The 115,343-nt window shown below is 40.3% G+C and carries 104 protein-coding genes, 2 tRNA genes and 3 pseudogenes (1 of these 109 running past the window's edge); 82 read left to right on the top strand and 27 right to left on the bottom strand.

The features are described 5' to 3' along the window. The 4 genes from galU to galE all read left to right on the top strand — a co-directional run. Nucleotides 1–354: the 3' end of a UTP--glucose-1-phosphate uridylyltransferase GalU gene (gene galU, locus JGE69_RS16770; protein ID WP_069121872.1), read on the top strand. Its footprint begins 522 nt before the window's first position; 354 of the gene's 876 nt are visible here — the last part of the coding sequence; its start codon lies off the left edge, out of view; its stop codon occupies nt 352–354. Nucleotides 355–460: 106 nt separating this feature from the next. Then, entirely contained in the window at nt 461–1,723 is a 1,263-nt protein-coding gene (locus JGE69_RS16765) for a nucleotide sugar dehydrogenase (RefSeq protein ID WP_069121874.1), read from the top strand. Further along, entirely contained in the window at nt 1,720–3,390 is a 1,671-nt protein-coding gene (gene pgi, locus JGE69_RS16760; RefSeq protein ID WP_069121875.1) for a glucose-6-phosphate isomerase, read from the top strand. Before JGE69_RS16765 ends, pgi begins: the two co-directional genes overlap by 4 nt. Further along, entirely contained in the window at nt 3,383–4,399 is a 1,017-nt protein-coding gene (gene galE / locus JGE69_RS16755) for a UDP-glucose 4-epimerase GalE (protein WP_199114021.1), read from the top strand. Before pgi ends, galE begins: the two co-directional genes overlap by 8 nt. Nucleotides 4,400–4,446: 47 nt before the next feature. On the opposite strand, the gene JGE69_RS16750 is transcribed toward galE, so the two are convergent. After that, nucleotides 4,447–5,817, bottom strand: coding sequence for a phosphomannomutase CpsG (locus JGE69_RS16750; protein WP_199114023.1), 1,371 nt, complete (start codon nt 5,815–5,817; stop codon nt 4,447–4,449). A gap of 374 nt (nt 5,818–6,191) precedes the next feature. On the opposite strand from JGE69_RS16750, the gene lldP reads away from it, so the two are divergent. The 4 genes from lldP (at nt 6,192) to dld (ending at nt 11,863) form a co-directional block, all read left to right on the top strand. Continuing rightward, nucleotides 6,192–7,859 (top strand): L-lactate permease, encoded by a 1,668-nt coding sequence (gene lldP, locus JGE69_RS16745; protein WP_170815249.1) that lies wholly within the window; start codon nt 6,192–6,194, stop codon nt 7,857–7,859. A gap of 19 nt (nt 7,860–7,878) precedes the next feature. After that, a complete protein-coding gene (gene lldR / locus JGE69_RS16740) occupies nt 7,879–8,631 on the top strand; it encodes a transcriptional regulator LldR (protein ID WP_002120807.1) in 753 nt (250 codons plus the stop codon). After that, nucleotides 8,628–9,773 carry an FMN-dependent L-lactate dehydrogenase LldD gene (lldD, locus tag JGE69_RS16735; protein ID WP_069121882.1) on the top strand — a complete coding sequence of 382 codons (1,146 nt, stop codon included), beginning with the start codon at nt 8,628–8,630 and terminating at the stop codon, nt 9,771–9,773. Before lldR ends, lldD begins: the two co-directional genes overlap by 4 nt. Nucleotides 9,774–10,156: 383 nt before the next feature. Beyond that, complete coding sequence (dld, locus tag JGE69_RS16730) at nt 10,157–11,863, top strand: D-lactate dehydrogenase (protein WP_069121884.1); 1,707 nt, start codon at nt 10,157–10,159, stop codon at nt 11,861–11,863. A 48-nt stretch (nt 11,864–11,911) separates the two neighbouring features. Here the strand turns inward: dld and JGE69_RS16725 are convergent, their stop codons facing one another. Together JGE69_RS16725 and JGE69_RS16720 are read right to left on the bottom strand one after the other, a co-directional pair. Beyond that, a complete protein-coding gene (locus JGE69_RS16725; protein WP_069121886.1) occupies nt 11,912–13,126 on the bottom strand; it encodes an aromatic amino acid transaminase in 1,215 nt (404 codons plus the stop codon). A 335-nt stretch (nt 13,127–13,461) separates the two neighbouring features. Continuing rightward, nucleotides 13,462–13,596, bottom strand: a pseudogene (locus JGE69_RS16720) (hypothetical protein). A 45-nt stretch (nt 13,597–13,641) separates the two neighbouring features. On the opposite strand from JGE69_RS16720, the gene JGE69_RS16715 reads away from it, so the two are divergent. The 13 genes and pseudogenes from JGE69_RS16715 to JGE69_RS16655 all read left to right on the top strand — a co-directional run bounded on the left by JGE69_RS16715 (nt 13,642) and on the right by JGE69_RS16655 (nt 26,596). Further along, complete coding sequence (locus JGE69_RS16715; protein WP_001153627.1) at nt 13,642–14,352, top strand: GntR family transcriptional regulator; 711 nt, start codon at nt 13,642–13,644, stop codon at nt 14,350–14,352. Continuing rightward, nucleotides 14,345–15,229, top strand: a complete 885-nt coding sequence (prpB, locus tag JGE69_RS16710) for a methylisocitrate lyase (protein ID WP_005071840.1) — start codon at nt 14,345–14,347, stop codon at nt 15,227–15,229. The genes JGE69_RS16715 and prpB overlap by 8 nt, the downstream gene beginning before the upstream one ends. A 269-nt stretch (nt 15,230–15,498) precedes the next feature. Continuing rightward, on the top strand, nt 15,499–16,656 hold the full coding sequence (gene prpC / locus JGE69_RS16705; RefSeq protein ID WP_002120737.1) for a 2-methylcitrate synthase: 1,158 nt from the start codon (nt 15,499–15,501) through the stop codon (nt 16,654–16,656). After that, nucleotides 16,656–19,262, top strand: coding sequence for a Fe/S-dependent 2-methylisocitrate dehydratase AcnD (gene acnD, locus JGE69_RS16700; RefSeq protein WP_002120741.1), 2,607 nt, complete (start codon nt 16,656–16,658; stop codon nt 19,260–19,262). The genes prpC and acnD overlap by 1 nt, the downstream gene beginning before the upstream one ends. A 126-nt stretch (nt 19,263–19,388) precedes the next feature. Next, nucleotides 19,389–20,108, top strand: coding sequence for a hypothetical protein (locus tag JGE69_RS16695; RefSeq protein WP_199114025.1), 720 nt, complete (start codon nt 19,389–19,391; stop codon nt 20,106–20,108). A gap of 326 nt (nt 20,109–20,434) precedes the next feature. After that, a complete protein-coding gene (locus tag JGE69_RS16690) occupies nt 20,435–20,569 on the top strand; it encodes a zinc ribbon-containing protein (protein ID WP_001983336.1) in 135 nt (44 codons plus the stop codon). A gap of 123 nt (nt 20,570–20,692) precedes the next feature. Then, nucleotides 20,693–21,268, top strand: a complete 576-nt coding sequence (locus JGE69_RS16685) for a DUF4126 domain-containing protein (RefSeq protein ID WP_063097887.1) — start codon at nt 20,693–20,695, stop codon at nt 21,266–21,268. Between the two features lie 266 nt (nt 21,269–21,534). Beyond that, nucleotides 21,535–22,036 (top strand): annotated as a pseudogene (locus JGE69_RS16680) (NUDIX hydrolase). A 1,451-nt stretch (nt 22,037–23,487) separates the two neighbouring features. Continuing rightward, nucleotides 23,488–24,717, top strand: a complete 1,230-nt coding sequence (locus tag JGE69_RS16675; protein ID WP_199114029.1) for a beta-ketoacyl synthase N-terminal-like domain-containing protein — start codon at nt 23,488–23,490, stop codon at nt 24,715–24,717. Between the two features lie 73 nt (nt 24,718–24,790). Then, nucleotides 24,791–25,279 (top strand): hypothetical protein, encoded by a 489-nt coding sequence (locus JGE69_RS16670; RefSeq protein WP_199114031.1) that lies wholly within the window; start codon nt 24,791–24,793, stop codon nt 25,277–25,279. 8 nt (nt 25,280–25,287) lie between these two features. Then, nucleotides 25,288–25,698 (top strand): hypothetical protein, encoded by a 411-nt coding sequence (locus tag JGE69_RS16665; RefSeq protein ID WP_069121898.1) that lies wholly within the window; start codon nt 25,288–25,290, stop codon nt 25,696–25,698. Next, nucleotides 25,652–26,074 (top strand): hypothetical protein, encoded by a 423-nt coding sequence (locus tag JGE69_RS16660; RefSeq protein WP_069121900.1) that lies wholly within the window; start codon nt 25,652–25,654, stop codon nt 26,072–26,074. Before JGE69_RS16665 ends, JGE69_RS16660 begins: the two co-directional genes overlap by 47 nt. A 45-nt stretch (nt 26,075–26,119) precedes the next feature. Further along, entirely contained in the window at nt 26,120–26,596 is a 477-nt protein-coding gene (locus JGE69_RS16655; RefSeq protein WP_068543907.1) for a hypothetical protein, read from the top strand. A gap of 85 nt (nt 26,597–26,681) precedes the next feature. On the opposite strand, the gene JGE69_RS16650 is transcribed toward JGE69_RS16655, so the two are convergent. Beyond that, on the bottom strand, nt 26,682–27,383 hold the full coding sequence (locus JGE69_RS16650; protein ID WP_199114033.1) for an SDR family NAD(P)-dependent oxidoreductase: 702 nt from the start codon (nt 27,381–27,383) through the stop codon (nt 26,682–26,684). 248 nt (nt 27,384–27,631) lie between these two features. Here JGE69_RS16650 and JGE69_RS16645 point away from each other — a divergent pair, with 248 nt between their 5' ends. The 7 genes from JGE69_RS16645 (at nt 27,632) to JGE69_RS16615 (ending at nt 33,073) form a co-directional block, all read left to right on the top strand. Next, nucleotides 27,632–28,216: a TetR/AcrR family transcriptional regulator gene (locus JGE69_RS16645; RefSeq protein WP_199114035.1), complete on the top strand. Its 585-nt coding sequence runs from the start codon at nt 27,632–27,634 to the stop codon at nt 28,214–28,216. Nucleotides 28,217–28,413: 197 nt separating this feature from the next. Further along, entirely contained in the window at nt 28,414–29,613 is a 1,200-nt protein-coding gene (locus JGE69_RS16640; RefSeq protein WP_199114037.1) for an MFS transporter, read from the top strand. A gap of 487 nt (nt 29,614–30,100) precedes the next feature. Further along, nucleotides 30,101–30,604, top strand: a complete 504-nt coding sequence (locus tag JGE69_RS16635) for a DUF2867 domain-containing protein (protein ID WP_033850938.1) — start codon at nt 30,101–30,103, stop codon at nt 30,602–30,604. Nucleotides 30,605–30,684: 80 nt separating this feature from the next. Next, nucleotides 30,685–31,386, top strand: coding sequence for a DUF1003 domain-containing protein (locus JGE69_RS16630; RefSeq protein WP_161283056.1), 702 nt, complete (start codon nt 30,685–30,687; stop codon nt 31,384–31,386). A 111-nt stretch (nt 31,387–31,497) separates the two neighbouring features. Then, the gene (locus tag JGE69_RS16625; RefSeq protein ID WP_199114039.1) at nt 31,498–32,163 is read left to right on the top strand and encodes an RluA family pseudouridine synthase; all 666 of its coding nucleotides are present in this window, start codon (nt 31,498–31,500) and stop codon (nt 32,161–32,163) included. A 126-nt stretch (nt 32,164–32,289) separates the two neighbouring features. Further along, nucleotides 32,290–32,667 (top strand): ribonuclease E inhibitor RraB, encoded by a 378-nt coding sequence (locus JGE69_RS16620; RefSeq protein ID WP_017399750.1) that lies wholly within the window; start codon nt 32,290–32,292, stop codon nt 32,665–32,667. 28 nt (nt 32,668–32,695) lie between these two features. Continuing rightward, complete coding sequence (locus JGE69_RS16615; protein ID WP_009387369.1) at nt 32,696–33,073, top strand: nuclear transport factor 2 family protein; 378 nt, start codon at nt 32,696–32,698, stop codon at nt 33,071–33,073. Nucleotides 33,074–33,115: 42 nt separating this feature from the next. Here JGE69_RS16615 and JGE69_RS16610 read toward each other — a convergent pair whose 3' ends face one another. Continuing rightward, complete coding sequence (locus JGE69_RS16610) at nt 33,116–35,215, bottom strand: TonB-dependent receptor (RefSeq protein WP_199114041.1); 2,100 nt, start codon at nt 35,213–35,215, stop codon at nt 33,116–33,118. Between the two features lie 75 nt (nt 35,216–35,290). On the opposite strand from JGE69_RS16610, the gene JGE69_RS16605 reads away from it, so the two are divergent. Continuing rightward, entirely contained in the window at nt 35,291–36,436 is a 1,146-nt protein-coding gene (locus JGE69_RS16605) for a DUF1624 domain-containing protein (RefSeq protein WP_199114043.1), read from the top strand. 41 nt (nt 36,437–36,477) lie between these two features. On the opposite strand, the gene JGE69_RS16600 is transcribed toward JGE69_RS16605, so the two are convergent. Continuing rightward, the gene (locus tag JGE69_RS16600; protein WP_005804788.1) at nt 36,478–36,945 is read right to left on the bottom strand and encodes an Lrp/AsnC ligand binding domain-containing protein; all 468 of its coding nucleotides are present in this window, start codon (nt 36,943–36,945) and stop codon (nt 36,478–36,480) included. Between the two features lie 136 nt (nt 36,946–37,081). Here JGE69_RS16600 and JGE69_RS16595 point away from each other — a divergent pair, with 136 nt between their 5' ends. The 5 genes from JGE69_RS16595 (at nt 37,082) to JGE69_RS16575 (ending at nt 43,246) form a co-directional block, all read left to right on the top strand. Then, a complete protein-coding gene (locus JGE69_RS16595) occupies nt 37,082–38,347 on the top strand; it encodes a D-amino acid dehydrogenase (RefSeq protein ID WP_001263969.1) in 1,266 nt (421 codons plus the stop codon). Between the two features lie 20 nt (nt 38,348–38,367). After that, nucleotides 38,368–39,471 carry an alanine racemase gene (gene alr / locus JGE69_RS16590; protein ID WP_199114045.1) on the top strand — a complete coding sequence of 368 codons (1,104 nt, stop codon included), beginning with the start codon at nt 38,368–38,370 and terminating at the stop codon, nt 39,469–39,471. A gap of 10 nt (nt 39,472–39,481) precedes the next feature. Continuing rightward, nucleotides 39,482–39,841 carry a RidA family protein gene (locus JGE69_RS16585; RefSeq protein WP_000071347.1) on the top strand — a complete coding sequence of 120 codons (360 nt, stop codon included), beginning with the start codon at nt 39,482–39,484 and terminating at the stop codon, nt 39,839–39,841. A gap of 161 nt (nt 39,842–40,002) precedes the next feature. After that, a complete protein-coding gene (locus tag JGE69_RS16580; RefSeq protein WP_002118023.1) occupies nt 40,003–41,442 on the top strand; it encodes an amino acid permease in 1,440 nt (479 codons plus the stop codon). 370 nt (nt 41,443–41,812) lie between these two features. Next, a complete protein-coding gene (locus tag JGE69_RS16575; protein ID WP_009387486.1) occupies nt 41,813–43,246 on the top strand; it encodes an amino acid permease in 1,434 nt (477 codons plus the stop codon). 57 nt (nt 43,247–43,303) lie between these two features. On the opposite strand, the gene JGE69_RS16570 is transcribed toward JGE69_RS16575, so the two are convergent. Then, on the bottom strand, nt 43,304–44,185 hold the full coding sequence (locus tag JGE69_RS16570; protein ID WP_199114046.1) for a LysR family transcriptional regulator: 882 nt from the start codon (nt 44,183–44,185) through the stop codon (nt 43,304–43,306). Nucleotides 44,186–44,350: 165 nt separating this feature from the next. On the opposite strand from JGE69_RS16570, the gene JGE69_RS16565 reads away from it, so the two are divergent. From JGE69_RS16565 to JGE69_RS16535, 7 genes are all read left to right on the top strand, one after another. Beyond that, entirely contained in the window at nt 44,351–45,868 is a 1,518-nt protein-coding gene (locus JGE69_RS16565; protein ID WP_199114047.1) for a CoA-acylating methylmalonate-semialdehyde dehydrogenase, read from the top strand. 11 nt (nt 45,869–45,879) lie between these two features. Further along, nucleotides 45,880–46,770 (top strand): 3-hydroxyisobutyrate dehydrogenase, encoded by an 891-nt coding sequence (gene mmsB, locus JGE69_RS16560; RefSeq protein WP_017482327.1) that lies wholly within the window; start codon nt 45,880–45,882, stop codon nt 46,768–46,770. A 77-nt stretch (nt 46,771–46,847) separates the two neighbouring features. After that, nucleotides 46,848–48,497, top strand: a complete 1,650-nt coding sequence (locus tag JGE69_RS16555; protein WP_199114048.1) for an AMP-binding protein — start codon at nt 46,848–46,850, stop codon at nt 48,495–48,497. An 11-nt stretch (nt 48,498–48,508) separates the two neighbouring features. Then, nucleotides 48,509–49,636 carry an acyl-CoA dehydrogenase family protein gene (locus tag JGE69_RS16550; RefSeq protein ID WP_199114049.1) on the top strand — a complete coding sequence of 376 codons (1,128 nt, stop codon included), beginning with the start codon at nt 48,509–48,511 and terminating at the stop codon, nt 49,634–49,636. Nucleotides 49,637–49,657: 21 nt separating this feature from the next. Then, complete coding sequence (locus JGE69_RS16545; protein ID WP_199114050.1) at nt 49,658–50,431, top strand: enoyl-CoA hydratase; 774 nt, start codon at nt 49,658–49,660, stop codon at nt 50,429–50,431. A 12-nt stretch (nt 50,432–50,443) separates the two neighbouring features. Then, entirely contained in the window at nt 50,444–51,469 is a 1,026-nt protein-coding gene (locus JGE69_RS16540) for an enoyl-CoA hydratase/isomerase family protein (RefSeq protein WP_086376397.1), read from the top strand. Nucleotides 51,470–51,589: 120 nt separating this feature from the next. Beyond that, nucleotides 51,590–52,942, top strand: a complete 1,353-nt coding sequence (locus tag JGE69_RS16535; protein WP_199114051.1) for an MFS transporter — start codon at nt 51,590–51,592, stop codon at nt 52,940–52,942. Nucleotides 52,943–53,031: 89 nt separating this feature from the next. On the opposite strand, the gene abaI is transcribed toward JGE69_RS16535, so the two are convergent. Together abaI and JGE69_RS16525 are read right to left on the bottom strand one after the other, a co-directional pair. Further along, nucleotides 53,032–53,598 carry an acyl-homoserine-lactone synthase AbaI gene (gene abaI / locus JGE69_RS16530; protein WP_080759772.1) on the bottom strand — a complete coding sequence of 189 codons (567 nt, stop codon included), beginning with the start codon at nt 53,596–53,598 and terminating at the stop codon, nt 53,032–53,034. A 63-nt stretch (nt 53,599–53,661) separates the two neighbouring features. Beyond that, nucleotides 53,662–54,078 carry a DUF4902 domain-containing protein gene (locus tag JGE69_RS16525; protein WP_199114052.1) on the bottom strand — a complete coding sequence of 139 codons (417 nt, stop codon included), beginning with the start codon at nt 54,076–54,078 and terminating at the stop codon, nt 53,662–53,664. Between the two features lie 818 nt (nt 54,079–54,896). Between JGE69_RS16525 and abaR the strand changes: the two genes are divergently transcribed. The 9 genes from abaR (at nt 54,897) to JGE69_RS16480 (ending at nt 71,983) form a co-directional block, all read left to right on the top strand. After that, nucleotides 54,897–55,613: a LuxR family transcriptional regulator AbaR gene (gene abaR / locus JGE69_RS16520; RefSeq protein WP_046813537.1), complete on the top strand. Its 717-nt coding sequence runs from the start codon at nt 54,897–54,899 to the stop codon at nt 55,611–55,613. Nucleotides 55,614–56,434: 821 nt separating this feature from the next. Next, a complete protein-coding gene (locus tag JGE69_RS16515; RefSeq protein WP_104075559.1) occupies nt 56,435–58,324 on the top strand; it encodes a fatty acyl-AMP ligase in 1,890 nt (629 codons plus the stop codon). Between the two features lie 51 nt (nt 58,325–58,375). Further along, a complete protein-coding gene (locus JGE69_RS16510; RefSeq protein WP_199114068.1) occupies nt 58,376–60,151 on the top strand; it encodes an acyl-CoA dehydrogenase in 1,776 nt (591 codons plus the stop codon). Further along, nucleotides 60,148–60,408: an acyl carrier protein gene (locus JGE69_RS16505; RefSeq protein WP_001030690.1), complete on the top strand. Its 261-nt coding sequence runs from the start codon at nt 60,148–60,150 to the stop codon at nt 60,406–60,408. Before JGE69_RS16510 ends, JGE69_RS16505 begins: the two co-directional genes overlap by 4 nt. Then, complete coding sequence (locus JGE69_RS16500) at nt 60,405–64,364, top strand: non-ribosomal peptide synthetase (RefSeq protein WP_199114053.1); 3,960 nt, start codon at nt 60,405–60,407, stop codon at nt 64,362–64,364. The genes JGE69_RS16505 and JGE69_RS16500 overlap by 4 nt, the downstream gene beginning before the upstream one ends. Before the next feature lie 24 nt (nt 64,365–64,388). Beyond that, nucleotides 64,389–68,039: an outer membrane lipoprotein-sorting protein gene (locus JGE69_RS16495; protein WP_199114055.1), complete on the top strand. Its 3,651-nt coding sequence runs from the start codon at nt 64,389–64,391 to the stop codon at nt 68,037–68,039. Beyond that, complete coding sequence (locus JGE69_RS16490) at nt 68,036–69,310, top strand: DUF1302 family protein (RefSeq protein WP_199114057.1); 1,275 nt, start codon at nt 68,036–68,038, stop codon at nt 69,308–69,310. The genes JGE69_RS16495 and JGE69_RS16490 overlap by 4 nt, the downstream gene beginning before the upstream one ends. Before the next feature lie 53 nt (nt 69,311–69,363). Then, complete coding sequence (locus JGE69_RS16485; RefSeq protein WP_069121935.1) at nt 69,364–71,229, top strand: alpha/beta fold hydrolase; 1,866 nt, start codon at nt 69,364–69,366, stop codon at nt 71,227–71,229. After that, nucleotides 71,222–71,983, top strand: coding sequence for a 4'-phosphopantetheinyl transferase family protein (locus JGE69_RS16480; RefSeq protein WP_199114059.1), 762 nt, complete (start codon nt 71,222–71,224; stop codon nt 71,981–71,983). The genes JGE69_RS16485 and JGE69_RS16480 overlap by 8 nt, the downstream gene beginning before the upstream one ends. A gap of 163 nt (nt 71,984–72,146) precedes the next feature. Here the strand turns inward: JGE69_RS16480 and JGE69_RS16475 are convergent. Both JGE69_RS16475 and JGE69_RS16470 read right to left on the bottom strand, forming a co-directional pair. Then, nucleotides 72,147–72,222, bottom strand: a tRNA-Gly gene (locus JGE69_RS16475). Between the two features lie 45 nt (nt 72,223–72,267). After that, a tRNA-Gly gene (locus tag JGE69_RS16470) sits at nt 72,268–72,343 on the bottom strand. Between the two features lie 230 nt (nt 72,344–72,573). Between JGE69_RS16470 and JGE69_RS16465 the strand changes: the two genes are divergently transcribed. From JGE69_RS16465 to JGE69_RS16445, 5 genes are all read left to right on the top strand, one after another. Then, the gene (locus tag JGE69_RS16465; protein WP_002114074.1) at nt 72,574–72,882 is read left to right on the top strand and encodes a BolA family protein; all 309 of its coding nucleotides are present in this window, start codon (nt 72,574–72,576) and stop codon (nt 72,880–72,882) included. An 11-nt stretch (nt 72,883–72,893) separates the two neighbouring features. Then, on the top strand, nt 72,894–73,286 hold the full coding sequence (locus JGE69_RS16460) for a SirB2 family protein (protein WP_005071964.1): 393 nt from the start codon (nt 72,894–72,896) through the stop codon (nt 73,284–73,286). A gap of 76 nt (nt 73,287–73,362) precedes the next feature. Beyond that, the gene (locus JGE69_RS16455) at nt 73,363–74,205 is read left to right on the top strand and encodes a ParA family protein (protein ID WP_005071966.1); all 843 of its coding nucleotides are present in this window, start codon (nt 73,363–73,365) and stop codon (nt 74,203–74,205) included. Between the two features lie 10 nt (nt 74,206–74,215). Beyond that, nucleotides 74,216–74,602, top strand: a complete 387-nt coding sequence (locus tag JGE69_RS16450; RefSeq protein ID WP_192836892.1) for a hypothetical protein — start codon at nt 74,216–74,218, stop codon at nt 74,600–74,602. Between the two features lie 214 nt (nt 74,603–74,816). Then, complete coding sequence (locus JGE69_RS16445) at nt 74,817–75,407, top strand: LysE family translocator (RefSeq protein WP_017399730.1); 591 nt, start codon at nt 74,817–74,819, stop codon at nt 75,405–75,407. Between the two features lie 8 nt (nt 75,408–75,415). On the opposite strand, the gene JGE69_RS16440 is transcribed toward JGE69_RS16445, so the two are convergent. Beyond that, nucleotides 75,416–76,057 (bottom strand): DedA family protein, encoded by a 642-nt coding sequence (locus JGE69_RS16440; RefSeq protein ID WP_005071971.1) that lies wholly within the window; start codon nt 76,055–76,057, stop codon nt 75,416–75,418. A gap of 194 nt (nt 76,058–76,251) precedes the next feature. Here JGE69_RS16440 and JGE69_RS16435 point away from each other — a divergent pair, with 194 nt between their 5' ends. Next, nucleotides 76,252–76,689, top strand: coding sequence for a DoxX family protein (locus JGE69_RS16435; protein ID WP_004795325.1), 438 nt, complete (start codon nt 76,252–76,254; stop codon nt 76,687–76,689). 66 nt (nt 76,690–76,755) lie between these two features. Here JGE69_RS16435 and JGE69_RS16430 read toward each other — a convergent pair whose 3' ends face one another. Further along, nucleotides 76,756–77,973, bottom strand: a complete 1,218-nt coding sequence (locus JGE69_RS16430; protein WP_199114070.1) for a DUF445 domain-containing protein — start codon at nt 77,971–77,973, stop codon at nt 76,756–76,758. Nucleotides 77,974–78,358: 385 nt separating this feature from the next. Here JGE69_RS16430 and guaA point away from each other — a divergent pair, with 385 nt between their 5' ends. The 7 genes from guaA (at nt 78,359) to JGE69_RS16395 (ending at nt 83,848) form a co-directional block, all read left to right on the top strand. Then, the gene (gene guaA, locus JGE69_RS16425; protein ID WP_002114136.1) at nt 78,359–79,927 is read left to right on the top strand and encodes a glutamine-hydrolyzing GMP synthase; all 1,569 of its coding nucleotides are present in this window, start codon (nt 78,359–78,361) and stop codon (nt 79,925–79,927) included. Nucleotides 79,928–80,099: 172 nt separating this feature from the next. Then, on the top strand, nt 80,100–80,444 hold the full coding sequence (locus JGE69_RS16420) for an SMI1/KNR4 family protein (RefSeq protein ID WP_060466363.1): 345 nt from the start codon (nt 80,100–80,102) through the stop codon (nt 80,442–80,444). Nucleotides 80,445–80,674: 230 nt separating this feature from the next. Continuing rightward, a complete protein-coding gene (locus tag JGE69_RS16415; protein ID WP_033851010.1) occupies nt 80,675–81,190 on the top strand; it encodes a PadR family transcriptional regulator in 516 nt (171 codons plus the stop codon). A 60-nt stretch (nt 81,191–81,250) separates the two neighbouring features. Further along, a complete protein-coding gene (locus tag JGE69_RS16410) occupies nt 81,251–81,556 on the top strand; it encodes a DUF3861 domain-containing protein (RefSeq protein ID WP_002114086.1) in 306 nt (101 codons plus the stop codon). Between the two features lie 158 nt (nt 81,557–81,714). Beyond that, entirely contained in the window at nt 81,715–82,662 is a 948-nt protein-coding gene (locus tag JGE69_RS16405) for a pirin family protein (RefSeq protein ID WP_199114061.1), read from the top strand. Beyond that, on the top strand, nt 82,659–83,066 hold the full coding sequence (locus tag JGE69_RS16400) for an OsmC family protein (protein WP_002114081.1): 408 nt from the start codon (nt 82,659–82,661) through the stop codon (nt 83,064–83,066). Before JGE69_RS16405 ends, JGE69_RS16400 begins: the two co-directional genes overlap by 4 nt. A 113-nt stretch (nt 83,067–83,179) precedes the next feature. Further along, nucleotides 83,180–83,848, top strand: coding sequence for a glutathione S-transferase (locus tag JGE69_RS16395; RefSeq protein ID WP_025466580.1), 669 nt, complete (start codon nt 83,180–83,182; stop codon nt 83,846–83,848). A 40-nt stretch (nt 83,849–83,888) separates the two neighbouring features. Here the strand turns inward: JGE69_RS16395 and JGE69_RS16390 are convergent, their stop codons facing one another. After that, nucleotides 83,889–84,503 carry an SPOR domain-containing protein gene (locus tag JGE69_RS16390; protein ID WP_005804763.1) on the bottom strand — a complete coding sequence of 205 codons (615 nt, stop codon included), beginning with the start codon at nt 84,501–84,503 and terminating at the stop codon, nt 83,889–83,891. Nucleotides 84,504–84,660: 157 nt separating this feature from the next. Next, a complete protein-coding gene (gene argS, locus JGE69_RS16385) occupies nt 84,661–86,451 on the bottom strand; it encodes an arginine--tRNA ligase (RefSeq protein WP_199114062.1) in 1,791 nt (596 codons plus the stop codon). Between the two features lie 494 nt (nt 86,452–86,945). On the opposite strand from argS, the gene JGE69_RS16380 reads away from it, so the two are divergent. Beyond that, on the top strand, nt 86,946–88,643 hold the full coding sequence (locus JGE69_RS16380; RefSeq protein WP_005079543.1) for an NAD-dependent malic enzyme: 1,698 nt from the start codon (nt 86,946–86,948) through the stop codon (nt 88,641–88,643). Between the two features lie 44 nt (nt 88,644–88,687). On the opposite strand, the gene JGE69_RS16375 is transcribed toward JGE69_RS16380, so the two are convergent. Next, a complete protein-coding gene (locus JGE69_RS16375; protein ID WP_014208122.1) occupies nt 88,688–89,608 on the bottom strand; it encodes a Dyp-type peroxidase in 921 nt (306 codons plus the stop codon). Nucleotides 89,609–89,766: 158 nt separating this feature from the next. Here JGE69_RS16375 and JGE69_RS16370 point away from each other — a divergent pair, with 158 nt between their 5' ends. Further along, nucleotides 89,767–90,393, top strand: a complete 627-nt coding sequence (locus tag JGE69_RS16370) for a LysE family transporter (protein WP_005804759.1) — start codon at nt 89,767–89,769, stop codon at nt 90,391–90,393. A gap of 1 nt (nt 90,394) precedes the next feature. Here the strand turns inward: JGE69_RS16370 and znuB are convergent, their stop codons facing one another. Genes znuB through JGE69_RS16355 form a run of 3 tightly spaced genes read right to left on the bottom strand, consistent with a single transcriptional unit; the run spans nt 90,395 to nt 92,466 of the window. After that, on the bottom strand, nt 90,395–91,204 hold the full coding sequence (gene znuB, locus JGE69_RS16365; protein ID WP_044102531.1) for a zinc ABC transporter permease subunit ZnuB: 810 nt from the start codon (nt 91,202–91,204) through the stop codon (nt 90,395–90,397). A gap of 3 nt (nt 91,205–91,207) precedes the next feature. Next, nucleotides 91,208–91,996, bottom strand: a complete 789-nt coding sequence (znuC, locus tag JGE69_RS16360; RefSeq protein WP_014208124.1) for a zinc ABC transporter ATP-binding protein ZnuC — start codon at nt 91,994–91,996, stop codon at nt 91,208–91,210. Then, nucleotides 91,969–92,466, bottom strand: a complete 498-nt coding sequence (locus JGE69_RS16355) for a transcriptional repressor (protein WP_002114130.1) — start codon at nt 92,464–92,466, stop codon at nt 91,969–91,971. Before JGE69_RS16355 ends, znuC begins: the two co-directional genes overlap by 28 nt. 127 nt (nt 92,467–92,593) lie before the next feature. On the opposite strand from JGE69_RS16355, the gene JGE69_RS16350 reads away from it, so the two are divergent. From JGE69_RS16350 to JGE69_RS16305, 10 genes are all read left to right on the top strand, one after another. Continuing rightward, complete coding sequence (locus JGE69_RS16350) at nt 92,594–93,433, top strand: metal ABC transporter solute-binding protein, Zn/Mn family (RefSeq protein ID WP_032013085.1); 840 nt, start codon at nt 92,594–92,596, stop codon at nt 93,431–93,433. 170 nt (nt 93,434–93,603) lie between these two features. Then, the gene (locus JGE69_RS16345) at nt 93,604–94,002 is read left to right on the top strand and encodes an ATP synthase subunit I (RefSeq protein WP_002114124.1); all 399 of its coding nucleotides are present in this window, start codon (nt 93,604–93,606) and stop codon (nt 94,000–94,002) included. Nucleotides 94,003–94,106: 104 nt separating this feature from the next. Further along, a complete protein-coding gene (gene atpB, locus JGE69_RS16340) occupies nt 94,107–94,982 on the top strand; it encodes a F0F1 ATP synthase subunit A (protein ID WP_002114072.1) in 876 nt (291 codons plus the stop codon). An 84-nt stretch (nt 94,983–95,066) separates the two neighbouring features. Then, on the top strand, nt 95,067–95,312 hold the full coding sequence (atpE, locus tag JGE69_RS16335; protein ID WP_000424060.1) for a F0F1 ATP synthase subunit C: 246 nt from the start codon (nt 95,067–95,069) through the stop codon (nt 95,310–95,312). A gap of 38 nt (nt 95,313–95,350) precedes the next feature. Beyond that, nucleotides 95,351–95,821 carry a F0F1 ATP synthase subunit B gene (locus JGE69_RS16330; protein WP_001024691.1) on the top strand — a complete coding sequence of 157 codons (471 nt, stop codon included), beginning with the start codon at nt 95,351–95,353 and terminating at the stop codon, nt 95,819–95,821. A gap of 12 nt (nt 95,822–95,833) precedes the next feature. After that, a complete protein-coding gene (locus tag JGE69_RS16325) occupies nt 95,834–96,370 on the top strand; it encodes a F0F1 ATP synthase subunit delta (protein WP_002114070.1) in 537 nt (178 codons plus the stop codon). Nucleotides 96,371–96,416: 46 nt separating this feature from the next. Next, nucleotides 96,417–97,961, top strand: a complete 1,545-nt coding sequence (gene atpA / locus JGE69_RS16320) for a F0F1 ATP synthase subunit alpha (RefSeq protein WP_002114049.1) — start codon at nt 96,417–96,419, stop codon at nt 97,959–97,961. 77 nt (nt 97,962–98,038) lie between these two features. Next, on the top strand, nt 98,039–98,908 hold the full coding sequence (gene atpG / locus JGE69_RS16315) for a F0F1 ATP synthase subunit gamma (protein ID WP_002114131.1): 870 nt from the start codon (nt 98,039–98,041) through the stop codon (nt 98,906–98,908). 30 nt (nt 98,909–98,938) lie between these two features. Next, complete coding sequence (atpD, locus tag JGE69_RS16310; protein ID WP_002114045.1) at nt 98,939–100,333, top strand: F0F1 ATP synthase subunit beta; 1,395 nt, start codon at nt 98,939–98,941, stop codon at nt 100,331–100,333. Nucleotides 100,334–100,350: 17 nt separating this feature from the next. Next, nucleotides 100,351–100,770 carry a F0F1 ATP synthase subunit epsilon gene (locus JGE69_RS16305; protein ID WP_002114076.1) on the top strand — a complete coding sequence of 140 codons (420 nt, stop codon included), beginning with the start codon at nt 100,351–100,353 and terminating at the stop codon, nt 100,768–100,770. Nucleotides 100,771–100,826: 56 nt separating this feature from the next. Here the strand turns inward: JGE69_RS16305 and JGE69_RS16300 are convergent, their stop codons facing one another. The 4 genes from JGE69_RS16300 to JGE69_RS16285 all read right to left on the bottom strand — a co-directional run bounded on the left by JGE69_RS16300 (nt 100,827) and on the right by JGE69_RS16285 (nt 104,231). Further along, nucleotides 100,827–101,423, bottom strand: a complete 597-nt coding sequence (locus JGE69_RS16300; protein ID WP_199114063.1) for a hypothetical protein — start codon at nt 101,421–101,423, stop codon at nt 100,827–100,829. A gap of 141 nt (nt 101,424–101,564) precedes the next feature. After that, entirely contained in the window at nt 101,565–102,110 is a 546-nt protein-coding gene (locus JGE69_RS16295) for a glutathione peroxidase (RefSeq protein WP_014208128.1), read from the bottom strand. 120 nt (nt 102,111–102,230) lie between these two features. After that, complete coding sequence (locus JGE69_RS16290; RefSeq protein WP_104075547.1) at nt 102,231–102,995, bottom strand: AraC family transcriptional regulator; 765 nt, start codon at nt 102,993–102,995, stop codon at nt 102,231–102,233. 21 nt (nt 102,996–103,016) lie between these two features. Further along, the gene (locus tag JGE69_RS16285; protein WP_005804752.1) at nt 103,017–104,231 is read right to left on the bottom strand and encodes an MFS transporter; all 1,215 of its coding nucleotides are present in this window, start codon (nt 104,229–104,231) and stop codon (nt 103,017–103,019) included. Nucleotides 104,232–104,366: 135 nt separating this feature from the next. Here JGE69_RS16285 and JGE69_RS16280 point away from each other — a divergent pair, with 135 nt between their 5' ends. Together JGE69_RS16280 and JGE69_RS16275 are read left to right on the top strand one after the other, a co-directional pair. After that, nucleotides 104,367–105,020, top strand: a complete 654-nt coding sequence (locus JGE69_RS16280; protein ID WP_079377716.1) for a TetR/AcrR family transcriptional regulator — start codon at nt 104,367–104,369, stop codon at nt 105,018–105,020. A gap of 104 nt (nt 105,021–105,124) precedes the next feature. Then, on the top strand, nt 105,125–106,045 hold the full coding sequence (locus JGE69_RS16275; protein WP_002114137.1) for a DMT family transporter: 921 nt from the start codon (nt 105,125–105,127) through the stop codon (nt 106,043–106,045). Between the two features lie 392 nt (nt 106,046–106,437). Here the strand turns inward: JGE69_RS16275 and JGE69_RS16270 are convergent, their stop codons facing one another. The 3 genes from JGE69_RS16270 to JGE69_RS16260 are packed head-to-tail and all read right to left on the bottom strand — an operon-like array spanning nt 106,438 to nt 109,367. After that, nucleotides 106,438–107,007 (bottom strand): L-threonylcarbamoyladenylate synthase, encoded by a 570-nt coding sequence (locus JGE69_RS16270; RefSeq protein ID WP_005072030.1) that lies wholly within the window; start codon nt 107,005–107,007, stop codon nt 106,438–106,440. 51 nt (nt 107,008–107,058) lie between these two features. Next, entirely contained in the window at nt 107,059–108,192 is a 1,134-nt protein-coding gene (gene dprA / locus JGE69_RS16265) for a DNA-processing protein DprA (RefSeq protein WP_199114064.1), read from the bottom strand. A gap of 20 nt (nt 108,193–108,212) precedes the next feature. Further along, entirely contained in the window at nt 108,213–109,367 is a 1,155-nt protein-coding gene (locus tag JGE69_RS16260) for a LysM peptidoglycan-binding domain-containing protein (RefSeq protein WP_199114065.1), read from the bottom strand. A 122-nt stretch (nt 109,368–109,489) separates the two neighbouring features. Between JGE69_RS16260 and def the strand changes: the two genes are divergently transcribed. The 4 genes from def to JGE69_RS16240 all read left to right on the top strand — a co-directional run bounded on the left by def (nt 109,490) and on the right by JGE69_RS16240 (nt 112,932). After that, on the top strand, nt 109,490–110,020 hold the full coding sequence (gene def, locus JGE69_RS16255; RefSeq protein ID WP_002114101.1) for a peptide deformylase: 531 nt from the start codon (nt 109,490–109,492) through the stop codon (nt 110,018–110,020). 43 nt (nt 110,021–110,063) lie between these two features. Beyond that, nucleotides 110,064–110,489: a DUF2946 family protein gene (locus JGE69_RS16250; protein ID WP_002114087.1), complete on the top strand. Its 426-nt coding sequence runs from the start codon at nt 110,064–110,066 to the stop codon at nt 110,487–110,489. Nucleotides 110,490–110,561: 72 nt separating this feature from the next. Continuing rightward, nucleotides 110,562–112,676 carry a TonB-dependent copper receptor gene (locus tag JGE69_RS16245; RefSeq protein WP_199114066.1) on the top strand — a complete coding sequence of 705 codons (2,115 nt, stop codon included), beginning with the start codon at nt 110,562–110,564 and terminating at the stop codon, nt 112,674–112,676. A gap of 49 nt (nt 112,677–112,725) precedes the next feature. Next, the gene (locus JGE69_RS16240; protein ID WP_068531148.1) at nt 112,726–112,932 is read left to right on the top strand and encodes a DUF4199 domain-containing protein; all 207 of its coding nucleotides are present in this window, start codon (nt 112,726–112,728) and stop codon (nt 112,930–112,932) included. Between the two features lie 67 nt (nt 112,933–112,999). Here JGE69_RS16240 and JGE69_RS16235 read toward each other — a convergent pair whose 3' ends face one another. Further along, complete coding sequence (locus JGE69_RS16235) at nt 113,000–114,214, bottom strand: oxygenase MpaB family protein (protein ID WP_017482416.1); 1,215 nt, start codon at nt 114,212–114,214, stop codon at nt 113,000–113,002. A gap of 86 nt (nt 114,215–114,300) precedes the next feature. Here JGE69_RS16235 and JGE69_RS16230 point away from each other — a divergent pair. Next, nucleotides 114,301–114,871: pseudogene (locus tag JGE69_RS16230) on the top strand (TetR/AcrR family transcriptional regulator). The last annotated feature ends 472 nt before the right edge of the window (nt 114,872–115,343 follow it).

Raw genomic sequence — 115,343 nt, 5'->3', positions numbered from 1 at the left:
GATGTAAAACAGAGCCCGGCTGAGGGTGAAAGTATTGTCATGCAGGGTATTGTAGAAAAGCCTGCTGTCGGCTCTGCACCTTCTAATTTATCTGTAGTCGGACGTTATATTTTACCGGCTAAGATTATGCAGCTTCTAGAGAATACGCCGAAAGGAGCGGGCAATGAAATTCAGTTAACTGATGCTATTGCGATGCTTCAAAGTACAGACATAGTGGAAGCCTATCGGATGCAAGGTCAAACTTTTGACTGTGGCAGTAAACTTGGTTATTTGAAAGCTGTACTACATTATGGTGTTGCACATCCTAAATTGGGATTAGAATTTAAACATCTGATTCAAGAACTTAAACTATAAAGTTTTGTAGCTCTGCTTAAGTATTTGTAAAAACTGCTGAATATGGTAGCAGAGCAGTATATTCTTTTCCTGGAAAAGGAATAGAAATCTATAAATCAGGTGTGCAATGAAAATCGCAGTATTTGGAACGACGTTACATGCCGGTGTTATGGCGGCATTATTGGCTGAATATGGTAACCAAATTTATTGGTGTACCTGTGTAAGTTGTGAAGAAGATGTTTCTGTCCTTGCGTATCAAGATCAAGAAGTAAATAATTATTTAAATAAACAAAGAAAAGCAGGTTTTTTAATTGAGAGCCCTTTTTCCGAGATCCCTTTAGATATTGAAGTATATTTATTTTGTTTTAGTCCTACACAAATTGAACTTGCTTTAAAAACCGTACAAAAACTGAGTGAGCGACCAATTGTTCATCCTAGATTAATGATTAATGGTTCAACTTTTGGTTTACACGGTACAGAAAAATTAAAACAGCACTTGCCAAAAGATGAGTGGGTTTACTTTCCTGATGTGATTCAGGAGGGTAATGCTATCAATAGTGTATTGAATGTAAAACATGTCATTGTTGGTGTTGAATCTAGGAATGCAAGTGAGACCATGCAAGAGTTACTGCGTCCTTTTTTCCAATTTAGTTATCAATATTTATTTATGCCAATTTTAGATGCGGAGTTTACCAAACTTAGTATCTCGGGCATGTTGGCTACCCGTATTAGTTATATGAATGACTTAGCGATGGTTGCCGAAAAGCTAGGTATTGATATTGCGAATGTAAAGCATGGTATTGCCGCTGATACACGTATTGGCGCTGCATATTTATCGCCAGGTGTGGGATTTGGTGGTGAGAATTTCTCACACGATATTTTAACGCTTTCGAGTACCGTATCTGAAACAGGAACAAAAAGCCGTCTTTTAGAACAAGTGTGGGCGATTAATGAGCAACAGAAAGAAATCTTATTCCGTAAATTATGGAATTACTATCACTGTAGTCTAAAAGGCAAAACGGTTGCGATTTGGGGCGCTTCTTTTAAAGAAAATACTTCAAATATACATAACTCACCGATCCATATTTTATTGGCTGCGTTATGGGCACAAGGCGTAATAGTGCGCCTGCATGATCCTCAAGCTTTAGATGAAATAGCTGCGACTTATGGGGCTCGTGAAGATTTAATTTTATGCACTGATCAATATGAAGCTGTACAAGGTGCCCATGCATTGTGCTTAGTCACGGCATGGAAGCAATATTGGAGCCCTGACTTTAAGCAACTACAACAGTTAATGAAACATCCGTTAATTTTAGATGGACGTAATATTTATGATCCAGCATATGTAAAAGCGAAAGGTTTTGCTTATGAAGGAGTAGGTCGCTTATGAGTAAATCAATTGAGCAATTTCCGAAGGAATTAGTTTCACCTCTAGCTCATCTTCAAACTTTAGGTGAAGAAAACTCAAAATTACATATCAAAGAGTTATTTGCTTTAGAGCCAGATCGTTTTCATAATTACTCAGTAAAGTTTGATCAATTATTTTTTGATTACAGTAAGCATCGGGTAACTAAAGATATTTTAGGACAGTTAGTGGCTCTTGCGAAGAATAGAAACTTAACCCAATGGATTAATTGTCTTTTTTCACAAGATAAAATTAACTGTACCGAACAACGCGAAGCAATGCACTGGGCATTGCGTTTACCCGCTGACTATTCAAAGTTTCCAGAATTAACGGCACAAGTCCATAGTCAGTTAGAACGTATGTATGCCTTAGTGGAAAAAATCCATGCAGGGCAATATCGTGGTGCTACTGGTGAAGTGATCCAGGATGTTGTCAATATTGGAGTGGGTGGTTCTGATTTAGGACCACAAATGGTGACTCATGCGTTGTCTGATTTTAAGGTGAAAACGGCTAAGCCCCTTAACACTCATTTTGTTTCAACGATGGATGGTAGTCAGCTATCAGAACTACTCCATCAACTTCGCCCAGAAACTACTTTATTTATTATTTCTTCAAAATCTTTTGGGACGATTGATACCTTATCAAATGCCCAAACAGTACGTCAGTGGTTAGAAAAGACATTAGGGAAACATGCCCGCGTATTAAAAAGCCATTTTATTGGAGTGTCCACAAAAGCTGACAAAATGTCTGAATGGGGAATTGCACCTGAAAATCAATTATTGCTATGGGATTGGGTAGGTGGTCGCTATTCATTGTGGTCTTGTATTGGTTTACCTATTGCTTTGACGATTGGTATTGACGGATTTAAGCAACTTTTAGCAGGAGCTCACGCCGTCGATGAGCATTTTCAAAATACGAGTTTTGATCAAAATATTCCTGTTTTAATGGCATTATTAGGAATTTGGAATAATAATTTTTTAAATATTCAGACTCATGCCATTTTGCCTTATGATGGACGTTTAAAATATTTTGCTGCTTATTTACAACAGTTAGAAATGGAATCTAACGGTAAGTCGGTGCAGCGCAATGGTCAAAAAGTTGAGCTAGATACTTGCCCAATTGTGTGGGGTGAAGTTGGTCCAAATGCTCAACATGCCTTTTATCAATTGCTACATCAAGGCTCCCAAGCAGTCAGCTGCGATTTTATTGCCCCTATACAACGTTATAATGCAGACCACTTTACCTATGCTGAAAACGCAGATGCCTTAGTTGAGCAACATCATCTTGCTCTCTCTAATTGCTTGGCGCAATCACGCTTATTGGCATTCGGTAATGAAGCTTTGGATTCAACTGAATTAGAAAATTTACCAATTTATAAGCAATATGAAGGTAATCAGCCGAGTTCTACCCTATTATTAAAAGAACTAAATCCTTATAGTTTGGGAATGTTAATTGCTTTATATGAACATAAAGTTTTTGTTCAATCTGTAATTTGGAATATTAATCCATTTGACCAGTGGGGGGTTGAAAAGGGTAAACAAATCGCTGATCAGTTACTCCCGATTTTAAGTGGCGTTCAAAATGATTCTTCAAAACTTGATGCCTCAACACGTGGATTAATTAAAATATTGTTAGGAAAAGTAGATGGCTAAAATTTTAGTCACTGGCGGGGCAGGTTATATTGGTTCACACACATGTGTTGAACTTTTGCAGGCTGGTCATGAAGTTATCGTTTTTGATAATCTTTCAAATAGTTCTGAAGAATCTTTAAATAGAGTTCAAGATATCGCCCAAAAAAGTTTAACTTTTGTACATGGTGACATCCGCAATGCAGATGAGTTGGACCGTGTATTTCAAATACATACTATTGATGCGGTTATTCACTTCGCAGGTTTGAAAGCAGTGGGTGAAAGTCAGGAAAAGCCACTCATTTATTTTGATAATAATATTGCCGGCAGCGTTCAACTGGTTAAATCGATGGAAAAGGCAGGTGTCTATACGCTTGTATTTAGCTCATCTGCAACAGTTTATGATGAAGCCAATATATCTCCATTAAATGAAGAAATGCCAACAGGTATGCCAAGTAATAACTATGGCTATACTAAACTGATTGTTGAGCAATTATTACAAAAATTGTCCGCATCTAATCCAAAATGGTCAATCGCATTACTTCGTTATTTTAACCCAGTCGGTGCACATAAAAGTGGACGTATTGGGGAAGACCCACAGGGTATTCCAAATAATTTAATGCCGTATGTGACACAAGTTGCTGTTGGTCGCCGCGAGAAACTATCCATTTATGGTAATGATTATGAAACTGTGGATGGTACTGGTGTGCGTGACTATATCCATGTGGTCGATTTAGCGAATGCGCACTTATGTGCTCTCAATAACCGATTGAATGCGACAGGTTGTCGTGCATGGAATATCGGTACGGGTAATGGTTCATCTGTTTTACAAGTTAAGGATACATTTGAAAAAGTTAATGGCGTGCCTGTAGCTTTCGAATTTGCACCGCGGAGATCTGGAGATGTAGCCACATCTTTTGCAGACAATAGTCGGGCAGTTGCTGAGTTGGGTTGGCAGCCGCAATATGGTTTAGAAGATATGCTTGCTGATAGTTGGAATTGGCAGAAGCAAAACCCTAATGGCTATAACTAAATAAATAACAATAAAAAAGGAGCAAATTGCTCCTTTTTTATTTCTGATTAGTTTTGAATCAATCCAGTCAACTCATCTACATAATGTTGCATTGGCTGAGCTTGGCGGTCTGCACGGCTTTCAATATTGAGTCGTAATAACGGTTCAGTATTTGAAGCACGGACGTTAAAACGCCATGCGCCAAAGTCGAGGCTTACACCATCGGTACGGTCAATTTGTGGATTCTGATCGGCATAAAAATCGAAAATCTTTTGAATAGTGGTTTGTGTATCAGCTACTTTAAAGTTGATTTCACCACTACAAGGAAACTTGGTAATCATATTTTCAACAAGTGTTGAGAGAGATTGTCCTGTTTCAGAGATTAGGGCAACGGTGAGTAACCACGGAATCATACCGCTGTCGCAGTAAGCAAAGTCACGGAAATAGTGATGTGCACTCATTTCTCCGCCATATACGGCATTGTGTTCACGCATGACATCTTTAATGAATGCATGACCAGATTTTGACTGTACGGCAATGCCTTTGTATTCATCGACGATATCAAATGTGTTCCACACTAAACGTGGGTCATGAACAATTTTTTCGCCTGACTGTTTGATTAAGAAAGCTTGAGCCAAGAGTCCAACAATATAGTAGCCTTCAATAAATTGGCCCTTCTCATCAAACAAGAAACAGCGGTCAAAGTCACCGTCCCAAGCAATTCCCATATCTGCTTTATGCTCAATGACGGCATTACGGGTACTGTCACGGTTTTCAATTAAAATTGGGTTAGGGATGCCATTTGGGAAAGTACCATCTGCTTCATGGTGAATTTTAATAAATTCAACTGGCACGTTAAGCGCTTTAAATTTTTCTTCAATAGCATCAATCACATGACCAGCTGCACCATTACCCGCGTTTACCACTAACTTTAATGGACGGATTTTTGCAGGTTCAATATAAGTCAGTAAATGGTCAACGAACTCAGGCAAAACGTTATAGCTTTGAGTTATACCTTTTTGGCTAGCTTCTTCAAAGTTATTGGTTTCTGCTAAAGCCTGAATTTCCTTTAAACCAGTATCTGCACTAATTGGACGAGCATTTTCTCGAACCAATTTCATACCGTTATAGTCCATTGGGTTATGGCTAGCAGTAACTTCAATTCCACCTTGTACATCTAAATGAAAAGCTGCGAAGTAAACTTCTTCAGTACCCGTCATGCCTAAATCAAGCACATTTACACCCGCCTCATTTAGGCCGCGGATGGTTGCTTGTTTTAAAGACTCACTGCTTAGACGAATATCACAACCTACAACCACGGTCTTTGGTTTATAGATTTGTCCGTATGCACGGCCAATTTTATAGGCAATTTCTTCATTCAATTCGGTGCCGAGTTTGCCTCGGATATCATAGGCTTTAAAACAAGTTAAAGTAGTCATTATTCAGTTCAATACAAATCATTTAAGTTTTGGGCATTATTATACATTTATCAATAAATGATTATGTTTATTGTTTTATGTTCAAATTTTTCACTTCATTTCTGTAAGTCATATTTAAGTTTATAAGAAAGTATTTTTAAGACTTTAGTCTAATAAGTAAATCCATAAGTTTGAAATGTCTTGATTTTATTTAGTACTATTGGTCTTACCAATTATAGTGATTATTTAATGATTGATCTTACCAATATCTGTGTTTATGATGCGGTCTGTGGTTTAAGGAACAACATTTGCACTTAATTTTTAATTGGTCATACCAATTGTGTTGAATGTTTAAGAATTTAAGGTACAAAAATTCGCCCCGGCATTTCAAGGAGATGACAATGCTCAATATGTGGCAACAACTTTATGACCCTTTAAATAATATTTGGCTGTCCAGTGCGGTTGCATTAATCCCGATTATTTTCTTCTTTTTAGCATTAGCAGTTTTTCGTTTAAAAGGTAGTATCGCGGGTACGGGCACAGTCATTATTGCATTATTGATTGCGCTCTTTTTCTATCAAATGCCGGGTCAAATGGCCTTTGCATCCATTATTTACGGTTTCTTCTATGGTCTATGGCCAATTTCATGGATCATTATTGGGGCAGTTTTTCTATACAAAATTTCGGTAAAAACAGGTCAGTTTGAGATTATTCGTTCAAGCATTTTGTCGATTACCGAAGACCAACGTCTGCAAATGCTATTGGTTGGTTTTGCATTTGGTACTTTCCTTGAAGGGGCGGCTGGCTTTGGTGCTCCTGTCGCAATTACCGCTGCACTCCTTGTTGGTTTAGGCTTTAAACCACTTTATGCAGCGGGTCTGTGCTTGATTGTAAATACAGCGCCAGTGGCATTTGGTGCAATGGGTATTCCAATTATTGTGGCGGGGCAGGTTTCTGGTGTAGACACCATGGAAATTAGCCAGATGGTGGGTCGTCAGTTACCATTTTTAGTCATTATTGTGCTGTTCTGGATCATGGCGATTATGGATGGCTGGCGTGGTGTTAAAGAAACTTGGCCTGCGGTTTTAGTCGGTGGTGGCGCTTTTGCGATTGCCCAGTATCTTACATCTAACTTTATTGGCCCTGAGTTACCAGACATTACCGCAGCAATTGCTTCATTGGTGAGCCTGACTTTGCTTTTCCGTGTTTGGAAACCAAAACATATTTTCCGTTTTGAACCTGAAGCTGGCCAAACTTTAACTCAACAACCTACTACGGTTCAACGTTATAGCATTGGCAAAATTGTGAAGGCATGGTCTCCATTTGCCATCTTAACGGTGATGGTCACCATCTGGAGTATTAAGCCATTTAAAGCATTATTTGCAAAAGATGGCGCTCTTGAGCACTGGATTTTTAAACTTGAAGTGCCGTATTTGCATAAATTGGTCGAAAAAATGCCGCCAATTGTGGCAGAGATGAAACCATACGAAGCGATTTATAAGTTTGACTGGTTCTCTGCAACAGGTACTGCAATTTTTATTGCCGCAATCATCACTGCTATTTTCTTAAAAATGAAAGCAAGTGAGGCAGTAACGACTTTTGGTGAAACACTCAATGAGTTGAAAACACCGATTTATTCAATTGGTATGGTGTTGGCTTTTGCTTTTATTGCGAACTATTCAGGCTTATCTGCAACTTTGGCTTTGGCTCTATCGCATACGGGTCATGCGTTTACTTTCTTCTCACCATTTTTGGGCTGGCTTGGTGTATTCCTTACGGGTTCAGATACCTCTTCAAACGCTTTGTTCTCGGCTCTACAGGCAACTACAGCGCAGCAAATTGGTATTCCCGAAGTATTGTTGGTGGCTGCTAATACCAGCGGTGGTGTGACAGGTAAAATGATTTCTCCGCAGTCGATTGCTATCGCTTGTGCTGCGGTAGGCTTAGTTGGAAAAGAGTCTGACTTGTTCCGTTTCACGGTAAAACATAGCATCATATTCACTGTCTTTGTTGGCATCATTATTACGGTTCAGGCTTATCTTGTTCCGTGGATGATTCCATAACTCCAGTGAAGGAAACGCGATGAGAATCTCCGATCAAGTGGTCATGAAATTGCAGGCATTAATTGAAGAGCGTCACATGAAAAAAGGTGACCGCTTGCCTGCCGAGCGCCAGCTTGCAACTAGCTTAGGGGTTTCTCGTCCATCTTTGCGTGAAGCGATTCAACAGCTCAATAGTCAAGGGGTGCTCAGTAGTCGCCGCGGCGATGGGACTTATATTCAGCAGTTACCTGAACAGTGGCCACAACAACTGATTGTGAACCCGATTAGCAATCTGATTGAAGAAGATCCACTCTACCGTTTTGATGTGCAAGAGGCGCGGTTATTGCTTGAGGGTGGCACTGCTTGGTATGCCGCATTACGCTCAACGCCTGAAGATCGCGCCAAAATCCATCATTATTTTAATGAAATTAGTCGCCATCAAAATGCGGGTGACTCAGCACAGGCTGCGGTCGCGGATGCTGAATTCCACTTGGCGATTGCTGAAGCATCTCACAATGTGGTGCTGATTCAAATGATGCGAAGTCTATTTGATTTGCTGCAATACAACGTCTTGTTAGGGCGTAAAAAAGTTTATAACGACCCCGTCAATGGTGATTTGCTGAGTGAGCAGCATTTTCAGGTCATGGATGCCATTGATCGTAAAGATCCGGAGGCCGCACGCCAAGCTGTCTGCGGTCATATTGAATTTGTGATTAATCATGTGCGTTCTCTGGATGAAGACGAAGCTCGCCAGAAACGTGCAAATCGTTTAAATAGAGTTGATTCAAAATGATTATTTCTTCTGGCAATGATTATCGTGCTGCGGCACAACGTCGCTTACCTCCATTTTTATTTCATTACATTGATGGCGGAGCGTATTCGGAATATACCTTAAAGCGTAACGTACAAGATTTGTCAGAAATTGCATTGCGTCAACGTGTGCTCAATGACATGTCAGCGTTAAGTTTAGAGACAAAACTGTTTAACGAAACCTTGTCGATGCCGGTTGCATTAGCTCCTGTGGGTTTAACAGGTATGTATGCGCGCCGTGGCGAAGTTCAAGCAGCGATAGCAGCCGACAAAAAGGGCATTCCATTTACGCTTTCAACGGTTTCGGTATGTCCGATTGAGGAAGTTGCACCTGCAATTAATCGCCCTATGTGGTTCCAGCTTTATGTATTACGCGACCGTGGTTTTATGCGTAATGCTTTGGAACGTGCAAAAGCAGCAGGCTGTTCAACACTTGTGTTTACTGTAGATATGCCTGTGCCGGGTGCGCGTTACCGTGATGCTCATTCTGGTATGAGTGGGCCAAATGCTGCGATGCGCCGTTATATGCAGTCTATGTTCCACCCACATTGGTCATGGAATGTGGGCTTAATGGGTCGTCCGCACGACTTGGGTAATATCTCTAAATATTTAGGTAAACCGACTGGGCTTGAAGACTATATCGGCTGGTTAGGCTCGAACTTTGACCCATCGATTTCATGGAAAGACCTTGAGTGGATTCGTGAGTTTTGGGATGGCCCAATGGTGATTAAGGGTATTTTAGACCCTGAAGATGCCAAAGATGCTGTACGTTTTGGTGCCGATGGGATTGTGGTATCAAATCACGGTGGTCGTCAGTTAGATGGCGTGATGTCATCTGCTCGCGCATTGCCTGCAATTGCCGATGCCGTCAAAGGTGATTTAGCGATTTTGGCTGACTCAGGCATTCGTAATGGTTTAGATGTGGTGCGTATGTTAGCGCTCGGTGCCGATACGGTTTTACTTGGCCGTGCGTTTGTTTATGCCTTGGCAGCAGCAGGTGGACAAGGTGTGTCGAACTTACTTGATTTAATTGATAAGGAAATGCGTGTTGCGATGACGCTGACAGGTGCTAAGTCGATTTCGGATATTAATGCTGATTGTTTAGTACAGGCGATGAAGCTCTAACGTTTCCGTATTAACTTTGATGATATTGGCACGACGGAGTCTTATCGGAAAAAGTTCAATGGAAGTAGCTAATTGACGTTACTTTTTTAAAAAAGTAACCAAAAATCTTTTGTTGAGCAAACCGTACTTCCTTGTACAGTTGCTCAACAGGCGGCATCCTGCCGCCAACGCGTAGCCAATTTGAATTAAATCTAACACCTAGAGATTAGCTGCTAGTGCTAAGTGAAATGGTTTTGATCTTGCGTAGCTTTAGTCGCTACTCATGCCAAAACAAAAGTAATGGAATTAGCTACTTTAAATATTAGTTCTAAACGGAAAAACTCCGTCGAGCTTTTCTGATTTTTAAAAAACTATGTGGTATGGATGACCAAAAGGAAACCATCATGCAAACATTTTCTCCTCAAGCAGTGATTGACCGTTTACAAAACATTGTAGGGCGTTCGCATGTTTTGACCGATGATCAAAGCACGCGTCAGTACCGTCAAGGCCGTCGTTTTGGTGAGGGGAAAGTACTTGCTGTAGTGGTGCCGGGGACCTTGCTAGAGCAATGGCAAGTGTTGCAGGCTGCAATTGAGGCGGACTGTATTGTCATTATGCAGGCAGCAAATACAGGACTCACTGGCGGTTCAACCCCATATGGCGATGACTATGATCGTCCTGTTTTGGTCATGAGTACGCGCCGATTAAAGGGCATTCAGGTCATTCATGACGGTAAGCAAGTGATCTGCTTACCGGGTGCGACCTTAGATAATTTAGAGCAAATTTTAAAGGGCTACGACCGTGAACCTCATTCGGTGATTGGTTCATCTTGTATTGGGGCATCAGTACTAGGCGGTGTTTGTAATAACTCGGGCGGTGCATTGGTACGCCGTGGACCGGCGTATACTGAACTGGCGTTATATGCTCAGGTCAATGCTGCTGGTCAATTAAAACTGGTGAACCATTTAGGGGTGAATTTAGGTTCGACACCCGAAGAAATTTTGACTCGTTTAGAGAAGCAGCAATATCAAGCCGTAGATATTCTAGATGACAGCGAAAAACAGGCATCGGACCATCGCTATGCCCACGATGTGACCCAAGTTGATGAAGATACACCTGCTCGTTTTAATGCAGACCCGTCACGTTTGTTTGAAGCATCGGGTTCAGCAGGTAAAGTTTGTGTGTTTGCCGTGCGCCTTGATACCTATGAAAAAGTAGAAAGTAATGTCTTTTATATTGGTACTAATGATGCTGATGATTTAACAGCCATTCGCCGTTATTTACTGACCTCACTGCCAAGCTTGCCGATTGCAGGTGAGTATATTCACCGAGATGCTTATTTAATTGGTGAAAAGTACGGAAAAGACACGTTCTTATTTATTGAAAAATTTGGCACAGCCAATGTTCCAAAAGCTTTTGCGATGAAAGATAAAGTCGATGGCTTTTTAGAAAGATTTAAAATTAAAGGCTTAACGGATCATATTTTACAAGCGATTACGTTCTTTTTACCGAGTCATTTGCCGAAGCGTATGACCGAATATCGAGACCGTTACGAGCACCATTTAGTACTACGCGTTGAAAATAATTCAAAAGCACAGACCGAGCAGTTTTTAAAAGAATATTTTGCAGTGCATCAGTCTGGTCACTATTTCGTATGTAGCGAAGAGGAAGGCCGAAAAGCATTCTTACACCGTTTTGCGATTGCAGGGGCGGCAATTCGTTATCGTGATACGCATCATAGTGAAGTTGAAGATATTGTGGCGCTTGATATTGCGTTACGTCGTAATGACCGTGAGTGGGTAGAGCAACTGCCGGCCGAGATGGAAAATAAAATCCTCCATAAACTCTATTATGGGCATTTCTTTTGTCATGTGTTTCATCAGGACTATATTCTTAAAAAGGGCCATGATCCGTTAGAAATGGAACATCAAATGTGGAAGTTGTTGGACGCGCGCCGTGCTGAATATCCAGCAGAGCATAATGTCGGGCATCTCTACATTGCCAAACCTGCCTTAGCCAATTTCTACCAAAAACTCGACCCAACCAATAGCTTTAATGTGGGGATTGGGCATACCTCAAAACTGAAGTATTGGGGCAAGGCTAAATCTTAAAATCGAGACATAAAAAAAGGCGCCGAAGCGCCTTTTTTAATAGATGTCTTATGCAGCTTCTACAGATTTAGCAAGTACTTCTGCAACTGCTTTAGCAACAGTGTAAACATTGTTCATGTTTAAACCTGCTACACAAATACGGCCACTACGTACTAAGTAGATTGCATATTCTTCACGCAAGATATCAACTTGCTCAGCAGTTAGACCTGTGTAGCTGAACATACCTTTTTGGTTTACAAGGTAGCTAAAGTCACGGTCTGGTAATGCTTTAGTAAGTTCGTCTTTCAAGATGCTACGCATTTTTATAATACGCTCACGCATCTCTTTCACTTCACCTTGCCATTGTTGGTTAAGTTCAGCGTCATTTAACACTTCATCAACTAACCAAGCACCTGTAGTAGGAGGGCTAGAGTAAATACGACGTACAGTCGCTTTTAACTGACCGAATGTGCACTGAGCTGCTTCTGCATCGTCACATACGAAAGTTAAGCCGCCAACACGTTCGCCATATAAAGAGAAGATTTTAGAGAACGAGTTGCTCACAATGAAGTTTAGACCCACTTGGTCTAAAGCACGGATTGCATACGCATCTTCTTCCATACCGTCACCAAAACCTTGGTAAGCGATATCTAGGAATGGAATAAGGTTACGGTCTTTTAATACTGCAATTACTTGGTCCCATTGAGCTGGGTTTAAGTCAGCACCAGTTGGGTTGTGGCAGCATGGGTGCAATAACACAATGCTTTGCTCAGGCAAAGTTTTAAGTGTAGAAAGCATACCGTCAAAATCTACACCACGTGTTTCGTTATCGAAATATGGGTAGAAATGAGTCTTGATGCCAGCGCCATTGAAAATTGCAACGTGGTTATCCCAAGTTGGTTGGCTTACCCAAACGTCTGAATTTGGGAAATAAGTTTTTAAGAAATCCGCACCAACTTTCAATGCACCTGAACCACCAAGTGTTTGGATGGTTACAGCACGGCCAGCTTTAACTGCTGGGCTGTTTGCACCAAATAAAAGTGCTTGAATTGCTTCACGGTAAGGTTTGAAGCCTTCCATTGGCAAATAAAGTTTGGTTTTACCGTTCTTAGGCTCAATACGCTTTTGCGCCTCGATAATGGTCTCTAACTGAGGAACAATACTGTCTTCGTTATAATAAAGACCAATACTCAAGTTCACTTTTCCAGAACGAGTATCAGCATTGAACTGTTCCATTAAAGAGAGAATTGGATCGCCTGCGTATGGGGGGATATGTTGAAACATCAAAAAAGTCCTTTCATTCAACAATATGCATAGTGCTGGGTTTTTTCTGTCTCGAAAAATACGCCACAACTATGTCGATGCTCAATAATGTATCAATAAAGCTACCGTGAAGCACCTGATAATTTCACTAATATCGATATTTTCTGGATGAAAATGATAAAAAGATTTAAAAGAAATTACGGTAAATAGAAACTAATTTCTAACTCATGCTTTCATTCAAGCAGATTGTCTACAATCTTGCTGTAATACATTGGTTGTAGACTAAAGTTTGAAACAAAAGTTTAATGACTAAAAAGTAACTAAGAACGAGTCATAAAACTATAGATAAATTGACACTAAATTATTGTTTTATAAATATTAACTGGCAAGTGGTTTAATGCTTTAAATATAAGGTGATATAAGCGGTCAGTCTATAAAAATTGACCTGATGCGTTCTGTAAAGTGTCAACAATCACCTTGATTTTTTTCATTCATACCGCTATAAAACTCATAATTGATTAAAAATTGTCGACAATATGCAAGATTTGACCTTCGCACCAGAGCCATTACAAAGTCAGGGAAGAACACTGACCGAGAATGTATTTAAACAAATACAGACGGCGATTGTTTTGGGTCAAATTCCGGCAGGTAGCAAGATTTCTGAGCCTGAGCTGGCACGCACTTATGGCATTAGTCGTGGGCCTTTGCGTGAAGCGATTCATCGCCTTGAAGGTCAACGTTTGGTTGAGCGTACTGCACATGTGGGCGCGCGCGTGGTTTCGCTTTCACTGCAACAGTTTAAAGAGCTTTACCAGATTCGTGCGTCATTAGAAGGTTTAGCTTGCAAACTTGCGGCACAGCATATTGATAAAAAGCAAATTTTGGCGCTACGTGATGTATTACGTATGCATGCCGAAGATGAAAACTTTAAAGCAGGTAAAGGATATTACTTGCAAGAAGGGCAGGACGATTTTCACTACTGCATTATCAAAAGTAGTGGCAATAAAACCCTAGAAAAAATGCTATGTGATGAGCTTTATCACCTCATCCGCATGTACCGAATTCAATTTTCAAACACACCCGATCGACCGAGCAAAGCTTGGGACGAACATATCCGTATTTTAGATGCAATTGCAGAAGGTGATGGTGAACTTGCCGAGCTGCTCATGCATCGACATATCAATGCTTCTTACAAAATTATTGAGCAAACACTGCTACAAGCACAAGGAGAACATAACAATGGCTAAACAATCCGCAGGTCAGCTATTTCGCGATGCAGTAGCCCAAGAAAAGCCATTACAAGTGGTTGGAACCATTAACGCCAATCATGCACTTTTGGCAAAACGTGCAGGTTATAAAGCGATTTACTTATCAGGTGGTGGTGTAGCCGCTGGTTCTTTAGGCTTACCTGATTTGGGAATCAGTAACCTTGATGATGTGTTGACAGATGTACGCCGTATTACCGATGTATGTGATCTTCCATTATTGGTCGATGCGGACACAGGTTTTGGTGCTTCTGCATTTAACATTGCGCGTACTACAAAAGCACTCATCAAGTTTGGTGCTGCGGCAATGCACATTGAAGACCAAGTAGGCGCAAAACGTTGTGGACACCGCCCGAACAAAGCCATTGTGACTCAAGAAGAAATGGTTGACCGTATTAAAGCAGCGGTTGATGCGCGTGGTGATGACAGCTTCGTGATTATGGCGCGTACCGATGCATTGGCTGTAGATGGCTTACAAGCTGCCATTGACCGTGCGGGTGCCTATATTGAAGCGGGCGCAGACATGCTATTCCCTGAAGCAATTACCGAGCTTGATATGTACAAGCAATTTGCTCAGAAGACAGGCGCACCGATTTTAGCAAACATCACGGAGTTCGGTTCTACACCATTGTTTACTACTGAAGAGTTAGCATCTGCCGATGTAAGCCTTGCGCTTTATCCGCTTTCTGCTTTCCGTGCCATGAACAAAGCAGCCGAAACTGTGTATGAAACCTTGCGTAAAGAAGGCACGCAAAAGAACGTGATTGATATTATGCAAACGCGTAAAGAGTTATATGAACGCATTAACTACTATGCGTTTGAAGACTACTTAGACAACGCATTTGCTAAAAAGAAGTAATAAATTAAAAAGTTGATTAATTGGAATCTGATACTCAGAGGCGTCATCTGCAACTGTTTGAGGCAGGACTACATTTTTTAAAAATGGTTCTGCGATGGATAGGATATTCGGTGGTTGTGGACGAGTTTTGCAGATGACAATGGTTTTGCCTACTTTTGCCAAAACAAAAGTGGGTCGAACCGAAGGTTAATCCTGAAATAAGAAGTGAAAATGGTACGACTCCGTCGTGCTTAATAAATAAATTCAGATAGATAGGAAAGGACAATCTTATGAGCTCAAATGAAACAACAACAGGCTTCAAACCAAAAAAATCAGTTGCACTTAGCGGACAAGTTGCAGGCAACACAGCACTCTGTACCGTAGGACGTAGCGGTAACGACTTGCACTATCGTGGCTATGACATTCTTGACCTTGCAGCAGGTAGCCAGTTTGAAGAAGTTGCTCACTTGCTCGTACACGGCAAATTACCAAACAAAGCTGAACTCAAAGCGTATAAAGCAAAATTAAAAGCACTTCGTGGCTTACCAGCAGCACTTAAAACTGCTCTTGAACAATTACCGCCGTCTGCACACCCAATGGATGTGATGCGTACAGGTGTGTCAGTGCTAGGTTGTTTAACGCCAGAACACGAAGACCACAATGAAGCGGGCGCAAAAGACATTGCTGACAAACTAATGGCAAGCCTAGGCTCAATGCTGCTTTATTGGTACCACTTCAGCAACAACGGTCGTCGTATTGAAGTTGAAACTGATGACGACTCAATTGCAGCGCATTTCTTACATTTACTTCATGGCGAAAAACCATCTGAAGAATGGATTCAAGCAATGCATACATCTCTTATTTTGTATGCTGAGCATGAGTTTAACGCGTCTACATTTACGTCACGTGTAGTTGCAGGTACAGGTTCTGACATGTACTCGGCAATTACAGGCGGTATTGGTGCACTTCGCGGACCTAAGCACGGTGGTGCGAACGAAGTTGCATTCGTGATTCAACAGCGTTACGACAACGCAGATGAAGCAGAAGCAGACATCCGTAAACGTGTTGAAAATAAAGAAGTCGTGATTGGTTTTGGTCACCCTGTCTATACAGTTTCTGACCCACGTAACGAAGTGATCAAGAAAGTGGCGCATGACTTAGCGCAAGCACAAGAGAACACCAAAATGTACCTCATCGCTGAGCGTTTAGAAGCAGTGATGAAAGAAGTGAAAAACATGTTCCCGAACCTCGATTGGTTCAGTGCGGTGAGCTATCACTTGATGGGCGTTCCAACTGCCATGTTCACACCGTTATTTGTGATTGCACGTACAGCAGGCTGGTCAGCACACGTGATTGAACAACGCCAAGACGGCAAAATCATTCGTCCAAGCGCGAACTACACAGGCCCTGAAAACCTCGAATTTAAACCATTGGCGGAGCGTGGTTAATGAACACAAAATACCGTAAGCCGCTGGCAGGCACCCAGCTTGAATATTACGACGTGCGTCAAGCCGTTGAAGATATTCAGCCAGGCGCATACGAAAAACTGCCTTACACCTCAAAAGTACTCGCAGAGCAATTGGTACGTCGTGCCGATGCCGAGAATTTAACTGCTTATTTAACGCAGTTAATTGAACGCCGTCAGGACTTGGACTTTCCTTGGTATCCTGCACGAGTCGTGTGTCACGACATTTTGGGCCAAACTGCATTGGTTGACCTTGCAGGTTTGCGTGATGCGATTGCTGACAAAGGCGGTGACCCATCTAAAGTTAACCCAGTTGTGCCAACACAACTGATTGTCGACCACTCTTTAGCAGTGGAATACGGTGGTGCTGACCCAGACGCTTTTGCAAAAAACCGTGCTGTTGAAGACCGTCGTAACGAAGACCGTTTCCACTTTATTGAGTGGACTAAAACAGCATTTAAAAATGTCGATGTGATCCCTGCGGGGAACGGCATTATGCACCAGATTAACCTAGAGAAAATGTCTCCAGTGATTCAGGCGCGTGATGGCGTGGCATTCCCAGACACTTGCGTCGGTACAGACTCACACACACCACACACAGACGCTTTGGGCGTAATTTCTGTGGGTGTTGGTGGCTTAGAAGCTGAAAACGTGATGTTAGGCCGTGCATCTTGGATGCGTCTGCCAGACATTATTGGTGTTGAGTTTGTAGGTCAGCGTCAGGCAGGCATTACTGCAACAGATATCGTACTTGCTCTAACTGAGTTCTTACGTAAAGAGCGCGTAGTGGGTGCTTACCTTGAGTTCTTTGGTGAAGGTGCTGACAGCATGTCTGTGGGCGACCGTGCAACTATTTCGAACATGACTCCAGAATATGGCGCTACGGCTGCGATGTTCTACATCGACCAAAACACGATTGACTACTTACGCCTAACAGGCCGTGAAGATGCTCAAGTGGCATTGGTTGAACAGTACGCAAAAGAAATCGGCCTTTGGGCATCTGACATGACCAAAGCAGAGTACCCACGTGTACTTCGTTTTGATCTATCAAAAGTAACCCGTAACATTGCTGGTCCATCAAACCCACATGCACGCGTTTCAACTGCGGACTTAAAAGAAAAAGGCATTGCAGGCGTTGTTGAAAACCGTTCTGACGGCTTAATGCCAGATGGCGCAATCATTATTGCTGCAATTACTTCATGTACTAACACTTCTAACCCACGTAACACCGTGGCGGCAGGTTTGTTGGCGCGTAAAGCAAATGAACTTGGTTTGGTTCGTAAACCTTGGGTGAAATCATCATTTGCACCGGGTTCGAAAGCGGCTGCACTTTACCTTGAAGAAGCAGGTGTTCTAAAAGACTTAGAACAACTTGGTTTTGGTATTGTGGCTTATGCTTGTACGACCTGTAACGGTATGTCGGGTGCGTTAGATCCAGTCATTCAACAAGAAATTATTGACCGTGACTTGTACGCAACAGCAGTACTCTCTGGTAACCGTAACTTCGATGGCCGTATCCATCCATATGCAAAACAAGCGTTCTTAGCATCTCCACCGCTTGTTGTGGCATATGCAATTGCAGGTACGATTCGTTTTGACATCGAAAAAGATGCGTTAGGTCATGACAAAGAAGGTAACCCGATTTACCTGAAAGACATCTGGCCATCTGACGCTGAAATTGATGCCTTAGTAAAAGAAGCCGTGAAACCTGAACAGTTCCGTAAAGTCTACATTCCAATGTTTGACTTGGGCGAAGTTGAACAAGCGAAGAGCCCACTTTACGACTGGCGTCCGCAAAGTACTTACATCCGCCGTCCACCGTATTGGGAAGGGGCGTTGGCTGCACCACGTACTTTAGCGAACATGCGTCCGCTTGCGATTTTGGGTGACAACATCACTACCGACCACTTGTCGCCTTCAAACGCGATTTTGATGGACTCGGCTGCGGGTGAATATCTTCACAAAATGGGCGTACCAGAAGAAGACTTCAACTCATACGCAACGCACCGTGGTGACCACTTGACTGCACAACGTGCAACATTTGCCAACCCGAAACTCTATAACGAAATGGTGGTTCGTTCAGACGGTACCATTAAGCAAGGTTCAAAAGCGCGTGTAGAGCCAGAAGGCGAAGTGATGCGTATGTGGGAAGCGATTGAAACCTACATGAACCGTAAACAGCCATTAATTATTATCGCGGGTGCTGACTACGGTCAGGGTTCGAGCCGTGACTGGGCTGCGAAAGGTGTACGCCTTGCAGGTGTTGAAGCAATTGTGGCAGAAGGTTTTGAGCGTATTCACCGTACCAACTTGGTGGGTATGGGCGTGTTACCGCTTGAGTTTAAACCGGGTGTAAACCGCAAAACTTTAAAACTAGATGGTACTGAGCTTTATAGCGTGATTGGTAATATTGCGCCGCGTTCGACTTTAACTTTAGTGATTGAACGTGCCACAGCGGATGGTAAAGAAGAGATTCTTGAAGTGCCAGTGACTTGCCGTTTAGATACAGAAGAAGAAGTTTCTGTATATGAAGCGGGCGGTGTATTACAGCGTTTTGCGCAAGACTTTTTAGAAGGCCAAGTGGCTTAATATTTAGTCTATAACTGATTGAAAATTATTCAAAAGAACCCTATCTTGATGATGGGGTTTTTTTATGGGAATTAATAAGCCTTGAAATTCATAAGTAATTAGAAATAGATATATTCAGGTGATAACATGATAGAAAAAGATAATAACTTAGATGCAAATTTTTTAGACCATAGGGTTGCAACTTATAAGGCTATCGTAGGTTTAGTGCCTGGGTTTGGTTCTATCCTTTCAGAAGTTGTAGGAGCTATTATTCCTGACCAGCGAATGGATAGATTAGTACAATATATAAAATTATTGGATGAAAAAGTTCAAAAAATTGATAGTAATTTATTAGAAAATGCTAAACAGAATGAATTAATCGTGGACCTAATTGAAGAGGGATTTGTTCAGGCATCCAGATCACTCTCTAACGAAAGAAGAGAATATATTGCAAACGTAGTAGCAAATGGCATATCAGATGAAGAAAAAAATTATGCAGATAGTAAGTATGTTTTAAGATTATTAGGTGAGCTTAATGATCAAGAAGTGATTTGGTTGCGTTTCTTCTTAGAGCCAACAATTAATAGCGATGAAGAATTTCGACAAAAGCATCAAAACGTTATTGAGCCAATTAGAACATATATTGGTGTTGATGATAATATTTTAGAGAAGAGAGATATTCAGGAAAGCTATAAATCACATTTAGAAAGGCTAGGATTGATTAAATCGAAATATCGAATTGATAGAAAAACAGGATTGCCTCAATTTGATCAACAGGGGATGCCGCAGATTTCTCATAGATTTATTACTCCCCTTGGTAAGTTAATGTTAAAAAGAATTGGTCTTATAGATTCAGCAAATACATAAGTTATTACATAAAAAAAGCCCGACATCCTGTCGGGCTTTTTCGTATTTGGTTGTTAGATATGACTCCTGTCGTATCTCACGATCCTGATGCATGAACCTATTATTGTTGTTTTATGTTCCGGAACATCCTGTTCCTGTATGAGTTCATATTAGAAAAAAAGTAGGGGACAGCCAATCCGCTAAATCCCTAAATCTGTGTAAGATAAATCGTACAAATAACATTTTTTGCATTTATGCCATCATCATCGGGCGAAATGGACAATTGACATTCACTTTAAGTGGGTTATATTCCTGTTTAATATATATACGATTATAGGAATGTAATCATGGTAACAGCTGGCGAAAAACCCGGAACAGGCTTCTATTTCTGTGCTCAGTGCGGACATAGAGTGTTTTTAGAAATTAACACAGACCCTTTACCACCTTGCACGAAATGCTACTGCACGCAATTTAAACGTTAAGAATGAAATAATATTTGCGTTCGCATTTAACAAAAAGCCCTGTCACCCGATGGGGCTTTTTGCTAATTTAAAAATAAGACTTACATAACAAGACCCGTGATGGGCGTGAAAAAGGAAACCGTTATGGAAACAATATTGGGTTTATGTATTGGCGTGGGGCTGAGCGCTGCCTGCGGTTTTCGCGTGTTTGTGCCGCTACTGGTTATGAGCATTGCCACCATGATGGGATGGTTTGAGCCATCAAAAGGTTTTGAATGGTTAGCTCTACCATCGGTGTGTTTAGCTTTGGGTGTGGCAACGGTGTGTGAAGTCGCAGCTTACTATATTCCGTGGGTCGATAATGCCTTAGACACAGTCGCGACTCCTGCGGCGATGATCGCGGGTACGTTAGCAACAATGGCGGTTAGTAGTGGAGAAATGTCTCAGTTTGCCAGTTGGGCGGCAGCGATTATTGTAGGCGGTGGTACGGCAGGTGTGGTGCAAATGAGTACAGTCGCTGCGCGCGGTGTTTCAACTGCAACCACAGGTGGCTTAGGAAATTTTGTTGTTGCTACAGGGGAGTGGATTGGGGCAATCTTACTTTCAGTTTCGGCCATGTTAGTGCCTGCATTTGTTGCGGTAGTGGTGCTTATTGCAGTAATTTTAGCGGTACGTTGGATACGCCATAAAAAGCAAGAACAGGCGCATAGTCCTCTATAGGTTTAGCCTAAACATATTTTTAAACAGCAATAAAAAAAGCCCAACATCCTGTTGGGCTTTTTCGTATTTGGGTACTAGATATGACTCCTGTCGTATCTCACGCTCCTGGTGCTTGAACCTATTATTGTTGTTTTATGTTCCGGAACATCCTGTTCCTGTATGAACTCATCATAGGAAAAAAGCGGTAAGTCGCCAATCCGCAAAATCCCTAAAAGTTTGTAGGTTAAAGCGTACATTCAGAAATGATTTAACTTTTTAAAGTGAATATGAATAATAGCCAACTTGTTACTTTAAGAAAAAAATCAAATGCGTATTAGAAAATCTTCAAGACTATTAGTTCTTAATGAAAATCATGAAATCCTGTTATTTCAGTTTACTCATACAAATGATGCTTTGGCTGGACAATCATATTGGGCAACCGTAGGTGGCGGGCTTGAAGAAGGGGAAACCTTCGAGCAAGCAGCTTGCCGAGAGCTTTATGAAGAGTTAGGTGTAGTACGACAAAATGTAGGTACTCATGTTGCAACACGCAATTTTGAAATGATGTTGCCGAGCGCGGAAGTTGTGATTTCTGAAGAAAGACTCTTTATTGTTTTTATTAAAAATGAAGAAATGAATACAGCAAACTGGTCAGAACATGAAAAACTTGTGATTAGTAAAAGCCGTTGGTGGACGTTTGATGAGCTAAGCCAAACCAACGAGACTGTTTATCCAAACAACATTCCTAATATTCTTGCAGATAGCCTACCTGAGATTTTTAATCCCTAAAATCTTCCAATATTCAGATATAAAAAAAGCCCGACATCCTGTCGAGCTTTTTCGTATTTGGTTGCTAGATATGACTCCTGTCGTATCTCACGCTCCTGGTGTATGAACCTATTATTGTTGTTTTGTGTTCCGGAACATCCTGTTCCTGTATGAACTCATCATAGGAAAAAAGCAGGGTGTCGCCAATCCGCAAAATCCCTAAAAGTTTGTAGGATAAAACGTACAAGATTTCTTTTTGATTTATCATAATCTTTTAAAAGTGCTGTTTTAAATCGAGATATATCCATGCTGAGTAGTTGTGAAAAGTGTGATGAATGCGGAAGCCAATACTTCAAAAGTAAATCTAGAATGGCCTCGTTGTGCCCTGAATGCACTTCCATAATTTATGGATATGTAAATTGTGAACATGTTTTTAAAGAAGGACACTGCATACACTGCTATTGGGATGGCAGTACAAGCACTTATATTGAAAATTTGAAGAAAAACTCATAAAAAATTTAGTAGTCCTCTATATTTATTCTTAGTTCCTCTTGGCCTCTGTGCCACAACAGACTTTAATCTTTTGCGCTGATTTAAAGTAATAAAATATTGCAACACAGAGATAGAGGAGCTAAGCCAAACGCTTAGCCAGACTACTTTTGTCACACCGCTACATGGTGCTCAGAAAAGTAGGGGCAAAGTCCCGTGGGAGAACAGGACTTTGCAAACTGAAAAACCTTAGCTGCTTAGAACCAAACTTAAAGCCAAAATAGGTTTATAAATTGTCATATTATTCTCATAATGATTTATATCTATGAGTAGAATGAAAATATAATTGGTTTTAAGGTTTAAAATAATTTTTAGGTAGTAATTGATCCTCCCATAAATATAGGAAAATATAATAATTGAAATTTTAAAATAAAAATAATTTATAAATTTAAAAAATAGACAATAGAAAACCTAAATTTTAAATAAATAAAATAATTAATCTAAAGAGGGAATAAGTTTGAAAAGTGTCATGATCAACTCCTTATAATTTATGGAGTCCTACCACCAGATTACCGCGAATTAATTTATGGTGGTAGAACGAAAGGGGGTTGACAGACTGGGATCCATGGAACCAGCACGCACGGGGCGTCCCCCATCCGTCCTACCGCAAAGAAAAGGGGACGCAAGGGTCTAACGACTTATAGATTGTACTATAACCCGCCGTGGATCAACGGTCTGTCAAAACCGACTGGCAATGTGGCCAGCAACGAGATAATAATTGGTGATTTTAATTACGTCAATTTAATATTTAAAATATTTTTTGATTTAATAATAAAACTAAAGAGATTTTAAAATAAAAAAATTATTATTAACTTTTTATTTATATTTGATTATAAAAAATAATAAATATAGAGATATTTTGCCAGTTCCAAAAAAGAACTTGATTGTTAAGATCTATTTTTGTCGTTTTTATAGAGATAAGAATGGAACGTGTTGTAATAACAGGTATGGGAATAAATTCCTGTATTGGAAATACATTAGAGAAAGTAACCGACTCCTTAAAAGCAGGTCGCTCAGGCATTCGCTATAACGATGTCTATGCACAATTGAATTTTCGGAGCCATGTCAGCGCCACAGCCGAAATGGATTTTGAAAATATTGATCCAGAATTAAAAAAACACATGGGCGTTTGCGCGATGTATGCCTATAACTCGGCACTCGATGCGCTACAACACGCCGAGCTTGATGTGAGTGATATTGCTAACAACTCAAAATATGGCGTGATTGGGGGAACAGGGGGCAGCTCGACAGCGTCCATTATCGACATGCTGCATAGCTTAAAAGAAAAAGGCGCAAGTGGAGTATCGCCCGATTTAGCATCACGCTATCTTACAAATACGGTTAGTTCTAACTTAGCAAATGCTTTCAACCTAAAAGGTATCTCTCAATCAATCGCGAGTGCCTGTGCCACTTCAGCCGATGCAATTGGCTATGCATTTCACCTAATCGCTTCTGGAAAACAAGACTTAATGCTGGCAGGTGGCGGTGAAGAAGACCATTGGTCCCAAACAGCAATATTCGATGCGATGGGCGCATTATACTCTAAATATAACGATGCACCAGAAACAGCTTCACGCCCATATTCAAAAGATAACGATGGCTTTGTGATCGCTGGCGGCGGTGGCATGGTGGTTTTGGAGTCTTTAAGCCATGCCCAAAAGCGCGGAGCAAAAATTTTGGCAGAAGTGGTTGGGTACGCTGCTAATAGTGATGGTGTCGACATGGTAGCTCCAAGTGGCGAAGGCGCGACCCGTTGCATTAAATTGGCACTCGCAGAAGCCAAACAAAACGGCTCAGAAACCATCGACTATATCAACACGCATGGTACTTCAACACCAGCAGGAGACATTCCCGAACTATTGGCCATAGAGAGAGCTTTTGGTGGCGAAAAAGTACCGCCACTCAGTTCGACCAAGTCGATGACTGGACATAGTTTGGGGGCAGCAGGTGTACACGAAGCGATTTATTCTATTTTAATGCTGCAAAATAACTTTATCGCGCCGAGTATTAATATTACTGAACTGCGCGAAGAAGCTAAAAAATTCGATATTGTTCAAACGAGCAGAGAAACCGAACTAAAAACAGTGATGAGTAATAGCTTTGGTTTTGGTGGCGTAAATACTTGTCTCGTTTTTAGAAAATGGGAAGGGTAATTTAAAATCGAAATATATGTGGACCTGAGAAAAAGAATAAAATAGGTCGTATATACTGTTTTATAAGTAATTTATGAGAACTTTTTTAATAATTTTATCGACCCTACCATTGTTAGGTTGTAATCTTTTAGCCAAAAATGAGAAAGAAAATTTTAAAGATATGGCCCTTAAGAATTTAACTTATTCTCATATGGATGGTATGAGTGGTGATATTTTTAAATTTAATTTAGAAACAAATGATGATTTAAATAAGATTTATCAAGAGAATAATTATAAATATTCACATTTTAAGTGCGATAATATTAAAAATCACTTTGTGATAGGAGCTATTTCAGTCGAGGGAGAGAAGTTAAAAAATGGAAAATATACTTCATCTGGGTACTTTAAAGTCTGCGAAGATGAATCCATGAATGTATGTATCGATAAGAATCAATTGGAAAAATTGTTAACTAGCAATATGTCTTGTAGAGTAGTTTTTGGGGGCTTATTACAAAGTAGTAAAGTTGTAGCAGATAATATTTTAATATCCAAAGAAGCTATAAGAAAATCCAATTTCCAATAGAGTTTTAAATGAAAAAATTTCTTTACCTATCAGGGCTAATTTTTTTAAGTGGATGTAGTGAAAAAATTTCAAATTTCACAATAGAACATACTAGGAAAAGTAATGAAAAATTAAACTTTGCTACGAAAATTGAAGATAAGGAAGTTTTAAATAAAATAAAAGAATCTTCATCAAAAAAAATTGTTTGCAAAAATACTGCTAATAACAATCAAATGTTGGATGCTTATATAGATAAGATTGAAAATAACAAAATTGATGTATCTGTAGAATTTTGCTCAAATTATGATAATAGAAGCTGTGAGCCTATAGATATCAGTTCACTTAAAAAAATTAATTTAGAATGCCAAGCAATTTTCTCTGCAATGATTGGTAATGTCTCTAAATCAGAAAAATTTCCAATTGTATGGGAAGAAAAATAATTTGTTTAAAAATCTGAAACTTGATTTGATAACTTTAGGTATTCCCTTGTTACTTATGGCAGGGTGTGGTCACGAATATACAATTGAGCCTGAAAGACTTCCAGTAGCCTATGTAGGTAAGGCATATAATCAGCAATTAAACATATCAGGTGGTAGAGTGATACCATATTCTTTTGAAGTTGAAACTAATTTCCCTAGTGATATGAATATCTCTATTAGCCCAATAGATGAACATGAAGCGGATGCTTATAATAATTTAAAAATTTCTGGAGTTCCAAAGTATAAGGGAACTTTTACAATTCATATATATGCGGGTTTTTATGCTAGTGGGGATGGGAAGTTAGATAAGACCTATGAATTTATTGTAAATGAATAAGATATTTAACCATATGATTTTATTTGGTTTAAATAAGAGATAAGTATGAAAAAGAATTTATTAATTACCGTACTAATTTCAATTTTCATCATACAGTCCTTATTAAATTATTACTTCTGGAACCGTACAAAAACACCCGAAATTCATGTTTTAGAAAAACCTTTAAAGATATATTCGTTTGAAGGTAAATATTCGAAAAATAGCACTTTGCCAGAATATTATATTTTACCAGAAGGTACTGTTTTATATGATGATAGTGACTCTTTGAACAGAAGGGTTATGGTTTATTTCAATTTACAAGGTGTAGATTTTAAATTCGAAGAACAAGACCCAGATATCTTAAAACAACCTAGTGAAGTCAGTGGTATAAGATCGAAGGACTTGCCTGATTTACTAAAAGAAATTCCTCTGACTAAAAAAGATATTTATTTAATTATTAAACATGATGAACGTATAAAAGACTCTGTGCGTTCAATTTTATTCAAAGAATACAAAATTGATCCATCAGAGTATGAAAAGTAGTTAAATACTACTACGACATATAAACATCAAATTAAAAATTCAGAGAAGCGTAATTGATTACGCTTCTTCTATCATAAGAAATTGTTTAAGCAGCTTGAATGGCTTCACCACAAAGAGAAACAGTTTCTTGTTTATGCTGGTGTAAATACCAGAACTGCTCTGCAACCGTTTCTGGATGCACCGTGTAGGTTTTATCTTGTGCTCCAGATGTACCATCAACGAAACCATTCACAATTATTTGGCTCACGTAAACATTTGAGTCAGCAAGACTATGAGCAAGTAAGTTGGTGGCTTTGTATTGAGCGGCAGCGGTAGTTGCTAAGGATGAGTACTCTTTAGCCACCAAGTCGATACCCACTGCATCGAAAGCGAAAATTCCATTTGTCGATAAAATACTACCGTGGTTCTTCTCTAAATCGCCTAAGCAAGCTTGTACCGTCGCAATATAGCTCGAAACACGAATATGAAAGCTTTTGGTGAGCTCTAGTGGAGGGGTTTTTAAGATATTGCCTTCAATATCATGGAAAGCATTCCAATGAATATTTTTAATCTCTCCTAATCGGTCTTTAATATGATTAATAAGATTTGGTATATCTTCAAGAACCGCTAAATCACATGTAAAAGCGTAAGCTTCAATACCTTGTGTTTTAAGTTCTAAAATGGCTTTTTCGAGTTTTTCAGTATTACGTGCCACTAACCCGATTTTATAGCCTTCTTTACCAAACTTATGTGCTACGGCTTTGGAAATACCCGTTCCATAACCAAAAATTATAATATTGTTGTTCATTATAAAGTTCCAAAAAACCAATTATTTGGTTAGAAATAGTTTATAATATGTTTTTATAATGTATTCAAGCGCAAAAGTTATCTCTAAGAATAGTACCCAAAGAATAAAATGCTTAAAAGCGGGGATTAGGGAGTCAGCTTTACATGAGTTATTCGGCTAAACATGCGCTGTTGAAAGAATTATTAGTTTGACTTCTCTATCACTCTATCTTAAATTAATTGGAACGATCGTTCCTGTTAAGTGTGTCTATGCGAACCAAAGAATTTGAAACTGATGAAATTGCTGATGCAGCCATGCAGGTTTTTTGGCGTCGTGGTTATGCTGCAACTTCAGTGCAAGATTTGGTTGACGGTACGGGACTATCAAGAAGTAGCCTTTACAGTACCTTTCAAAACAAGCAAGGGCTCTATCAAAAAGCGTTACAGCGTTATGAGCTTTTAACCACGCTTAACAATGTGAAGCTATTGTCTGGTTCAGGTTCTCCGAAAGTACTTATTCGAGAATTACTTCTTAATATTGTTGAAGATGAGCTAAGTGATCCAGAACACAAAGGATGTCTTGTCGCAAATGCATGTTTAGAACTGGCTGGCCATGATGAAGATGTCGCTCAATTTGTTGTGAGTAATCTACAGAAACTTCAATATGCTTTAGAGAGTTTGTTAATTAAAGCTCAACAATCTGGTGAAATTCCTTCTACCCAAAATCCACGCGCGTTAGCGAGTTTTTTTGTAAATACGATTCAAGGATTACGTGTTTTAGGGAAAGGCAGTCCACTTGAGCAAAGAAAGCAATGTTTAATGGATGTGGTCGAGGTTGCTTTAAATATTTTATAAAACTCATTTAAACCTTAACTATTGTTGAGCTGAATAGTTAAGGTTTTTATTTAACTTAAATTGGAACGATCATTCCATAATAGTGATTTTAGTTTACATGGAGAACAAATGCCTTCCCATCCTAACCTTATAAAACAAGTTTATAGCGATGCAGAGCAGGGTAAGTACCTTGCAAGCGAAATTGAGAGTTAAGCTTTATGAATATGAAGAGTAATGAAACACCTCGTCAGTTAACCGAAGAGTTTTCTGCTCAATTACCGATTTGGAAATTGTTGGCTTTTACAGTTGCAGGCTTTCTAACCATCATGACAGAAACCATGCCAGCAGGGCTTTTGCCCCAAATCAGTCAAGGCTTACATATTTCAGAAGCTTATGCAGGGCAGCTTATAGCAGTGTATGCCTTAGGTTCTGTTTTAGCGGCAATACCGCTGATTAGCCTTACGCGTAGTTGGAATCGGAGACCCTTATTACTCAGTGCTATTGCAGGGTTACTTTTATTTAATGCGATTACTGCCTTATCAAATGACTATACTCTGACTTTAATTGCTCGTTTTATTGCAGGGATGGCAGCGGGTGTTATTTGGGGGCTTTTAGCGGGTTATGTAAGACGCATGGTCTCTGCATCGTATCAAGGACGAGCTTTAGCAATCGCTGGGGTTGGGCAACCGATAGCTTTATCAATAGGAGTTCCTTTGGGTGCGTGGTTGGGAACATTGTTTGAATGGCGTGGTGTGTTTTGGATCATGTCTTTATTGGCATTGATTTTATTTGTCTGGATTCGTTTTAGCATTCCTGATTTTGTAGGGCAGTCAGCGCAAAAAAGGTTACCCATTTTAAAAGTTCTTTTAATGCCGGGCATTAGAGCTGTTTTAGCAGTCGTCTTTCTTTGGATATTGGCACATAGCATTCTCTATACTTATATTTCACCCTTTTTGGTCTCGACAGGGCAGATATACAACGTTGAGACTATCCTGTTTATATTCGGCATTTCTTCAATTGTAGGCATTCTCATTACAGGGATGTTTATCGATCGTTCATTAAGAAAAATAACACTTTTGAGCTTATTTATCTTTGCAATCGCAACAGCGCTGTTGGGTGTTTATAGTTCTTCAAATTTTGTCGTACTGGCGGGTGTTGTGTTATGGGGAGTCACTTTTGGTGGAGCTCCGACCTTATTACAAACAGCTCTGGCAAATACTGCGGAACACGAAGCAGATGTAGCACAGTCTATGTTGGTCACTGTATTTAACCTTGCTATTGCATTCGGTGGAATGATTGGCGGGGGACTGCTTGAAAGTTTTGGGGCAGCTTCTTTTCCATGGTTTATGCTAGTTTTTGCCTTGATCGCATTATGTACCGTTTACCAAGCCCGTAAACATGGTTTTATCTCTTCATAAAAGGCTTTTGCCCTTCATGACTAAAAAATGAAGGGTAATTTACTTTTTATAGCCTGATGTCCTATTGGTCAAAACAATGAATGATTTGGTAAAATAAACCGAAAAACACAAATAAAGTGGAATTTAAATTTAACTAATTATTGGTAAATGGGAATAAATTCTTTTAACTTTGTTTAATGGCGTAAAAATTCCCAAAAATATTAAAAATTAGCTTTTCTTAGAAAAACAATCCCGCAGGGTGCTGGCTAAACTATATCTCAAGGGTGTGATAGGGATCGAAAAGAGTAGCATGCACCAAAACGTATAACGTTAGTGTGTACTCACCCAAAAGGTCTCGATTCGGCTTAGGACGCTATAGATCAAAAGTTTATAGGCAAAAGGTTCTAACTTACAAAGTTATAATTGTTGAAGTAAACCATAGATGTTTTCCCTTGACACCCTAAAAAATTCTCTATAATAAAAACGATACTTTACAAGAATATAATTTATGAATAAGCCTTATCTTTCTGCTTTACCTACCGACAGTCAAATCTCATCTCAACTGAATAATGCTTACTTCCACGATTCGTGGAGTATTGTGCTTGGTCAGCCCGACCTAAATGTATTTCAGCAACTTATTAAGCTATTTCAGCACACTCCGCAGTGGATAGAGTGGAGCATGAATATGCGTAATAAAATTACTTCAAAGATTGGGCTTAAAGATTTAGGAAGTTTTAAGCAGATTGATACTCATAAAAAAGAAAATGAGTATGTGGCAGGCGACCGAATTGGAATTTTTACTTTTTTGCAGCGTACCGAAAATGAATTAGTGATTGGAGACGATGACAAGCACTTAAATGTGACTTTATCTATTTATAAAAATGAAGATACCCAAGTGCTTACCGTAACTACAATAGTGCATATTAAAAATTGGCTTGGGCGATTGTATATGCTACCTGTAATTCCTGCCCATCGAAAAATCGTACCAGCGACTTTACAGATTTTAGGTTAGATTACTATTTTTATTTACGATGTGATCAGCCAAAATTGTTTATATAATAATCTTAATATCATAATAAAGAGCTGAATAATATGGAGAATAAAAATCAGTGTCGGCAGTGCGCCGTTTGTGGGAAAAATTTTCCTTTAAAAGATCTAGTGTCTGGTGAAGTCATTCGTAAAGTGATTAGTGATGAAATTTTAAAAGACTATCCAGATTGGAATTACTCAAGTTTTATTTGTCGAGCCGATCTGGCAGATTATCGAATTAAGTACGTTCAATCAATTTTACGTTCCGAAAAGGGTGAACTCTCTAATTTAGAAAATGAAGTGATTGGCAGTATGCAACGCCATGAGCTAATTAGCCGAAATACCGAATCCGACTTTGATCAAAAATGGACGTTTGGGGAAAAACTGGCAGATAAAATCGCAACATTTGGTGGTAGCTGGGCTTTTCTCATTTGCTTTGCTCTATTTTTGACAGGTTGGATTATTCTAAACACGGTCGTAATGGTAGTCCGTCCCGTCGACCCTTATCCCTTTATTTTGCTGAATTTAGTATTGTCATGTTTAGCTGCAATTCAAGCACCTATTATTATGATGAGCCAAAATCGCCAAGAAGCAAAAGACCGTTTACGTTCTCAACATGATTATCAAATTAATTTAAAAGCCGAACTTGAGATTCGCCATTTGCATGAAAAAATGGATCACCTTTTATCGCATCAGTGGGAAAGACTTGCGCATATTCAAGAAATTCAGCTCGATCTTTTGGCTGAAATGAATAAAAAACGGTAAAGATTTTCTGAGTTTCACGTGGAACATGAGTAGAGCGTTATAGATTATTTTGCGGTAGGTCTGAAATTTCTTTATGATTTGCCGCCATGCTCCATTGCTGTTTCTACGACCATGCCTTTAAACGACAACTTTGTTTACGCTCCGCCACAAGATCCGCTTTCAATTTTATTTGAAGACGATGATTTGGTTGTGGTTGATAAACCTGCGGGTTTGTTGTCGGTAATGGGACGGTTACCTGAGCATCATGACAGCGCTTATTTACGGGTGCTAGAAAAGTTCCCTTTGGCTAAAGTGACGCATCGTTTAGATATGGCGACGTCGGGCTTACTTATGTTTGCCAAGCATCGTGGTGCAGAAGTTGCTGTAAGTAAAATGTTTCAGGCCAGAACTGTCAAAAAACATTATATTGCGTTGGTACAAGGCCAAGTCGCACAAGAGGGCAGCGTTGAAGTTCCACTCATTACCGATTGGGAAAATCGCCCAAGACAAATTGTACATTTTGAACTAGGCAAAAATGCTAAAACGTTGTTTCAACCGTTGGTTTATGATGAAACAACAGATCAAAGTCGAGTATTACTTGAACCCGTAACAGGACGCTCGCATCAGTTACGTGTGCACATGATGCATATAGGACATCCGATTATGGGGGACAAGTTATATCACCCTGAGCCTAAACGTTTTCACTTAAACCGCATGGCCTTACATGCCGCATATTTGGCTTTTCAGCATCCAATAAATGGAACGGATGTGGTGATTGAGTCGCAAGTGCCTTTTTAAAATTTATATAATTAAAAAATTAATTTGATGCAATTGGGAACGGAATATATACCCAAACTGCAATAAAAGTCGGGTATTCTTAATGTCGAATAATATTAATACTGCGACAACAACAAGGATCATTTTATGACTCGTGACTACGAACAATTTCCAGATGACGATAACGGCAACGTACTTTGGCAAATGGCTGAAGATGGGGATGATTTAACCGAGCTGCATGAAATTGAATTTTCAATTGCTTTTCAAGATCAGAAAAATGCAGAGCAATGTGCACTCTATTTGCTTTACCAAGAACAAAAAGTTTCACTTTTTCAAGATGACTCTGTTGAGCCAAATGAGTGGGTGATTACCATCTTCGTTAACATGGAACCTGAGTATTCAGACATTGTTGACTTGGAACAATGGTTTGCCAGCATCGCTGAGAAATTTCAGGGCGAATATGATGGATGGGGCTGTATGGCCTATGTCTTTGAGGAAGACGAAGAAGATGACCTGTTGCAGTAAGGTCTAAAATAAAGAGTAGGAGATAATCATGAACTTATCTCAAAAACAAATTGCAGTACGGTTTTTAGAGCTTGCCGCAGCTGGTGAAGTTGATGAAGCTTACAGCAATTACACTGCGCCGAACTTCAAGCATCACAACCCTTATTATGCGGGTGATGCGACTTCTTTGAAGGAAGGGATGCGTGAAAGTGCAATTGAAACTCCCAACAAAGTCTTTGATGTTCAACATGTCATTGAAGAGGGTGATTTGGTTGCTGTGCATTCAAAACTTGAAATGCAAATGAATGGGTTAACCACCTTGGCCGTGGTTCATATTTGCCGTTTTGAAAAGGGTAAAATTGCTGAGTTTTGGGATATTGGGCAAGTACAGCCCGACCCACTCATCAATGAAAATGGTATGTTCTAATAAAAAGCCCGAAATAATTCGGGCTTTTGATTTATGTATGAATTAAAACTTCCACTGTGCCGAAATTGAGGCGTTCAGTGGTTCACCTGGTTGAACCCATAAATCGCTATAGCTTGAGACATAGTAGGTTTTATCAAACAGATTATTTACATTGAGCTGATAACGTAAGCGATCAGATGGGGCATAGTAGCCATTTAAATTGACCAGCGTATAACTTGGTAAATTAAAGCCATTGTCTAGGTTATGCCCGCTGCGTTCACCCACATAGGTAAGGTTAGCGCCTACACCTGCTTTTCTTGCGTCGTCTTGGAGAAACTCATAATTGGTGCTTACTGAACCTTGATGTTTTGGAACATTGCTCAGACGAGCGCCTTTTGCCAAGTCTTGGTCTTTTTCAATTTGAGCATCGGTATAACTATAGTTGGCATTGACGAACCAGCGGTCATTGATTTGGCTATTTAAATCAAACTCAATCCCTTTACTACTTACTTCACCTGCTGCGGTTTGAAAGTTACTGTCGATTGGATCTGTCGTCAGTACATTCTGTTTTTTCATTTTAAACAAAGCGAGACTCAGCACACTTTGGTCGTTTATTTTATATTTGGTACCGACTTCATAGCTTTCGCCTTTTTCAGGAGCAAAAGTCTGACCATTTCGATTCATGCCACTATTCATGGCAAATGAGCGGCCATAGTTGCTATAAAACGCCCATTGCTCAGAGGCTTTAAAATTTACTCCGAAACGTGGACTATTCTGGTGAAGAGTTTGATTATTTTCAGTCTGAGTTAGGTGATTTTTAAAGTCTTGTTCGACCTGATCAAAACGGTTGCCAAATAGCACACTCCATTGATCATTGAAAAAGATCTGGTCTTGTACATTAAGCGCAAAGTAACGCTGGCGCTCTTTGGTGTCGGTAAACGGAGCTAGATTCGGTAAATATTTGCCATATTCGGGTTGGTAAATATCAATTGTGTTTACTGTAGTGGAAGAGTTTGAATCATGGTTCCGACGCAGTTGATATTGTTTATAGTCGAGTTGACCAAGCTCGGTTGAAAGTAAAATTTCATGACGAGCCCAAGACGTATCAAGCTTGCCAAGTAACTCTGTCTGAGCTAGGACATCTTCACTTGTATAATCACGATAACGGCGTTGACGTTCTAAAGTACGTCCATCGGCTTGCATACGCCGAGGTTCGGTTGCAAAACCGACCATTTTGGCGTCTTTATAGCTGACCGCACTATTTAGTTTCCAGTCAGGATTAAACTCGTGACTCAGACGTAATTGGTAAAAGTAATCTTTTATTTTTAAATCGCTGTCGTCAGGTTCACCTGTAAATGTTTTCGGATCCATCACAAATTGGTGATTGACTGTGCTGACCCCACGGTCAAAGGTTCCTTTATGCTCAGTAAATTCGCTGTCAAAGTCGAGTTGCGTCTGGTCTGAAATTTTCCATGTGAGCTGTGGTGAAAAGAACCAGCGTTCACTGCTGACATGATCACGGAAGCTTTGATTATCTTCATGAGCCACTGCTACACGATAGGCCAGTTCATCATTTATAGGCGCGGTATGTTCCAGACTAATTCGGTATTGTTCTTGGGTATTAGCGCGTAAGTTAACTTCACTTTCACTTTCCCATTGTGGTTTTTTACTATTGAGGTTAAGTAAACCTCCTGTTTCGCCGCGGCCATATAGCGCCGCCATTGGACCTTTTAAAAACTCTAAAGATTCAATATTTACGACATCTTTTGGAGCACTAATCCCTCGGTTGACACTCAAGCCGTTGCGGATCATAGAGGCACCTAAATTGGGATCGGTACTAAAACCGCGGAAAGAGTAATTATCCCAAAAGCCACCACCGAAACTGTTTTGATGAAAAACCCCGCTCACCAAGCTTAATGCGTCATCAATTCGTTGAACGTCTTGTTGTTCCATTATTTGTTTAGAAAGATAAGCACGGTTAAAAGGAACATCTAAAACATCGTGAGTAAATTTAGTTGCCGAGCTATTTTGGCTCACATTTTCTCGGGTGCTTTCGGCCTGAATGCGTATGGTCTCAAGTACCGTTGATGTTTCCTCTCCCCAAGTGAGGGTCGATATTAATGATAGACCTAACGAAGACAACAATCCTAATTTGTGTCGCATAAATAATCAGCCATAAAAAGACAAAAGGAATTAAATGTAATAGTATAACGTTACATTATTTTGTTGATTACTGCTATGTCTATAGAAAAAAATATTGAACGTTTACAGTCGATTGATGCATTGCGTGGTTTGGTTATCCTTATTATGTTGCTCGACCATGTAAGAGAAACTTTCTATTTACATAAACAGGTTACCGATCCAATGGATGTGACCGCGACTGAACCCGCCTTATTTGGTAGTCGGTTATTGGCACATATCTGTGCTCCGGTTTTTGTACTTTTAACGGGTATTTCTGCTTTTTTATTTCAGTCAAAAAAACAGGACTTACAGCAAACACGTGCTTTTTTATTAAAGCGTGGCTTATTTTTAATTGTGTTAGAGCTTACCCTTGTGAACTTTGCATGGACTGCAACTTTTCCACCCGAAGTCATTTATTTACAGGTGATCTGGGCGATTGGTATTAGCATGGTGGTGCTAGCGTGCTGTGTAAGTTTGCCTTTGCCTGTTCTTGCGGGCGCAGGTTTGGTTATTGTTTTTGGGCACAACTTATTAGATTCAGTACATTTCTCTCAAGGCATCTTACAAAATATATGGTTTGTTTTACATGACCGTGGTTGGATTGAGTTTGCAGGTATTAAGCTTCGCACAAGCTATCCGGTTTTACCTTGGATTGGCGTGATTTTATTGGGCTATGCGTTAGGTCAGTTCTTTAGTTCAAAATATTCAGCACATCCAAGAAGCCGCGCTTTACTCAGTCTTGGCTTAATAAGTATTGGGTTATTTGTTTTACTACGTTTTATCAACGTCTATGGCGACCAGCCGTGGCAGCATTTTGAGTCATTACAACTGAGCCTTATGAGCTTTTTTAACCTCACTAAGTATCCCCCGTCTTTACTGTTTATTTTGCTGAATGTTGGAATTGGCTTGATTGTGCTGGTTGCTTTTGAACGTATGCAGCAATACTCGTTTTTAAAACCATTAGTTGTATTTGGCTCGGTGCCTATGTTCTTTTATTTATTGCACTTATATGTATTGAAACTCATGTATGTGCTTGCGTTAAACGTGTGGGGAGCTAACTACGGAAACTATTTGTCGGTCAATCATGTATGGATGCTCTGGTTAATCACGATAGTGTTGTCTTTTGTACTTTACCCAGCGGTTAAATGGTTCTCGAAGTTCAAACATCAAAATAAACATATTTCGATTTTAAAATATTTCTAATTTCCAAAAGGTGAGTAAAGCGATTTCAATTAATGCTCGCTTTACTTGCTTACATCTAGATATAGAGTTTCTTTCACTTCTTCCATGACCACATAACTGTGTGACGATGCCGAAGCGGGGAGTTTCTTTAGCAGATCCCCTAACAAGCGGCGATATGCACTCATTTCTTTTAAACGCGCTTTTACGAGGTAGTCAAATTCGCCTGAAATAAGGTGACATTCAAGCACTTCAGGAATTTCGACTAAGTCTCTGGCTACCTGATCAAACACATCGCCAGATTTGGCAGATAACTTAATTTCTAAAAAGACAAGCAGGTTACGGTCCACAAAGGCTGGGTTTAACCGAGCGTAATAACCCATGATAATGCCATCGCGTTCTAGGCGTTTTACACGCTCCGAACAGGGGGTGGTCGACAGGTTAACTCTCGATGCCAATTCACTAATCGCAATTCGTCCTTCGCGCTGCAAAATATCCAGAATCATGCGATCTATACGATCTAAGGGGCGCATAGATATTTCCTCTTTTTTTAAAATTCTCGTGAGAAAAACATAAATTTACCTAGATTATAGCCTGAAAAACAGTGAAATAAACTATTGAAGCAGAAATATACTAGTTAAATAAACTGGTGTGCGTGAGGGAATGGAAATGCGCGTAATTGTTTTAGGTAGCGGCGTTATTGGAGTGGCAAGTGCCTATTATCTAGCTCAACAAGGAGCTGAGGTTACTGTTCTCGATCGCCAGTCAGGTCCTGCTGAAGAAACAAGCTTTGGTAATGCAGGTCAAATTTCGCCTGGGTATTCTACCCCTTGGGCAGCACCAGGAATTCCTTTTAAAGCCGTGAAATGGATGTTTCAACACCATGCACCGCTTGCGATTAATTTAGATGGCAGCATGTGGCAGTTACAGTGGATGGCTCAAATGCTAAAAAATTGTAATCCACAAAGTTATGCTGTTAACAAAGAACGTATGATGCGCGTGGCTGAATACAGCCGTGACTGCTTACGTGAACTTAGAAAAGATACAGGCATTAACTACGAAAACCGTGCAAAAGGCACGTTGCAGTTATTCCGTAAAGAAGCACAAATGGAAGCGGTTCAACGTGACATTAGCGTGCTTGAAGAGTGCGGCGTAAGCTACGAATTATTAAATGGCAACGAACTTGGTCGTGTAGAACCAGCGTTGGCAAATGCGCAAGATAAATTGGTTGGTGGTTTACACTTACCAAATGATGAAACAGGCGACTGTTATTTATTTACCAATGCTTTAGCTCAAATTGCCAAAGAGTTAGGTGTTAACTTCCAGTTCAACCAGAACGTAGAAAAATTGATTGTTGAAGGCGATGAAATTAAGGGCGTTCAGGTCAATGGTAAGGTCTTAACCGCAGATCGATATGTCTTAGCATTTGGTAGCTATTCACGTGATTTCTTGAAACCACTTGATCTACAGTTGCCTGTATATCCTGTGAAAGGTTACTCGTTGACGATTCCAATTGTTGACCCTGCTTTTGCTCCGCAATCTACAGTGCTTGATGAAACCTACAAAATTGCGATTACGCGTTTCGACCAACGTATTCGTGTAGGTGGAATGGCAGAGTTAAGTGGCTTTAACTTAGGCCTGAATGAAGACCGCCGTGCAACATTGCAAATGGTGACTCAGGATTTGTTCCCAGGCGGTGATATGGCACAGGCGTCTTTCTGGACGGGTCTACGTCCAATGACACCAGACAGTACACCAATTATTGGCGCAACTCGCTTTAAAAATCTGTTCTTGAATACAGGTCACGGTACTCTAGGCTGGACAATGGCATGTGGTTCAGGAAAATTAATCAGTGACATCGTATTGAATCACAAGACTGATATCAGTACCGATGGCCTTTCAATTCAGCGTTATTCACACGCGCATGCTGCATAACGGACGTTAGGAAAGTAATCATGCCTCGTCCTATTACCGCAGTCATCCACCGTCAAGCCTTACAAAATAACTTGGCGGTGGTACGCAAGGCTATGCCAAACAGTAAGGTCTTTGCCGTTGTAAAAGCCAATGCTTATGGACACGGAATTGAACGTGTTTATGAAGCATTTAAAGCAGCAGATGGCTTTGCCTTACTTGATCTTGATGAAGCAAAGCGAATTCGCGCTTTAGGCTGGACAGGTCCAATTTTATTGCTCGAAGGAATTTTCTCTCCTCAAGACTTATTCGATTGTGTGCAATATCAACTCAGTTTCACCATTCATAGTGAAGCGCAAATCGAGTGGGTAGAAAAGCATCCTTATCCTGCTCAATTTGATGTTTGCCTAAAAATGAACAGTGGTATGAACCGTCTTGGTTTTAAACCTCAGCACTATGTTCAGGCTTGGGAACGTTTAAATAACTTGGCAAATGTCTCCAAGATTACGCACATGATGCATTTTTCAGATGCAGATGGCGATCGTTTTGGCCAGCAGGGTATTGATTATCAAATCACTGCCTTTGAAGAAATTGTTAAAGAGTTACCGGGCGAAAGATCAATAAGTAATAGTGCGGCAATTCTGCGTTATCAAGACCAGCTCAAATCAGATTATGCCCGTAGCGGCATCATGCTCTATGGCAGCTCGCCAGACTACCCGACGCATAGTATTGCAGACTGGGGCTTACAACCGACCATGAGCTTACGCAGTGAAATTATTTCCGTTCAGCATTTAGAGCCGAATGAAAGTGTAGGGTATGGTTCAAACTTTGTCGCAGAGCAGCCCATGGCGATTGGAATTGTCGCTTGTGGCTATGCTGATGGTTATCAACGTATTTCACCAACAGGTACGCCTGTTTTAGTGGACTCAGTTCGCACTCGCACAATTGGTCGCGTCAGCATGGATATGTTGGCAGTCGATTTAACGGGCATTGAAAATGCCAAAGTCGGCAGTGAAGTGGTGCTCTGGGGCCAATCAAGTACAGGTGTCGTTTTACCTATTGATGATGTCGCAGTTTCATCCGGTACAGTGGGCTATGAACTGATGTGTGCCGTCACCGCCCGTGTTCAATTTATTAATCAGGTATAAGGAAATCCGAATGTCTAATTCAGATATACAAAAGATTAACACTAACGAAGTCATGAGCGCCGTGACTGTTTTTAACAAAGTAGTTTATCTGTCAGGTCAGGTACCTAAAAATACCGAGCAAGACGTGGCAGGCCAAACTCGTGAAATTCTTGCAACGATTGATGAACTTTTGGCATTAGCCAATACCGACAAATCTCGCTTGCTCTCTGCACAGCTCTATTTGAAAAATCTTTCTGACTTTTCAACCGTAAATGCAATTTGGGTTGACTGGTTAAAAGGGTGTGTTGCTCCATCGCGTGCCACAATTCAGGCCGATTTGGTCAATCCAGATTGGTTAATTGAAATTGCCGTGACGGCAGCACAAAAGTAATTCGTTTTTACTCCAAAAATGATGATGTATCTAACAGAAGGAAGATAGATACGGTTTAACCAGTCATTTTTGGTGAACAGATTCAGTGACCTATGGCATACGGTTCAATTTTCGCCGTAGGTTGCTGATCTTAACAAAGGAATTCAAAAAGGAATTTTAATATGACAACGGCTCGTCATTCAGATACGGAAAATTCTCCTGATCATCTGCAACGAAAACTGTCTAACCGTCATTTACAACTGATTGCTATTGGCGGTGCAATTGGAACCGGCCTATTTATGGGTTCGGGCAAAACTATCTCCCTCGCAGGTCCTTCAATCCTTTTGATCTATATGATTATTGGAGGAATGTTCTTTTTCTTAATGCGTGCAATGGGCGAGTTGCTCCTTGCAAATCTGCATTACAAATCTTTTGTTGATATGGCTCATGACCTGATTGGTCCTTGGGCTGGTTATTATTTGGGCTGGACTTATTGGTTAGGTTGGGTGCTGGTGGGTATTGCGGACCTTTCAGCGGTCATTAACTATTTAGGTTTCTGGCTACCCGATGGTGCAAGCTTCTCACCAATACAGCAAGCCATGATTAGTGCAGGCTGTGTGTTGTTTGTGATGGGCCTTAACCTACTGACAGTACGCCTATTTGGTGAAATCGAATTCTGGTTTGCCCTTATTAAGATTCTGGCGATTATTGGCCTGATCGGAGTGGGTGGCTATATGATTTTCAGCCATTTCCAAGCTCCACAAGGCGCTGTTGCAAGCATTAGTAATGTTTGGTCGCATGGCGGTTTATTCCCGAAAGGTACAGAAGGCTTCTTGGCAGGATTCCAGATTGCTGTATTTGCTTTTGTCGGGGTGGAACTCGTAGGTACAACAGCTGCTGAAACCAAAGACCCGCAGAAGAACTTACCGAAAGCGATTAATGCGATTCCGGTACGTATTATTTTGTTCTATGTATTGGCACTGTTTATTGTGATGTCGGTAACACCGTGGGATCACATTCGTGCAGACAAAAGTCCGTTTGTTGAGTTGTTCTTAAATGCGGGTATTCCGGTTTCAGCAATCATCATGAACTTAGTTGTACTTTCTTCGGTGATGTCTTCAATGAACAGCGGCGTGTTTTCAACCAGTCGTATGTTGTTTGGTTTATCAAAAGATGGTCAGGCACCTGGTGCATTTGGCCGCTTATCAAAACGCGCAGTTCCTTCAAATGGTTTGATTTTCTCTTGTACCTTTATCATGGGTGGGGCGGTACTTCAGTATTTTGTTCCAAACACAATGGAGGCATTTACTTTGGCAAGCTCACTCTGTGTGATTCTATTCATTAGTGTCTGGAGTCTCATCATGGTGTGCTATTTACGCTACCGTAAATTACGTCCTGAATTACATGAAAAATCAACATTCAAAATGCCAGGTGGCGTTTGGATGAGTTATGTTGTTTTGGCATTTATGCTTTTCACTTTAGTCATCTTGGCATTAGAGCCAGATACATTGAAAGCTTTATATGTCAGTCCAGTATGGCTGGTCATTTTAGGTGTTACCTACCATGTGTTGTATAAACCACGCATGAAAAAACTAGGACGTGAACTCGTCAACGATCATTAAGTTTTATTAAAAAGCCAATCAATCATGATTGGCTTTTTTTATTTTTATTAGATTTTTTATCGGAATAATATTGTTTATTTTTGGATCAATAGAGCAGTTTGGAGGGTATTGGAAAAGTACATATAGCAGGATCACATGCTACACTTCGGCTAATCTGGAACCCCGGATTGATTAATTAAAATTGCCGTGAAGGCAGTACATAAATAATGTGACTTAAAAAAATCAGGACAAACGATTTATCAATTAAGGAAAAAATATACTTGAACATCTTGTCCTGAGGTATAGACTCAGCAACCCACGATATACGGTTCGTTTTTCTCCCTATAGGTTGCTGATTTAAGTTAAGCAAAATATAAAAAGGACTTCTAATATGACAATGGTTCATCATTCTGATGAGGCAAGCTCCCCTGATCATTTACAACGGAAATTAAATAATCGCCATCTACAAATGATTGCAATTGGCGGTGCAATTGGAACCGGCTTATTTATGGGCTCGGGCAAAACCATCTCCCTCGCAGGTCCTTCAATCCTCGTTATCTACATGATAATTGGTGGTATGTTCTTTTTTCTGATGCGTGCATTGGGTGAACTACTGCTTGCCAACTTACATTACAAATCATTTGTCGATATGGCTTATGATTTGATCGGACCATGGGCTGGCTACTATATCGGCTGGACCTATTGGTTAGGCTGGGTATTGGTCGGTATTGCTGATTTGTCTGCGGTCATTAACTATTTAAGTTTCTGGCTGCCCGAAGGCGCCAGTTTCTCACCCATGCAACAAGCCATGATTAGTTCAGGCTGTGTACTATTCATTTTAGGGCTTAACCTTCTTACCGTTAAGCTATTTGGTGAAGTTGAATTCTGGTTCGCACTCATTAAGATTTTGGCCATTATTGGCCTGATTGGAGTCGGTGGTTACATGCTCCTCACTCATTTTCAAGCTCCGCATGGTGAGGTTGTGAGTGTAAGTAATGTGTGGTCGCATGGCGGCATATTTCCAAAAGGCGTAAGCGGATTTTTGGCAGGTTTCCAGATTGCCGTGTTTGCTTTCATTGGTGTTGAATTGATTGGTACAACTGCTGCTGAAACGAAAGATCCAGAGAAAAATCTACCAAAGGCAATTAACGCGATTCCTGTACGTATTATTTTATTCTATGTATTGGCACTCTTTGTGGTGATGTCAGTAACACCTTGGGATCACATTCGTGCAGATAAAAGTCCATTTGTTGAGTTGTTCTTAAATGCAGGTATTCCGATTTCAGCCATCATCATGAACTTGGTCGTACTGTCTTCAGTGATGTCTTCAATGAACAGCGGTGTGTTTTCAACCAGTCGTATGCTGTTCGGTTTATCGAAAGATGGTCAGGCGCCAAGTGCTTTGGGGCGTTTATCAAAACGTGCCGTACCTTCAAATGGTTTAATCTTCTCATGTATTTTCATTATGGGTGGGGCAGTGCTTCAGTACTTTGTTCCAAACACGATGGAAGCATTTACTTTGGCAAGTTCACTCTGTGTGATTCTCTTTATTAGTGTATGGCTTTTGATCATGGCATGCTATTTACGTTACCGTAAGTTAAGTCCAGAGTTACATGCTAAATCAACCTTTAAAATGCCAGGTGGGGTGTTGATGGCATATGTTGTCATTGCATTCTTCTTGTTCACTTTAGTGATTTTGGCACTAGAGCCAGATACATTAAAAGCGGTATACGTGAGTCCATTGTGGCTAGTTGTTTTAGGCGTTAGCTATCATGTGTTTTATAAACCACGCATGAAAAAACTAGGCCAAGAAACTTTTGATTAATTATTGCTAATTTCAAAAAAGCCAATCATCCGTGATTGGCTTTTTTATTTATATTCTCTAATCAACCAACAAATGCTGATATTTGTCAGCTTGTTTGCGTAGATAATCCCAAACCAATTTAATGCGCGGTTCATGTTGTAAATCAACAAAAGTCAGCATCCAAAACGTATGGGTAAAACGAACTTGTTGTTCTAACACCTCTTCAAGCTCAGGCTTATCATCTGCCAAAAACTTGGGCAAAATCGCAAGTCCTGCGCCAGCAATCACCGCAATTTGTTGGGCCAAAATACTGCTGCTACGAAAGTTAGCATTCAGCTTTAAAGGTAAACGTTCTAGACAATACAACTCGGGGCTATACACCAGATCATCAATATAGTTCACAAAGCGATGTTGGGTTAAATCTTCTAAGGCTCGAATAGGCGGGTTTTGGGCCAGATAGTTTTTGCTACCATAAATTTTTAAACAATAATCTGATAATCGCGTAATGATGTAAGGGCCAGACGTAGGACGATCAATTGACACAACAATATCTGCCTCACGGTGTGAAAGCTTAATCATTTTTGGCACTGGAATTAGGTCGATGGTGAGCAGTGGGTATTGAATCGAGAACTCAGCCAGTAAGCGGGCTAAAAACGCAGTACCAAAACCTTCAGGTGTGCCAATTCGCACACGACCTTGCAAGGGTTGGTGTGGTTTTTCAATTTGTAAGAAAGCTTGTTCCATTTGCTCAACTCGAGGAACCAGTGCCATCCCTTCGAGTGTCAGCTCATAACCCGTCGCTTCACGCTTAAACAGCGTTGTACCCAAAGCAAGTTCTAGGGCCTGAATCCGTCTTGCAACCGTACTGTGCTCGACACCAATAATCCGCGCAGCATTGGTCAAAGTTTTAGTTCGAGCTAAAACCAGAAAAAAATGTAGATGATCCCAATCCACTTTCATTTTTGTTGTCATCCTTGTGCATATTTGCACAACAATCGTGCATGAATTTCCGTTGGTGGTCAAAGTTTTCTTTGCTAGTCTCAATTGAAACTGGAATAAAGAAAATACATAGATAAGTATTTTCTAATAATTGAACACAATAAAAATATGGCCTACGGAGAGGTTATGAACACAATCCAAAAAATCGAATTGGAAACCGCTAAATTACTTATTAACGGACAGTTTATCGAATCTAAAACCCAAGAATGGCAAGATATTATTAACCCTGCAACTCAGGAAGTGATTGGCCGCGTGCCTTTTGCAACGGTTGAAGAGGTCGACGCTGCTATTCAAGCTGCACAAGATGCTTTTGCTTCTTGGCGTCAAACGCCAATTCAGGCACGTATGCGCATTATGCTTAAGTTACAAGACTTAATCCGTGCCAATATGAAGGAAATTGCACAAGTACTAACGGCTGAACAGGGTAAAACGTTGGCAGATGCTGAAGGCGACATTCAACGTGGTCTAGAAGTAGTGGAACATGCGTGTTCGATCGGCACTTTGCAAATGGGAGAATATGTTGAAGGTGTAGCACGTGGTGTAGACACTTACACATTGCAGCAACCTTTGGGTGTTTGTGCGGGTATTACGCCGTTTAACTTCCCTGCCATGATTCCGCTTTGGATGTTCCCAATGGCAATCGTATGCGGCAATACCTTTGTTTTAAAACCATCAGAACAAGATCCATTATCAACCATGATGCTGGTTGAACTTGCGATTCAAGCAGGTATTCCAGCAGGTGTGCTCAACGTTGTGCATGGTGGTAAAGAAGTGGTTGATCGCTTGTGTACTCATAAAGACATTAAAGCGATTTCATTTGTAGGCTCAACTGCGGTTGGCACTCATGTTTATAACCTTGCAGGGCAACATGGTAAACGCGTGCAGTCGATGATGGGTGCAAAAAACCATGTGGTTGTGATGCCAGATGCCAATAAAGAACAAACATTAAATGCTTTAGTCGGTGCAGCGTTTGGTGCGGCGGGGCAACGCTGTATGGCATTGTCGGTTGCAGTCATGGTGGGTGAAAGTAAACAGTGGATTCAAGAGCTAGTCGAAAAAGCGAAGACTTTAAAAGTAAATGCAGGCCATGAGCCAAATACTGACATTGGACCAGTGATTTCAAAACGTGCTAAAGCGCGAGTACTCGACTTAATTAATAGCGGTGTTGAGCAAGGTGCAGAACTTTTGCTTGATGGTCGTGATGTTCAAGTACAAGGCTATGAATCGGGCAACTTTGTCGGCGCGACGATTTTTAGTGGCGTAAATACCGACATGCGTATTTATAAAGAAGAAATCTTTGGTCCAGTGCTTTCTATTATTTGTGTCGATACACTTGATGAAGCGATTGCTTTGATCAACGCCAACCCATTTGGTAACGGTGTAGGTCTATTCACACAAAGCGGTGCGATTGCACGTACTTTCCAAAACTTAATTGATATTGGTCAAGTTGGTATCAATATTCCAATTCCTGTGCCAGTCCCTTTCTTTAGCTTTACGGGTTCAAGAGGTTCAAAACTGGGTGATTTGGGACCATACGGCAAACAGGCTGTGCAGTTCTATACCCAAACTAAAACTATTACCAGTCGTTGGTTTGAAGATAGCCATGAAGTTGGCGGTGTAAATACAACCATTAGTTTACGTTAAGGGGATCACGGATGAATATCGCCTTTATCGGTCTAGGCAATATGGGCGGCAGAATGGCCCATAACCTACTAAAAGCCGGAATCAAAGTTTATGGTTATGACCTCAGTGAAGTTGCTATTCAGCACTTCGCCGAGGCAGGTGGTGTGGTCTGCGACAGCCCGCAGGCAGCAGCAAAAAAAGCTGATGTGGTCCTTAGCATGTTGCCTGCGGCAAAGCATGTTAAGGAAGTTTACTTGGGTGAAAATGGTGTCTTGGAAGTGCTAAAAGCAGGTAGCTTATGCATTGATAGCAGTACCATTGACCCACAAACCATTAAAGACATTGCTACTGTTGCACATAGCAAAAATATTAAAATCTGCGATGCACCCGTCTCTGGTGGAACCATTGGTGCTCAAGCAGGAACCTTAACCTTTATGGTGGGTGCCGATGATCAAACCTTTAATGAAGTAAAACCTGTGCTTAGCCACATGGGCAAAAACATAGTTCATTGTGGTGATGTTGGAGCAGGCCAAATTGCCAAAATCTGCAATAACCTGATTTTGGGTATTTCAATGGCAGCGGTGGCCGAAGGTATGGCACTTGGTGTGAAACTCGGCATCGACCCACAAGCATTGGCCGGCGTCATTAACACCTCAAGCGGTCGTTGCTGGAGCTCAGATGTGTGTAACCCATGGCCGCATATTAATGAAAATGCCCCAGCATCTCGAGGCTATCAAGACGGCTTTGCAACTCAGCTGATGCTAAAAGATCTGGGTCTTGCAGTAGAAGCGGCAGGCCAGGTCAAACAACCAGTTGTATTAGGTGGCATGGTGCAACAGCTGTATCAGCAAATGTGCATGCGCGGTAATGCCAATCTCGATTTTTCGAGCATTATTCAGCAATACCTGCCACAAGAGGCATAACGGTAAAGCCAAAGGATGGCTTTAAACACATTAAACCCTGTCGTGAATAACAACAAATCCGGACTGAGGGAAAAGATATGATGGATTATCAAAATGCTGCACAGACTTTCGATTTAGAAAGCACTGCAAAACAGATGTTATCAGGTTCACTTGATGCCTTAAATGCTTGTTATGAATGCTGTGATCGACACGTAGATGGCGACAAAATTGCGCTGTATTGGCAAGGAAAAGACGGGCGAAAAGAGCAATATACCTTCCGTGAATTAAAAGAGTGGTCGAGTCAGTTTGCTAACTTTTTAAAATCACAAGGTGTGAAAGCAGGCGACCGTATTTCAGGTCTATTACCAAGAACACCTGAATTGATCGTGACTATTTTTGCAGCTTGGCGAATTGGTGCTGTCTATCAACCACTATTTACTGCATTTGGCCCAAAAGCGATTGAGCACCGTATTCAGCTTGCACAAAGTAAGCTAGTGGTGACCGATATGGGCAACCGTAGCAAGCTTGATGAAATTGAAAATTGCCCTGCAATTGTGACGGTGGCCGACGCACAAGGTACTCCGCTTAAAGCAGGTGATTTTAATTTTTGGAATGAAGTGAAACAGCAGTCTGATCAATGCGATCTGGTTATGCGTAGCATTCAAGATCCTTTCTTGCTCATGTTTACTTCAGGCACTACAGGTCCTGCTAAACCATTGGAAGTGCCTTTAAAAGCATTGATTGCCTTTGGTCGATATATGCAAGATGCCATTGGTTTAACCGAAGAAGATTCGTTTTGGAATATTGCTGATCCGGGCTGGGCGTATGGTCTCTACTATGCGATTACTGGGCCGTTATTCTTGGGTCACGCTACTTTGTTCTATGAGGGTGGTTTCAGCACAGATAGCCTATGCCAAATTGTGAAAGATTATAAAGTTAATAATTTGGCAGGTGCACCAACGGCTTACCGTATGATGATGGCAGCTGATCCAGCACAAATGGCGCCCTTAAAAGGGCAGTTCCGTGTAGTGAGCAGTGCAGGAGAGCCGTTGAATCCAGAAGTGATTCGCTGGTTTAAACAAGTGCTTGATGCTCCAATTTATGACCATTATGGGCAAACTGAAGTGGGCATGGTGGTGTGTAATCATCATGGTTTAAAACATGAAATTCATGCTGGTTCAGCAGGTTTCTCAAGTCCGGGCTATCGCGTTGCGATTGTCAATGAACAAGGTGAAGAACTTCCGCCAGACACACCGGGAATTTTAGCGGTCGATATTAGCCAGTCTCCAATGATGTGGTTTGGTGGCTATAAAGAAAGCCGAAAATCGCCTTTCGTTGGTCATTACTATTTAACTGGCGACACTGCCGAGCTTCATGCCGATGGCAGCATGAGCTTTGTTGGTCGTAGTGATGATGTAATCACTACATCGGGCTATCGTATTGGGCCTTTCGATGTAGAAAGCGCACTACTCGAACATGATGCAGTGATTGAAGCAGCAGTGATTGGTGTGCCTGATCCGGACCGTACTGAAGTGGTTAAGGCCTTCGTAATTTTAGCTGCGGATGCTCAACCTTCCGATACACTTGCTGAACAACTCAGTCAATTTGTAAAAAAACGACTTTCTGCACATGCTTACCCACGTTTAGTTGAATTTGTGAGTGAATTACCTAAAACTCCAAGTGGCAAAATTCAGCGCTTTTTATTGCGTAATCAAGAAATTGCTAAACAACAAGCTAAAGCAGGGTAAAGGAAATAATAATGCAATTTACCGAAGAACAATTACTCATTCGTGATATGGCGAAAAGTTTCGCCCAAGAACAAATTAAGCCTAATGCCAGCGATTGGGACCGAGATGGGACATTCCCGAAAGAAACCTTGGCTCAAATGGGGCAACTCGGTTTTATGGGTATGCTTGTTTCAGAGCAATGGGGCGGTTCAGACACAGGTAACTTAGCCTATGTACTGGCTCTTGAAGAAGTTGCGGCAGCAGATGGCGCAACCTCGACCATTATGAGCGTACATAACTCGGTTGGTTGTGTGCCTATTTTAAAGTTTGGTACCGACGAGCAAAAAGAGCGCTTTTTAAAACCTCTGGCGCAAGGTGAAATGATCGGCGCTTTTGCTTTAACTGAACCACATACTGGATCAGATGCGGGAGCCATAAAAACCCGAGCAGTGAAAGATGGTGACGATTACATCTTAAATGGTGCCAAGCAGTTTATTACCTCTGGTGATAATGCTGGTGTCATTATTGTGTTTGCCGTGACCGACCCGAGCGCAGGTAAAAAGGGCATTAGTGCCTTTTTAGTTCCACGCGAAACTCCAGGTTATGAAGTGATTCGTGTTGAAGAAAAACTAGGTCTACATGCTTCAGATACGTGTCAGATTGCTTTAACAGATGTACGCATTCACAAAAGCCTCATGCTGGGCAAAGAAGGCGAAGGCTTAAAAATCGCTCTGGCCAATTTAGAAGGTGGGCGTATTGGTATTGCTGCACAAGCAGTCGGTCTAGCACGTGCGGCACTCGAAGAAGCAACTCGTTATGCCAAAGAGCGTATTACTTTTGGAAAACCAATTTTCGAGCATCAAACTATCGCGTTTCGCCTTGCTAGCATGGCAACAGAAATCGAAGCAGCGAGACAACTGGTTCACTACGCTGCGCGTTTAAAAGAAGCAGGTCAACCATGTCTCAATGAAGCCTCAATGGCCAAGTTATTTGCTTCAGAAATGACTGAACGCGTGTGTTCGAGAGCACTACAGGTGTTTGGTGGCTATGGTTATCTCAGAGACTTCCCAATTGAACGTATCTATCGTGATGCCCGTATCTGCCAAATTTACGAAGGCACGAGTGATATCCAACGTTTAGTGATTGCACGTAGTCTATAAAATCAGAACAAGGAATAAGTAATGCAGTGGCAAAGTATTTTATTAGAAAAGCGTAATGGGGTTGGACTGATTACATTAAATCGCCCTCAAGCGCTCAATGCCTTAAACAGTGAATTAATTAGTGAAATTAATCAGGCATTAGATCAGCTTGAAAAAGACCGTGAAATTGGCTGCATCGTATTGGCAGGCTCAGAAAAAGCTTTTGCCGCAGGAGCTGACATTAAAGAAATGGCTGATTTGGCATTTCCCGATATTTATTTAGATGATTTTTTTCATCTTGCAGACCGTATTGCGCAGCGCCGTAAACCTCTAATCGCTGCGGTCAGCGGCTATGCATTGGGTGGTGGCTGTGAGTTAGCGCTGATGTGTGACTTTATTTATTGTGCTGATAACGCCAAGTTTGGTTTACCCGAAGTCACTTTAGGTGTGATTCCAGGTATTGGTGGCACACAACGCTTAACCCATGCGATTGGTAAAGCCAAAGCAATGGAAATGTGCCTTACTGCTCGTCAAATGGGCGCTGTAGAAGCAGAACAAAGTGGTTTAGTTGCACGTGTGTTTACTAAAGAAGAATTACTTGAACAAACCATACAAGCCGCTGAAAAAATTGCGGCACGCTCTTTAACTGCAAACATGATGCTCAAAGAAACCATTAACCGTGCTTTTGAAGTGAATCTGACTGAAGGCTTACGTTTTGAAAGACGCATGTTCCATTCAATATTTGCAACATTTGACCAAAAAGAAGGAATGCAGGCTTTTGTTGAAAAACGAAAGGCAAATTTTAAAAATCAATAAGAGATCAATAAAATGAATACAGAAAATCACTTAATGATTGAGCAACAAGGTAAGTTGGGCATTATTACCTTAGATCGAGTGACTCATCTCAACGCATTGTCGCTAGATATGATTAAAAGTATTGGTGCCCAATTGGAACTGTGGCGAAATGATGCTGCTGTTCAAGCAGTTTTAATCAAATCAAATAGTCCAAAAGCCTTCTGTGCAGGTGGAGATATCCGCTATCTCTATGACAGTTATAAAAATGGCACGGCCGACTACAAAGGCTACTTTAGCGCCGAATATAAAATGCTAAATATACTGCGTGAATATGAAAAGCCAATCATTGTTGTGCTTGATGGCTATGTATTAGGTGGCGGTTTTGGCTTGGCTCAGGCTTGTCACATTGTGGTGAGCAGCGAAAAGTCCAGATTTGCCATGCCTGAAACAGCGATTGGTTTTTTCCCAGATGTTGGGGCAACACACTTCCTGTCTCGCCTTGATGATATTGGCGTTTATATGGCAATTACGGGTGAGCAGATCAGCAGTAGCGATGCACTCTATCTCGATTTAATTGACTACCATGTGCCAAGCGAGCAGTTACAAGCGTTGCAAGATGCTCTTGTTGAAGCGCCAAGTTTAAGCAAAGAGGGAATTGAACGCATCATTACCCGATTTATTACTCGCCCTGCCGAAAGCGAATTAAAACAATTGGCTGAAGGTATTCGTAAACACTTTGGATATCAGCATTTAGATGAAATCGAGCAAAGTCTTGAAAATGAACAAGATGAAAGCTTAAAAACTTGGGCAAGTAAGATGCTCAGCATTTTGCAGCAGCGCTCATTTATTGCCAAACAAACCAGTTTAAAACTGCAACATTTAGGTCGAGGTCTCTCCTTACCTCAGTGCATGCAGCTTGAACGTGATTTACAAGATATCTGGTTTGAGCATGGTGACTTTATTGAAGGTGTTCGTGCTCTCATTGTCGATAAAGACAAACAACCACAGTGGCAAGAACGTAATTCGAGATTTGAGCCAATTTTAGAAAAATTGAGCTAAACCGAATTACAAAAACATAAAAAGTTTAAGGAGATAAAGCGAGACCTGAACATGCTTATGGTCAGGGCTGGTCATAAGCATAAAAAAGATAAAACAAGAAAATCTAAAAAGGATATTACGATGCAATCAATACATGGAAACGGTTCAAATACTAAAAAGTCGTCACATCGATTAGCAGGCATCTCTAGCATGGTCGGCACCACCATTGAGTGGTATGACTTTTTTATTTACGGTGCGGCAGCAGCGCTCATTTTTAATAAGCTATTTTTCCCAAATCTAGACGCACTTACCGGCGTGCTTGCTGCATTTGCAACCTATGCCGTTGGATTTATTGGGCGACCATTAGGAGGCCTGGTCTTTGGTCACTTTGGTGACAAGATTGGCCGTAAATCGATGTTGCTACTGACCTTGATGCTCATGGGGATCCCAACCGTACTTATTGGCTTATTACCGACTTATGAATCAATTGGATATTGGGCTGCGATTGGTTTGGTTGTCTTGCGATTCATTCAAGGTATGGCAATGGGCGGTGAATGGGGCGGTGCTGTGCTCATGGCCGTTGAACATGCACCAGAAGGCGGTAAAGGATTCTGGGGAAGCTTGCCTCAAGCCAGTACAGGTGGTGGCTTAATGCTAGCCTCAATCGCGTTGGGTCTGGTGTCGTTATTACCTGAAGAAGCGCTGTTTAGCTGGGGTTGGCGTTTACCATTTCTTGCCAGTATTATTTTACTGGCAGTAGGTTGGTATATTCGTGTAAAAGTGCCAGAGTCACCAGATTTCGAAAAAGTAAAACAACAGTCTGAAGAAGTCAAAGTTCCTGCTTTACAGGTTTTTAAAAACCATCCAAAGCAACTCATCACCATTATTTTAGCGCGTGCTGCGGAGAACGCATGGTTTTACATTGCTTCAACTTTTACATTGGCTTATAGCACTGCACAACTTGGGATCGCACGCCAAGACATTTTGTTTGCTACCATTTGCGGTGCAATAGTCATTCTATTTATGACACCGTTATGTGGGCATTTGTCAGATAAAGTCGGTCAACGCAATATGTTTATGTTTGGCCTATGCATATTGGCGCTTTACTGCTATCCATTTTTTACCATGCTCAATACAAAAGATCCGGTATTAGTGTGGACAGCAATTGTTTTAGCAATTGGCGTTGTGTTTCCAATTATGTATGCGCCGCAAGCTCAGCTTTTTGCACGTCAATTTCCTGCGGAAATTCGTTATAGTGGTATCTCGATTTCGGTACAGTTAGCTGGCGTATTAGGTGGTGGTTTGGCACCGATGATTGCTACTAAATTGTTGAGTGTCGGGCAGGGTAATCCATATCTAATTATGTTTTATATTGGAAGTATGGCTGTAGTCGCAATTATATCGACGTCTTTTATGCCGCGCGATTGGAGTGCTAAAAAGGATGAAACTTATTATAAAAAGTCGAATTTAAATTTAAAAACCAAAATTGATTAATAGGTATTAATGTTTCTTAGTCGTATTGCTACCTGACTATATAAAAATTGGGACTCATGCCAAAATAGGTATGAGTCCCAAATAAGAAATTAAACATCAATCAAGCAGGCAAACATCGCATATCCATCAATAACCATGGGTGGGCCTGCACGATGAGCACGAAAACCCGCAGCACGTAATAACCGTTCTACCCCCAGAGGAGAGGTGGTAATCAGTTGTTTTGCACCTTGTTCTCTTGCAAAGTTGATAGATTCTTGCAGAATTGCAATAGAGACGGGCGATGACACAGCTTGACTAGCTGAAGATGGCGGATTCGAGAAATCTACGGCTGAGAATCTTGATAACTCCCAAATTTCTGGTGAGCAAGGAATAGGCATTCCATTAAGTAATTGAGGAAATATCTCACCAAGTAAATAAGGTTGAGTAGTCGGTAGTAATCTGGCACAACCAATAATATTAGATTCTCTATCTTGAGCGACGACATAGGCGGTATCGATTTTGTCAAACTGATCTAGTTCTTCATTATTAGGACAGTTCAACTCCCAACCTAAATATTCAACAAATACCCTATAGCGGTAATTTTTAAATTTAGTATATAGGCCTTCTGAAAAATTATTTTGAAATCCAGCAATAACATTCATTACAAGTGCTTCCACTTATTTTTCAAGTGACTTTACTTAACAGGTGGGGAAGCGGTAACTGTAAGAATTTACAGGTTTCTAAGAGAAATATGGAGTTAATTTAGCCATTGTTTGGGTTGTATTGATTTGGGCATAAATGAACTGTTCCCAGAACAAAGTATCGATTTTCTTTTCAATTAGTGTTTCAGTAACTTCAAATCCAATATCTGTACCAGATGCATCTACAAGCATAATATTGCTTCGAGGCAGTCCAATTCTGTTTATACTCGTGATGCCATTGTACTCAATAAATTCCCAATCCCATCCCGTACTTAAAGCTGGGGTCAGTGATGTTACCCATTCAGTAAAACCATAATAGAGAATTTGAGAATCTTCAATTTGTGTTGATTCAACAATAGATATGAGGTGTTGGAGTGGATAGTTCATAAGCTGGTTCTCATTCATTCGAATAAAACCATCTGCTGATATTGAGAAATGAGGGGGGATGGTGACCATGCTACCTGTTCAAGTGACTTGAATTGGGGTTCAATGGATAAATAACATAAATTATTGCCAATAAAATACTGTTATGTTTAACAGGTTGAAGGCAATTTTATGACCAACATCGTTAAGCTGATCTTATTAGAGAGATATTGGGATATTAAGATTTACTTATATGATAATAAAATGAATTTAGATTTTTGGTGAGAAATAACTTCTTGAAAGTTAATAAATAGCACAACCGATCATGAAATTTATATAGTGCACTTGTTCTCATTATTGAATGGATAATTGTTGATAATACAAATTATAATCTAATTATTTGATTTTTTGAATTATTGTGGATTTTTTTAGTTTGTATATATAATAAATGGTAAAATTACATAACTTCGTTGTTGTGGGAAGTTATTATTTAATTAAATTAACAAAAAATATAATATCAGGAGTAAATGCTAGGCTAATTTTATCAATTTAAAAATAATTATTTTTTGGAATAAAATGCATCCTGTAAAAATTTTTTTTCAAGCATAATTTGCACCTGACATATAACAAATTTAAAAGCTTTCAGAAATTTAGTTTATCTGAATAATTTACAACCATTTAGGCTTAAAAGTGTTGTTAATTGAATGATGAATTCAAAATCTATAATTGAGAAATCAATAAAAGAGGAATAGGTGGTGAAATATCTTAGCAACCTAAAAATCTTTTAGATTCTCGGATCGCTTTATTGAAATAAGGGTAAAAGACAAGGCCTATACTTCAATTTGATCGCTTGGATTTATAAAATGTAAATGAACAAAAAATGATTTTTGGTCGGAGTCTAATGAGAGCAAATGGACAGTTGGCAAGAGGATTTATTATCAGCATTTCTGGTCGTACAAGATGAATACCAGTTATTTGAGATCGTTAAATCTACAGCTTCAAAGCTTGGCTTTGATTATTGTGCTTATGGTATGCAGTCGCCATTATCCATTGCTGAACCAAAAACGATTATGTTGAATAATTATCCAGAAGCATGGCAAAAGCGTTATGTAGAACAACAGTATGTCAAGGTTGACCCAACTGTGCAGCATTGTATGGTATCACTTCAACCTCTTGTCTGGTCGAGCCAATCTGCAAAGACACAAGAAGAAAAAGATTTCTGGGAGGAGGCACGTTCTTATGGCCTTAATGTGGGTTGGGCTCAGTCAAGCCGTGATTTTATTGGGACCAGAGGAATGTTAACACTCGCAAGATCCAGTGACCAATTGTCAGAGAAAGAGCAAAAGGCACAGTATACAAATATGTACTGGTTGACCCAAATAGTACATTCCAGCATTGCTAAAATTGTGAATGATGTCGAGTTCTCTCAGTTTAATCTTTATTTAACAAACCGTGAAAAGGAGGTGCTACGTTGGACAGCTGAGGGTAAAACGTCAGCTGAGATTGCCCAGATTCTCGGAGTAACTGAAAGAACAGTAAATTTCCATCTCTGTAACTCAATGCAAAAGTTAAACGTAAATAATAAAATATCAGCAGCTATCAGGGCTGTAATGCTAGGCCTTTTGTAAAACCAAGATTATAATATGAAATTGAATAAATATATTTTGTTTGTATTTTAAACCAAACGTTAAAAATAATATTTATTTTAATAAATATAAATAATTTAATTTTCATTTAAGCTATCTAAAGCGATTTATAGTTTAATTAAATTTAAATTGTTGTTTTATTTTGATTTAGAATAAAATATTTATTGTGATTAAAATATATATTATTACTGCTGCCTTTAATTTTTTAATATTTTTACACAATCTTAAAGTGAAGTTGATAGATTTAAGAAATTAGCTTTATAACTCTTGGATGATACCTAATTTTGATTCTTTAATTGTTAGTTAAATATGATTAACTCAATTCTTTCCTTTGAATGTAAAGGGGTGGTGGAGTGAATATGGTTCTGAATTAGATTAAATTTAATCATAGAAATTATAAATGTTATCTCAAGTAAGAACCTAAATTTAAGGACCTATAAAAGAAAAATTCGAACTAAGTACGTGTTTTATAGATTAGAAAATCTTCAAAAATTTTGCTTAAGAGTCTCTGGATCGAGACTATCAGGATGAGTTTTTAAATTTAATTAATTATAAAAATTTGTAGTCTATAACTGAATAAAAAATAATTATAAAAGTAATTTAAATTCTTAATTTTAAATAAAAGCTACCTAACCTGTAAATACTTACAGGTGTAATAAAAAACACTCACACATAAAATATAATGTGAATTTATATTTTAAGCAAAAAAGTATATTCATTTTTATTAAACCCTCAGCTAGAAGTTGAATTTCTGAAATAGCAGGTTTTTTTTAAGGGTTAATTATAATTAATCGGAGTAAGTTATGGCTGTAATGTGTACGGATAATATCATTGCAACTTTGGAATCCCACGCGAAATTAAATGGAGCTAAGACCGCTTTCGAGTATTTAGGACGTCAATCTGGTGGTATTCAATCTCTGACGTATGCGGAACTCAATAAGCGAGTTCAACACCAAGCTCAGATACTACTAAATCTTGTAGACAGTGGCGATCGTGCAGTATTGCTATTTGAACCTGGCCTAGATTTTATCGTATCGTTCTTTGCCTGTCTGAAAGCCAAAATTATCGCAGTACCAGTCAGCTTACCGTTTAATCGTAATGGTTTTTCTAATATTTTGAATATTATGAATGACTGTGAGCCAAAGATCGTACTCACAACAAAAAAGATTCTTGAGCTATCAGGTCTGATTACATTAAAGGCTCAAAATGAAAGTCTAATATTGCATGCCGTTGATACTGAATTACAGCGTGATTTGGTAGAAAAGGATTTTCCGCTTATTGCAGAACAAGATATCTGCTTCCTGCAATATACTTCGGGATCAACAGGTTGGCCTAAAGGGGTGATCGTTACCCATAAGAATATTATGGCAAATGAAGTCATGATTGCCGAAGCATTTTGTACGCAACCTGATGATATTGGTCTGACATGGCTTCCTGTTTATCATGACATGGGATTAATTGGCTCAGTTTTACAGACCGTTTATGTGGGGCTAACTTGTTATGTTATGTCACCATTAGACTTCATCCGTAAACCACTAAAATGGCTACAATTCATTAGTGAGAAAGGTGTCACGATCAGTGGTGGACCAAACTTTGCCTATGAATTGTGTTTGCATCGTATCTCTGATGAGGATGCTGCAGCGCTTGATCTGAGTCGCGTTCGTGTAATGTTTAACGGTGCCGAGCCAATCAAAGCTCACGTTATGCAGCGCTTCATGGAGAAGTTTAATACTCAATCGAAATTGAAACTGGATACTTTCTTACCATGCTATGGCTTGGCAGAGGTCACGCTTTTAGTCAGTGGTGTAACCGGTCCTCTCAATGCAATTTCACTTGATCGTGACAAATTAAATGCCCACTTGGTACAAAGCAGTCAAGACCAGAATGCTGTGCAAGTGGTGAGCTGTGGCAAGATATCTGCGCACATAGATTGCCGCATCGTCAATCCGCATACCCGTCAAGAAGTAGCTGATCATGAAGTCGGTGAAATCTGGTTGGCGGGTGAGAGTGTGACAGCAGGTTACTGGCAGAAGCCAGAGGTAAATCAGGAAACTTTTGCGGCGACTATCATTGATGACGCGGGTCAGCCTAGCCAAATACATTATTTAAGAACGGGCGATATGGGCTTTATCAAAGATGGAGACCTTTATGTGACTGGTCGTCTTAAGGATGTGATTATCATTCGTGGCAAGAACTATTATCCACAAGATATCGAGTGCTCTGTTGAAATGGCGCATCCTGCTGTTCGTAAAGGTTGTGTTGCAGCAGTGAATGTTGCTGATTCTGACGGTGTTACGGTTGTACTTGAGATCAAAAAGAAATCACTAGATAAGACTCTCAATTTTGAAGCTATTAGAACTCAGGTTAAGGAGCAAGTAACAGCTGAGATTGGCTTGCCTGTAGAAGGTGTCTTTTTACTGCATCAAGGCCGAATAAATAAGACCACGAGCGGCAAAATTAGAAGAAGAAAAATTAAAGAGCAGATCGAACGCGGTCAATTGGTCTGTTTAACCCATCCAAACCGTAGAACGGTGATTGCTCGAAACTATGTCAAAAACGGTTTAGAAGTCATCCGTGATCGTGAGCAGCGGGGGCAGCTGATTCGTTATAGCTCCAATCTACTCAACTCAATGATCAAGGAACGTGAAGTGCGCAAGCTGATTTTTAATCGTCTGAAAAGTGCTTTGTTTTAAACCCTTACCCTTTAATCATTTGAGTGAAAATTCATGTCACTTACTTCCAATTTGCGGCAGTTTCAATCTGCCGCTCGTCTGGAGCAAATTTTAGGCTCCGTACATGATACTAACAACGACTTTTCTTGGTCCGCTGCCATCGAACGTGATGAGAAAGAACAGTACCCTCAGCGTGCTGTTGATTTTCTGAATGCGGTAGGTATGAACCGTTTCTATGTACCTTCAGAGCTTGGAGGTCGTATGGAAATTGGTGAAGAATTGCTATATCTACATCGCGTGCTGGCACGACGAGATCTAACCATCAATTCGACTTATAGCACGAATGCTTGGTCTGTGATTGTCTGGATCGGCGGTAATGCGAATCAATGCCAAAATATTGCTAGTCGAATTTTGAGTGGTGCTGCTCCAGCGCTGGCTTATAGCGAGAAAGCCCATGGCGCCGACCTGCTATCGAGTGAAGTGACAGCGCAATCTGCCGAGAGCAAATATGTCTTAAATGGCGAAAAATGGTCGATCAATCGTGCCACTTTAGGTGACTCTTTAAGTCTGATTGCTAAAACATCGAATGATCGTGGACCACGTAGCCTAAGTGCATTCTGGCTCGATAAGCGTCATATGGCTTCTAAAGGAACGTATAGCCTGAACCGCCTGCCAACAGTGGGTATGCGTGGGCTAGATATCAGCGGTATTGGTTTTAACAATGCTGAAATTCACAAAGATGCTTTGATCGGTGAAGAAGGCCAAGGGTTAGAGCTTGGTCTCAAGACTCTACAGGTAACACGTGCATATTGCAGTAGCTTCTCTCTTGGTGCTGGCGATACGATGCTACGCATCGCGACTGAGTTTGCCATTGAACGTGAGTTATATAACAAAAAAGTAATCAGTATTCCGTTGGTACGTGAGCAGCTCGCTACAGCCTATGCCTACCTTTTAGCGGCTGAGGTGTTATCACTTGTTGGCGCGCGCGGATTACACGTTTGTATTAATCAGTTCAGTACATGGTCGCCAATCGTCAAGGTACTGGTGCCTGAGTATGTAGAGTCACTTGCCAAGATCACTTCTTCAGTGCTTGGGTCACGCTTTTTCTTAAGAAATGCATATGCAGATGGAATGTACCAGAAAGCATTCAGAGACCATCTAATTGTTAGTGTGTTTGACGGGAGTAGCACCGTTTGTCTAGACAGTCTGAGTTTCCAGCTCAAATCAGCCAATAAAAGTCGTAGCAAAAAAGCCGACCATCTCAACCAAGCCGAAGCTAAAGCACGCTATCGCCAGTTGTATGACTTGCAGGTAGAGACAGGTGCTATTGATTTCCGCGAGCTTGAAATTTTCAACCGAGATGGTGACTTGGTGATGGAATCACTCGGGACAATCATCGAAATGCTCAACGATGCCGATGTCACAGCAGGGTTGTCTGCTGAGACACTCACCACGCTACGTGAACAAGCAAACCAACTTCTGGTTGAGCAGCATTCGTTGGATCAAAAAATTCAGGATTACTTCTCAAATTCTGAGCAAAGCAAAGAGTTTGAAACGCTGCGCTTTAGTCTTGCGCGTAGTTATGCAGAGTTATTTGCTCGCATTGCTGTGCTGGGTTTCTGGGTCTTTAACCGTCAGGGCTTAAGACCTGCTTTACAGGATGGTGCATGGCTGATCATTTTCTTAAATTCCGCTGAAGGGCAGACAGCCCCTCCAATGACGTCATTACGTGAAAGCACATTGGCAGATTTGCTAGACCGAATTTCAACCAACCATATGTTATCTGTCATCGATTTTGCACTGGCACCACGTGATGCCAAACCGGTTAAAGAGGAAATTACCCCATGAATAAAGATAAAGCTTACTGGAGCGCAATCATTCGTACGCTAGTAGCCAAAGAAATGCGTGTAGAGCCTGAAACTATTGATCCAGACCAAAAATTTACCAGTTACGGTCTTGATTCGATCGTTGCTTTGTCTGTGTCTGGGGACCTAGAAGATCTGACAAAACTGGAGCTTGAGCCGACACTATTATGGGATTACCCGACTATCAATGCGTTGGCTGAATATCTTGTTTCTGAGTTGCAACAGGGAGTTGCTTCATGAACAACCTTGCACGACTAGAACCAGAAGTTCTGTCTCGTCATGCGATTTCTGCGGAACAGCTTGGTATTTGGTACATCCAGCGTCTTGAGCCAACTTGCAGTGCCTACAATATGGTGGTGGCCTTTGATGTGAAGGTCAATCAACCATTAGGCAACAAGCCGATGGAGATTCTGGAAGCGGTCATGCATGATTATCCGCTGTTGCGAGTAAGCATGCCTGCCAATGATCAGGGAATTGAGCAACTCATCTGGGATCGCGTCTATCCGAATATTATCTTTTCTGATGCTCGTCATATTGAAGCTTCTGATTTGACGCAATTGGTTGAGCAAGACACCAAACAGCCATTTGACCTGACTCAGCCACCATTGTGGCGTGTTCATTGTTATGGCCGTGGACAAAATCACTATGTGATTGCCGTTGTGATTCATCATGCGCTCATGGATTTTTGGTCAATTGGTCTGTTGCTGCGAGACGTTAGTAAACGTTTTGGACTCGTTGCAGAGTCAGATACAGTGAACGGAATTGAGTTTGCACAGTATGCCGATAAGCAGCAGAGCAATGTAATCGATGATACTGATGAAAGTTTACTTTTCTGGAAAAATGCGCTGAAGCATGCACCACATGTGCATAGCATTCCGCTTGATTATCCTCGTCCAGCTGTACAGCAACATAAAGGCAGTTCACTGGCTTTCCGTGTACCTGAGTCAGTGTCATCTGGTCTTGTAAACTTGGCGAAAGATTATGAGATCACATTGTTCGGACTTGTGCTATCTGGTTTCTATATTCTGCTGCACAAACTCTCTAATGAAAATAATCTAGTCATTGCCACACCTGTAGCTGGTCGACTTGAACGCTCTTTGCGTAATGCATTGGGGCAGTTCGTCAACACAATAGCTATCCAGATGGACATCGATGCTGATTTGACTTTACGTCAATTTACACAGCAAGTTCAGGAACAATTAAGACAGAGCCTTAAGCATCAAAAAGTTGCTTTTTCTAGAGTAGTTGAGGCTGTTTCACCAAAGCGTGATGGCAGTATTAACCCATTGGCTCAGGTAGGAATGTTCTGGGAACGTCTAGGGGGAATGGATGAGTTTAAAGAACTACTTCTGCCAATTCAGACCCCAGCTACTCTAGCTGGTCAAGATTTAACTTTAGGAAGTTTTCCAGTTCGTCAGCAAGAAGGACAGTTGGATATTACGCTAGAAATGGGCGGTGAATATCAGGGTGAACTTGTTGGAGTATTGAAATATAACACTGAGTTATTTTCTGCGCAGTCTGCCGAAAATATGGTGCAGCTGCTGCAAGCTGTACTAGAAGAGATGGTGGCTCATCCTGAACGTAAGATCGTTGAGTTAGATATCGCACCTGATTATAAAGATGGTATCCAGTTCGAGGCCCTCCGTGGAAAGGCGACTGATTATGCTCAGCATGATCTATTCGCAATGATTCTCAAGCAGATTAATGAGCGTGGTGATCATCATGCTTTGACCTCGAACGATCATGCGGTTAGCTACCGTGAGTTAGGTCAACATATTGCTGGTATTGCTGAATATTTGCGTGCACACGGCATTACACGTGGCGATCGTGTAGGTCTCATGTTAGACCGCACAGCATTATTGCCAGCAGCAATCCTTGGGATCTGGGCGGCAGGGGCAGCTTATGTGCCACTTGATCCTAACTTCCCAACTGAACGTTTACAAAACATCATTGAAGATGCCGAACCTAAAGTCATCTTGACCCAAACTGAGTTAATGGATGCTCTTAACAGTTCTGTGCCTCGCTTAGATATCAATCAAGCTGGTGTTGTGCCACTTGAGGAAGTGCGCGAGACGCTTGCTTTTGGTGACATTGCTTATGTGATGTACACATCAGGCTCGACAGGTAAGCCTAAAGGTGTACGTATTGGGCATCCTTCAATCATCAATTTCTTGCTATCTATGAAGGATAGATTGCAAGTAACGACTGAAACTCAGTTGTTAGCAATCACCACTTATGCATTTGATATTTCAATTCTTGAATTACTCATTCCGCTGATGTACGGCGGTGTGGTGCATGTTTGTCCACGTGAAGTATCACAAGACGGCAATCAACTCGTAGATTATCTAAATGCTAAATCTATCAATGTTTTGCAGGCTACACCAGCTTCTTGGAAAATGCTCTTAGACAGTGAATGGAGCGGCAATGCGGGATTGACAGCACTCTGTGGAGGCGAAGCGTTAGATACTATTCTCGCAGAAAAACTGCTGGGTAAAGTCGGTTGTCTATGGAATGTTTATGGTCCGACGGAAACTACAGTGTGGTCTAGTGCGGCTCGTATCACTGATGCAAAGTATATTGATTTGGGTGAACCACTGGCGAACACTCAGCTTTATGTCCTTGATGAGCAGCAGCGTTTAGTTCCACCAGGTGTTATGGGTGAGCTTTGGATTGGCGGTGATGGTCTGGCAGTTGATTACTGGCATCGACCTGAACTGACAGGTGCACAATTTAGAATATTGCCATCTCTACCAAATGCTGGTCGACTCTACCGTACAGGGGATAAAGTCTGCCTGCGTACAGATGGACGTTTGACTCATCATGGACGTCTGGACTTTCAGGTTAAGATTCGTGGATTCCGTATCGAACTAGGTGAAATCGAGAATGTTCTCAAACAAATCGACGGTATCACAGATGCAGTAGTGCTAGTTAAGACTACAGCTGGCAATGACCAGAAATTGGTGGCATATGTAACTGGACAAGAGCTTGATATTGCTGGTTTGAAAAAGACCCTGCAAATCCATCTTCCAGCTTATATGGTGCCAAGTGCGTTTATCCGATTGGATGAATTTCCAATGACGGCCAACAATAAGTTGGATCGTAAGGCATTTCCTGAGCCGATCTTTGAGCAGAGCAATGATTATGTTGCACCGCGTGATCCGATCGAAATCGAATTGTGTACTACCTTTGAACAGATCTTGTCGGTCAAGCGAGTTGGTATACACGATGATTTCTTTGAATTAGGTGGGCATTCTTTATTAGCTGTGAAGCTTGTCAACCATCTTAAAAAGGCTTTCGGTACCGAACTGTCAGTTGCTTTGTTGGCACAATATTCCACTGTGGCGAGTTTGGGTGAAATCATTCGCGAAAATAAAGAAATTAAGCCATCTATCGTAATTGAACTACGCCGTGGAACCTATGAACAACCGCTGTGGCTGTTTCATCCAATTGGTGGCAGTACCTTCTGTTATATGGAGCTTTCGCGTCACCTCAACCCGAATCGTACCTTACGTGCTATTCAGTCTCCTGGACTGATTGAAGCCGATGCTGCGGAAGTGGCAATTGAAGAAATGGCGACGCTCTATATTACTGAAATGCAAAAGATGCAGCCTCAAGGCCCTTATTTCCTCGGTGGCTGGTGTTTCGGTGGTGCAATTGCATATGAGATCAGTCGTCAGTTGCGTCAAATGGGGCAACAGGTCACAGGTATTGTCATGATCGATACTCGTGCTCCAATTCCAGAAAATGTGCCTGAAGATGCTGACGATGCCATGCTTTTGTCTTGGTTCGCCCGTGATTTAGCTGCACCTTATGGCAAAAAGTTAACGATCCCAGCGCAATACTTGCGTGAATTGAGTCCAGATCAAATGTTTGATCATGTACTTAAAGAAGCTAAGGCCATCAATGTTCTGCCTCTAGATGCAGACCCAGCAGATTTCCGACTTTATTTTGATACCTATTTGGCGAATGGCATCGCACTCCAGACTTATTTCCCGGACCCTGAAGATTTTCCAATCCTTTTGGTTAAGGCAAAAGATGAGCTGGAAGATTTTGGGGAAAGCTTAGGTTGGGATCAACTGGTCAAAGACACGTTTACACAAGTGGATTTGCCTGGTGACCATTCATCAATTATGTACGCTGAGAATGTCGTGGCTGTAGCCCAGACCATTGATCAGATGTACCCAATTCCTGCATAAGAAATACAAGAAGGTAGAACCACTATGGTGACCATAGAACATGCTTTCCTCATACCGGCCGAGATTGACAAGGTTTTCAACTATCTTGCAAACCCGGCCAATGATGCAGGTTGGCAATTGTCATGTAAGCATTCTGAGCTGCTAGACAGTACTCCGCGTGTGGGTAGTAAGTACGAAATTGGTTTTAGCTTTATTGGGCGTGAAATGTCCTTTAAAGGTGAAATTACACATCTAGTACCGAACGAATTGTATGCGTTTAAAGTAGTGGAAGGACCCTTTCACTACACTGGTACTTACCGTTTCAAGCCACATCCGGAAGGTACGTGGATTGAATGGGTGTTTGAGGCAGAACCAGGTAGCTTTTTTGGTGTATTACCGCCAGCGCTGCTAAAAAAGATGGTGCTCGCTCAGTTCAAGAAAGATGTTGATAATCTTCAAGCATTGGCTCAGAAGGGTGAAGCCTATGAGTCAGTTGGTAATGAAAATAAACCAACACATGAGACCAATAAACCACCTCGTAAGACTCAACAAATGATGGAGAAATATGCGCGTTGGATTCTTAGCCATCGTCGTATTGTCTTGACTGTGGTGATGCTCTTAACACTTGCTCTAGCGTATCTGGCATCTGGCGTAAAAATTATTATTGACCCAGATGCACTTGCGCCTAAAGGGCATCCTTACATCACCTCGACCAAGCTGATTGAAAAGAAATTCGGCTCCAAATATATGGTCGTGATCGGGATTACACCGAAGCAGGGTGATATTTACCAGCCGCAAGTGTTGGAAAAAGTTAAACGCATTACCGAAGAAGTTGATAATGCACCGGGCGTGGTCCGTTCCACTATGATGAGTCTGGCTGCACGTCAGGCAAAAGGTATCGAGGCGAATGCAGAAGGGTTCGATGCCAAGAAACTATTGCCGAGTAGTTCAGTCACTCAGGAAGATATTGATCACCTGAAAAAACTACTGGCACTGAATCCAACCTATATGAATTCAGTGGTATCTAAAGATCAACGAACTGCTGCAATTTTGCTTGAGCTTGAGGAAAGTCCAGAGGGCTTCCAGAAAATGATGGGCCCAATCAACAAAATCGTAGAGAGCGAACAGTCTAAAGATATGACCATCAGTGTCGGTGGTAATCCTGTGTATCTGGATAAAGCTGAAGACTACTCTAAGCGTATCAATATCTTGTTCCCGATTGCCGTATTGGTGATTGGTTTATTGCACTTTGAAGCATTCCGCAGCAAGCAAGGTTTGATTCTGCCACTCGTTACAGCTTTGTTGGCTGTGGCATGGGGTATGGGCATGATGGGCTTGTTCAAACAGCCAATGGATATCTTTAACTCACCTACACCAATTCTGATTCTGGCCATTGCAGCAGGGCACGCCGTGCAGTTGCTTAAGCGCTACTATGAAGATTTTGATCGTTTGATTGCTCAGGGAATGGAACCTAAAGCTGCCAATAGCGAAGCTGTAGTGCAGTCTTTGGTTCGTGTGGGTCCAGTTATGGTGTTGGCTGGTGGTATTGCAGCGGCTGGATTCTTCTCTCTGTTGACTTTCAACATTCCAACGATTCGTTCATTTGGTATTTTTACAGGAATTGGGATCATCAGTACGCTGGTGATTGAGATGACTTTTATTCCGGCACTACGCTCAATGTTGCCACCGCCTTCAGCTACAAAGGTCAAACGTAAAGGTTTGCCTATCTGGGATTGGATTCCAAACCGTATTGGTGATGTCATTTTGTCAGTCCGTCCGCGAATGATGTTAATGACTGCAATTGCTGCGATGGGTGTCCTTCTTGCGATCGGCACGAGCCGTATTGTGGTCGATAACGATAGCCGTAATTTCTTCTCTCGTGACCTACCAATGCAGCAAGACGACAGATTTTTAAATCAGTCTCTTGGTGGCACAAACAGCCTTTACATTATGGTTGATACGAAGGTTCGTGATGGTATTGAAAACCCTGAAATCCTAAAAGCGATTGATAATACAGAAAAGTTCGCAAACTCAATCCCTGAGGTTGGTAAAACAATCTCTATCGTGGACTATATCAAACGAATGAATCAGGCAATGAATGCCGATCAGCCACAGGCATTTCAGGTTCCTGCAACCAAAGATGTCGTTGCTCAGTATCTGCTGTTGTATTCAATGTCTGGTGAGCCGACTGATTTTGAATCTTACATTGATACCACTCAACGCTATGCCAAGATCACGATTCTTCTGAAAACAGGTAGTAATCATCGAATCAAAGAAATCCTTGAGTCGCTAAAAACGTATATGGCGGGTCAATTGGGTGATAAAGCTGTAGTAAGTTTTGGTGGTGATGTGACGCAAACCATTGCTTTGACTGAAACGATGGTTCACGGCAAGCTCATGAACATTCTACAAATTTCATTTGCTGTATTCTTTATTTCAGCACTGGTCTTCCGTTCGATTTCAGCTGGACTGATTGTCCTGACACCACTTCTGTTCTCAATTCTTGCCATCTTTGGCGTGATGGGCTGGCTCGACATTCCGCTCAATATTCCGAATTCCCTTATCTCAGCCATGGCTGTAGGTATTGGTGCGGATTACGCCATCTACTTCCTCTATCGCTTGCGTGAAATCTTGCGCGAAGAAGAGGGCGATATCAAAGATGCGATTCGTAAAACTTTAAGTACTGCTGGTAAGGCTTCGCTTTTTGTTGCGACTGCGGTCGCTGGTGGGTATGGCGTATTGTCTTTGTCGCAAGGCTTCCATGTCCATCAATGGCTAGCAATGTTTATTGTGATTGCAATGCTTTTCAGTGTATTTGCAACCTTAATTATGGTACCTACAATGATTCTGATGTTGAAACCTCGTTTTATCTTTTCTTCAAAGAAGAAGAGCCTTCCTATTGCACAAACAGTTGTGACAAGCCTTTTGTTGGGTACGGCGCTTACCTTTTCATTGCCTAAAACATCTCATGCAGATGAAGTTCAAGACATTGTTAATCGTAGTAATGATGCGTCTAAGTTCTTGTCTTCAAGTGCTAGCGCCAAATTTATTTTGACCTCTAAAAGTGGTGAGCAACGTATACGCCTGACTAAAAATATGACCAAGCTTGCGGGAAATACTCAAAACAACATGCGTTTGACCGAGTTTATCTCGCCAGCAGATGTACAAGGCACCACAACGCTATTGATTGAGAATGCAAAAGGCAGTGATAGCATGTTTGTCTATTTGCCTGCATTGAAAAAAGTACGCCGTCTTGCATCAGCGAATAAGGGTGATGCTTTTATTGGCACGGACTTTAGTTATGGTGATGTCCTTGGCTATAAGTTAAGTGACTGGAAGTACACGAAACTTGCAGATGGCAAATTTAATGGCAAAGATTGTTACATGATCGAAGCAACGCCAATCAATAATACTGTGAAGAGTGACTTTGGTTATAGCAAACGTCGCATGTGCATACTCAAAGACAACTTTGTTACAGCAACCATCGACATTTGGGATACAGCAGGTAAGCCGTTAAAGCATATTGAGTTCACGGATATCCGTCCTTACGGCAAAGTGAAACCAAGATGGCAAGCCATGAAATCTATGGCGAGAAATCTGCAAACTCAGCATATGACACAAGTGATCGTCAATGATTTTGTCGCAGAAAAAACTTTATCCGATAAGATTTTCTCACCGCAGAGTCTTGAAAAATGACGCAAGGTGCCTATTGGGTATTTGCATGCTGCAGTAGCTTTATGCTACTGCAGCATGCTTATGCAGATGACAGCGAAATGAGTTTTGTGAGCCAGAACTCAGCCAGACTCGATGTCTGGTCATCAGATCGTGATTTAAGTTCGTTAAAAAATATTGGGCAAGCAAGTTTCTGGTCCAATGGTACGCTCAAGTTTAACCCTGAGTTCAAGATCCGTTATGACATAAATATTGGAGATGAAACGGACCATACTGTAAACCCAGATCAGGTGAGTAAGGTAAATCGTAACTTACGTGAGTTGTACGCCTCTTACAACTGGGACCAGACCGTCTATGTCGATGTTGGCCGCCAGATTGTCGTCTGGGGGAGAGCTGATGGGATTAATCCAACAGATAATCTATCGCCTCGTGATTATACGCGTCTAGTACCAGATGAGACAGATCAACGTCTTGGAAATGATGCACTCAAATTGACGTATATTCCTGAATCTGGAACCAATAAATGGACAGCGTTGTGGTATCCGCGTAGTCGTTCAGATGTGATTCCATTGCGTCAGATTGCTGGTGTTCAGTATGACATAAATCGTAAGAGCCGTCCTGCATTTGCAATGCGCTGGGATTATTCTGTGGATGGTTTAGATGTTGGAGCATCGTATTTTTCAGGTTTAGATCATATGCCTGATCTGTCAGTGCTTTCAGCATCTCCAACAGGAGAGGCTACATTGCAACTGAAAAATAATCCTATGTCTGTCTATGGATTTGATTTCAGTTATAACCATAACGATATCGTGTGGCGTGGTGAGGCGGCATATACCGACACTGACTCGAATGGTAGTGAAGATCTTACGCATAAAAAAAATAATCTGACTGTAGTCATCGGTCCAGAATTAGCATTGAAGAATTCCACACTAAGTTTGGTCGGCGTGTACAAACATACGGAGGACTTTAGATCTGCCGACAGCTTAACAAATCCATCATTGAGTGCAGTCTACCGTTATCAGCAAACCATCAGTAATCAATATGAGCAGGATCAGTACGGAGCTATGTTGCGCTATGCACTTAATCTACTGAATGATAATCTGAAATTAGAAGTAACAGGATTCTATTTTGCACCAGAGCCTAATGAATTATTAAGAGTACGTATTAATTACAACCTCGATGACCACTGGCAGTTTAATGTAGGTGGAGATCGCTTCTGGGGCAGAAATGATACGGTGTTAGGACAATTTAGAGATAACAGTCTGGTATATGGCCAGGTTCGATATAACTTTTAAGACAATTCGCTCCAAAACAATGCTGGAGTGCCCAGTATCTAATAAGGTGATATATGGATAATTTAAATAACGCAAAAAAAGATAATTTTTCACGGAAGACCATATTAGTAACAGGTGCGGCGGGTTTCATTGGCAGTAGACTGATCGTTGATCTTCTGCGTGAAGGTCATCAGGTGATTGCTGCACTGCGCAATGCCGCAACCAAGAAAGATAAGCTGTTAGGTTTTATTGCAACAGAAGGGTTAGTTGATCCATCTATTTCGTTTGTTGAATATGATTTAAGCCGTGACTTTAAGCTGGACTCTTTGCTAGCAGATGCTCAGACAAAGATCCATGTGATTTATCATCTTGCTGCATCATTTAATTGGGGCATTAGTAAAGCTGAAGCTGAGCGTACGAATATTAAGTCTGGCCTTGCCTTGATTGAATGGGCGGCAACATTGAAGCAGCTTGAGCGATTTATCTGGATTGGTGGATATCGTGTTGCTACTCCACCGCAAGAGTCGGCTGATGAGTTGTATTGCAAACATGGTGGCTATGAGGCTTCGAAAATTTTAGGACATCAAGCTTTTATTGAGGCTTGTAAGCGTTTAAATGTGCCATGGACCGCAATAAATCCGGCGACAGTCATTGATGGTTTTTATAACTATGGCGATATGCAATACATTGGTGTCGCTGACATGATCGATAAGCTATATCAGGGACGTCTGCTGGCATTACCAGGTGGCCGCGATACATTCCTGCCACTGTGCAATATGCAATATATCGTGAGCTTCTTGATCCGAACGATGTCTTATCCTGAGACGATTGCTCAGGAGTATATGTTGCTTGATCCTGCGACACCAAAACTTCATCGTCTAGTTCATCTCGCTGCCGAGCATTTAGGGGTTAGCTCACCTCATTTACAAGTACCCAAAGGTCTATTAGAGAAACTACCTGAGGCATTGCTTGGTGGCTCAAAAGAGCAGCTCGCTTTCATTTCTACCGAGCACTATCATGTTGCTGGGGCAGAGGCGATGGCGGCGAAGATGGGCATCGCAGACCTGATCAATATCATGCCTTATTTTTCTCGCTGGATTGATCGTTTGGTGCTTACACGCTTTGGTCGTATGCAAGCTCCAACACCTAATTCTTTTAGCTATCAGAACCGATATTGGACAGAAATCTATACTAAACAGCCTGTTGGTTCAGAAAAATCTTCCGCACTATTTTTACACGGCATTCCATTCGATAGCGCATGTTGGTCTCCAATCATCAATAAAATTACATATGATCAGGTCGCTATGATGGACTTACCCGGACTTGGGCATTCAGGTAGTTATGAGGTGATTGAAGACAACAACCATCAGTTTATCGATACTGCTGCAAAGCTTTTAGCGCCAAATAGTGTTGTGATTGCCCACTCGTTAGGATGTCTCTTTGCATTGAGCCTTGCAAAGAAATACCCAGATAAAGTTGCACGCCTTATTCTCATATCGCCTTATTTTGTTCAGGCACAGGCTGCCAAAATGTTTCAGATACAAGCTATATCTAATCTCATTTTCCGTTTTGTGCCAAAAGATGTGATTGCTAAAGACTTACATCCAGAGGGACAAAAAAATCCATCTGTTGGTTATGCGATGGATTCATTACGCCGGGTGTCGGTAGCCAAGCATATTAGTGAGTATATGCACCGTATTAGTTTGCCTCAGCAACGAGCATCTCAAACAGCTTTGTTAAATGAGCTTAGCTCTAAAGTTGAAATCATTGTTGGGGAGAAGGACCCAATTGTTACTACAATAAGTCCTAATATTCCTGTACATATCATTGCTGGCGCAGGCCATAATCCGCACGTTACTCATGTAGAAGCGGTTTATGATTATCTCACACCAGTTCTAACCAAATACATCAGCACCACAGCACAGCTCAGTGATGTCTGATATTTCCAAAGTACAGGTTTATGTCTGCCCAGTTTCACGGGTGCCACAAAACCACTTAATATTGAGTCATTATCTCAGCTTTCTCAATGCGGCAGAAAAGTTGAGATATGATCAATATCATCCTCATGCGGCACGAATTTTCTTAATCTCTCGTGTCTTAACGAAGTTTGTTTTATCAGATAAGTTGGGTATTTCACCCCATGAGGTCAACATTCAATTACAACCTAACGGCAAACCTTTTGTACAAGGCAATAAAGCTGTTTATTTCAATCTTAGTCATTCAGCAGACGTTATTGTTCTTGCGGTGACTGAAGAAGGGGAAATAGGAGTCGATGTTGAACGGGTGGACTGTGAGTTCGATTGGATGCGTGTTGATAGCGTGTTAGCGCCAAGTGAAATTGAATGGATTCAGGAAAATGAAAGGATTGATCCATCCACTGTATATCAACGGTTTTTTCAAATATGGACCTTAAAAGAATCCTATATTAAATGTACTGGCGAAGGAATGAGTCGTCATTTAAAGAAGCTCAACTTTCATGTGTTAGCTGAACATATAGAGTTTCTCGATTCAACGCGTGATATTCAAAAGACAGAAGAATATTATTTCCAAAGCTATGTCTATGATCATAACTTTATCTTTTCAATCTGTTTACAGCAGCTTCTTGCCCAAGAAAGATTTGATCTGGATTGTTTTCAATTAGTGCCATGTATATCTACGCATCGGATAACACCAGTACACTGCAAATATAACTAGATTAACTCGATACAATTAATGGTTTAAAAATATGAGTCTATTAATGAAACACTTGGGCTTGAGTCGAGCTATCCTAAAAATATGCTGTGAATCGATAGAACGTAAAATCATGGATCGATAAAAAGAAAAAAGCCCCAGTCTTTCGACTAGGGCCTTTTAAATTTGGAGCGGGAAACGAGACTCGAACTCGCGACCCCAACCTTGGCAAGGTTATGCTCTACCAACTGAGCTATTCCCGCATATATAAGCAGTTTTTACTAAAACTTTCTCAAAAAAAACCAATTTGGAGCGGGAAACGAGACTCGAACTCGCGACCCCAACCTTGGCAAGGTTATGCTCTACCAACTGAGCTATTCCCGCGTGCCGCTTATAATACATTAAGCAAAACAAGGGTCAACAACTTTATGCAAATAATTATGCTGATTGCATAAAATAAAAACAGAAATGAGCATTTAGCGGTATTTTTATTGTTAAGTTGCCGAATAAATAGACATTTTGTTTGAAGTCAAAGCATACAAGAGCAACTTTTGTTTGTGTGTAGACAAGGTATACTAGGTTCAAATATACGAATAATCGTAAAAGGAAAAGCTATGAGCCTTGAACAACAGTTGATTGAACGGTTACAAACACTTGCACCTAGCCATTTGGAAGTCATCAATGAGTCTGCCGGGCACGGTGGTTATTTTCCAGGTAAGGAATCTCATTTTAAAGTGATTATAGTGAGCGACGAATTTAATGGATTGCGTTTAGTTCAACGTCATCAAAAAGTATACGCGTTAGCTTCTGATTTGATGAATCCAGGCCAAATTCATGCTTTAGCGATTCATGCTTATTTGCCAAGTGAGTGGCAAGGTCAAGCACCTGCTAGCCCAGAATGTGCACATGCACCTAAAAGCTAAGGGTTAATTTCATGGATGCACATTTACTCACTAAAATTATTCATATGACTGCGGTAGCTGCTGCACTTATGGTCTTTGTTTTACGCGCTTCAACTCTGTTTATAGGTGTTCAAGGTGAACAACCCAATCCAGCAGGGCGTAAAGTATTAGTTGCCTTACAACATTTGTCATTTACCGTGGTTTTCATTACGGGTGCAATTTTGTTAGTCATGAAAGACTTTCAAGTACAACCGTGGTTTTACGCTAAAATTATTCTATTTTTAGTGTTGTTATCTTCCCTGATGAAAGCCTTTAAAAAAGATGACACTCTTTTGTTGGCACAGCGTCGTGCAGGTTTAGTCATTAGTGCGATTGCATTTATTGCTATTATTATCTTAGTGATTGTGAAACCTGTTTTTGCTTAATTGTTCTACATTCTTTGCCTTTTTGATTAAGCTCTAGGTTAAACTGCGTACAGTAAAATAATATGCAGAGGGAAACATGTTAACTCGTGTGGTGTTTAACCAAAAAGGCGGTGTAGGGAAATCAAGTATTACTGTAAATTTGGCTGCAATTAGTGCCAAACATGGCTTAAGAACATTGGTGATCGATCTTGATCCTCAAGCCAATTCTAGTCAGTATCTTTTAGGTGACGAAGCAACCTATTCTGCTGAAAAATCAATTTTAGAGCCAAATATCGAAAATTTCTTTGATGATGTGTTGGGCAACAATCAACAAAAGGGTTTAATCGGTAACGCATTAGGTTCAATTTTAAAAGCTCCAAGAAATAAAGATCTCGACAGTTTTGTTCATTCAACTCCTTTTGCAAAATTAGATGTGCTTCCAGCAAGCCCTACACTTGGCGCGCTTGAACATGCGCTTGAAAGTAAACATAAAATTTATAAATTACGTGATTCGATCCAAAACTTAGTTGGGCGATATGACCGTATCTATATAGACACACCACCAGCATTTAACTTTTTTACTCTTTCTGCTCTGATTGCGGCAGATAAAGTACTCATTCCTTTCGACTGTGATGTTTTTTCAAAGCGTGCGTTACAAACATTGATTGAAAATGTTCTCGAAACGCAAGATGATCATAATGATCGCTTGGAAATTGAAGGAATTGTGGTGAATCAATTCCAATCCCAAGCAAAATTACCTCGGGAAGTGGTTCAGCAGTTAAAAGATGAAGGGTTGCCTGTACTCAATAGCATGTTACCGCCTTCGATTTTGATGAAAGAATCGCATCAGAAAAATTTACCTTTGGCCCATTTGGCACCCGAACATAAATTGACTCAAGCTTATGAGACATTGTTTGGTGAGATTGAGCCAAAACGATAAGAGAAAAATGATGAAAGGCTTATATATTGCGCCTTTAGTGGCAGCCACTTTACTCCTTGGCGCTTGTGCTACAACGGTAAAACCGACTTATGTGTCTCCAACACAATATCAATCTTTGAGCTGCCAACAGCTACAAAGTGAATATAACCGTATTCAGCAATATATCGACAATGGCGTGCAAACTCCAAAAAGTACAGGTATGGGTGTTGGTCTTGGACTCGGTGGTGGCTGGGGACGAGGTGGTTGGGGATTCGGTCCATCTATTTCTGTAAATATGGGACAGTCTTCTTCAACGAAAAATACCGAGCTTTCACGTGTTTTAGGCCAACAAGAAGCAATTGTTCAGGCTGCCCAGTTCAAGAATTGTCCAATTATTGTTCGTAAAAAGACCAGTTAATAGTCAACTTTGCATCACAATATGCTAACTAAGGCATGTTGTGATGAATAAAGTTTAGCAAAATGTTTCATAATAAAATTAATATAAATAAGTGGTTTATCAATTTTTTAGCTTCTAAAATTCTGTATTTTCTGTAATCAAAAAGCCTTATAAACTTGCTATATTTTGCCTGTTTCGTTTAAGGTGGCCCCATCTTGGATATTATGGAAACTTTATGATTGAGAGTTGGTTTTTTGTATTGGCAATGTTGGCTGTTTTGCTCATTCCTGGGCCGACAAATGCTTTACTTGCAACCGCTGCTCATTCTCAAGGTTTATCTAAAGCATTTTGGCTTATTCCTATGGAATGGTTAGGCTATGCCTACGGTATTAGCTTTTGGGCTGTGTTTATTCATTTGGCAGCACCAGTTTGGCCTGCGTTATTGCTCATTTTACATATCACAAGTGTGGCATATGTGTTCTGGATGGCATTCCGATTATGGAAAACTACCCATTTACAACAATTTAGTCAAACTCACCGTAACATTCGCCCACGTCAATTATTCTTCTCAACCTTAAAAAATCCAAAATCTTTACTTTTTGCTGCTGGTATTTTCCCTGCCGAAACATGGAATTCGCCTGAAAATTGTCTAATGGTATTTGGTGTTTTTACATTGACGCTCATTCCAGCTGCGAGTTTCTGGATGATTTTTGGACGTGCACTATTAACGGGCCCAGTACAGAAAATAAAAGCCGATCATTTATATAAAGGATCGGCTATGTTGCTTATTTTATGTATGCTTCCAGTGGTATTCCGTTTCTTCTAAATTAAGCCTTAAGCATTGGTTTTCCGGCTTTTTAGCTTTTCACGTATAAAGCCGATGATACCCGGTAAGACACTAATAATAATGATGCCAAAAATAAGATGAGTGAAGTTGTCTTTAACGATTGGCATATTTCCAAATAGATAGCCCAACGCCACAAAAGAAGCGACCCAACAAAATGCGCCAATCACATTATAAGTTAAGAAAAACTTATAGTTCATGCTACCAGCACCCGCAACAAAAGGGGCAAAAGTACGGGCAAATGGAACAAAGCGAGCAAAAATAATCGTCTTGCCACCATGACGAGCAAAGAATTCTTGAGTTTTAATTAAATGCTGCTTATTAATGAATCGTGAATTCATTTCAAATACACGTGGACCGATAAAACGACCAATATGGTAGTTCACTGTATCGCCTAAAACGGCAGCAATGAAGAGTAGAGCACCCAATAACCATGGATCCATCGCACCTGTAGATGCTGCTAAAGCACCAGCTGCAAATAGTAAACTATCTCCCGGTAAAAACGGCATAACCACTAAACCGGTTTCGACAAAGATAATTAAAAATAAAATGCCATAAATCCACGTCCCGTAATTTGTAATAAACTCGGCGAGATGTTGATCAACGTGTAGAATAAAATCAAGAAGTTCCATGAGATGATTAAGTGGTAAACCGTGCTCAAATCCTAGCAGTGACCCTATAGAAAGTCAGTATAAAACATCAAAAATATACAAATTGATCATCCTGTTTGTGCAACGATATATATGGATTTTGAGTATTTAATTATCAATGTCCCAAACCTAGAATGAGCTCATCAATAAATAAGCATTTAAATAAAGGTGGCAATATGTTTAATCCAAATGTAGTGGTCAAAAATATCGTAACGCAATCAGGTGCAGACAGTTTCATTAGCCTTATTGCGCGTCTTCTTATCGCCTATATCTTCCTTGTTGCAGGTTGGGGGAAAATTACCGGTTATGCAGCAACTGCTGGATATATGGAAGCAATGGGGGTTCCAGCAGGAATTCTTCCTTTAGTGATCTTGGTTGAGTTTGGTGGTGGTTTAGCCTTGTTATTTGGTTTCCAAGCACGCTTTGCGGCTTTTGGACTTGGGATCTTTAGTATTCTTACTGCATTTTTATTCCACCAAGGTGGTGCTGATGCAGCAGCGCAATATAACAATGGCATCCATTTCATGAAAAACCTTGCAATGGCAGGTGGTTTATTCTTCCTGATGCTTCATGGCGCTGGACGTATTAGTTTGGATCATGCAATCGAGAAATAATATTCAAGACAAAATAAAAACCGGATGATCAACTCATCCGGTTTTTTTATTTCTAGGGACGTAAAATTAGAGCATGAACTGAATTTGTAATTCCCCAACAACAAAACCAAGTACTGCACCTACTGCAATAAGTGCCCACTCATCTTCTTTAAACGCAGGGCGTAACATACCTTCAAATTCAGATGGTGTTAGTTTTTGCATACGTTCAATTAAAGTACTGCGAATATTCATAGCATCTTCTGCATAAGATTCTACGTATTTCATCGTCTCTGGAAGTCGTTGCATAATACGTTCAGCAACTTGTGATTTCATATTCTGATATTTTTCTCCGCCAATTGCATATACAACTAAAGGACGAATAACCCCAGCTTGCATATCAATTTCTTGTTTGACATGGCGGTTAACCAGATCAATAACACGCGCAGAATGTGTACCAGAAAATAATTCTTCCATCATATGACGAGAAGTCAGAAGCTGTTTAGAAATGAGCGCAGCATAGTCGGCGGCAACTTCATTTTGACGTTTAATAAACAAACCTTGCCACGTATAGCCCAATATTTTCTTAGGGTATAGTGGTCTAAACATCATTTGTAATGCAATCCAGTCACTGAAAAACCCCACAAAGCCGCCAAACATTGGCAGCATCCAAGGGTATTTACCTTGCGTGATAATCCAGCACAGCATCTGAATCACACCAATACCGAAGCCAAATACAAATCCGACATTACTAAAAAATTTAAATTCTTGTTTACCCACTCGTTTAAAAATATTGTTGAGTAGGCGTTTGTCTTTAAGCAAGTTGCTAATAACAAGATGTTTAATATCAAAATATCGGTTCACATCACGTTGTACTTCACTCATGATGTGTTCAACAATCTCGGGTGCTTTTGATTGCACACGACGAATGAGTCTTTGACGTGCAAACTCTGGCATGCCTTCCCATAATCCCGGCTGATACTCTTGCGCAACATCACGGGTAATATCTTCAGCTGCTGCAAGCAGTGGTTTTTCTATTTCTTTGGCAATACGTTTAGGATCTAGGCGTGCAAAAATTTCTTCAGGTTTAATGAGTTTGGCTGTCATGAGCTCAACAGCAATTGTTGCCATTTTCTCGGCTTTGCGTGGCACGATGCCTTGCCAACCTAGAAATGGTTTAATGCCTTTAAACTCAAGTGGTGAAAACATCATCTGAATGGCGATTACCTTGGTGATGTAGCCAATTAAACCACTCATAAAAGGAATAGAGATATACAACCAAAAATGTTGCTGGAAATCTGCAATCATAGTTTGAAGCATTGTTGTTCCTTAGATTTCTATTGATTTTGATAGGGGGCAACAAGCCATAAAAATGGATAATTGTTTAAGCACAGACAAATATCGCTTATGGTATCTACCTTTCCATGGTAATGCCTGTTTTATCGGCTCATCTTAACATCAAATTCAAGGTGATGTTGCATAGAATGTGATGAATTTATCAATACACATGGAGTTTTTAAGCGTAACCCATACAGTTGATAAATATAAGTAAATTTTGATTTATATCAAACAATCCAATTATAGAAATGATTCTGATATGAAAAAAATAAGATATATGATGATTTGCGGTGCGCCGAAGCGCGAAAAATGTTAAAATGGCGCGCTTAATTCTTTTGCCATTTAGTGGTTTGTCATGACTACCAATACTCAAATTACTGAAGATCGTATCCTGATTCTGGATTTCGGCTCTCAATATAGTCAGCTCATTGCACGTCGTGTACGTGAAGCTGGTGTTTACTCTGAAATGTATGCTTTTGATATGTCTGAAGAAGACATTCGTGCTTTTAAGCCAAATGGCATTATTTTGTCAGGTGGACCTGAGAGTGTGCATGAAGAAGGCAGCCCTCGCGCACCACAAGTAGTGTTTGAGTTAGGCGTTCCAGTATTGGGTATTTGCTATGGCTTGCAAACCATGTCTGAACAGTTAGGCGGTAAAGTTGAGCCGGGTACTGTACATGAGTTTGGTTATGCCGAAGTTGATATCGTTAAACGCGACCAACTGATTGGTAACTTACAAGACCGTGAAAACCAACTTCATGTTTGGATGAGTCATGGTGACAAAGTTAGCCAGATTCCAGAAGGCTTTACCATTACTGCAAGCACACCAAGCTGTCCAGTTGCTGCTGTAAGTGATGAAGCCCGTCGTTTCTATGGCGTGCAATTCCACCCAGAAGTAACACACACGGCAAAAGGTGAAGAGTTACTTGCAAACTTCGTTCATAAAATTTGTGGATGTGGTGGCCTTTGGACACCTGAACACATCATCGATTTACGTGTAGAACAATTACGTGAACAAATCGGTAATGAAAAAGTTCTTTTAGGCCTTTCAGGTGGTGTTGACTCATCTGTCGTTGCTGCGCTTTTACACAAAGCAATTGGCGACCAGCTAACATGTGTATTTGTTGATAACGGTTTACTTCGTTTAAACGAAGGTGACCAAGTGATGCAAATGTTTGCTGAAAACATGGGTATCCGTGTTATTCGTGCAGATGCTGAACAACGTTTCTTAACTGCATTGGCTGGTGAAGTTGATCCAGAGAAAAAACGTAAAATCATTGGCCGCGAGTTTATTGAAGTATTTGCTGAAGAAGCACGTAAACTTGATGGTGTGAAATTCTTGGCACAAGGTACGATTTACCCAGACGTAATCGAATCTGCTGCAAGCAAACAAGGTAAAGCACACGTAATTAAATCACACCACAACGTGGGTGGTTTACCAGAAGATTTAGCATTTGAATTGGTAGAACCTTTACGTGACTTGTTCAAAGATGAAGTTCGTAAATTAGGTACTACACTTGGCTTGCCACATAGCATGATTTACCGTCATCCATTCCCGGGCCCAGGTTTAGGTGTTCGTATTTTGGGTGAAGTGAAGAAAGAATATGCTGATATTCTTCGTCTTGCTGATGACATCTTCATGCAAGAGCTTCGTGACAGCGGTTGGTATGATAAAACTGCTCAAGCGTTTGCCGTATTCCAACCTGTTAAGTCAGTTGGTGTTGTAGGTGATGGTCGTCGTTATGCATGGGTAATTGCGCTTCGTGCAGTTGAAACGGTTGACTTTATGACAGCTCGTTTTGCACATTTACCATACGAATTGGTTGATAAAATCTCAACGCGTATTATGAATGAAATTAAAGATGTATCACGTGTTGTATACGACGTGTCATCTAAACCACCAGCAACGATTGAGTGGGAATAATTTTCCTCTAGTTGTTGTTAAAAAAGGACGCATTAGCGTCCTTTTTTATTACTTAACGATTTTAATAAGAGTAAATTTATTAGCTCAAGGAACTGTATATAGAGGGTTGAATATAATATTTTATAATTTTATATGCTGGATTGGTTTTATCTAATTTTAAGGTCTAAAGGTTATGCCCCTATTAAATGAAATAAGAGCAAAAATTGAAAGAGATTTCCATAGACAACTACCAGATATATATTTTGAATTATTAAAATTTTCAAATGGTTTTTTATTTGAAAGTGGCGTAGTTATTTATTCTTCTGATGAGGTTTTTGAAAGAAATCAAACTTTTGAAGTGCAAAAGTATGCTGGAGATTATTTAGCCATAGGTGATGATAGTGGTGGAATATCAATTCTTATACCATTTCTAGGGACAGGTGTTTTTGCCGTAGATCAAGGCAGCATGGATCCTAATGACATGAGTAAAATTAGTGATTCCTTAATGAACTGGTTTAAAGCTGGATGCCAAATTTAGCTTTTGGCAAATGAATTTTAAATAAGATAAATAAACCAAGGTTGGTTTATAAGAATGGTTTTTAAGAGTGCTTAAGCACTCTTTTTTATTACTTAGTGTTTAAAGAAAATAAAATTAATTTTAATAATTATCAAAGCAATAGTTTGGATTTTATTATTTTTTCTTGATAAAAGATATATTAAGATATATCTTAATAAGCATAAATTAAACAGATTCGAGAATCTTTAAAGATGAAACAACAATCAGAACATCATCATATTGAACACAATGAACATCATCGTTCGGGTCGCCGTGGAAGACTTTTTGAAGCGGGACGTATGAAACTTTTGGTACTTCATCTTATTCAGCAAAGTCCTAAGCATGGTTATGAAATCATTAAAGAAATAAGTGATTTGGTAGGCGATGGTTATACACCAAGCGCAGGAACAATTTATCCAACATTAACCAGTCTTGAAGAAATGAATTTGATTAATTTGCTGAATGTAGAGCGTAAGCAATATCAAATCACGGAATTTGGGAAAGCTTACTTAGCTGAACAACAAGACAAGTTGAAAGAGTTATTAGAAAAACTACGTTTAAGACGAGAAATCCACAGTAATGATGAATTAATCGAAATTCATCGTGCCATGGAAAACCTAAAAACAGCCTTGCGTTTGAAGCTGAACTCGGCAGGTTTACAGCAAGAGCAGATTTATCAAATTGCCGAAAAAATTGATCAGGCTGCTGTTGCGATTGGGCGGCTATAAATCGACCTTAAACAAGTTGAAATTTTTTCAAAGTTATTAATTTTAAGAGAGAATTTATATATGAAACAACATCAATATCATGTCACGGTACAACACTTAAAAAATGCAAAGGGAGAAGCCTCTACTTATACTGAACGCCTTGAGTTCTATGCGGGAAATCATGACGATATTTTTGAAATTGTTGAACGCTTAAAAAAAGCAGATTTTTTTGATGATGAAACAACAAAATCTTTTGGAGTTGGGCTAAAACTTTTTAGTGAGGTTATGCTTGAAAACCGTGACCACCCACTATTTCAAGAGTTTCTCCCACAATTTGGTCAATTTATGAAAAACCTAAAACAGCTCGTTAAAACTCAGTCATCTTAAGCTGCTCAATGCAGCTTTTATTTTTCTATAATTAAAAAATGGATTGTCTCATTCATAGCACCCTGTGTATTACTAAAAGACTATATTGAATAATGCGTGTATTGTTAAGATCATTACAACGACTCATTGCAAAAGCATAGGTAAAAGAGAGTAATATCATGAGCAATAATAATGATTACGATATTTCTGATTCAAAGGATTGCGAAAAATTTGCCAATCAGTTTATTCAGGAATTTCCAATTCGCTCTGCTGAAATTGGACAGGGGACAGTCATTAAGCGGGCTTTACCTAGCCGACAAAAACGAATGATTGGTGCGTGGTGTTTCCTAGATCATGCGGGCCCAGTAACTTTTCCGGCGGGTGATGGTTTAGATGTTGGTCCTCATCCTCATATTGGTTTGCAAACCTTCACGTGGATGATTGAAGGCACCATGATGCATACCGATAGTCTAGGCTCAAAACAACTGATTCGACCTAAACAAGTTAATTTAATGACGGCAGGTCACGGAATTTCACATACAGAAGTTGCACCTGATACAGAAACTCAAATGCATGCTGCTCAGCTCTGGATTGCTTTACCAGATGATAACCGCAACATGGATCCGAAATTTGAACATTATCCTGAACTGCCTGTGGTTGAGAAAGACGGTCTAGAATTTACCGTGCTTGTGGGTGAATATTTGGCAACTACTTCTCCAGTCTCGGTACATACGCCATTAGTGGGTGTTGACTTAATTGCTACTGAAGATACTAAAACCCGCATTCCATTAAATTCTGAGTTTGAATATGGTTTTATGGCATTAGATGGTGTTGCCCATGTGAATGGCCATGAGTTAACGGCTGACAACATGGTGGTATTAGATACGGGTCTTAGTGAAATTGAGATTGAAGTAAAAAAAGGCAATCGTATCCTTTTGATTGGCGGTGAACCGTTTGAAACACCAATTTTGCTATGGTGGAACTTTGTTGCACGTACAATGGATGATTTAAAAGAAGCCCGCGAGCAATGGATTAAGCATGATGCACGTTTTGGTGAAATTCCAGATTATGTTGGTGCACGTTTAGAAGCCCCTGTTCTTCCGGATCAAATGAGAGCATCAAAATGACAGCAGTAATCGCAAGCAGTAAAGCAAAGCCCCTTGCTGAACAATGGAAGGGCGAAATCACCAGTGGTCGTCACCAATATTTTTGTGATGAGCCAGAAAAGTTAGAAGGGCAAGATCAAGGCCCAGCGCCTTATGATTTGCTTACTGGAAGTTTAGCCGCGTGTACACTCATTACTTTAAGAATGTATGCGAAGCATAAAGGTTATGACTTTGGTGAGTTTTCGGTTGAAATCGATTTTCATACCAATAGAGAACATGAAGAACATATAGAACGTCGTATTGTTTTTAAAGACTTGCCAAACGAAGAGCTTCAACAAAAAATCTTAGCGGTATGCGGTAAAACCCCAGTCACTAAAACTTTGTTACGTAGTTTAGACATTCATACTGTGCTTGTTACAGCGTAAAAATGCTATTTTGTTAAGGTGGATGATTTTATATCCATCCCACAAATGGAATAAAACAGCATGTTCACATGCTGTTTTTTATGTAAAAAAGAAAAATAAAAGCAGGCAATAACATGATTAGTGTACACCACCTGGAATGTTCGCGATCGTTTCGAATTCTATGGGCTTTAGAAGAGTTGGGATTAGATTATGATATTCATTATTATCAACGTCTACCTAACTATTCCGCTCCAGAAACATTGAAATGTATTCATCCTTTAGGTAAAGCTCCGATTTTGACTGATGATGAACAAGTCATCGCAGAATCTGCTGTGATTTTAGAATATCTGCAGCAGCATTATGATCAAAAGCAACAATTTAAACCTACACAACCTCAAGATTTACAACAATATATTTACTGGATGCACTATGCTGAAGGTTCGCTTATGCCACTACTGGTCATGACTTTGGTCATGAATAATGTAAATAAGCATGTGCCATGGTTAATTCAGCCAGTAGCAAAAAAAATCACAGAAGGGGTGAAAGCAAATTTTGTTCGCCCGCGTATGAAAGATCATATTAGTTTTTTAGAAAACTATTTGGCAGAGCATGAATATTTTGCAGGTGACTTTTCCTTTGCTGATATTCAAATGAGTTTCCCTTTAGAGGCTTTGCAAACGCGTTTGCAAGGTAAGTATCCTCATATTCAGGCTTTTTTACATCGTATTCGGCGAAGGGTAGCGTTTCAAAAAGCGAAAAAAAAGGGAATTGGTTCTAATGAAAGGAATTGTGCTGATATTTAAAAGAAAAGGAACAAATATTTGTTCCTTTTTTATTTTCACTTTACTTGCGTTTGATCACAATAGAATCAATGCCGCTGTGTTGTAAGGTCTGCTGAGCAGCCAAGGCAGCGTCTTGAGTATCATACGGTCCGGAAATAACGCGATACCATGTTTGTCCGTTTTCAGTACTTTTGACTACGTCCGCAGATAAGCCATTTAAAATGATTTCTGCACGGCGGGCATCAGCCTGATCAGGATCGTTATAACTACGAACTTGTAAAATATATGTAGGTTGCTGAGGAGTTGTAGCTGACTGATTCGGGTCAATTCCTACACTTTCAGAGGCCGCTGGTTGAGTGGTACTTGGTGCCTCAACGATCATAGCAGTGCCTTGATTTTTGCTTTCAGGGATCGCTTGTTCAGGAATAGGGGTAACCTGTTGTTGAGGCAATAGGTCGTAGAAGCGATAGTCTTTATTAGTATCTTCTTCTTGATAATGTTCAGAAGTAATCTGATTTTTCGCAGGAACAGGTTGCCAAGGTTTCCAAAGCATAAGCATTACAGCGATGCATAAGACCGCCAAAATAGCGACAAGTGTCCCTAACCATTTGGGAATTAGGGGCTTTTTAGGCTTATTAGGTCTTTCAGATACACCGCGTTGCGTTTTGCCAAACACGTGGATTATTCCTCTGTATTTTGATTGTTTTTTAATTCGAGTTTGAGTCTCGTCTTACGATGCTAAAAACAGTGGTTTGTATCGATATTCTAACTATACAAACCACCGCTTACTATATATTGCATGACCTTTAATTTGCTGTCATGCAATATATTTATTACATAGATTCTGGTGCAGATACACCAAGTAATTCTAAACCATTACGAAGCACTTGTTGTACATTGATTGAAAGCAATAAACGGGCTTGTGTAAGCTCTGCATCATCGCTTAATACTTTATGTTCATTGTACCAACCGTGGAACAGGGCAGCTAACTCTTTTAAGTAGTTACCAACCTGATGAGGTTCATATGCATTTGCAGCACGTAATACTGCATCTGGGTATGCTGCCAGTTTAGCAAGAATCTCAGTTTCTGCATCAAGAGACAAGCGAGCTGCATGTGGACGAGCAGCGTTTACATCGAATTGTAAATCTGTGCTTGTTGCTTTTTCTAACATACGACAAATACGTGCGTGTGCATATTGAATATAGTACACAGCATTGTCTTTACTTTGTGAAACAGCAAGGTCAAGATCAAAGTCGATGTGTTGTTCACTTTTACGCATTACGTAGTAGAAACGAGCTGCGTCATTGCCTACTTCTTTACGTAAGTCACGTAAAGTCACGAATTGACCTGAACGAGAAGACATTTGAACCATCTCGCCACCACGCCATAAACTTACGAACTGAACTAAAAGAACAGTCAATTTCTTAGAGTCGTAACCCATTGCATCAATCGCCGCTTTTACGCGAGAAATATAGCCATGGTGGTCAGAACCCCAAATATCGATTAGGTCAGTATAACCACGTTGTAGTTTATTTAAGTGGTATGCAATGTCAGATGCAAAGTAAGTCGTTTGGCCATTACGACGCTTAACAACACGGTCTTTTTCATCACCAAATTCAGTCGACTTGAACCAGATGTTGCCATCTTTTTCATAAAGGAAGCCACGTTGATCAAGTGTTTCTAAAGCTTCATCAATTTTTGCACTAAGAGATGCTTCACTAAACCATTGGTTGAACGTTACACCAAAGTCAGCAAGGTCATCTTTAATATCATCTAAAATGGCGTGAAGAGCAGCTTGGTGGAATACACGGTAGCCTTCACCTAATAATTGTTGTGAGTTGGCAATAAGTCCATCAATATGCTTTTCTTTATCGCCAGATAAAACGACTTTGTTACCTTCGCTATCTAGCTCTTCAGCATATTGCACATCTTCTGGTACATCTTTATAAACATTCGCAACTTCACGAACGTAAGCGTCGCCATCTTTATTAATAATGCCTTGTGCGATTTCTTTAACGTAATCGCCTTGATATGCATTTTTAGGGAATACAAGGTTTTGTCCAAGTAGTTCCAAATAACGTAAATAAGTAGAAGTCGCCAAAATATCCATTTGACGGCCAGCATCATTCACGTAGTACTCACGGTCAACTTTAGCACCCGTTGCTTCAAGTAAATTAGCAACAGTCATACCGTATGCCGCACCACGTCCATGACCTACGTGTAGGCTAGACGTAGGGTTTGCAGAAACAAATTCGACTTGAATCTTTTTCGCTGCATTTGCTTGGCTACGACCAAAAATTTCTTTTTGTGCTTGAATTTGATCAAGAATAGCAAAACGCTGGTCTGCATTTAAAAAGAAGTTAATAAATCCGGGTCCTGCGATTTCAGCTTTACTGATATCTGCCACTTCTGGTAATGCAGCTAGAACTTTCTCAGCTAAATCGCGTGGTTTCATACCAGCAGCTTTCGAGCCGATCATGGCAATATTAGAAGCAAAGTCGCCATGGCTTCGGTCTTTGGTGCGTGTTAAATTGCTTGTGTTTTTCCAGTCGGAAGGAAGCACCCCTTCTTGTTGAAGAGTTTGCACTGCATGGTCGAGAGCTGCTTGTATTGCCGTATTCATATCAATCGAAAATAGATGTCGCAGAAAAACGTCAAATATAGCAAATTTCCGATGACTTAGGGGAGGGGATTTAATATTCCAATAATTCTTTATGCAAATTACTGATGATTATTTTTTATATGAATGTTGGTTGATGAATCGCCTTACTATTCTGAAAATAAAGAATTACAAGCCTTTTGGGTAGTTTTGATGAGTAAATTAAGTGTTTAATTTAATATTATTTCCTGAGGAAATACCTGTTGCCACTAACTCATATAATTATGGCTTTTAAAATTGAGAAAATAAAAGAGGTTTTTAAAATTATAAAAATATTAAAATACTGATTTATATTAATTATTTTTAAACATGTTGTAACTAAATAGTGTTTAATTTTAACATCACGGTTTAAAATATCTATTTTGATCGAATTAGGCTTAAGCTTATACGCACAAAGAGTTTTAGAGACCATACAAAACGTGTTTTTCTCTACTCTAAGCTGGAAAATGAGATAGGCAATGATATCAGGACACCCAAGTAAACATCCCCTTTATATTCCATATGCAGGTTTTACACTTTTAGAGTTACCACTCTTAAATAAAGGTTCGGCTTTCACTGAAGAAGAAAGAAGTAACTTTAACTTACACGGTTTACTCCCCCATATTATTGAAACTATTGAAGAGCAGAGCCAGCGCTCTTATCAGCAATATTGCGCTTTTACTGATGATATCAATCGACATATCTATTTGCGTAATATCCAAGATACTAATGAAACCTTGTTCTATCATCTAATCGAAAATCATCTTGAAGAAATGATGCCGATTATTTACACCCCAACAGTAGGTGAGGCATGTCAGCGTTTCTCTGATATCTATCGTCGTCATCGTGGTGTTTTCATTTCATATCCAGATCGTGATGTGATTGATGATATTTTGCAGAACGTAAATAAAAATAATGTAAAAGTCATCGTGATTACTGATGGTGAACGTATCCTAGGTCTTGGTGACCAAGGTATTGGCGGAATGGGGATTCCTATTGGAAAACTTTCACTTTACACCGCTTGTGGTGGGATTAGTCCAGCTTATACATTACCAATCACAATTGATGTGGGGACGAATAATCCACAATTGTTAAATGATCCGATCTATATGGGTTGGCGTCAGCCACGTATTAGTGGCGATGAATATTACGCATTTGTCGATATGGTGATTGAGGCTGTGAAGCGTCGTTGGCCAAAAGCGTTAATTCAGTTTGAAGATTTCGCACAAAAAAATGCGATGCCGCTTTTAGAAAAGTATCGAGATAAAATTTGTTGTTTTAACGATGATATTCAAGGAACAGCAGCGGTATCTGTAGGTAGTTTGATTGCTGCAAGTCGTGCAGCAGGCAAGCAATTAAAAGATCAAACAATTGCTTTCTTAGGCGCGGGTTCTGCGGGATGCGGTATTGCGGAACAAATTATTGCTCAAATGGTTGCTGAAGGTCTGACTGATTCTGAAGCGCGTGCTCGCGTTTATATGGTAGACCGTTTTGGTTTGATCACTGAGAATCAGCCAAACTTGCTCGACTTCCAACGTAAGTTAGCACAAAAAGCTGAGGTGGTTGATCAGTGGGGCAATATTGAAGAAGTGATTTCACTACTTGATGTTGTTAAAAATGCGAAGCCTACAGTGTTAATTGGCGTTTCTGGTCAGCCAGGCTTGTTCACAGAAGAAATCATTAAGACCATGGCGGCGAATTGTGAACGCCCAATTGTCATGCCATTGTCTAACCCAACTTCACGTGTTGAGGCTGTGCCAGCAGATATTGTAGAGTGGACTGAAGGTAGAGCGTTAATTGCAACAGGTAGCCCGTTTGCTCCTGTGAATCATCATGGCAAGCTTTATAATATTTCTCAGTGTAATAACTCGTACATTTTCCCGGGCATTGGGCTGGGTGTGGTGGCATCGGGTGCTAAACGCGTTACTGAAAATATGTTAATGGCTTCAAGTAGTGCTTTAGCGAATTGCTCGCCATTACTAAAAGATCCGCAAGCTGATTTATTGCCACCTTTGGGTGAAATTCAGCAAGTCTCTAAAGTGATTGCATTTGAAGTTGCCAAAGCTGCAATGGCAGATGGCGTGGCAGTAACGATTAGTGATGATTTGCTACAGCAAAAAATAGATCAATCATTCTGGAAGCCAGAATACCGTAAATATAAGCGTATTCCTTTCTAAGATTGAGAACGTAAAAAGAGGAGCTTAAGCTCCTCTTTTTTATTTTAGTCTTCTAAAACTTCTTCTAGTAATTCTTCACTTGGTGCAAAGTAATATGCGCCGTCTAGTGGTGTCACGAAATGCAATAAGCGGTCATGGATACCATCTCCACTTGTACCAAACATACGCTTTAACATGGCATCAATAATGCTCAGGTCTTTAGTATAAGCAATGAAGAATAAGCCTTGATCGCCTCGGCCGTCGCCATAAGGCAGACTATGACGCAAGATTTCCATTTCTTCGCCTTCGTCATCTTCAACGACAGTACGGGCAACATGGGCATTTTCTGGTTTAACGTCATCATCAAGTTCAATTGACTCAAGCTTAGTACGACCCATGACATTTTCTTGAGCATCAACTTTTAGTTTTTTCCATTTTTCTAAGTCGTGTGCATAGCGCTGTGCAAATATGAAACTACCATCTGCAAATACTCCAGCACTTTCTGGGAGTAGGGCTGTTTCCGCGCGGTCATCTGGAAATTGAGGGTTTTCAGTACCATCTATAAAGCCAGTAATATCGCGACCATCGAAATAACGGAAGCAAACACGCTCATCAAGAACTTCAACTTTATCTTTAATACCTTCAAAAAATGCTTGGCTTAATGCAAAACAAATATCAGAACGCATACTAGCAATATGGATGAGGACATCAGCGGGAACGGCTGGCATGTTGAACGCTCCGTTTTCTGGTTCAAGTTGTTTAAAGCCAGCAGGAGATTGACTGTAAAGTTGCTTCCAAAGTTCTGGACCAAAAGCGACTGCTGTTTTAATTTGCGCGTCTGAATGCTGAGTAATGAGACGGTCGCGTGTTTCAAACAACGCTTCGAGTTGTTCTTTTAATTCATCAATTGATAAGTCTTTTAAACGAAGAACAATAAATCGGGCATGATCTGATGGCAACGGCAAAATGACAGATTGAGCAGTCATTGGAAGGTATCTCCTCAATTATAATTTAGTATGAGCTTTAATTATTGTGCCTGATGCGAAGAGCGGTTAGTAGTCTATTTCTTGATTTTATTGTTTGAATTCTCATCAAGATAGTTTTATAAAACAGTATAATTCCACTTTTATTGTCTATTTTTACTATGTCTTTGCAAGTTTGGTTTGCCTATATGTTGGCCTGTTGGGTCATTAGTATCTCTCCAGGTGCGGGAGCTATTGCCTCAATGTCGAGTGGTCTAAACTATGGATTTAGACATGGTTATTGGAATGCAATCGGTTTGCAAGTTGCCTTAGTGCTTCAAATTATGGTGGTGGCAGCAGGTGTCGGGGTCTTATTTGCCACAACTCCTTTAGCTTTTCAGGCCGTTAAGTGGTTTGGTGTAGCTTATTTATTGTATTTGGCTTATTTACAGTGGACAGCACCTGTAAAAGATATAGAAATTCAACAAGAAAAAAGAGATAAATCTGCTTTAGCTCTGCTATTAAATGGTTTTGTGGTTAATATTAGCAATCCTAAAGCAATCGTATTTTTATTGGCGGTTTTACCGCAGTTCTTAGATTTAAGTAAGCCTCAATGGATACAATATCTAATTATGGCGGCTACTATGATTACGATCGATTTGATTGTAATGGCTGGATATACGGGGCTGGCATCCAAGGTTTTAAGATTACTTCGATCCCCTAGACAGCAAAAATATTTAAATCGGGGCTTTGCTGTGATGTTTAGCTGTGCGGCTTTATTATTGAGCACAGTTCATCAGGCGTCCTAACTTAGGCCGCCTGCGTCTGATTTTTTAATTTTTGAGTTATAAAAATAACAGCAAAACTTAATGCCATACATAAAACAATACTAAGACCTGTAGAGATATTAAGTGCTGCACTTGACCATAAACCGACACTAACACCAAGCTGGGCTAGCACGAATGCCCAAATAACCATTTGCTTTGGTGAGTTTGCTAGTAGGCGAGCGCTTAAAGCTGGTATTACGAGTAATGCACCCATTAGCAAAGAACCTACAGCACGCAAAGCTAAAACTGTAAATAAAGCCAATAACAGCATAAAAATAAGGCGTTGCCAGTTTGCATTCACCCCTTCACTAATTGCGATATCCGGATCAATTGCAAACTGTATTTGTGGCTGCCAAAAACGGTAAAGAATTACGAGTGATATCGCAATAATTAAAGTGAAAACAGGAAGATCTGGCCAATCAATACTAAGCAAATCACCAAATAAATAACTTAAAAGCTCGGGTCTTAAACTTGGAACATGTTGAATAAACAACAGGCCACTACAGAGTAATGTTGCTGAACATAAGGCTAGCAGAGCATCATTGGGTAAACGGTTGTCATGTAAAGCCCATAAAACGCCTACCAGTAAAACCGCTGTACCTGCAACACCAAGCCATAATGGAAGACTTAAGGCTCCCGCAATAGCTACCCCAAGTAGTGTTCCGTGCGCCATCGTGTCAGCAAAAAAAGACATGCGTCTCCAAAGCATTAAACAGCCCAGAGGTGCAGTTAAAAATACTAGCAGAGATCCCATAATCCATGCGGGTAACAATAATTGTAACCATTCCATCATGGCTTAAGCTTCCGGTTCTGGGTGAATGTGAGGGCGGTCATTATGAGGGCAAGGGTGTGCAGCATCACCGTGAGCACAATGGTCATGATGATGTTGATAGAAAACCCTTTGAGTTCCAAATATTGCCTGATATTCAGGATGTTGTTGAATATTCTCGGGTAGTCCACTACAGCAAATATGTTTATTTAAACACACTACACGGTGTGTTCCTTGCATCACCCATTGTAAGTCATGAGAAACAATTAAGATCGCGCAACCATATCGTTCTGGCAGACTGCGAACATAATCATAAAGTTCCGCTTCTGACTGAATATCTAAACCTTGCATGGGTTCATCAAGAACTAAAATATCTGGCTGACGAAGCAGTGCACGAGCCAATAGTACTCTTTGGCGTTCTCCACCTGAAAGTTGTTGTACTTTTGATTGTTGTAACTTTGAAATACCTGTGTCTTGAATAATTTCCTGACGCAGGGCAGGGCTGCATTTTTCTAAATCAAGAAGATCCTGAACACGTAAAGGAAGGCTGTGAGAAGGATTAAACTTTTGTGGCACATAAGCCATTTTAAGTTTTTTATGATTAATAACACGCCCGCTACTTGGCTGAAGAATACCGAGTAGAACTTTAATCAGTGTTGATTTGCCTGCACCATTGGGTCCAATTAAAGACACAATTTCATTTTGATGTAGGGCAAAATCAACTTTCTTTAATATATCCCGATCATCACGATGAACAGAAACCTGCTCAAGCTGAATTAATACAGGATTTAAGGAGTTGTGCGGCACTGTTGGCATTTCCCCGAAATTTCAATAATGCTGTGTTGAGCCACGAAGTCATCTGAAGCTGCAAGCTGGTCAAGCTGGTGTGTGAGGCCTTGAGAAGAAGCTTCTTTAACCATATGACATTCGGTACAAATCAGGAATGCTGCTTGATGGCCCTCACGCGGGTGGCAGCAAGGAATATACGCATTAATAGAAGTTAGGCGGTGGATGAGACCTTTTTCTAATAAGAAATCTAAAGTTCTATATACAGTTGGAGGCGCAGCAGGGCGATCAGTTTGACTTTTTATACGTGCCAATAAGTCATAGGCACCCATTGGACCCGATGCATTTAAAATGAGTTCCAGAACTTCTTTGCGCAAAGGTGTAAGGCGTGCGCCAGTCGCAGAACATAAACTTTCTGCTTCAGCTAAACGGCTTGCGACATTATGGTGATCATGCACACCATGCAAAGAATCATGATGTTCATGCGAGCAGGAACTCATAGGGATAACCTCGAATTTTTAACGGAATATTAGCATGAAGCGATGCTTCATTCGATTAATCTTAGGTATTTTTGTAACTTTGTTATATTATAACATGCTTCGAGCTAATTTAAATTGATGGTCTGTCATGTTCCGTTTTTTTGTTTTCAGTATGTTCTCTCTTTTGAGTACGTTAGGGTGGAGTCAGGGTTTGGTGGTTTCTACGCACCCGATTTATCTGATTGCAAAAGAAGTCACTCAAGGGGTTGAAGAACCACAACTCTTATTAAAGGGACAAACTGGGCATGACGTACAATTAACCCCAGCGCATCGTAAAGCAATTAATGATGCTTCTTTGGTGATTTGGTTGGGTAAGGCCCATGAAGCACCTCTAAATAAATTACTAGGTAATAATAAGAAAGCAATTGCCTTATTAGATAGTGGCATCGTTTCTGTTTTGCCTCAGCGCAGTACACGTGGTGCAGCTTTACCTAACACAATAGATACCCATGTTTGGTTAGAGCCAAACAATGCGGTTCGAATTGGCTTTTTTATTGCTGCTTTGCGCTCTCAGCAACACCCTGAAAATAAGGCAAAGTACTGGAATAACGCCAATGTGTTTGCTCGTAAAATGTTGCAGGCGGCACAAGCTTACGATAGTTCAAGTAATGGCAAACCGTATTGGGCATATCATGATGCCTATCAATATTTAGAACGCTCACTAAACTTAAAGTTCGCTGGTGCTTTAACAGATGATCCTCACGTTGCACCAACAGCAGCTCAAATTAAGTATCTTAATGATAGTCGACCAAAAAATCAGATGTGTTTGTTGGCAGAGAGTTTTACCACTAAGAGTCAATATCAAAAATTAGGTAACATTACTTTTCAACCAGTAGACGAGAGCATGAATAATGAGGATGATTTCGTCACTGCATGGAAGAAACTGGCAATAAAAACTGATAAATGTGTATTAAGTACGCAAAAGTAAGATAAAAAGTAAACAAAGGCTGACTGTAGCGTCAGCACCACCTGTCATGAAAAACCCCGACTAAAGTCGGGAAAAGATTGCATGTTCAGGGGTGTAACTCTATAATGCCTGCGATTAAAAGCGATCATCAGCTAAACTTGTCAAGCATTTATGCTGTGAGTGGATAAATAATGAGCCAAACTAGTCGCTTGATTGACCGACGATTAGCAAAAGCTTTGGTCTTCTTACAAGCATGTATGATCCCTGTTTCCGCTCTTGTAGCGTGGAGCATAAAAGACATGACAGCAGCATTAAGTGCGGCACTTGGTGCGTTGGTCTGCTGGCTTGCGACGAGTTATTTTTCGTGGCAATCCTTCAGAACAGCAGGTGCACGAGCATCAAAACAAGTGCTGTCTAACATGTATAGGGGCATGTTAGGCAAATTTGCAATCATGATCGTTGGATTTATTTTGATTTTGAGCAATGTTAAACCTTTATCACCGTTAGCATTGTTGTTTGGTTTTATTCTCGTTCAGGCAATGTCGTGGGTCGCTCCATTCTGGGTGTCACGTCTACAAAAACGGGTGTAGAAACAAGAAGAATTGAAGATTTTTTGGAGGGTGGCGAGATATCGACAGTACGCCGATGTTCGTTTCCCTTCTTTTTAGTAATTGACATTGACCAGGTGTGATTTATGGCTGCTGAAGAACATGCCCTCACTTCGACAGAGTATATCAAGCATCACTTGACCAATATGACCTATGGCAAAATGCCAGACGGTACATGGAAATTGGCTGAGACTGCTGAAGAAGCTCATTCGATGGGGTTCACTGCAATTCACTTGGATTCAATGGGTTGGTCAATTGGCCTTGGTGTGATTTTCTGTTTGATGTTCTGGATCGTTGCGAAAGCTGCAAATGCAGGTGTTCCAACTAAATTCCAGTCAGCAATCGAAATGATCATTGAGTTTGTTGACTCAAGTGTCCGTGATACTTTTCATGGCAAATCACGTTTAATCGCTCCGCTTGCACTCACTATTTTCGTGTGGATTTTCCTCATGAACTTAATGGACTTGATCCCAGTTGACTGGATTCCTCAAGTTGCAGCGTTTGTAGGTGCAAACGTATTTGGTATGGACCCTCACCACGTTTACTTCAAGATCGTTCCATCTACAGATCCAAACATTACTTTAGGTATGTCTTTATCTGTATTTGTACTTATCTTGTTCTACAGCATCCGCGAAAAGGGTGTTGGTGGTTTCGTTGGCGAGTTGGCACTTAACCCATTTAACCCAAGTAATCCAGTTGCAAAAGCGTTGCTTATTCCAGTGAACTTGATTTTGGAATTGGTAACATTCCTTGCTCGTCCGATTTCATTAGCTCTCCGACTATTCGGTAACATGTATGCCGGTGAGTTGATCTTTATCCTAATTGCTTTATTGCCGTTCTGGATTCAATGGGCGTTGTCTGTGCCTTGGGCGATCTTCCACATTCTTGTAATCACGTTGCAGGCATTCATCTTTATGATGCTTACCATCGTTTACTTGAGCATGGCAAGCGAAAAACATTAATGGTATTGCCTAACTATCAAATGATGGTTGGGCTGAATTTTTTTAATTTAATTTGGTAATAACCTAACCTCTGAGGAATTTTTCATGGAACTCACTTTAGGTCTAGTTGCAATTGCATCTGCTATCTTGATCGCTTTCGGTGCTTTGGGTACTGCGATTGGTTTTGGTCTTTTGGGTGGTCGCTTTTTAGAAGCTGTTGCTCGTCAACCAGAATTGGCTCCACAACTTCAAACTCGTATGTTCTTAATCGCGGGTCTTCTTGATGCTGTGCCTATGATCGGTGTTGGTATTGGCTTGTTCTTCATCTTCGCTAATCCATTTGTAGGTTAATCATCTTAATTCCTAAATCCACTATTTGAGGAATTGCAATGAATATCAACCTCACATTGATTGGTCAAGCGATTGCGTTTGCATTCTTTGTTGCATTCTGCATGAAGTTTGTTTGGCCACCACTAATCAATGCGATTAGTGAGCGTCAGCGTAAAATCGCTGATGGCTTAAATGCAGCAGAAAAAGCGAAAGCTGACCTTGCCGATGCACAAGCGCAAGTTAAGCAAGAGCTTGATGCAGCTAAAGCACAAGCGGCTCAATTGATCGAACAAGCGAACCGTCGTGCAGCGCAATTGATCGAAGAAGCTCGTACTCAAGCTGCGGCTGAAGGTGAGCGTATTCGTCAACAGGCTAAAGAAGCTGTTGATCAAGAAATCAATTCTGCTCGCGAAGAATTACGTCAACAAGTAGCTGCTTTGGCAGTAACTGGTGCAGAAAAAATCCTGAACCAGCAAGTTGATGCAGAAGCTCATAACGCCATGCTGTCTCAGCTGGCTGCTAAACTTTAAGCGAGGCGAATTATGGCTGAACTCTTGACGTTGGCACGTCCGTATGCCAAAGCAGCATTTGCTTATGCTTCTGAGCAAGGTGCAACAGACAATTGGTCGAATGCGTTACAAGTGCTCAGTGCTGCGGTGCAAGACGAAGCATTTTCCGCTTATTTAAATCGCCCTGAACTTACTCCTGCGGAGCAAGTGAAGCTTTTTGCTAAAGTTTTAGGTGAAGATCAATCTCAAGCAGTGTCTAACTTTTTGACACTTCTTGCAGATAACGATCGTTTAATGCTGTTACCTGAAATTGAAGCAGAATATGAACAGCTTAAATCACAGAATAACAACAATGTGGATGTCGTGATTGAATCGGCTTTCCCGTTAACTGCTGAACAAGAGCAACTGTTGAAATCTGCTTTAGAAAAGCGTTTTAACAGTACAGTAACTGTTTCAGTTGAAGTTAAACCTGAGCTTATTGCAGGTGTTGTAATTCGTGCAGGCGATCAAGTGATAGATGATTCTGCGCTTAACAAGCTTGAAAAAATGCGTACTCGTCTTCTTGCATAATGCAAATGATGAAGACTGAACTAATAAAAGATTGAGGAATAGCGCAATGCAACAACTGAATCCATCCGAGATCAGTGCGCTCATTAAACAGCGTATCGGAGATCTGGACACCAGCGCGACCGCTAAAAACGAAGGTACCATTGTTATGGTATCCGACGGTATCGTGCGCATTCACGGTCTTGCTGATGCAATGTACGGTGAAATGATCGAATTCGACGGCGGCTTATTTGGTATGGCACTGAACCTAGAACAGGATTCAGTGGGTGCCGTTGTTTTAGGTAACTACCTAAGCCTTCAAGAAGGTCAAAAAGCTCGTTGTACAGGTCGTGTATTAGAAGTTCCAGTTGGTCCTGAACTTCTTGGCCGTGTTGTCGACGCTTTGGGTAACCCAATTGATGGTAAAGGCCCAATTGATGCGAAATTAACTGATGCTGTTGAAAAAGTAGCACCAGGCGTAATTTGGCGTCAATCTGTAGATGAACCTGTTCAAACTGGTTATAAGTCAGTTGATACAATGATTCCTGTTGGCCGTGGCCAACGTGAGTTGATCATCGGTGACCGTCAAACTGGTAAAACAGCGATGGCGATCGATGCGATTATCGCTCAGAAAAACTCTGGCATTAAATGTGTATACGTTGCGATTGGTCAAAAACAATCAACAATTGCAAACGTTGTGCGTAAGCTAGAAGAAACTGGCGCTATGGCGTATACAACTGTTGTCGCTGCTGCGGCTGCTGATCCTGCTGCAATGCAGTACTTAGCTCCGTACTCTGGCTGTACAATGGGTGAATACTTCCGTGACCGCGGTGAAGACGCTCTTATTATTTATGATGATTTGTCTAAGCAAGCTGTTGCTTACCGTCAAATTTCATTACTTTTACGTCGTCCACCAGGTCGTGAAGCGTATCCAGGTGACGTATTCTATCTTCACTCACGTCTTCTTGAACGTGCTTCTCGTGTATCTGCTGACTACGTTGAGAAATTCACTAATGGCGCAGTAACTGGTCAAACTGGTTCTTTAACTGCATTGCCAATTATTGAAACTCAAGCAGGTGACGTATCTGCATTCGTACCAACGAACGTAATTTCGATTACTGACGGTCAGATCTTCTTAGAAACATCATTATTCAACGCAGGTATTCGTCCTGCTGTGAACGCGGGTATCTCTGTATCTCGTGTTGGTGGTTCTGCTCAAACTAAGATCATCAAAAAATTGTCTGGTGGTATCCGTACTGCTTTAGCACAATACCGTGAATTGGCTGCGTTTGCTCAGTTCGCTTCTGACCTTGACGAAGCAACTCGTAAGCAACTTGAACATGGTCAACGTGTAACTGAGTTAATGAAGCAAAAACAATATGCTCCTTACTCAATTGCTGACCAAGCTGTTTCTGTTTATGCATCTAACGAAGGCTACATGGCTGACGTAGAAGTTAAGAAAATCGTAGACTTTGATGCTGCGTTAATTTCTTACTTCCGCTCAGAATATGCTCCGTTGATGAAACAAATCGATGAAACTGGTGATTACAACAAAGACATCGAAGCAGCAATCAAAGCAGGTATTGAAAGCTTTAAAGCGACTCAAACTTACTAAGTTTAGTTTTAGTTAAGTTTGGTTCACGGATCAACCTTCGGAAGCTCGAAAGAGCTTTCGAATACTAGGTTAAGCGTATGGCAAATTTAAAAGAAATTCGCGCCAAAGTAGCTAGTATCAAGAGCACGCAAAAGATTACTCGCGCGATGCAAATGGTAGCTGCTTCTAAAATGCGTCGTGCGCAAGAGCGCATGGCTCAGGGCCGTCCGTATGCCGATAATATGCGCCGTGTAATTGCTCACTTGGTACAAGCAAACCCTGAATACAAACACCGTTATATGGTTGACCGCCCAGTTAAGCGTGTTGGCTATATCGTAGTGTCTTCAGATCGTGGTTTGGCAGGTGGCTTGAACATTAACTTGTTCAAGAAAGTTGTGCAGCATGTCAAAGCACAACAACAGCAGTCAATTGAAGTTGAATTTGCTTTAATTGGTCAAAAAGCGGTTTCGTTTTTTAAGAATTACGGCGGTAAAGTGCTCGGTGCAACTACCCAACTTGGCGATGCGCCGAGTTTGGAACAGTTAACTGGCTCAGTCCAAGTTATGCTTGATGCATTTGATAAAGGCGAATTAGATCGTATCTATCTCGTATCAAATGGCTTCGTTAATGCAATGACTCAGCAGCCTAAAGTAGAACAACTTGTTCCTTTAGCACCAGCAGAAGAAGGCGATGATCTCAACCGTACTTATGGTTGGGACTATATCTACGAACCAGAAGCAGAAGAATTGTTAAATGGTTTGTTGGTTCGCTATATCGAGTCTATGGTTTATCAAGGTGTGATTGAAAACGTTGCATGTGAGCAGTCAGCTCGTATGGTCGCGATGAAAGCAGCGACAGACAACGCAGGACAATTGATTAAAGACCTACAACTCATTTACAACAAGCTGCGTCAAGCCGCGATTACTCAGGAAATTTCCGAGATCGTTGGCGGTGCCGCTGCCGTTTAACATTATTAAGTTTGAATTGAGGAGACAGCAATGAGTAGCGGTCGTATCATTCAGATCATCGGCGCGGTTATCGACGTCGAGTTTGAGCGCAATAGCGTTCCTAAGATCTATGACGCTCTCCAAGTTGACGGTACTGAAACTACATTAGAAGTTCAGCAACAGCTTGGCGATGGTGTTGTTCGTACCATCGCAATGGGTTCTACAGAAGGTCTTAAACGTGGCCTTAATGTAACTAGCACAAATGCACCGATTTCTGTTCCAGTAGGTCCAGCTACGCTTGGTCGTATCATGGACGTTTTGGGTCGCCCAATTGATGAAGCAGGTCCGGTAGCGACTGAAGAGCGTTTGCCGATTCACCGTCAAGCACCTTCTTATGCTGAACAAGCAGCTTCTACAGATCTTTTAGAAACTGGTATTAAAGTAATTGACTTACTTTGCCCGTTCGCAAAAGGTGGTAAAGTTGGTCTATTTGGTGGTGCTGGTGTTGGTAAAACCGTTAACATGATGGAGTTGATCAACAACATCGCGAAAGCTCACTCAGGTTTATCTGTGTTTGCTGGTGTTGGTGAGCGTACTCGTGAAGGTAACGACTTCTATCACGAAATGAAAGATTCTAACGTTCTTGACAAAGTAGCAATGGTCTACGGTCAGATGAACGAGCCACCAGGTAACCGTTTACGCGTAGCGTTAACAGGTTTGACTATGGCTGAATACTTCCGTGATCAAAAAGACGAAAATGGTAAAGGTCGTGACGTATTATTATTCGTCGACAACATCTACCGTTATACACTTGCGGGTACAGAAGTATCAGCATTGTTAGGTCGTATGCCATCTGCGGTAGGTTACCAACCTACACTTGCAGAAGAAATGGGTGTTCTTCAAGAGCGTATTACATCTACTAAATCTGGTTCGATCACATCGATCCAAGCAGTATATGTACCTGCCGATGACTTAACAGATCCATCTCCTGCAACTACATTTGCTCACTTAGATGCAACAGTAGTATTGAGCCGTGACATCGCATCTTCTGGTATCTATCCAGCGATCGATCCACTTGACTCAACTTCACGTCAGTTAGACCCATTAGTTGTTGGTCAAGAGCACTATGAAATTGCGCGTGCAGTACAAAACGTATTGCAACGTTATAAAGAGCTTAAAGACATCATCGCAATCTTGGGTATGGATGAATTAGCTGAAGAAGATAAATTGGTTGTTTACCGTGCGCGTAAAATCCAACGTTTCTTCTCTCAACCATTCCACGTAGCTGAAGTGTTTACTGGTGCTCCTGGTAAATTAGTACCGCTTAAAGAAACGATTCGTGGCTTTAAAGGTCTATTAGCTGGTGAATACGATCACATCCCAGAACAAGCGTTCTATATGGTTGGTGGTATTGACGAAGTGATTGCTAAAGCTGAGAAACTCTAATTTAAGGAGATCATCTCATGGCGACTATGCAATGTGATGTCGTAAGTGTTAAAGAGTCTATTTACTCTGGCGCAGTAACGATGTTAATCGCGAAAGGTGCTGGTGGTGAGCTTGGTATTTTGCCAGGACATGCTCCACTTGTAACCTTGCTTCAACCGGGCCCGATTCGTGTTCAGTTGGAAAATGGTACAGAAGAAATCGTCTATGTATCTGGCGGTGTTTTAGAAGTTCAACCTCATGTTGTAACGGTTCTTGCAGATACTGCAATCCGTGCTGACAACTTGGATGAAGCGGCAATTTTAGAAGCACGTAAAAATGCTGAACAATTGCTTGCAAACCAAAAGAGTGATTTGGACTCAGCTGCTGCGTTGGCTGCCTTGGCAGAAACCGCTGCACAGCTTGAAACTATCCGTAAAATCAAAAACCGCGCACTATAATTGCCGGTTTGAGATTGAAAAAGCCACCGTAAGGTGGCTTTTTTATAAGTTGTTTTTTAAGATTCAGTTTTTGAATCTGACTTTTCATCTCCTGCCATAATCATGGCAGCAAGCTTCACCATATCCATTTGAATGGTATTAAGCTGTTTTTCAATTTGGTCAAAATTGATTTGATCTAATTTCCCATTGAGTAATGGCATGCTAAGAGCTTGTTGGTTGGCATGTAATAAACTTTGGCGAATATTCTCAATTTCCTGACTTTTGATATCTAAAGTCAAAAGTGCTTGATTTAAACCTTCTAGTTGTTGTTTTAACGTAGTGACAGTAGTTTTTAGTTCATTCTGATTCTTATCTTGGATGGCTTGTTCAACATCAAGCTGAGTATCTTTAAGCTGTTCAATATAGTCACCAGCTTTAAGCTGTAAATTAGCAGCGTCGCGGACCATATAAAAAATATTGCCGCTTTTAAGTTCGGCTTTGTTGGGTGCAATTTCTGACTCTTGTTGTTCAATGTTTTGGTCAGATGCCTGTTCAGTTATTTCAGTCTTTTCTTGTTCGGTAGCATGGTCTTGTGCCTGATCGCATCCGAGTAAAAGCATGCCTGAGGCAAAAATTACAAAAGGAAGAAATGCGCCCTGTAAAACTTTTTTCATAACTACAAACAACATCAAATAAAGCAAATAGATACTATAGGCATAAAATATGAAGAAAGATTGTATTTTTGCAAACGAACAACACTTTGAGGAGAGCATAAAAAAGAGCGTATAAAACGCCCTTTCTCACATTTTAAAATATTATTTTGCTAACTCTGCTTCAACTGCTTTAACGATTTGTTCATCGTCTGCTGTTAGGTTTGGAGCAAAGCGAGCTACGACTTCGCCATTTTTATTAATTAAAAACTTTTCGAAGTTCCATAAAACTTCTGGAGCAGGGTTGGTCGGAATACCTAAGCCTTCTAAACGCTCACGGAAAGGACCTTCACCAGTGCGTTCCGGCTGAGCCGCTGTCAAAGCTTGGTAAAGTGGGTGCTTATCTTCGCCGACTACAGAGACCTTAGAAAATAAAGGGAAATGAACATCATAATTTAATGAACAGAACTGTTGAATTTCTTCATCAGAACCTGGTTCTTGCTCTTTAAAGTTGTTTGCTGGGAAACCTAAAATTTCAAGACCTTGGTCTTTTTTTGCTTGGTAAAGCTTTTCTAAGCCTTCGTATTGTGGAGTTAAACCACATTTAGAAGCAGTATTTACGATAAGTAGAACTTTACCTTTGTATTGTTCGAGGTCAACCGTTTCACCTGAAATAGCTTTTACTGGAATGTGATATACAGATTGTGTCATGAGTCTTTCCTAAAGATTGTAATTGATATCAAGTAACGCATTTGTTTTAACTGCTATTTAGGGGCAGTGCAATAATATTCGTGTTCAAAAAAGGAAAAGTTTTTAAAGATAAACTGAATTCTAGTTATTTCTGATTTGGATAGGTGTTTGTCCAGTGTAACGTTTAAAAAACTCAATAAAACTTGAGCTATGTTGATAACCTAAATCGTATGCTAAACGCTTGATAGGTGTCCCTTGACGAATCTGATGAATGGCATAAACAATTTTGGCTCGGTTACGCCATTCGGACAACGAAAGCTGAAGCTCTTGTTGACTCAACCGTAATAAGTGGCGATCACTGACCGAAAAGTTTTGTAGCAACTGTTGTAAAGACTGATCAAAAAGTAAAGGATCTGAAAGTTTTTCTAAAATAGGCAATAAAACTGGATGCCGCGTTTGCGGTAAATAATGTGAATATGCAGGAGCTTGTTTGAGTTGATCGAATAAAACTTGTAAAAGATGTTCTAAATATTCAGGTTGTTCGGTTTGTTTTTGCTGCTCTAGAATTTGTAAAACTAAAGTGCGAAAAAAAGGCTGAATACTAAAGCATCGACAGCTATTTCCTAAAATAGAGCATAGGCGAGGGTGCAGTCGAATACAGATATAATGAATTTCATGGTCGATATGGGTTGACTGATGAACAGTTTGAGGTGGAATCCAAAGACCATAGCTAGGTGGAGAAAGATATAGCTGTTCTTCAATCTCCATTTCTAATATGCCATTTAAACTGAAATTAAAATCTCCCCAAAGAGATGCATGAGGACGAACAATATCTTCTTTTTGGTATAGAAATTCATGAACTTCTATACCGTTTAATAATGAAAATTGCTGATCCTCATTGTTCATCTATATGCTCTGACTCATATTTTAGTTTTCACAAGTAGCTTTAGGGTTATTAAGACCTTTCGCTAAGGTAAATGTACTCAGTAATGCTAGGGCAACAAAGCTTAATACACCATAAATTAAAGTATTTTCATTGAAATGATCAACCACATATCCCCCTAATAATGAACCTGTCGCAATCATCACCTGAAACATACCTACAAAAAGCGGCATACCTTTTTCAACTGCATTTGGCGCATGTACAAACATCCAAATATTTGCTGAGGTAGGGAAGGCACCAAATGCAAATCCCCATAACGCGGTTAAGACAATAGCACCAAACTCATGAACGGCAAAAAGAGGAAATCCAAAGAATACGATTGCAAAGCATGTACCCACAAAAGCTAATGTATAACGGACATTTAGATTCCCACTATATCCGGCAAAAGCATTTCCGAAAATACCAGCAATTCCATAGAGCAATAATAATGAACTAATGGTTGTCCCATTAAAACCGGCAACATTTTTAAAGAAAGGGGCTAAATAGCTATAGGCACAGAAATGAGCAAGTCCGATCAATAAAACAATCAACATGCCACTACGTGCTTTGGGAGTACGTAATAGTGCTGGTAAGTCTTTCAGGTGAATTGCCGAGTCTGGAATAAGTTTAGGTAAAAAGATTAATTGTAAGATTAAAACAATTAAGCCAATTCCTGCTGTAATTCCAAAAGCACTACGCCAGCCATAAAACTCGCTTAACCAAGTTCCAATCGGTACACCTAGAACTGTAGCAAAAGTCACACCTGCCATCACGACCGCAGTTGCTTTAGCAATAGGAAGATGCGAAGGAGCTAATTTTCCACTTAGAGCAATGGCGGTCGCCCAGAAACCACCAATTGAAATACCTAAAATTAAGCGGCTTAACAATAAAATATGAAAGTTTTCAGCAAATGCGGTAATGGTATTGGCAATAACCATAATAGCTGTCAGCAAGATAAGCACATAACGCCGATCAAGTTGTTTTACTGATACAGGCAATAGAGGGGCTGCAATTGCTGCCATAATGCCGGGTACTGTAATAATCAGGCCTGCTGTACCTACAGAAATATTTAAATCAGTTGCGACACTATTTAGAACACCAACAGGTAAAAATTCACTTGTTACTAATGCAAATGCTGCGATAGAAACGGCCAAAATGGCAAACCAGCTTCCTTGAGTAGAGGTCGTGGGTCGCGCTTTAGAGATAGACGATTGGTCCATAGGAAATCCTTACTTGGCTAAATTTGGAGTAAAGAAAGGCAATTTATTAATTAACTAACGATCATTATGAAAATAAAATAGTTGATAAAAAATCGAACGTCAATTAATTTAATAACGATTGTTATAAAAATAGATGTGATCTTTATGACAAATAGGCATGAAACGAATTTAGCTGTTACAGAAGATACGCTGAAAAAAAAGCGCGGACGTCCTAAATGCTTTGATGAACAAGAGGTTTTGCAAAAAGCAATGTTGCTCTTTTGGGAGCATGGCTATGAAGCAACGTCTATTAGCGATTTAACGCATGCTTTGGAAATTACAGCACCAAGCCTATACAGTGCCTTTGGCGACAAAGAAGGGCTGTTTTACAGAAGTGTTGATTATTATTTAGCTCATGAAGGATGTCCGATTGACACTATATTTGTAGAAGCAAAAACTGCAAAAATTGCTGTTGAGTTATATCTTTATGACATTGTTAAAAGATTGGTTCAGCCCAATAAGCCAGCAGGTTGTATGGTGGTCGTTGCGGCTATGAATTGTTCTGATGCAACTCAAGATGTACAGCAAAATCTATTAGATAAGCGCATAAAGACAAAAGAAAAATTATTAAAACGTCTTCAGCAAGGGGTAGAGCAAGGGGATTTATCTTCTCATGCACCTTTACAGGAAATGACTGATTTTTATACTACTGTCATTCAAGGCCTTACCATTCAAGCAAGAGACGGTGCGAGTAGCGAGCAATTACATAAAGTGGTAGGTCATGCCGTGAAAGCTTGGACATTATTCTAAAAAGGATAATGTCCTAAGTTCGATATCAATGTCGGAAATACGATATTTCAATTTATTAAGACATTCTTCAAAATAAAACCATCTTTTGTAGATGGTGTATTGCTATGAGTCAGGTCATGAAATATCACAAATGGGCGTTTATTTTTCCCATTTTGGCAGTATTGATTTGGTCTTTAAATATTGTAGTCACCCGCTATGTCTCGGATTATATCTCTCCGGTAAGTATTAGTTTTTATCGGTGGTTAATCGCTTTTATTATTTTGACTCCATTTATGTTTATGTCTGTGTGGAGACAAAGACGACTAGTAATACCATATTTACCTAAGCTTGCTGTGTTAAGTGCATTTGGGATGGTACTTTATCAAGGCTTAGCTTATACGGCTGCCCATTATACCAGTGCAACCAATATGGGGATTGTGAATGCATTTATTCCCATCTTTACGATCTTTGTTTCGCTTGCCATTTTAAAAGATGTGCCTAATCGCTTTGCAGTTTTTGGCAGTATTTTGTCTTTTGCTGGTTTGCTATATGTCATGTCCCAAGGAAATATTAATAAGCTTTTAAGTGGTGGCGGACATCTTGGTGATGCATTGATGATTATTGCCGTATTCTTCTATGCATTTTATGGTGTTTTTCTTAAAAAATGGCAGCTGCCTCTACCAATTATGACAAGCTTATATGTTCAGATTGGGTTTTCTGTAATATTTCATATTCCTTTAATTCTCTGGTTTGGACTTGATGCTTTAAATGTTGAAAATGCACCAAGTGCTATTTATGCAGGAGTATTTGCTTCACTCATTGCGCCGTTAGTTTGGATGTTAGCTGTTCAACAACTCGGTCCTAATAGAACAAGTATTTTTATGAACTTGGTACCTGTCTTTACAGCAGTTATTGCAAGCGTCTGGTTGTCTGAGCAGTGGACCATTTATCACACATTAGGTGGGATTGTTATTTTAATTGGTATCATTATGGCTCAGAAGAAGGTGAGTCCTAAAAAGAGTGAATTAATGCAAGAACAAAACTAAAGTCAGTAAAAAAACTATGGCATATTTTGAAAAAAACTCATAAAAATATGCCAATTTTTTCTTAGTTAAAGTTTTTCTATATGATTTATAAATAGTTTATAAAAATAGGTTGTAATATAAATATTAAAAAAGCCGAGTAAAAATATTAATATAATTTTAATTTATAGGCAAAAAACCGTAAATTCCCTACACTTTTCATGCTTTTTTTAGAGAAATAATATATTTCTCTCATTGAACCTCTTACCACATAATAGCGGCCACTACGAAAGGCGCTCTTTTCTTTGTAAATTATCTTTCGTTCCCCAGATATCCAAACCCTCTGGATGTGGTATATACCCATCCTTTTTTATGCTCAGTTATCCCTATATAACTGAGCTTTTTTTTGTTTGAAATTAGGCGCGAATAATCTCTCTGGTAAGAGCGTTAATGATTCTGCTTGGTTGTTGGCTCTGGCCTAAGTCACCATTCAGATAGTTTAATTGTGAACCAAAGTATTGGCAGGCATCCTGTAGTGAGTGTGCAGGTTCTTGTCCACTTGGGTTCGCACTAGTCGAGACAATAAAGCCATGAAAAGCATTGCATAATGCCACACATAAAGGATGTGTAGTGACTCGAACAGCGACAAGAGGATGCTCACCTTTAATCCATGAAGGAATATGTTCGCCAGCAGGTAATAGCCAAGTTGTTGCTCTTTCTGAAGGTTGATGATTAGTCCAACAATCAATAATTTCTTGTTGGGTTGTTTGAGGTAAAGAAGTTAGCAGGTGCTCAACTTGGCTAATATGACCTGCTAATAAAATTACACCCTTTTCAATAGGCCTTTGCTTTAGTTCAAGAATCTTTTGAAAAGCTTGCTCATTAAAAGGGTCGCAACCTAGCCCCCAAACTGCCTCAGTTGGATATGCCAAAACTTGACCTTGTTGTAAACATTCGGCTGCTTCGGTAACTGAGGTGGTAATCATGGTAATACTCTTCCTTTCAATCAGACAGAATTGCTATTGTGCGCTCCAATACTAAGAACGACAACGTAAATACAATCCTGATTGTTGCATACATAAACCAAGTAGTTCTAGTTCCATCAGTGAAGAGGTGAGGTCTGCAACAGGCTGAGAGTGATGTAAGACAAGCTGATCAATATTTTGCCCGACCCAGTCTAAAGATTGATAAAGGTTAATTAAATGCTCAGGAATTTCTGGAGTACTAGAAACTACAGCCTCCTCGGTGGAGTTTTGTTGCTGACTTTGCCATTGAGTAGGTAAAGCAAGGTCTTCAATAATTTGTTCAGGATGATCGACTAAAATTGCTCCCTCACGAATAAGTTGATGGCAACCTTGATGAAACTCACTGTAAATATGACCAGGAATGGCAAATACAGTCTTACCTTGTTCAGCAGCTTTGTTCGCAGTGATGAGAGAACCACTTTTTAATGTAGCTTCTACCACTAACACGCCTAAACTCAAACCGCTGACAATTCGGTTTCTACGTGGGAAATGCTGTTGTAATGGGGGTGTTCCAGGCAAAAATTCAGTAATAATCGCGCCATTTTGAGCCAAAATATGTTCTGCAAGTTTTTTATTTTGAGCAGGGTAGGTACTGTCTAAACCAGTTCCTGTTACTGCAATTGTACGTTGATGTGCTGATGCTCCTTGGTGAGCAGCTTCATCAATACCATATGCCAATCCACTACTCACATAAAAACCTTTTTCACTTAAGTAATAGGCAAAATCATAAGCAACCTGACGACCATGTGGGCTTGGTTTTCGGCTACCTACAATCGCAATTTGTGGTTGCAACAAAGCTTGAGCTTGGCCTTTTCCAAAAATGATAGGTGGGTGATCTGTATAAGGTAATAACTGAGTGGGATAACCTGAGTCATCTGCCGTTAAAATAAAGTCGGTATATTGCTGGATCTGCTCAGTTAGTTTTTCAAACTGAGCTTGACCCTGAGCAGTTTGAAATTCATCTACGCGTTTTAAATGATTAGCATGTAACCCGAGATTGCGCCATTGAGATAATCCAGCAGGTTGGACCGCCTTTTCACAGCTACCAAAATAATCGACAATTTTTTTAAAGCTGACTAAAGAGTGTTGCACCAAATACCACACTTTAAGCGTGTGGTAATGGTGTGAAGAAAGTTGAGTAAGCATTGTAAAAGGTACATCCAGCATTAATCATTAAAGCGGGGTGGCTGAATGCTTGAACCAACTTTAACTGGTAAATCGCTTTCTAATACGTAGGCATAACTCAACTGATCAAAAGTTCTAAAGACCATTAGACTACCAATTTGTTGTCCTGGTAACTGTATTGGTTCTTTGGTTTTAGGATCTCGAATGGTTTCACCTTGTTGTGTAATATCAAAAACTTGTCCTACTTGAATACCTTGTGCCGTACCGCGGTCTAAAATCACCACACTATTTTTGGCAGCAGTACCAATTGAGCCCATTACACGAATAATTTTGCCGCCGTCCGTCACCTGAGTGGCATCTACCGGATAAAACAAAGTAGGCAATGTTGCTTCTTCTTCTGGCATTACCCGATCACCACGACGTACTTCAGAATTGTAGCTATCAGTTAACTCAAGCGTGGTAATGTCTTTTTCAGAAGAGATCGCAATCCCTGAGGCAACTTGTTGTAGCTCAATACCTAGACTGTGCTTTTTGCCTTTATTATCGGTGAAATAATAAGGTTCACCTTCACGATAAACTGCATAACGTTGACCATCAATCAAACCTTGTCCGCGCGCATAAATAGTTTGACCTTTTGCTGCAAGTACACGTTGATCGGCAGTACCGACTACATAAGGAGTATGTTGAATTGCATCGATAGGTAGAATAGTGCTGTGTTCTAACCACTGTTTGATATGTTCAAGAGGAATAACAGGTACGTTATTGTTAAGTGACTCCACACGAACTTGAGGTTGTAAATTTGTCATTTGGCCTGTGTAACGGCGAATAATGCCGACACAGCCATCTCCTTCATCTTTTCCAACCAATGGACGGCCATCTAAACTACACAGCAGTAATCGATCACCAGGATAAATCCAGTGTGGATTTTTGACATGCTGATTATTTGCCCAAATTTCAGGCCAGCGCCAAGGTTTGCTCAGAAAATGACCGGAAATATCCCATAGCGTATCTCCTCGTTTTACTACGTAGACATGTGGTGCATTACTTTTAAGAGAGGGTGGATTATGGTTCGGACTAGCAGCATAAGTCTCTGCTACCGTACTGAATGCAACCCCTGTAAAAAGTGCCAAAGCAAGTAAATGCTTTTTTATCCCCAAAGCATGAAATTGAACCATGCCGTCAAAAACCTTTTTCATTATGATAATTCCTAAAAATTATGCGTGCAGATGCGTTATAATAGGCGGCTAACACACAATTTTTCGATGAAGTATTTCCTTCATTTGGTTTTTCAATCAATGGCATAAGTGAGGACGTCAGTATGGCCTTATTACCTATTTTAAGTTTTCCTGATCCCCGTCTTCGTACCATTGCTAAGCCTGTTGAAGAAGTTACTGATGAAATTCGTCAACTTGCAGCAGATATGCTTGAAACCATGTATGCGGCACCGGGTATTGGTTTAGCAGCTTCTCAGGTCGATCGTCATATTCAGCTTATCGTCATAGATTTGTCTGAATCTAAAGATGACCCTATGGTTTTCATTAACCCCAAAATAACTCCACTGACAGAAGATAAGCAGCAGTACGAAGAAGGCTGCCTATCGGTGCCACAAATATACGACAAAGTTGAGCGCCCGTCACGTGTGAAAATTGAGGCAATTAACCTTGAAGGTCAAGCATTTGAGTTAGAAGCTGATGGACTTCTCGCTGTTTGTATCCAACATGAAATGGATCACTTAAATGGCAAATTATTTGTGGATTATTTGTCGCCACTTAAACGTCAGCGTGCTCGAGAAAAAGTCGAAAAAGTTGTTCGTCAACGTGAGCGTGAAAAAGTTGCAGTAAAACGTTAAAAATTTCTATTCTTGAAACATTAATGTAGTGTGGATGTGATTTTTGGTTTTTCGTAGTGGCTTACTGCTTGCATGTGCAGCAGTATTTTTACAGGTTGCGGTATTTCTACAGCCGCTATTACCGAAGCAGTATCAAATTGCTCCGGTCTGTGAAACTATTACCCTCGCTTTGCTTAAACCTAAAGCACAGATGGAAACCATGTCACATGCCATGCATTCACATCATGAACATCATATTGAACAGGCGCAAGCCTCTGGGCAACATGATCATCATGATGCAAATCACCAGTGTCAATATTGTACCGTCTATGCCAATCTGGTTTTGCCACCTGAATTTGGCGTAAAAGAAGTTTTAGTCCGCATACAAGTCCGCTTAGTTGCCTATCAACAAGCATTTAGACATGTCTACTTTGCACTACAGCGACTTTTTCTACTCCCGCAAGGGCGTGCACCACCTCTATTTGCATAAATAAAAGCAATTTTTTGTTGGGGTCTTAACTGACTTCGATATCACTTTATTTATGTTTTAGAGCGTATAAAAATGCCACATTCTAAATTTTTACTACAACCTTTATGGGTTGCGATGTTTGCTGTCTCTCATTCGGGGCTAGTTTTTGCTAATTCAGAAAAAAATGATGCCGATACCAAAGCGCTTCACTCATTAGCACCTATTGTTGTTACAGCACAACAAGGCAACGATGCAAATGGCTTGATTGTACATGCAGACCCGAAACAGCCAATTCAGCCAGTGCCTGCTACAGATGGTGCAGACTACCTACAAAGTATTATGGGTTTTAACTCAATACAAAGTGGGGGAACGAATGGTGATGTGACATTCCGAGGTATGTTTGGGTCACGCATCAAAATTTTGACAGATGGAACTGAGAACTTAGGTGCATGCCCAAACCGTATGGATGCACCGACTTCTTATATTTCACCAGAAAGTTATGATCGTATTTCTGTGATTAAGGGTCCGCAAACTGTTCAATATGCCAATACAGGTTCTGCTGCAACAGTCCTTTTTGAACGTCAGCCTGAGAAACTCACCTCTGAAAAACCTTATCGCGGACAAGCGAGTGTCTTATTAGGTTCATATGGACGTATTGACCATAACGTTGAGGCCGCAATTGGTGATGAAAAGAAATATATCCGTTTAAATGCCAATCGTTCAGAATCGAATAGTTATCAAGATGGTGACGGCAATACCGTGCCGTCAGCATGGAAAAAGTGGAATGCTGATGTAGCACTTGGTTTTACTCCAGATGAAAACACGTGGGTGGAACTCACTGGTGGAAAATCTGATGGTGAATCGCTTTATGCTGGACGTTCAATGGACGGATCTCAATTTGCGCGTGAAAGCTTAGGGCTACGTTTCGAAAAGAAAAATATCACCGATGTCATTAAGAAAATTGAAGGGCAGGTGAACTATAGCTATAACGACCATATTATGGATAACTTTAGTTTGCGCACACCGCCATTAGTTGAAATGAATCATGGTGGTATGACCATGCTGATGCCGAATCCAATGGCAATGCAAGTGACACGCCGTACATTAAACTCACGTTTGGCAATGACTTCTGAATGGAACAAATGGAGTTTGATCACAGGCGTTGACTCTCAATTTAATAAACATGGCGGTAGCATGTCATCGCCAACAATGCCTTCTATGAATATTCCATATCGCCAAGATATGCGTTTTCAATCATATGGTGCTTTTGGCGAACTCGGCTATCAATGGAACGATTTCAACAAAATGGTTGCAGGTGCACGTTTAGATCGAGTTACAGTTGAAGATGAGCGTGCTGATTCTCAAGCAAAAGGCTTTAATACTAAACTTGAAAAGACTTTACCGAGTGCATTTGTCCGTTGGGAAAATCAGCATCCAGAGCATGACCTAAAAAGCTATATTGGTTTAGGTTATGTAGAGCGTATGCCTGATTATTGGGAACTTTTCTCGCCTAAACATGGTAACGCTGGCTCAACTAATACTTTTAACGGTGTGAATCCTGAAAAAACATTACAGTTGGATCTAGGTTTTCAGCAACAGCATGGTGCTTTAAACACATGGGCTTCTGCTTATGCAGGTTTGGTGGATGACTACATTTTAATGAGTTATCACCATCACCCAAGTACTGGAATGGGTGGGCATGATATGAGTCATGATATTACTGCGGGTGCTAAGAATGTCGATGCAACCATTGCAGGTGCGGAAGCGGGTATTGGATATCAATTTACCGATCATATTCAGGCAGATTTGAGTGCGATGTATGCATGGGGTAAGAACACCACAGATGACAAACCACTACCTCAAATTCCACCTTTAGAAGGTCGCTTAAATATTCGCTATATGGCTGATAAATATAATTTAGGATTATTATGGCGAGCGGTTGCTGAGCAAAACCGTGTGAGTCTACATCAAGGTAATATCGTAGGATATGACTTAAAACCAAGTAAAGGTTTCTCGACTCTTTCTCTAAACGGAAGTTACAACCTTCGTAAAGATATCGATGTCTCTGTTGGCATTGATAACGTATTAGATAAGACCTATACCGAACACTTAAACAAAGCGGGTAGTGCTGGCTTTGGATTTGCGAGCGAAGAGCAGTTTAACAATATCGGAAGAAATTACTGGGTTCGTATGAGCATGAAGTTTTAATAAGCCGTAGCGAATGAACTGAAAATATTAATTTAAAGAGAGAAATGAAATGACTGATAAATTATCACCTGAACAGTCTTGGTGGGGATGGAAGTTACTTATTGTGGCTTCTATCTTGAGTTTATTGTTTATGATTATTTTTTACTTGGCAATCAACAATGAACCTGACTACATGCCAAGTCAGAAAAAGAAGCAGATGATGGAGTCACACGAGCAAATGAATCACGCTGAAATGCACAGTTCATCAGCTCAATAAGTTCCTTAATATTTGAAAATGGAAGTCTAGTTAACGGGCTTCCATTTTTGTTTTTAAGTTTTAAAAGTTATTGATGCATACTCGCTAAGGTTTTTGCCTTACCTTGATTCTGATAAAGCGTTAAGCCAAGTTTTTGTATATTACGGCCTGATTTAGATAAAAACTTTTCAACTTTTGGTGAAAGCTTTGCACCATTATAAAGTAGTGAATTACGCACAATTAGATAATAAGCAAACCATGAGGCAGACTGCTGAGGCAATCCGAGTAGTTTCATTCTCTTCTTGCCAATAAAAAATTGGGTAAGTTCTAAATGTTGTCGATAAGCAAGCTTCTGCTGCAAAGAACGTAAATGTAGATATTTTCTCTCAAAAGGCTCTTTGGATAAGCTTGATCCTAACTCAACACTGCTGTGATCGGAGCGAGGGTGAGCAAACTGCATCCAGTAAAGTAACCTCCAACCCTCAGATTCAGATTGAATAAGCCATTTTTCATCAATACCCATCAACCAGCCAACATAACGCCAAAAATGTAGAAAACTCTTGGCTTCTTGTTTGGTCGGCCATACACCCAAAGCTCTAATACCGAGTAAAACTACACTGCTAAAAGCCAAATTAGTCATTGCTAAATCAAATTGATTAAGTGGAATTCCCCAAACCTCACTATTCCAACGATCAGACTTTTTTAATTGTCGGCGAACGAGTGCATGAATAAAGCGAACATAAATCGTTGAAGTAAAACCTGCGCTTAAACGGACAAGTCCTTGAGGTTCAGTAATATCGACCCACCATTTTGTGGTTTCAGCTAAACGAGTACCCGCCTGTTTCTTTAATGCACCCGTTAAAATTAGCGGCTGATTAAATCCCGGATATAAATATCCCGCCATTAAGGATAGATCTCTAAGAATAAAACCATTATTTATTCCTAAACGATGAGTAAATTTAACAGCCTCATCAATTTGACGCTCATCTAACCATCCAGGCTTTTGTTCAATGTAATTAAAGAAATTTTCTAACTCGGTAGGTATAGGCTCAGATAGATTATCGCGGCCTTGAAATAATATCTTCTCAAAAATCATGCGGTGATCTTTGGGATTTTGCATAACCCAATCAATCACCTGATCCATTTCAATATCCCCTTCATAAAGAGCATGTTGTAAAGACATATATTCCGTATAGTTTGGTTGTACAGGTTTTTCACAACAGATATTTAAAAACTGAGTAAAAAAATTGCTGTCTTGCATGTCATTAAAAGAAGCAAGTCGAGTCGGGCTAATCATTTGCATATCGTTACTTACTTATTGAACTGAATAATAAATAGGCTAATATGAATAATTATTCGCATTCAATTCGCATTTAACGAATAAAAACGATGAGAAAAGCCCCACAGCAACAGCGTTCAAAAATTATTGTTGACCATATTTTAGAGGCGACACAGCAGTGTATCGCCCAGTATGGATTACTACATACGACGACGCCTAAAATTGCAGAGAAATCTGGAGTAAGTGTTGGGTCGATTTACCAATACTTTGAGAATAAAGATCAAATCATAGAAGAACTATTGCGCCGTAAAAGCGAATTGCTGGGGCTACAACTTAAAGAATTAGTTGTGCGACAAGGAAATATTCCTTTAGAGCTGCTCATTCCCTTAGCAATAGAGTTGGGATTTAATGCATTAAAAGCCGATCATGGATTTTTTATAGAAGTGCTGAAACACTGGCATGACTATAGTCATTCGCAAGCTGCTCAGATTTTAGAAAAGCATTTTTTTGAAGTAGGGCTATATACATTCAGTAGAAATCCTCATCAGTGGGACTTCGAACAGGTAAAGCATAAATCCTTTGTAATTATTAATAGTACGCTTTTTACGATGATGCGATATGTAAGTCAGAACAATTTTCTTATCTCAGAACAACAACTTAAACGCGAATTATCGAGCATGATACTGGCTTATTTAAGTCAAAAATAAAAAATTAAAATAATTATCAATATAAAACAATAGCTTAATTCGTGTGGTGGTTTAAAAGTAAACGCTCAAGTCATTAATTTTTAATTTTCGCTTGCAAAGGTAAGTTAATGGTCTATAATGCACATCCATCGGCGGTGATGCAGATAGAAACTTGTTGAAAAACAGTTACTTGGAATTGAGTTGATTGCTTTAAGTGATGAATTTGATGGTAAGTTGGTTTTGAGAATGAGTTTTAAAAATATCGAAATTACCTGTTGACTTTTAAGAGATTAAGAGTAATATAGCCGACCTAGCTTGCTGGTGACGAACCAGGAAGAAGATCATTAAGAGAATTGAAGAACAACTTGTGTGGATTTTTACTGATTGATTAATCGAAATAATTTTCATTGATTGATTGGTTTAAATTACTCGAAGTTTATTTGAGCGAAATTTAAGTCAGTAATTGA

The sequence above is a fragment of the Acinetobacter sp. C13 genome, assembly GCF_016809775.1.
In the GTDB taxonomy this organism is placed as follows: Bacteria; Pseudomonadota; Gammaproteobacteria; order Pseudomonadales; family Moraxellaceae; genus Acinetobacter; species Acinetobacter pittii.
The sequence above is the reverse complement of the archived record's forward strand: the minus strand, read 5'-3'. Positions and strand labels throughout refer to the sequence as shown.

Excerpts from the sequence above, each read along its gene's own strand:
- JGE69_RS16550 (WP_199114049.1), top strand. The coding sequence starts at position 48,509 with ATGCAATTTACCGAAGAACAATTACTCATTCGTGATATGGCGAAAAGT.
- JGE69_RS16235 (WP_017482416.1), bottom strand. The coding sequence starts at position 114,214 with ATGCAAATGATTAGCCCGACTCGACTTGCTTCTTTTAATGACATGCAA.
- JGE69_RS16505 (WP_001030690.1), top strand. The coding sequence starts at position 60,148 with ATGAATAAAGATAAAGCTTACTGGAGCGCAATCATTCGTACGCTAGTA.
- JGE69_RS16695 (WP_199114025.1), top strand. The coding sequence starts at position 19,389 with ATGATAGAAAAAGATAATAACTTAGATGCAAATTTTTTAGACCATAGG.
- galE (WP_199114021.1), top strand. The coding sequence starts at position 3,383 with ATGGCTAAAATTTTAGTCACTGGCGGGGCAGGTTATATTGGTTCACAC.
- JGE69_RS16395 (WP_025466580.1), top strand. The coding sequence starts at position 83,180 with ATGATTAGTGTACACCACCTGGAATGTTCGCGATCGTTTCGAATTCTA.
- JGE69_RS16285 (WP_005804752.1), bottom strand. The coding sequence starts at position 104,231 with ATGGACCAATCGTCTATCTCTAAAGCGCGACCCACGACCTCTACTCAA.
- atpG (WP_002114131.1), top strand. The coding sequence starts at position 98,039 with ATGGCAAATTTAAAAGAAATTCGCGCCAAAGTAGCTAGTATCAAGAGC.
- JGE69_RS16405 (WP_199114061.1), top strand. The coding sequence starts at position 81,715 with ATGAGCAATAATAATGATTACGATATTTCTGATTCAAAGGATTGCGAA.
- lldR (WP_002120807.1), top strand. The coding sequence starts at position 7,879 with ATGAGAATCTCCGATCAAGTGGTCATGAAATTGCAGGCATTAATTGAA.
- guaA (WP_002114136.1), top strand. The coding sequence starts at position 78,359 with ATGACTACCAATACTCAAATTACTGAAGATCGTATCCTGATTCTGGAT.
- JGE69_RS16430 (WP_199114070.1), bottom strand. The coding sequence starts at position 77,973 with ATGATTGCAGATTTCCAGCAACATTTTTGGTTGTATATCTCTATTCCT.
- JGE69_RS16655 (WP_068543907.1), top strand. The coding sequence starts at position 26,120 with ATGAAAAAGAATTTATTAATTACCGTACTAATTTCAATTTTCATCATA.
- lldD (WP_069121882.1), top strand. The coding sequence starts at position 8,628 with ATGATTATTTCTTCTGGCAATGATTATCGTGCTGCGGCACAACGTCGC.
- JGE69_RS16595 (WP_001263969.1), top strand. The coding sequence starts at position 37,082 with ATGCGCGTAATTGTTTTAGGTAGCGGCGTTATTGGAGTGGCAAGTGCC.
- JGE69_RS16670 (WP_199114031.1), top strand. The coding sequence starts at position 24,791 with ATGAGAACTTTTTTAATAATTTTATCGACCCTACCATTGTTAGGTTGT.
- JGE69_RS16480 (WP_199114059.1), top strand. The coding sequence starts at position 71,222 with ATGTCTGATATTTCCAAAGTACAGGTTTATGTCTGCCCAGTTTCACGG.
- JGE69_RS16605 (WP_199114043.1), top strand. The coding sequence starts at position 35,291 with ATGTCTATAGAAAAAAATATTGAACGTTTACAGTCGATTGATGCATTG.
- JGE69_RS16260 (WP_199114065.1), bottom strand. The coding sequence starts at position 109,367 with ATGAAAAAGGTTTTTGACGGCATGGTTCAATTTCATGCTTTGGGGATA.
- JGE69_RS16665 (WP_069121898.1), top strand. The coding sequence starts at position 25,288 with ATGAAAAAATTTCTTTACCTATCAGGGCTAATTTTTTTAAGTGGATGT.
- pgi (WP_069121875.1), top strand. The coding sequence starts at position 1,720 with ATGAGTAAATCAATTGAGCAATTTCCGAAGGAATTAGTTTCACCTCTA.
- JGE69_RS16240 (WP_068531148.1), top strand. The coding sequence starts at position 112,726 with ATGACTGATAAATTATCACCTGAACAGTCTTGGTGGGGATGGAAGTTA.
- JGE69_RS16370 (WP_005804759.1), top strand. The coding sequence starts at position 89,767 with ATGTCTTTGCAAGTTTGGTTTGCCTATATGTTGGCCTGTTGGGTCATT.
- dld (WP_069121884.1), top strand. The coding sequence starts at position 10,157 with ATGCAAACATTTTCTCCTCAAGCAGTGATTGACCGTTTACAAAACATT.
- JGE69_RS16300 (WP_199114063.1), bottom strand. The coding sequence starts at position 101,423 with ATGAAAAAAGTTTTACAGGGCGCATTTCTTCCTTTTGTAATTTTTGCC.
- JGE69_RS16765 (WP_069121874.1), top strand. The coding sequence starts at position 461 with ATGAAAATCGCAGTATTTGGAACGACGTTACATGCCGGTGTTATGGCG.
- JGE69_RS16420 (WP_060466363.1), top strand. The coding sequence starts at position 80,100 with ATGCCCCTATTAAATGAAATAAGAGCAAAAATTGAAAGAGATTTCCAT.
- JGE69_RS16620 (WP_017399750.1), top strand. The coding sequence starts at position 32,290 with ATGACTCGTGACTACGAACAATTTCCAGATGACGATAACGGCAACGTA.
- JGE69_RS16645 (WP_199114035.1), top strand. The coding sequence starts at position 27,632 with ATGCGAACCAAAGAATTTGAAACTGATGAAATTGCTGATGCAGCCATG.
- JGE69_RS16450 (WP_192836892.1), top strand. The coding sequence starts at position 74,216 with ATGAAAGGCTTATATATTGCGCCTTTAGTGGCAGCCACTTTACTCCTT.
- JGE69_RS16295 (WP_014208128.1), bottom strand. The coding sequence starts at position 102,110 with ATGACACAATCTGTATATCACATTCCAGTAAAAGCTATTTCAGGTGAA.
- mmsB (WP_017482327.1), top strand. The coding sequence starts at position 45,880 with ATGAATATCGCCTTTATCGGTCTAGGCAATATGGGCGGCAGAATGGCC.
- JGE69_RS16525 (WP_199114052.1), bottom strand. The coding sequence starts at position 54,078 with ATGGTCACCATCCCCCCTCATTTCTCAATATCAGCAGATGGTTTTATT.
- dprA (WP_199114064.1), bottom strand. The coding sequence starts at position 108,192 with ATGCTTACTCAACTTTCTTCACACCATTACCACACGCTTAAAGTGTGG.
- JGE69_RS16545 (WP_199114050.1), top strand. The coding sequence starts at position 49,658 with ATGCAGTGGCAAAGTATTTTATTAGAAAAGCGTAATGGGGTTGGACTG.
- JGE69_RS16380 (WP_005079543.1), top strand. The coding sequence starts at position 86,946 with ATGATATCAGGACACCCAAGTAAACATCCCCTTTATATTCCATATGCA.
- JGE69_RS16635 (WP_033850938.1), top strand. The coding sequence starts at position 30,101 with ATGAATAAGCCTTATCTTTCTGCTTTACCTACCGACAGTCAAATCTCA.
- JGE69_RS16415 (WP_033851010.1), top strand. The coding sequence starts at position 80,675 with ATGAAACAACAATCAGAACATCATCATATTGAACACAATGAACATCAT.
- JGE69_RS16540 (WP_086376397.1), top strand. The coding sequence starts at position 50,444 with ATGAATACAGAAAATCACTTAATGATTGAGCAACAAGGTAAGTTGGGC.
- JGE69_RS16330 (WP_001024691.1), top strand. The coding sequence starts at position 95,351 with ATGAATATCAACCTCACATTGATTGGTCAAGCGATTGCGTTTGCATTC.
- JGE69_RS16350 (WP_032013085.1), top strand. The coding sequence starts at position 92,594 with ATGTTCCGTTTTTTTGTTTTCAGTATGTTCTCTCTTTTGAGTACGTTA.
- JGE69_RS16275 (WP_002114137.1), top strand. The coding sequence starts at position 105,125 with ATGAGTCAGGTCATGAAATATCACAAATGGGCGTTTATTTTTCCCATT.
- argS (WP_199114062.1), bottom strand. The coding sequence starts at position 86,451 with ATGAATACGGCAATACAAGCAGCTCTCGACCATGCAGTGCAAACTCTT.
- JGE69_RS16455 (WP_005071966.1), top strand. The coding sequence starts at position 73,363 with ATGTTAACTCGTGTGGTGTTTAACCAAAAAGGCGGTGTAGGGAAATCA.
- JGE69_RS16325 (WP_002114070.1), top strand. The coding sequence starts at position 95,834 with ATGGCTGAACTCTTGACGTTGGCACGTCCGTATGCCAAAGCAGCATTT.
- prpC (WP_002120737.1), top strand. The coding sequence starts at position 15,499 with ATGAGCTCAAATGAAACAACAACAGGCTTCAAACCAAAAAAATCAGTT.
- JGE69_RS16650 (WP_199114033.1), bottom strand. The coding sequence starts at position 27,383 with ATGAACAACAATATTATAATTTTTGGTTATGGAACGGGTATTTCCAAA.
- JGE69_RS16660 (WP_069121900.1), top strand. The coding sequence starts at position 25,652 with ATGTCTCTAAATCAGAAAAATTTCCAATTGTATGGGAAGAAAAATAAT.
- atpB (WP_002114072.1), top strand. The coding sequence starts at position 94,107 with ATGGCTGCTGAAGAACATGCCCTCACTTCGACAGAGTATATCAAGCAT.
- JGE69_RS16570 (WP_199114046.1), bottom strand. The coding sequence starts at position 44,185 with ATGAAAGTGGATTGGGATCATCTACATTTTTTTCTGGTTTTAGCTCGA.
- JGE69_RS16565 (WP_199114047.1), top strand. The coding sequence starts at position 44,351 with ATGAACACAATCCAAAAAATCGAATTGGAAACCGCTAAATTACTTATT.
- JGE69_RS16465 (WP_002114074.1), top strand. The coding sequence starts at position 72,574 with ATGAGCCTTGAACAACAGTTGATTGAACGGTTACAAACACTTGCACCT.
- JGE69_RS16600 (WP_005804788.1), bottom strand. The coding sequence starts at position 36,945 with ATGCGCCCCTTAGATCGTATAGATCGCATGATTCTGGATATTTTGCAG.
- JGE69_RS16610 (WP_199114041.1), bottom strand. The coding sequence starts at position 35,215 with ATGCGACACAAATTAGGATTGTTGTCTTCGTTAGGTCTATCATTAATA.
- JGE69_RS16500 (WP_199114053.1), top strand. The coding sequence starts at position 60,405 with ATGAACAACCTTGCACGACTAGAACCAGAAGTTCTGTCTCGTCATGCG.
- prpB (WP_005071840.1), top strand. The coding sequence starts at position 14,345 with ATGGCTAAACAATCCGCAGGTCAGCTATTTCGCGATGCAGTAGCCCAA.
- znuC (WP_014208124.1), bottom strand. The coding sequence starts at position 91,996 with ATGCCAACAGTGCCGCACAACTCCTTAAATCCTGTATTAATTCAGCTT.
- JGE69_RS16375 (WP_014208122.1), bottom strand. The coding sequence starts at position 89,608 with ATGACTGCTCAATCTGTCATTTTGCCGTTGCCATCAGATCATGCCCGA.
- JGE69_RS16460 (WP_005071964.1), top strand. The coding sequence starts at position 72,894 with ATGGATGCACATTTACTCACTAAAATTATTCATATGACTGCGGTAGCT.
- JGE69_RS16410 (WP_002114086.1), top strand. The coding sequence starts at position 81,251 with ATGAAACAACATCAATATCATGTCACGGTACAACACTTAAAAAATGCA.
- atpA (WP_002114049.1), top strand. The coding sequence starts at position 96,417 with ATGCAACAACTGAATCCATCCGAGATCAGTGCGCTCATTAAACAGCGT.
- JGE69_RS16400 (WP_002114081.1), top strand. The coding sequence starts at position 82,659 with ATGACAGCAGTAATCGCAAGCAGTAAAGCAAAGCCCCTTGCTGAACAA.
- acnD (WP_002120741.1), top strand. The coding sequence starts at position 16,656 with ATGAACACAAAATACCGTAAGCCGCTGGCAGGCACCCAGCTTGAATAT.
- JGE69_RS16585 (WP_000071347.1), top strand. The coding sequence starts at position 39,482 with ATGTCTAATTCAGATATACAAAAGATTAACACTAACGAAGTCATGAGC.
- JGE69_RS16305 (WP_002114076.1), top strand. The coding sequence starts at position 100,351 with ATGGCGACTATGCAATGTGATGTCGTAAGTGTTAAAGAGTCTATTTAC.
- JGE69_RS16640 (WP_199114037.1), top strand. The coding sequence starts at position 28,414 with ATGAATATGAAGAGTAATGAAACACCTCGTCAGTTAACCGAAGAGTTT.
- lldP (WP_170815249.1), top strand. The coding sequence starts at position 6,192 with ATGACAATGCTCAATATGTGGCAACAACTTTATGACCCTTTAAATAAT.
- abaR (WP_046813537.1), top strand. The coding sequence starts at position 54,897 with ATGGACAGTTGGCAAGAGGATTTATTATCAGCATTTCTGGTCGTACAA.
- JGE69_RS16495 (WP_199114055.1), top strand. The coding sequence starts at position 64,389 with ATGGTGACCATAGAACATGCTTTCCTCATACCGGCCGAGATTGACAAG.
- JGE69_RS16445 (WP_017399730.1), top strand. The coding sequence starts at position 74,817 with ATGATTGAGAGTTGGTTTTTTGTATTGGCAATGTTGGCTGTTTTGCTC.
- JGE69_RS16290 (WP_104075547.1), bottom strand. The coding sequence starts at position 102,995 with ATGAACAATGAGGATCAGCAATTTTCATTATTAAACGGTATAGAAGTT.
- JGE69_RS16440 (WP_005071971.1), bottom strand. The coding sequence starts at position 76,057 with ATGGAACTTCTTGATTTTATTCTACACGTTGATCAACATCTCGCCGAG.
- JGE69_RS16580 (WP_002118023.1), top strand. The coding sequence starts at position 40,003 with ATGACAACGGCTCGTCATTCAGATACGGAAAATTCTCCTGATCATCTG.
- JGE69_RS16485 (WP_069121935.1), top strand. The coding sequence starts at position 69,364 with ATGGATAATTTAAATAACGCAAAAAAAGATAATTTTTCACGGAAGACC.
- JGE69_RS16355 (WP_002114130.1), bottom strand. The coding sequence starts at position 92,466 with ATGAGTTCCTGCTCGCATGAACATCATGATTCTTTGCATGGTGTGCAT.
- JGE69_RS16750 (WP_199114023.1), bottom strand. The coding sequence starts at position 5,817 with ATGACTACTTTAACTTGTTTTAAAGCCTATGATATCCGAGGCAAACTC.
- JGE69_RS16535 (WP_199114051.1), top strand. The coding sequence starts at position 51,590 with ATGCAATCAATACATGGAAACGGTTCAAATACTAAAAAGTCGTCACAT.
- JGE69_RS16625 (WP_199114039.1), top strand. The coding sequence starts at position 31,498 with ATGCCTTTAAACGACAACTTTGTTTACGCTCCGCCACAAGATCCGCTT.
- JGE69_RS16615 (WP_009387369.1), top strand. The coding sequence starts at position 32,696 with ATGAACTTATCTCAAAAACAAATTGCAGTACGGTTTTTAGAGCTTGCC.
- znuB (WP_044102531.1), bottom strand. The coding sequence starts at position 91,204 with ATGATGGAATGGTTACAATTATTGTTACCCGCATGGATTATGGGATCT.
- atpD (WP_002114045.1), top strand. The coding sequence starts at position 98,939 with ATGAGTAGCGGTCGTATCATTCAGATCATCGGCGCGGTTATCGACGTC.
- JGE69_RS16715 (WP_001153627.1), top strand. The coding sequence starts at position 13,642 with ATGCAAGATTTGACCTTCGCACCAGAGCCATTACAAAGTCAGGGAAGA.
- JGE69_RS16515 (WP_104075559.1), top strand. The coding sequence starts at position 56,435 with ATGGCTGTAATGTGTACGGATAATATCATTGCAACTTTGGAATCCCAC.
- JGE69_RS16345 (WP_002114124.1), top strand. The coding sequence starts at position 93,604 with ATGAGCCAAACTAGTCGCTTGATTGACCGACGATTAGCAAAAGCTTTG.
- JGE69_RS16270 (WP_005072030.1), bottom strand. The coding sequence starts at position 107,007 with ATGATTACCACCTCAGTTACCGAAGCAGCCGAATGTTTACAACAAGGT.
- JGE69_RS16555 (WP_199114048.1), top strand. The coding sequence starts at position 46,848 with ATGATGGATTATCAAAATGCTGCACAGACTTTCGATTTAGAAAGCACT.
- JGE69_RS16630 (WP_161283056.1), top strand. The coding sequence starts at position 30,685 with ATGGAGAATAAAAATCAGTGTCGGCAGTGCGCCGTTTGTGGGAAAAAT.
- JGE69_RS16725 (WP_069121886.1), bottom strand. The coding sequence starts at position 13,126 with ATGTTTCAACATATCCCCCCATACGCAGGCGATCCAATTCTCTCTTTA.
- JGE69_RS16675 (WP_199114029.1), top strand. The coding sequence starts at position 23,488 with ATGGAACGTGTTGTAATAACAGGTATGGGAATAAATTCCTGTATTGGA.
- JGE69_RS16575 (WP_009387486.1), top strand. The coding sequence starts at position 41,813 with ATGACAATGGTTCATCATTCTGATGAGGCAAGCTCCCCTGATCATTTA.
- alr (WP_199114045.1), top strand. The coding sequence starts at position 38,368 with ATGCCTCGTCCTATTACCGCAGTCATCCACCGTCAAGCCTTACAAAAT.
- def (WP_002114101.1), top strand. The coding sequence starts at position 109,490 with ATGGCCTTATTACCTATTTTAAGTTTTCCTGATCCCCGTCTTCGTACC.
- JGE69_RS16490 (WP_199114057.1), top strand. The coding sequence starts at position 68,036 with ATGACGCAAGGTGCCTATTGGGTATTTGCATGCTGCAGTAGCTTTATG.
- atpE (WP_000424060.1), top strand. The coding sequence starts at position 95,067 with ATGGAACTCACTTTAGGTCTAGTTGCAATTGCATCTGCTATCTTGATC.
- JGE69_RS16435 (WP_004795325.1), top strand. The coding sequence starts at position 76,252 with ATGTTTAATCCAAATGTAGTGGTCAAAAATATCGTAACGCAATCAGGT.
- JGE69_RS16685 (WP_063097887.1), top strand. The coding sequence starts at position 20,693 with ATGGAAACAATATTGGGTTTATGTATTGGCGTGGGGCTGAGCGCTGCC.
- JGE69_RS16245 (WP_199114066.1), top strand. The coding sequence starts at position 110,562 with ATGCCACATTCTAAATTTTTACTACAACCTTTATGGGTTGCGATGTTT.
- JGE69_RS16690 (WP_001983336.1), top strand. The coding sequence starts at position 20,435 with ATGGTAACAGCTGGCGAAAAACCCGGAACAGGCTTCTATTTCTGTGCT.